Annotated in this window: 107 protein-coding genes, 1 tRNA gene, 1 other RNA gene and 4 riboswitches (1 of these 113 running past the window's edge); of the genes, 24 read left to right on the plus strand and 85 right to left on the minus strand. The window is 42.3% G+C overall.

Annotation, left to right across the window (positions count from 1 at the left end):
• A partial coding sequence (locus AC1DVB_RS00005) for an IS3 family transposase (protein ID WP_477587702.1) occupies window positions 1–211 on the plus strand: 211 nt, incomplete at its 5' end.
• Between the two features lie 97 nt (window positions 212–308).
• Here AC1DVB_RS00005 and AC1DVB_RS00010 read toward each other — a convergent pair.
• The 11 genes from AC1DVB_RS00010 to AC1DVB_RS00060 all read right to left on the minus strand — a co-directional run bounded on the left by AC1DVB_RS00010 (window position 309) and on the right by AC1DVB_RS00060 (window position 12,135).
• Window positions 309–1,145, minus strand: coding sequence for a MetQ/NlpA family ABC transporter substrate-binding protein (locus tag AC1DVB_RS00010; protein WP_063574748.1), 837 nt, complete (start codon window positions 1,143–1,145; stop codon window positions 309–311).
• Window positions 1,146–1,160: 15 nt separating this feature from the next.
• Window positions 1,161–1,829 carry a methionine ABC transporter permease gene (locus AC1DVB_RS00015; protein WP_034310130.1) on the minus strand — a complete coding sequence of 223 codons (669 nt, stop codon included), beginning with the start codon at window positions 1,827–1,829 and terminating at the stop codon, window positions 1,161–1,163.
• Entirely contained in the window at window positions 1,822–2,856 is a 1,035-nt protein-coding gene (locus AC1DVB_RS00020; protein ID WP_057278064.1) for a methionine ABC transporter ATP-binding protein, read from the minus strand. The genes AC1DVB_RS00015 and AC1DVB_RS00020 overlap by 8 nt, the downstream gene beginning before the upstream one ends.
• 153 nt (window positions 2,857–3,009) lie before the next feature.
• Window positions 3,010–3,122, minus strand: a riboswitch (SAM riboswitch).
• A gap of 117 nt (window positions 3,123–3,239) precedes the next feature.
• Window positions 3,240–4,550: an O-acetylhomoserine aminocarboxypropyltransferase/cysteine synthase family protein gene (locus AC1DVB_RS00025; RefSeq protein WP_170946934.1), complete on the minus strand. Its 1,311-nt coding sequence runs from the start codon at window positions 4,548–4,550 to the stop codon at window positions 3,240–3,242.
• Between the two features lie 99 nt (window positions 4,551–4,649).
• Window positions 4,650–4,757: riboswitch (SAM riboswitch) on the minus strand.
• 145 nt (window positions 4,758–4,902) lie between these two features.
• A complete protein-coding gene (locus AC1DVB_RS00030) occupies window positions 4,903–5,211 on the minus strand; it encodes a thioredoxin family protein (RefSeq protein WP_053537408.1) in 309 nt (102 codons plus the stop codon).
• A 3-nt stretch (window positions 5,212–5,214) separates the two neighbouring features.
• Window positions 5,215–5,580: a toprim domain-containing protein gene (locus AC1DVB_RS00035; protein WP_057278065.1), complete on the minus strand. Its 366-nt coding sequence runs from the start codon at window positions 5,578–5,580 to the stop codon at window positions 5,215–5,217.
• A gap of 95 nt (window positions 5,581–5,675) precedes the next feature.
• The gene (gene gcvH / locus AC1DVB_RS00040) at window positions 5,676–6,059 is read right to left on the minus strand and encodes a glycine cleavage system protein GcvH (protein ID WP_057278066.1); all 384 of its coding nucleotides are present in this window, start codon (window positions 6,057–6,059) and stop codon (window positions 5,676–5,678) included.
• A gap of 95 nt (window positions 6,060–6,154) precedes the next feature.
• Window positions 6,155–6,511, minus strand: a complete 357-nt coding sequence (locus tag AC1DVB_RS00045) for an arsenate reductase family protein (protein ID WP_034310119.1) — start codon at window positions 6,509–6,511, stop codon at window positions 6,155–6,157.
• A gap of 132 nt (window positions 6,512–6,643) precedes the next feature.
• Window positions 6,644–8,431, minus strand: coding sequence for an acyl-CoA dehydrogenase family protein (locus AC1DVB_RS00050; RefSeq protein ID WP_057278067.1), 1,788 nt, complete (start codon window positions 8,429–8,431; stop codon window positions 6,644–6,646).
• Window positions 8,432–8,500: 69 nt separating this feature from the next.
• The gene (locus AC1DVB_RS00055; RefSeq protein ID WP_477587707.1) at window positions 8,501–9,679 is read right to left on the minus strand and encodes an acetyl-CoA C-acetyltransferase; all 1,179 of its coding nucleotides are present in this window, start codon (window positions 9,677–9,679) and stop codon (window positions 8,501–8,503) included.
• A 71-nt stretch (window positions 9,680–9,750) separates the two neighbouring features.
• Window positions 9,751–12,135 (minus strand): 3-hydroxyacyl-CoA dehydrogenase/enoyl-CoA hydratase family protein, encoded by a 2,385-nt coding sequence (locus tag AC1DVB_RS00060; RefSeq protein ID WP_477587709.1) that lies wholly within the window; start codon window positions 12,133–12,135, stop codon window positions 9,751–9,753.
• Between the two features lie 206 nt (window positions 12,136–12,341).
• Here AC1DVB_RS00060 and AC1DVB_RS00065 point away from each other — a divergent pair, with 206 nt between their 5' ends.
• Window positions 12,342–12,476: a YuzL family protein gene (locus AC1DVB_RS00065; protein WP_072273724.1), complete on the plus strand. Its 135-nt coding sequence runs from the start codon at window positions 12,342–12,344 to the stop codon at window positions 12,474–12,476.
• Window positions 12,477–12,525: 49 nt separating this feature from the next.
• Here the strand turns inward: AC1DVB_RS00065 and AC1DVB_RS00070 are convergent, their stop codons facing one another.
• Entirely contained in the window at window positions 12,526–13,443 is a 918-nt protein-coding gene (locus AC1DVB_RS00070; RefSeq protein WP_454861916.1) for a proline dehydrogenase family protein, read from the minus strand.
• 148 nt (window positions 13,444–13,591) lie between these two features.
• Between AC1DVB_RS00070 and AC1DVB_RS00075 the strand changes: the two genes are divergently transcribed.
• Window positions 13,592–13,870, plus strand: coding sequence for a hypothetical protein (locus tag AC1DVB_RS00075; protein WP_477587712.1), 279 nt, complete (start codon window positions 13,592–13,594; stop codon window positions 13,868–13,870).
• A 13-nt stretch (window positions 13,871–13,883) separates the two neighbouring features.
• A complete protein-coding gene (locus AC1DVB_RS00080; RefSeq protein ID WP_057278070.1) occupies window positions 13,884–14,219 on the plus strand; it encodes a spore coat protein in 336 nt (111 codons plus the stop codon).
• Window positions 14,220–14,303: 84 nt separating this feature from the next.
• Here the strand turns inward: AC1DVB_RS00080 and AC1DVB_RS00085 are convergent, their stop codons facing one another.
• From AC1DVB_RS00085 to AC1DVB_RS00105, 5 genes are all read right to left on the minus strand, one after another.
• Window positions 14,304–15,476, minus strand: coding sequence for an FtsW/RodA/SpoVE family cell cycle protein (locus AC1DVB_RS00085; protein ID WP_063574744.1), 1,173 nt, complete (start codon window positions 15,474–15,476; stop codon window positions 14,304–14,306).
• A gap of 146 nt (window positions 15,477–15,622) precedes the next feature.
• Window positions 15,623–16,504, minus strand: a complete 882-nt coding sequence (locus tag AC1DVB_RS00090; RefSeq protein ID WP_477587715.1) for a metal ABC transporter permease — start codon at window positions 16,502–16,504, stop codon at window positions 15,623–15,625.
• Complete coding sequence (locus tag AC1DVB_RS00095) at window positions 16,501–17,424, minus strand: metal ABC transporter permease (RefSeq protein ID WP_454861917.1); 924 nt, start codon at window positions 17,422–17,424, stop codon at window positions 16,501–16,503. The genes AC1DVB_RS00090 and AC1DVB_RS00095 overlap by 4 nt, the downstream gene beginning before the upstream one ends.
• A gap of 10 nt (window positions 17,425–17,434) precedes the next feature.
• Complete coding sequence (locus tag AC1DVB_RS00100; protein WP_034310095.1) at window positions 17,435–18,190, minus strand: metal ABC transporter ATP-binding protein; 756 nt, start codon at window positions 18,188–18,190, stop codon at window positions 17,435–17,437.
• Window positions 18,191–18,202: 12 nt separating this feature from the next.
• Entirely contained in the window at window positions 18,203–19,126 is a 924-nt protein-coding gene (locus AC1DVB_RS00105; RefSeq protein WP_477587718.1) for a metal ABC transporter solute-binding protein, Zn/Mn family, read from the minus strand.
• Window positions 19,127–19,756: 630 nt separating this feature from the next.
• Between AC1DVB_RS00105 and AC1DVB_RS00110 the strand changes: the two genes are divergently transcribed.
• Together AC1DVB_RS00110 and AC1DVB_RS00115 are read left to right on the plus strand one after the other, a co-directional pair.
• Window positions 19,757–20,719, plus strand: a complete 963-nt coding sequence (locus AC1DVB_RS00110) for a LacI family DNA-binding transcriptional regulator (RefSeq protein WP_477587720.1) — start codon at window positions 19,757–19,759, stop codon at window positions 20,717–20,719.
• Between the two features lie 256 nt (window positions 20,720–20,975).
• Window positions 20,976–21,161: riboswitch (Lysine riboswitch) on the plus strand.
• 96 nt (window positions 21,162–21,257) lie between these two features.
• Window positions 21,258–22,709: an amino acid permease gene (locus AC1DVB_RS00115; protein WP_230134482.1), complete on the plus strand. Its 1,452-nt coding sequence runs from the start codon at window positions 21,258–21,260 to the stop codon at window positions 22,707–22,709.
• 49 nt (window positions 22,710–22,758) lie between these two features.
• On the opposite strand, the gene AC1DVB_RS00120 is transcribed toward AC1DVB_RS00115, so the two are convergent.
• From AC1DVB_RS00120 to AC1DVB_RS00150, 7 genes are all read right to left on the minus strand, one after another.
• Window positions 22,759–24,438, minus strand: a complete 1,680-nt coding sequence (locus AC1DVB_RS00120; protein WP_477587723.1) for a glycoside hydrolase family 13 protein — start codon at window positions 24,436–24,438, stop codon at window positions 22,759–22,761.
• Window positions 24,439–24,522: 84 nt separating this feature from the next.
• Window positions 24,523–25,605: a Ger(x)C family spore germination protein gene (locus AC1DVB_RS00125; protein ID WP_098185537.1), complete on the minus strand. Its 1,083-nt coding sequence runs from the start codon at window positions 25,603–25,605 to the stop codon at window positions 24,523–24,525.
• Complete coding sequence (locus AC1DVB_RS00130) at window positions 25,602–26,702, minus strand: GerAB/ArcD/ProY family transporter (protein WP_430756393.1); 1,101 nt, start codon at window positions 26,700–26,702, stop codon at window positions 25,602–25,604. The genes AC1DVB_RS00125 and AC1DVB_RS00130 overlap by 4 nt, the downstream gene beginning before the upstream one ends.
• Before the next feature lie 24 nt (window positions 26,703–26,726).
• Window positions 26,727–28,238, minus strand: coding sequence for a spore germination protein (locus AC1DVB_RS00135; protein WP_477587726.1), 1,512 nt, complete (start codon window positions 28,236–28,238; stop codon window positions 26,727–26,729).
• A gap of 143 nt (window positions 28,239–28,381) precedes the next feature.
• Window positions 28,382–28,906 (minus strand): YhcN/YlaJ family sporulation lipoprotein, encoded by a 525-nt coding sequence (locus AC1DVB_RS00140; RefSeq protein WP_477587728.1) that lies wholly within the window; start codon window positions 28,904–28,906, stop codon window positions 28,382–28,384.
• Window positions 28,907–28,960: 54 nt separating this feature from the next.
• Window positions 28,961–29,281: a quaternary ammonium compound efflux SMR transporter SugE gene (gene sugE / locus AC1DVB_RS00145; RefSeq protein WP_034310082.1), complete on the minus strand. Its 321-nt coding sequence runs from the start codon at window positions 29,279–29,281 to the stop codon at window positions 28,961–28,963.
• A 48-nt stretch (window positions 29,282–29,329) separates the two neighbouring features.
• A riboswitch (guanidine-I (ykkC/yxkD leader) is annotated at window positions 29,330–29,428 on the minus strand.
• Between the two features lie 40 nt (window positions 29,429–29,468).
• Window positions 29,469–29,798, minus strand: a complete 330-nt coding sequence (locus AC1DVB_RS00150; RefSeq protein WP_063574734.1) for a DUF948 domain-containing protein — start codon at window positions 29,796–29,798, stop codon at window positions 29,469–29,471.
• 118 nt (window positions 29,799–29,916) lie between these two features.
• On the opposite strand from AC1DVB_RS00150, the gene AC1DVB_RS00155 reads away from it, so the two are divergent.
• Together AC1DVB_RS00155 and AC1DVB_RS00160 are read left to right on the plus strand one after the other, a co-directional pair.
• Window positions 29,917–30,096 carry a hypothetical protein gene (locus tag AC1DVB_RS00155; protein WP_034310080.1) on the plus strand — a complete coding sequence of 60 codons (180 nt, stop codon included), beginning with the start codon at window positions 29,917–29,919 and terminating at the stop codon, window positions 30,094–30,096.
• A 392-nt stretch (window positions 30,097–30,488) separates the two neighbouring features.
• Window positions 30,489–31,109, plus strand: coding sequence for an RraA family protein (locus AC1DVB_RS00160; protein WP_098864820.1), 621 nt, complete (start codon window positions 30,489–30,491; stop codon window positions 31,107–31,109).
• A 55-nt stretch (window positions 31,110–31,164) separates the two neighbouring features.
• On the opposite strand, the gene ltaS is transcribed toward AC1DVB_RS00160, so the two are convergent.
• From ltaS to AC1DVB_RS00185, 5 genes are all read right to left on the minus strand, one after another.
• Entirely contained in the window at window positions 31,165–33,132 is a 1,968-nt protein-coding gene (gene ltaS / locus AC1DVB_RS00165) for a lipoteichoic acid synthase (protein ID WP_477587731.1), read from the minus strand.
• 1,073 nt (window positions 33,133–34,205) lie between these two features.
• Complete coding sequence (locus AC1DVB_RS00170) at window positions 34,206–35,150, minus strand: siderophore ABC transporter substrate-binding protein (protein ID WP_477587900.1); 945 nt, start codon at window positions 35,148–35,150, stop codon at window positions 34,206–34,208.
• A gap of 210 nt (window positions 35,151–35,360) precedes the next feature.
• On the minus strand, window positions 35,361–36,119 hold the full coding sequence (locus AC1DVB_RS00175) for an iron ABC transporter ATP-binding protein (RefSeq protein ID WP_034310071.1): 759 nt from the start codon (window positions 36,117–36,119) through the stop codon (window positions 35,361–35,363).
• The gene (locus AC1DVB_RS00180) at window positions 36,113–37,060 is read right to left on the minus strand and encodes an iron chelate uptake ABC transporter family permease subunit (RefSeq protein ID WP_034310068.1); all 948 of its coding nucleotides are present in this window, start codon (window positions 37,058–37,060) and stop codon (window positions 36,113–36,115) included. Before AC1DVB_RS00180 ends, AC1DVB_RS00175 begins: the two co-directional genes overlap by 7 nt.
• The gene (locus AC1DVB_RS00185; protein ID WP_053536781.1) at window positions 37,053–38,003 is read right to left on the minus strand and encodes an ABC transporter permease; all 951 of its coding nucleotides are present in this window, start codon (window positions 38,001–38,003) and stop codon (window positions 37,053–37,055) included. Before AC1DVB_RS00185 ends, AC1DVB_RS00180 begins: the two co-directional genes overlap by 8 nt.
• 337 nt (window positions 38,004–38,340) lie before the next feature.
• On the opposite strand from AC1DVB_RS00185, the gene AC1DVB_RS00190 reads away from it, so the two are divergent.
• The 8 genes from AC1DVB_RS00190 (at window position 38,341) to shc (ending at window position 50,666) form a co-directional block, all read left to right on the plus strand.
• On the plus strand, window positions 38,341–38,610 hold the full coding sequence (locus AC1DVB_RS00190) for a DUF1450 domain-containing protein (protein ID WP_048688275.1): 270 nt from the start codon (window positions 38,341–38,343) through the stop codon (window positions 38,608–38,610).
• A 2,197-nt stretch (window positions 38,611–40,807) separates the two neighbouring features.
• Window positions 40,808–41,497 (plus strand): WxL domain-containing protein, encoded by a 690-nt coding sequence (locus AC1DVB_RS00195; RefSeq protein ID WP_454861928.1) that lies wholly within the window; start codon window positions 40,808–40,810, stop codon window positions 41,495–41,497.
• Between the two features lie 28 nt (window positions 41,498–41,525).
• A complete protein-coding gene (locus AC1DVB_RS00200) occupies window positions 41,526–42,221 on the plus strand; it encodes a WxL domain-containing protein (RefSeq protein ID WP_454861929.1) in 696 nt (231 codons plus the stop codon).
• A gap of 95 nt (window positions 42,222–42,316) precedes the next feature.
• The gene (locus AC1DVB_RS00205) at window positions 42,317–43,342 is read left to right on the plus strand and encodes a WxLIP family cell surface protein (RefSeq protein ID WP_454861930.1); all 1,026 of its coding nucleotides are present in this window, start codon (window positions 42,317–42,319) and stop codon (window positions 43,340–43,342) included.
• Window positions 43,329–45,653 (plus strand): L-type lectin-domain containing protein, encoded by a 2,325-nt coding sequence (locus AC1DVB_RS00210; protein ID WP_454861931.1) that lies wholly within the window; start codon window positions 43,329–43,331, stop codon window positions 45,651–45,653. Before AC1DVB_RS00205 ends, AC1DVB_RS00210 begins: the two co-directional genes overlap by 14 nt.
• A 188-nt stretch (window positions 45,654–45,841) precedes the next feature.
• Window positions 45,842–46,525, plus strand: coding sequence for a response regulator (locus AC1DVB_RS00215; protein WP_268936054.1), 684 nt, complete (start codon window positions 45,842–45,844; stop codon window positions 46,523–46,525).
• A 414-nt stretch (window positions 46,526–46,939) separates the two neighbouring features.
• The gene (locus AC1DVB_RS00220; protein ID WP_454861932.1) at window positions 46,940–48,478 is read left to right on the plus strand and encodes an AcpB/EbpR/MafR family transcriptional regulator; all 1,539 of its coding nucleotides are present in this window, start codon (window positions 46,940–46,942) and stop codon (window positions 48,476–48,478) included.
• Window positions 48,479–48,770: 292 nt separating this feature from the next.
• Complete coding sequence (shc, locus tag AC1DVB_RS00225) at window positions 48,771–50,666, plus strand: squalene--hopene cyclase (protein ID WP_477587737.1); 1,896 nt, start codon at window positions 48,771–48,773, stop codon at window positions 50,664–50,666.
• Between the two features lie 227 nt (window positions 50,667–50,893).
• Here shc and AC1DVB_RS00230 read toward each other — a convergent pair whose 3' ends face one another.
• The 17 genes from AC1DVB_RS00230 to AC1DVB_RS00310 all read right to left on the minus strand — a co-directional run bounded on the left by AC1DVB_RS00230 (window position 50,894) and on the right by AC1DVB_RS00310 (window position 67,151).
• Window positions 50,894–51,376, minus strand: coding sequence for a tetratricopeptide repeat protein (locus tag AC1DVB_RS00230; RefSeq protein ID WP_176548591.1), 483 nt, complete (start codon window positions 51,374–51,376; stop codon window positions 50,894–50,896).
• A 232-nt stretch (window positions 51,377–51,608) separates the two neighbouring features.
• Window positions 51,609–52,157: a PepSY domain-containing protein gene (locus AC1DVB_RS00235; protein WP_053536792.1), complete on the minus strand. Its 549-nt coding sequence runs from the start codon at window positions 52,155–52,157 to the stop codon at window positions 51,609–51,611.
• A gap of 64 nt (window positions 52,158–52,221) precedes the next feature.
• Entirely contained in the window at window positions 52,222–53,577 is a 1,356-nt protein-coding gene (locus tag AC1DVB_RS00240; RefSeq protein ID WP_230134705.1) for a sensor histidine kinase, read from the minus strand.
• A complete protein-coding gene (locus AC1DVB_RS00245) occupies window positions 53,574–54,269 on the minus strand; it encodes a response regulator transcription factor (RefSeq protein WP_034311632.1) in 696 nt (231 codons plus the stop codon). The genes AC1DVB_RS00240 and AC1DVB_RS00245 overlap by 4 nt, the downstream gene beginning before the upstream one ends.
• A 158-nt stretch (window positions 54,270–54,427) precedes the next feature.
• Window positions 54,428–54,949, minus strand: a complete 522-nt coding sequence (gene msrA, locus AC1DVB_RS00250) for a peptide-methionine (S)-S-oxide reductase MsrA (protein ID WP_053536794.1) — start codon at window positions 54,947–54,949, stop codon at window positions 54,428–54,430.
• A gap of 89 nt (window positions 54,950–55,038) precedes the next feature.
• Window positions 55,039–55,647, minus strand: a complete 609-nt coding sequence (locus tag AC1DVB_RS00255) for a response regulator transcription factor (RefSeq protein WP_057278094.1) — start codon at window positions 55,645–55,647, stop codon at window positions 55,039–55,041.
• A gap of 12 nt (window positions 55,648–55,659) precedes the next feature.
• A complete protein-coding gene (locus tag AC1DVB_RS00260) occupies window positions 55,660–56,781 on the minus strand; it encodes a sensor histidine kinase (RefSeq protein ID WP_377330553.1) in 1,122 nt (373 codons plus the stop codon).
• A gap of 94 nt (window positions 56,782–56,875) precedes the next feature.
• Window positions 56,876–57,934 (minus strand): Delta(5) desaturase DesA, encoded by a 1,059-nt coding sequence (gene desA, locus AC1DVB_RS00265; RefSeq protein WP_477587742.1) that lies wholly within the window; start codon window positions 57,932–57,934, stop codon window positions 56,876–56,878.
• 286 nt (window positions 57,935–58,220) lie between these two features.
• Entirely contained in the window at window positions 58,221–58,928 is a 708-nt protein-coding gene (locus AC1DVB_RS00270) for a response regulator (RefSeq protein ID WP_477587744.1), read from the minus strand.
• Window positions 58,925–60,517 (minus strand): ATP-binding protein, encoded by a 1,593-nt coding sequence (locus AC1DVB_RS00275; RefSeq protein ID WP_477587746.1) that lies wholly within the window; start codon window positions 60,515–60,517, stop codon window positions 58,925–58,927. Before AC1DVB_RS00275 ends, AC1DVB_RS00270 begins: the two co-directional genes overlap by 4 nt.
• Window positions 60,518–60,596: 79 nt before the next feature.
• Window positions 60,597–62,123, minus strand: coding sequence for a tripartite tricarboxylate transporter permease (locus AC1DVB_RS00280; RefSeq protein WP_477587748.1), 1,527 nt, complete (start codon window positions 62,121–62,123; stop codon window positions 60,597–60,599).
• An 18-nt stretch (window positions 62,124–62,141) separates the two neighbouring features.
• A complete protein-coding gene (locus AC1DVB_RS00285) occupies window positions 62,142–62,597 on the minus strand; it encodes a tripartite tricarboxylate transporter TctB family protein (protein ID WP_054398749.1) in 456 nt (151 codons plus the stop codon).
• 57 nt (window positions 62,598–62,654) lie between these two features.
• Window positions 62,655–63,677, minus strand: coding sequence for a tripartite tricarboxylate transporter substrate binding protein (locus AC1DVB_RS00290; RefSeq protein WP_034310025.1), 1,023 nt, complete (start codon window positions 63,675–63,677; stop codon window positions 62,655–62,657).
• A 159-nt stretch (window positions 63,678–63,836) separates the two neighbouring features.
• Window positions 63,837–64,763: an AEC family transporter gene (locus tag AC1DVB_RS00295; protein WP_377330557.1), complete on the minus strand. Its 927-nt coding sequence runs from the start codon at window positions 64,761–64,763 to the stop codon at window positions 63,837–63,839.
• Between the two features lie 154 nt (window positions 64,764–64,917).
• A complete protein-coding gene (locus AC1DVB_RS00300) occupies window positions 64,918–65,790 on the minus strand; it encodes a LysR family transcriptional regulator (protein WP_264895931.1) in 873 nt (290 codons plus the stop codon).
• 146 nt (window positions 65,791–65,936) lie between these two features.
• A complete protein-coding gene (gene fdhD / locus AC1DVB_RS00305; protein WP_048688085.1) occupies window positions 65,937–66,734 on the minus strand; it encodes a formate dehydrogenase accessory sulfurtransferase FdhD in 798 nt (265 codons plus the stop codon).
• A gap of 54 nt (window positions 66,735–66,788) precedes the next feature.
• Window positions 66,789–67,151: a Na-translocating system protein MpsC family protein gene (locus AC1DVB_RS00310; RefSeq protein ID WP_048688083.1), complete on the minus strand. Its 363-nt coding sequence runs from the start codon at window positions 67,149–67,151 to the stop codon at window positions 66,789–66,791.
• 333 nt (window positions 67,152–67,484) lie between these two features.
• On the opposite strand from AC1DVB_RS00310, the gene fdhF reads away from it, so the two are divergent.
• Entirely contained in the window at window positions 67,485–70,424 is a 2,940-nt protein-coding gene (gene fdhF, locus AC1DVB_RS00315; protein ID WP_477587752.1) for a formate dehydrogenase subunit alpha, read from the plus strand.
• An 18-nt stretch (window positions 70,425–70,442) separates the two neighbouring features.
• On the plus strand, window positions 70,443–70,919 hold the full coding sequence (locus tag AC1DVB_RS00320; RefSeq protein WP_477587754.1) for a helical membrane plugin domain-containing protein: 477 nt from the start codon (window positions 70,443–70,445) through the stop codon (window positions 70,917–70,919).
• Window positions 70,920–71,135: 216 nt separating this feature from the next.
• Here AC1DVB_RS00320 and AC1DVB_RS00325 read toward each other — a convergent pair whose 3' ends face one another.
• The 6 genes from AC1DVB_RS00325 to secG form a co-directional block, all read right to left on the minus strand.
• Window positions 71,136–72,110, minus strand: a complete 975-nt coding sequence (locus tag AC1DVB_RS00325; RefSeq protein WP_477587756.1) for a nuclease-related domain-containing protein — start codon at window positions 72,108–72,110, stop codon at window positions 71,136–71,138.
• A 213-nt stretch (window positions 72,111–72,323) separates the two neighbouring features.
• Window positions 72,324–72,685, minus strand: a transfer-messenger RNA (tmRNA) gene (ssrA, locus tag AC1DVB_RS00330).
• Between the two features lie 123 nt (window positions 72,686–72,808).
• Complete coding sequence (gene smpB / locus AC1DVB_RS00335; RefSeq protein WP_034310006.1) at window positions 72,809–73,276, minus strand: SsrA-binding protein SmpB; 468 nt, start codon at window positions 73,274–73,276, stop codon at window positions 72,809–72,811.
• 68 nt (window positions 73,277–73,344) lie between these two features.
• Entirely contained in the window at window positions 73,345–75,702 is a 2,358-nt protein-coding gene (rnr, locus tag AC1DVB_RS00340; protein ID WP_477587758.1) for a ribonuclease R, read from the minus strand.
• A gap of 30 nt (window positions 75,703–75,732) precedes the next feature.
• Window positions 75,733–76,479 carry an alpha/beta hydrolase gene (locus tag AC1DVB_RS00345; protein WP_034310002.1) on the minus strand — a complete coding sequence of 249 codons (747 nt, stop codon included), beginning with the start codon at window positions 76,477–76,479 and terminating at the stop codon, window positions 75,733–75,735.
• Window positions 76,480–76,620: 141 nt separating this feature from the next.
• On the minus strand, window positions 76,621–76,854 hold the full coding sequence (gene secG / locus AC1DVB_RS00350; RefSeq protein ID WP_034309999.1) for a preprotein translocase subunit SecG: 234 nt from the start codon (window positions 76,852–76,854) through the stop codon (window positions 76,621–76,623).
• A 177-nt stretch (window positions 76,855–77,031) separates the two neighbouring features.
• Between secG and AC1DVB_RS00355 the strand changes: the two genes are divergently transcribed.
• Complete coding sequence (locus AC1DVB_RS00355) at window positions 77,032–77,574, plus strand: hypothetical protein (RefSeq protein WP_057278104.1); 543 nt, start codon at window positions 77,032–77,034, stop codon at window positions 77,572–77,574.
• Between the two features lie 54 nt (window positions 77,575–77,628).
• Entirely contained in the window at window positions 77,629–78,459 is an 831-nt protein-coding gene (locus AC1DVB_RS00360) for a M15 family metallopeptidase (protein ID WP_477587760.1), read from the plus strand.
• A gap of 169 nt (window positions 78,460–78,628) precedes the next feature.
• Here the strand turns inward: AC1DVB_RS00360 and eno are convergent, their stop codons facing one another.
• The 9 genes from eno to AC1DVB_RS00405 all read right to left on the minus strand — a co-directional run bounded on the left by eno (window position 78,629) and on the right by AC1DVB_RS00405 (window position 87,918).
• Window positions 78,629–79,924, minus strand: a complete 1,296-nt coding sequence (eno, locus tag AC1DVB_RS00365) for a phosphopyruvate hydratase (RefSeq protein WP_034309992.1) — start codon at window positions 79,922–79,924, stop codon at window positions 78,629–78,631.
• A 30-nt stretch (window positions 79,925–79,954) separates the two neighbouring features.
• Complete coding sequence (gpmI, locus tag AC1DVB_RS00370) at window positions 79,955–81,490, minus strand: 2,3-bisphosphoglycerate-independent phosphoglycerate mutase (protein WP_034309990.1); 1,536 nt, start codon at window positions 81,488–81,490, stop codon at window positions 79,955–79,957.
• Entirely contained in the window at window positions 81,483–82,244 is a 762-nt protein-coding gene (gene tpiA / locus AC1DVB_RS00375; RefSeq protein WP_477587763.1) for a triose-phosphate isomerase, read from the minus strand. The genes gpmI and tpiA overlap by 8 nt, the downstream gene beginning before the upstream one ends.
• A 46-nt stretch (window positions 82,245–82,290) precedes the next feature.
• Window positions 82,291–83,475 (minus strand): phosphoglycerate kinase, encoded by a 1,185-nt coding sequence (locus tag AC1DVB_RS00380; protein WP_477587765.1) that lies wholly within the window; start codon window positions 83,473–83,475, stop codon window positions 82,291–82,293.
• Window positions 83,476–83,722: 247 nt separating this feature from the next.
• Entirely contained in the window at window positions 83,723–84,730 is a 1,008-nt protein-coding gene (gene gap, locus AC1DVB_RS00385) for a type I glyceraldehyde-3-phosphate dehydrogenase (RefSeq protein ID WP_034309982.1), read from the minus strand.
• Window positions 84,731–84,762: 32 nt separating this feature from the next.
• Window positions 84,763–85,797, minus strand: coding sequence for a sugar-binding transcriptional regulator (locus tag AC1DVB_RS00390; protein WP_034309980.1), 1,035 nt, complete (start codon window positions 85,795–85,797; stop codon window positions 84,763–84,765).
• Between the two features lie 139 nt (window positions 85,798–85,936).
• Window positions 85,937–86,185 (minus strand): glutaredoxin family protein, encoded by a 249-nt coding sequence (locus AC1DVB_RS00395; protein WP_377330560.1) that lies wholly within the window; start codon window positions 86,183–86,185, stop codon window positions 85,937–85,939.
• A 9-nt stretch (window positions 86,186–86,194) separates the two neighbouring features.
• Window positions 86,195–87,532 carry an RNA polymerase factor sigma-54 gene (gene rpoN / locus AC1DVB_RS00400; protein ID WP_454861941.1) on the minus strand — a complete coding sequence of 446 codons (1,338 nt, stop codon included), beginning with the start codon at window positions 87,530–87,532 and terminating at the stop codon, window positions 86,195–86,197.
• A gap of 314 nt (window positions 87,533–87,846) precedes the next feature.
• Window positions 87,847–87,918, minus strand: a tRNA-Arg gene (locus tag AC1DVB_RS00405).
• 289 nt (window positions 87,919–88,207) lie between these two features.
• Here AC1DVB_RS00405 and clpP point away from each other — a divergent pair.
• Complete coding sequence (gene clpP / locus AC1DVB_RS00410; RefSeq protein WP_034309977.1) at window positions 88,208–88,813, plus strand: ATP-dependent Clp endopeptidase proteolytic subunit ClpP; 606 nt, start codon at window positions 88,208–88,210, stop codon at window positions 88,811–88,813.
• 101 nt (window positions 88,814–88,914) lie between these two features.
• On the opposite strand, the gene AC1DVB_RS00415 is transcribed toward clpP, so the two are convergent.
• The 16 genes from AC1DVB_RS00415 to AC1DVB_RS00490 all read right to left on the minus strand — a co-directional run bounded on the left by AC1DVB_RS00415 (window position 88,915) and on the right by AC1DVB_RS00490 (window position 102,490).
• A complete protein-coding gene (locus AC1DVB_RS00415; RefSeq protein WP_034309974.1) occupies window positions 88,915–89,172 on the minus strand; it encodes an HPr family phosphocarrier protein in 258 nt (85 codons plus the stop codon).
• Window positions 89,173–89,192: 20 nt separating this feature from the next.
• On the minus strand, window positions 89,193–90,146 hold the full coding sequence (whiA, locus tag AC1DVB_RS00420; protein WP_034309971.1) for a DNA-binding protein WhiA: 954 nt from the start codon (window positions 90,144–90,146) through the stop codon (window positions 89,193–89,195).
• Window positions 90,147–90,213: 67 nt separating this feature from the next.
• Window positions 90,214–91,200, minus strand: a complete 987-nt coding sequence (locus tag AC1DVB_RS00425) for a gluconeogenesis factor YvcK family protein (RefSeq protein WP_328097376.1) — start codon at window positions 91,198–91,200, stop codon at window positions 90,214–90,216.
• Complete coding sequence (gene rapZ / locus AC1DVB_RS00430; protein ID WP_034309965.1) at window positions 91,190–92,089, minus strand: RNase adapter RapZ; 900 nt, start codon at window positions 92,087–92,089, stop codon at window positions 91,190–91,192. The genes AC1DVB_RS00425 and rapZ overlap by 11 nt, the downstream gene beginning before the upstream one ends.
• A gap of 45 nt (window positions 92,090–92,134) precedes the next feature.
• Window positions 92,135–92,593, minus strand: coding sequence for an NUDIX hydrolase (locus AC1DVB_RS00435; RefSeq protein WP_053536815.1), 459 nt, complete (start codon window positions 92,591–92,593; stop codon window positions 92,135–92,137).
• 552 nt (window positions 92,594–93,145) lie between these two features.
• Complete coding sequence (gene trxB, locus AC1DVB_RS00440; protein ID WP_034309960.1) at window positions 93,146–94,093, minus strand: thioredoxin-disulfide reductase; 948 nt, start codon at window positions 94,091–94,093, stop codon at window positions 93,146–93,148.
• 103 nt (window positions 94,094–94,196) lie between these two features.
• The gene (locus tag AC1DVB_RS00445) at window positions 94,197–95,699 is read right to left on the minus strand and encodes a tetratricopeptide repeat protein (protein ID WP_230134387.1); all 1,503 of its coding nucleotides are present in this window, start codon (window positions 95,697–95,699) and stop codon (window positions 94,197–94,199) included.
• Window positions 95,692–95,871: a hypothetical protein gene (locus AC1DVB_RS00450; RefSeq protein WP_034309955.1), complete on the minus strand. Its 180-nt coding sequence runs from the start codon at window positions 95,869–95,871 to the stop codon at window positions 95,692–95,694. Before AC1DVB_RS00450 ends, AC1DVB_RS00445 begins: the two co-directional genes overlap by 8 nt.
• Window positions 95,872–95,909: 38 nt before the next feature.
• Entirely contained in the window at window positions 95,910–96,566 is a 657-nt protein-coding gene (gene hisIE, locus AC1DVB_RS00455) for a bifunctional phosphoribosyl-AMP cyclohydrolase/phosphoribosyl-ATP diphosphatase HisIE (protein WP_230134385.1), read from the minus strand.
• Window positions 96,563–97,321, minus strand: coding sequence for an imidazole glycerol phosphate synthase subunit HisF (hisF, locus tag AC1DVB_RS00460; RefSeq protein ID WP_034309948.1), 759 nt, complete (start codon window positions 97,319–97,321; stop codon window positions 96,563–96,565). Before hisF ends, hisIE begins: the two co-directional genes overlap by 4 nt.
• Window positions 97,322–98,056 carry a 1-(5-phosphoribosyl)-5-[(5-phosphoribosylamino)methylideneamino]imidazole-4-carboxamide isomerase gene (gene hisA / locus AC1DVB_RS00465; RefSeq protein ID WP_034309946.1) on the minus strand — a complete coding sequence of 245 codons (735 nt, stop codon included), beginning with the start codon at window positions 98,054–98,056 and terminating at the stop codon, window positions 97,322–97,324. It abuts the gene before it with no gap.
• Window positions 98,053–98,685: an imidazole glycerol phosphate synthase subunit HisH gene (gene hisH / locus AC1DVB_RS00470; protein WP_057278113.1), complete on the minus strand. Its 633-nt coding sequence runs from the start codon at window positions 98,683–98,685 to the stop codon at window positions 98,053–98,055. Before hisH ends, hisA begins: the two co-directional genes overlap by 4 nt.
• Entirely contained in the window at window positions 98,686–99,273 is a 588-nt protein-coding gene (hisB, locus tag AC1DVB_RS00475) for an imidazoleglycerol-phosphate dehydratase HisB (RefSeq protein ID WP_048688005.1), read from the minus strand.
• Window positions 99,274–99,376: 103 nt separating this feature from the next.
• Window positions 99,377–100,657: a histidinol dehydrogenase gene (gene hisD / locus AC1DVB_RS00480; protein ID WP_377330563.1), complete on the minus strand. Its 1,281-nt coding sequence runs from the start codon at window positions 100,655–100,657 to the stop codon at window positions 99,377–99,379.
• 26 nt (window positions 100,658–100,683) lie between these two features.
• Complete coding sequence (hisG, locus tag AC1DVB_RS00485; protein WP_034311625.1) at window positions 100,684–101,313, minus strand: ATP phosphoribosyltransferase; 630 nt, start codon at window positions 101,311–101,313, stop codon at window positions 100,684–100,686.
• Entirely contained in the window at window positions 101,306–102,490 is a 1,185-nt protein-coding gene (locus tag AC1DVB_RS00490; RefSeq protein WP_057278116.1) for an ATP phosphoribosyltransferase regulatory subunit, read from the minus strand. The genes hisG and AC1DVB_RS00490 overlap by 8 nt, the downstream gene beginning before the upstream one ends.
• Window positions 102,491–102,963: 473 nt before the next feature.
• Here AC1DVB_RS00490 and AC1DVB_RS00495 point away from each other — a divergent pair, with 473 nt between their 5' ends.
• From AC1DVB_RS00495 to AC1DVB_RS00505, 3 genes are all read left to right on the plus strand, one after another.
• Complete coding sequence (locus tag AC1DVB_RS00495; protein WP_477587772.1) at window positions 102,964–104,022, plus strand: processed acidic surface protein; 1,059 nt, start codon at window positions 102,964–102,966, stop codon at window positions 104,020–104,022.
• A gap of 1 nt (window position 104,023) precedes the next feature.
• Window positions 104,024–104,656 carry a class D sortase gene (locus tag AC1DVB_RS00500; RefSeq protein WP_477587774.1) on the plus strand — a complete coding sequence of 211 codons (633 nt, stop codon included), beginning with the start codon at window positions 104,024–104,026 and terminating at the stop codon, window positions 104,654–104,656.
• A gap of 78 nt (window positions 104,657–104,734) precedes the next feature.
• Entirely contained in the window at window positions 104,735–104,878 is a 144-nt protein-coding gene (locus tag AC1DVB_RS00505; protein ID WP_454861945.1) for a YwzD family small protein, read from the plus strand.
• Window positions 104,879–104,918: 40 nt separating this feature from the next.
• Here AC1DVB_RS00505 and AC1DVB_RS00510 read toward each other — a convergent pair whose 3' ends face one another.
• The 8 genes from AC1DVB_RS00510 to uvrB all read right to left on the minus strand — a co-directional run.
• Window positions 104,919–105,437, minus strand: coding sequence for an acyltransferase (locus AC1DVB_RS00510; protein ID WP_034309938.1), 519 nt, complete (start codon window positions 105,435–105,437; stop codon window positions 104,919–104,921).
• Window positions 105,434–106,105 carry a pyrophosphatase PpaX gene (ppaX, locus tag AC1DVB_RS00515; RefSeq protein WP_095679206.1) on the minus strand — a complete coding sequence of 224 codons (672 nt, stop codon included), beginning with the start codon at window positions 106,103–106,105 and terminating at the stop codon, window positions 105,434–105,436. Before ppaX ends, AC1DVB_RS00510 begins: the two co-directional genes overlap by 4 nt.
• A complete protein-coding gene (locus AC1DVB_RS00520; protein ID WP_095679205.1) occupies window positions 106,095–107,039 on the minus strand; it encodes a nucleoside recognition domain-containing protein in 945 nt (314 codons plus the stop codon). Before AC1DVB_RS00520 ends, ppaX begins: the two co-directional genes overlap by 11 nt.
• A 27-nt stretch (window positions 107,040–107,066) precedes the next feature.
• Entirely contained in the window at window positions 107,067–107,879 is an 813-nt protein-coding gene (gene lgt / locus AC1DVB_RS00525; RefSeq protein ID WP_057278121.1) for a prolipoprotein diacylglyceryl transferase, read from the minus strand.
• Window positions 107,880–107,905: 26 nt separating this feature from the next.
• A complete protein-coding gene (hprK, locus tag AC1DVB_RS00530) occupies window positions 107,906–108,841 on the minus strand; it encodes an HPr(Ser) kinase/phosphatase (RefSeq protein WP_034309933.1) in 936 nt (311 codons plus the stop codon).
• 521 nt (window positions 108,842–109,362) lie between these two features.
• Entirely contained in the window at window positions 109,363–110,463 is a 1,101-nt protein-coding gene (locus AC1DVB_RS00535) for a DUF4097 family beta strand repeat-containing protein (protein ID WP_034311618.1), read from the minus strand.
• Between the two features lie 230 nt (window positions 110,464–110,693).
• Window positions 110,694–113,573 carry an excinuclease ABC subunit UvrA gene (gene uvrA, locus AC1DVB_RS00540; RefSeq protein WP_034309930.1) on the minus strand — a complete coding sequence of 960 codons (2,880 nt, stop codon included), beginning with the start codon at window positions 113,571–113,573 and terminating at the stop codon, window positions 110,694–110,696.
• 6 nt (window positions 113,574–113,579) lie between these two features.
• On the minus strand, window positions 113,580–115,343 hold the 3' portion of the coding sequence (gene uvrB / locus AC1DVB_RS00545) for an excinuclease ABC subunit UvrB (RefSeq protein ID WP_057278303.1). 222 nt of this gene lie beyond the right edge of the window; 1,764 of the gene's 1,986 nt are visible here — the last part of the coding sequence; its start codon lies off the right edge, out of view — the gene reads right to left on this strand; the stop codon is at window positions 113,580–113,582.

Consider the following 115,343-nt stretch of genomic DNA (forward strand, 5'->3'; position numbering starts at 1 on the left):
TAGAAGAGGGAACTGTTGGGATAACGCTCCCCTAGAGTCCTTCTTTGGTCATTTCAAAGATGAAGCCTATATTAAACCTTGTAATACTATAGAAGAACTTAAAAAGGAAATAAGAAGTTATATGACGTACTATAACAATTTCAGATATCAATGGAACTTAAAGAAGATGACTCCTGTTCAATACAGAAATCACCTTCTCCAAGTGGCATAACCTTTTTTAAAAATGTCCTTTACATAGGGTACAGTTTAGACCATTCCGAAACCTTTTTAAACTGCGACCTGAATTAAATCAGGTCGCCATTCTCGAATTATTTATCCGCCGGTACAACTGCACCTTTGTATTCTTTAAGAATGAAATCTTGAATTTTTTTAGAATGCAATACTTCTACAAGCGCTTTGATTGCTTCTTTATTTTCGTCACCTTTGTTTACGGCAATGACATTCACATAAGGTGATTCGGAATCTTCAATCGCAATTGAATCTTTAAGCGGATTCAAACCGGCGTCAATTGCATAGTTGGAGTTGATCAAGACTGCATCGCCTTCGCCGCTCTCATAAATTTTAGGAAGCAGCGCCGCTTCATAATCTGCATCGAATTTAAGGTTTTTCTTATTTTCAACGATGTCTTTCGTTGTAGCCGTCGTTTTATCGATGCCTTCTTTCAAAGTGATCAGGCCATTCTTTTCCAAAAGGGATAAAGCGCGTCCATGATCAGCAACAGAGCTGCTCATAATAATTGTTGCGCCTTCCGGAAGTTTATCAATGCTTTTATATTTTTGTGAATATAGAGCAATCGGCTCGATATGGATTCCGCCAGCATTGACGAAGTCATATCCATTTTCTTTAATTTGCCCCTCTAAATATGGAATGTGTTGAAAGTAGTTAGCATCCAATTCCTTATCATTCAACGCCTTATTCGGTAAAACATAGTCCTGGAACGTTTCAATTTCCAAATCGATTCCTTTTTCTTTAAGAAGCGGTTTAGCTTCCTCAAGGATTTCTGCATGAGGAACATTGGATGCCCCTACAACTAATTTCTTCGATTCTTTTTCCGTATCGCTGCCGCTTTTATCCTTTTCACTTCCACAAGCAGCCAAAGCGATAGATAACACTAAGATTAATGCAAATCCTAAAAACTTTTTCATCCTATTCATCTCCCTTTATCTTTTGTCCAATTTAGATGTAATCACATCTCCAATAATTTGAATTATGAAGACGATAATTAGAATAACGATTGTCGCTACAAGCGTAACGTCATTTTGATTTCTTTGATAGCCGTCCAAATAAGCTAGATTACCAAGCCCGCCAGCGCCGATGACCCCGGCCATTGCGGTATATCCAACCAATGCAATCGATGTTACAGTAATCCCGGAAATAAGGGCAGGCATCGACTCTGGAAGAAGGACCTTCCAAATGATCGTGCTCGTTTTTGCCCCCATCGATTTAGCGGCTTCAATTACACCTTTATCGATTTCACGAAGGCCGATTTCAACCATCCGCGCATAAAATGGGGCAGCACCGATAATAAGTGCCGGCAGTGCAGCGTTCTCACCAATCATGGAACCGACAAGCGCTTTAGTGAAAGGAATGAGCAGCACGATCAAAATAAGAAACGGAATGGAACGGAATATATTGACGACAGCACTCATGACTCCGTTGACAGCCCGGTTTTGCCACATATTACCCTTCCCTGTCAGGAAAAGGATCAATCCTAGTATTATGCCTATAAAAAAGGTTGCCACTACAGAGACGCTTGTCATGTAAAGCGTTTCTTTCGTAGCTTCAATGATGTCTTCCCAATCAACATTCGGCAATAATTCTTCAAGCATGAGTAATCACCTCCACGCCTACCTGCTGTGCTCTAATGAATTCGATTGCGCGGAGCATTTCATCCTCTTTGCCATCTAGATGGATAAACAATGTTCCATATGAACCGCTTCTTGTTTGGGATATCTTACCTTGAACGATATTGACATCCAACTCGAAGTTACGTACAAGCTTGGTGATCAATGGGCTTTCTGCATGATCACCTACAAAGGTCAATTGAATCACTTTGCCGGCTGGATAGCGTTCGAGCAAATGGTCCATCGTTTCTTTCGTTTCTTCCGGTTCCGTTACCTGTTGCACGAAACGCTTCGTCATTTGTTCTTTAGGATTCTTGAAGACATCCAGGACAGGACCCTGTTCAACAACCTGCCCGCTTTCCATCACGGCGACGCGATGGCAGATTTTACGTATTACATGCATTTCATGCGTAATCAAGACGATCGTCAATCCCAAACGCTGATTGATGTCAACAAGCAATTCGAGTATGGAGTCGGTAGTCTGCGGATCCAATGCAGAAGTCGCTTCATCACACAGCAGCACTTTAGGGTCATTTGCCAGAGCCCTGGCTATTCCCACCCTTTGCTTTTGCCCTCCGCTTAATTGCGAAGGATAGGCCTTTTCCCTGCCTTCAAGTCCGACTAACTTGATCAATTCGTTCACACGCTTGGTGCGTTCAGGTTTAGAAATACCTGCAATTTCCAACGGGAAAGATATATTCTCCTGAACGGTCCTTGACCATAATAGATTGAAATGCTGGAAAATCATGCTGATTTCTTGACGGGCCTTACGGAGCTGAGCCCCTTTAATTTTTGAAATTTCCTTTTCAGCCACCACAACGGATCCCTCTGTCGGTGTTTCCAATCCATTGAGCATTCTGATCAAAGTACTTTTCCCCGCTCCACTGTAACCGATGATTCCGAAAATCTCGCCTTTATTTATTTCAACATTCACATTATTTACAGCCTTGATCGTCTCACTGTTTCCTTTTCCTGTTCGGAACAGCTTACTGACTTTCGTCAATGTAATCATTAACCCTCACCTCTTTTATCCAATAAAACCTATGAACTTAGTTGATTTCTCTACATTATTAGTCTGTTTCTCCTATCATGTAAAAGTTTTCCCAATTAAAATAGAAAAAACCCTTCTGCATGAGCAGAAAGGCAGGTGAAGAAACAGGCCTTCCTCTCATCTTCCAAAGTGATTAAACTTTGTGTGAATTGGCACCTTTCCAAGGAAATCTCCTTGTCGGTTGCCGGGTTTCATCGGGCACATCCCTCCACCTCTCTTGATAAGAGCTAATATATAGAATATTTGTACATCATTAAGTTCTTTAGTATGGAGAAATTTTATCATAGATAAAAAAGGAGCGCAATGTATATTATTTCTAGTACAAGAATGAACAGGAACTTTGCTTAAAGCGTTTTGGAAGTCAAGGAGACGATGTTCGTCGCCTTTTCAATTGCCTGCTCCAAATCTTCTATTAAGTCGTCTACATTTTCAATCCCAATCGATAAACGGACTTGATCGGCACTTACACCCGCTTTCGCAAGACCCGCCTCATTCAATTGTTGATGGGTCGTACTTGCTGGGTGGATGATCAAGCTCTTCGCATCCCCTACATTCGCCACATGGGACCATAATTCCACCGAATTGATAAGTTTTGCCCCAGCTTCGCGATTACCTTGAATCCCAAATGTCACGACAGATCCAGCTCCCTTTGGCAAATATTTATCCGCAAGGGCTTTATCGGGATGATCCTCATCCCCAGGATGCGAAACCCAGGTCACGGCAGGATGGTTTTTTAAATATTGGATGACAGACTTGGTGTTTGATAGATGCTCTTTCATCCTTACATGCAGCGTTTCAAGTCCAAGCGTAAACTGGAATGCACTTTGGGCACTTAGCGCAGGGCCCAAATCACGTAGTAACTGGACCCGGGCTTTCGTTATGAATGCGGCAGGGCCAACTGCCTCGGCGTATACCAGACCGTCGTAACTTGGGTCAGGCTCCGTGAAGCCAGGATAGTTCGGCGAGTTCCAATCGAATTTCCCTCCATCCACGATGACACCGCCTAGAGTCGTTCCATTTCCAAGAAGCCATTTTGTAGCGGAATGGATGACAATATCCGCTCCAAAATCAATTGGTCTGCAAAGATACGGTGTCGCGAAGGTATTATCAATGATTAAAGGTATGCCGGCTTCGTGGGCGATTTCCGCTACCGCTTCAATATCGAGCACCCTCAAACTTGGATTTCCGATCGTTTCAGCAAAAATGGCTTTAGTTCTTGGTGTAATCGCCCTTTTGAAATTTTCAGGGTCATCGGGAGAAACGAACTTCACTTTGATCCCATATTTAGGAAGAGTGTTTTCGAAAAGGTTATACGTACCGCCATATAATGTAGAGGCTGAAACAATCTCATCCCCTGCAGCAGCAATATTCAGGATTGAAAGTGAGATGGCAGCCATTCCGCTTGCCGTTGCCAATCCGCCGATACCGCCTTCCAATAAGGCCATTCTTTCCTCAAAAACGCTGACCGTGGGATTATGAAGCCGTGAATATATATAGCCATTCTCCTTTAGGCCAAATAAATTCGCTGCATGGTCGGTGTCCTTGAACAAGTATGCATTGCTTTGGTAGATAGGAACGGCACGGACACCTGTTTCATCAGCTTGCAGACCGCCATGAACACTCAATGTTTCAAAACGCAACTTTTTCTCTGACATTTAATTTCACCTTTTTCTATGGATTTAGTTGGATTTATATGAAATCTGGCTTTTTATAAACAAAAAAACCACTTCAATAAGAAGAGGTTTCAAGAACACACCTCATCTACCAGAGCCAACACTCTGCTGGAATTAGCACCGTATATAAAAATTTATACCGGTTGCCGGGCTTCGTCGGGCCAGTCCCTCCGCCACTCTTGATAAGAACTATTAAATTCTGCCATTACTTAATTCAAAATATAGCATTTTAGATTAAATCAGTCAATGAATTGTTAGAATATTCTTTGTTTATTTCCTGCTCTCATTCAAATGTCAGCAACAAAGAAAACCAACCGCGGTTCTGATTGGTTTCCTAACTGATTTCCTTAAGCAATCCGTACAAATAAGGAACGGATTGAAAGGCATATATTTTTTTGTGCAGCTGCCCTTCTTTGAAAAGCAATAAGCAAGGAACACTTTCGATTTCATATGATTCGGCAATTGCTTGGATATAGTTCATATTCATTTTGCCTGCCTTCAATTCGGGGAAAAGCTCCAAGGATATCGTCAGCATCTTGGAGGCCACCTGACAGGTTCCGCATAAAGGTGTATATAAATATAAGCAAAAGGTTTCCCCATTTTCAACAGCAAGCTTACACTCTTCTTCTTTCCATTCCTGCATCAATTAGTCGTTCACCCTTTGACTTAAAAATTTCATTTTCACATTCATATTGGCAGATAGGAGCACAGTTGCGATATGATGTTCGGGTGAGCTCTCCACTTCTTTGTACATTTTATTAATATACAGGTGGTTCGCTTCCGGCATTTCCCTTCGGAACTGCTTCCGCAGCTTTTCTCCTGATTCATCTGCGTCAAAAAGGAGATAAACATCACGGTCCATCAATTCATCCACTAATTCATCCAGCTTAGTTAATGATATGGTCCCATTCGTACATCTTATTTCCACATCTTCATTTAAAACGGAGGCAACTTTTCTTTTATCGGAACTGCCTTCTACAATGATCACTTTATCGAATTCGCCCCACTCCATGTCATCACTCCATCTCACGAATTATGTGCGCAACTCACCCACTGTACAAATGAAAAAGAGAGCAGGCCTTTTCAGTCCCCCCTCTCCTTTCTTTTTTAACCGTTGATTAAACTCTCATACTCTTCAGCGCTCATCAAGTTTTCAATATCATTGCTATTAGATGGTTCAAGCACGACCATCCATGCCTTTTCATAAGGGGACTCATTTACATATTCAGGGTTGTCACTTAAATCTTCGTTCACTTCAACAACCTTGCCACTGATAGGTGCATAAAGTTCAGAAACGGTCTTAACGGATTCAACGCTTCCAAATGGTTCGTTCGCTTTCAATTCATCGCCGATTTCCGGAAGCTCAACGAATACGATGTCCCCTAGCTCGGACTGTGCGAATGCCGTAATTCCAATGCGCACTGTTCCATCTTCCGTTTTGACCCATTCATGTTCTTTAGTGTAACGAAGTTCTTTTGGTGTTGTTGTCATAATTAACCCTCCATATGTACATCTTATTTTATCTATTCCATTATAAGGTAGATTGTTTGTTTAAGTAAGGAATTAACCAAATATTTTGTGAAATTTCAGTTCCAAACCTGTTCGAATTGCTCTTCTTTGAATCCTACCGTCACTTTGGTGCCATCCGTAACAATCGGCCTTTTCAGAAGCATTCCATCTGTGGACAATATATCAAGCATCTCTGCTTCAGAAGCTTCTTTCAGCTTATCCTTTAAGCCCAGCTCCCGATATTTTTGACCGCTAGTATTGAAAAACTTCTTCAACTCCAAATTGCTGTTTTTATATAGTTGTTCTATTTCAGTTCGCGAGGGGGGATTATCCGCTATATGGATCGCTTCATATTGCAGTTCATGATTATCCAGCCACTTCTTCGCATTACGGCATGTACCGCATTTTGGGTACCAATATAATGTTAAGCCCATCATTTCACCACCTATCAATAGAATACCCGTTTTTACCACGCAATACAACGAAATATCTCCAATGCGATTTCATCAAAGGAAAAAAAGGGAATGCCTTTACGGGCATTCCCTTTACGGATTCTGACTCATTGCTTAAAGAGCATATTTTTCCGTTTCGATTACTTTGACGGATGCTTCGCGTTTTTTCGCAATGACATTGATCGGAGTGTGTCTTGTCAGCTTACGGAGCGACGAAAGCATGATGCGAAGAGTATCGCCTGTTTCCACTGCAATTAACGTTTCCTTTGCATGCTGTTCTATTTCATTGAAAGCTTCCTGAACGAAGATTTCAGTGTAAAGCACTTTTTGTTTGTTCTTCTCAAGACCTGTAGCTGCAATTGCTTTTTCCGTACGCAATACCACGGATTCAGCTGCATAGGCAAGGGATGCGATATCAGCAATGTTGGAGAGGATTTCTTGTTCTTGATCAAGATTTTTGCCATATTTCTGTGCCGCAAGCCCAGCTGCCAGAATACCGATTTTCTTAGCGTTCCTAACAAGCATTTTTTCTTGTGCCAGTGGCTCATCGCCAGGTTCTTCCGGCATCATCATCATTAATTCCTCTTGCAGGCCCTGAGCTTTTTGAAGTAGCGGCAATTCTCCTTTAAGTGCTTTCTTCAGGAATGTTCCCGGGACAAGCAATCTATTGATTTCATTTGTACCTTCAAAGATTCGGTTAATACGGGAATCGCGATATGCTTTTTCAATTTCATACTCCTGCATGAAACCGTAACCGCCATGAAGCTGTACGCCTTCGTCCGTAACGTAATCCAATACTTCGGAAGCAAAGAATTTATTCAATGAACATTCGATGGCATACTCAGCGATTGCAGCCGCCATTGATTTCCCATCTTTCACTTGCTCATCCGTCAATTTGCTTTGTCTTTGATCATAAAGGCCAACCGTACGATATACAGAACTTTCTGCTGCATAAATTTTAGCTGCCATTGTTGCAAGTTTTTCTTTCGTCAAGTTAAAATCGGAAATTTTCGTTTTGAACTGTTGACGTTGATTCGTATAAGCAGCTGTAATCTCAAGGGCACGTTTAGATCCGCCGACAGCACCGACGCCTAATTTATAGCGGCCGATATTCAGGATATTGAAAGCGATGATATGACCTTTTCCGGCTACACCCAAAAGGTTTTCGACTGGTACATGAACATCTTCGAGGATTAAAGTACGTGTAGATGAGCTTTTGATCCCCATTTTCTTTTCTTCAGCCCCAGTTGATACGCCTTTATAATCACGCTCAACAATGAAAGCGGAGAATTGTTCGCCGTCGATTTTGGCGTATACACAGAAGACATCTGCAAAACCTGCATTTGTAATCCATTGTTTTTCACCATTTAAAATATAGTGTGTTCCTTCTGCATTCAATTTCGCTGTCGTTTTTGCTCCCAAGGCATCTGAACCTGAGCTTGGTTCCGTTAAGGCATACGCAGCAATCTTCTCACCCGTTGCTAGTAAAGGAAGGTATTTTTTCTTTTGGTCCTCATTCCCGAATAATACGATTGGCAAAGAGCCGATACCTACATGTGCACCATGCGTAATTCCGAAACCGCCTGCAAGTGCCATTTTTTCCGTAATCAATGCCGAACTGATTTTATCGAGACCCAATCCGCTGTATTCCTCAGGAACATCAGCACCAAGTAAACCGATTTCACCTGCATGCTTCAGTAATTTAACGGAACGGTCAAACTCATGGTTTTCTAAATGTTCAACCTGCGGCAGAATTTCATTCACTACGAATTCCTCGGAAGTTTTGGCAATCATTTTATGCTCATCAGAATAATCTTCCGGTGTAAACACTTGATCATACGTAATATCTTCTATTAAGAAGGCCCCGCCTTTAATGAGGTTATCTGTAGTTTGATTGGACATGTTATTTCCTCCTATGTGTTTAAGATAGTAAACCCGCCGGAAGCATGACAGCTTCCGGAAGGGGTCGGATTACGCCATTAATTCAAACACTCCGGCAGCACCCATCCCGCCGCCGATACACATTGTCACGACTCCGAACTGTTGGTTTCTGCGCTTCATTTCATGAAGCAGGCTTAATGTCAATTTCGCTCCCGAACATCCTAGCGGATGGCCTAGGGCGATGGCTCCGCCATTTACATTGACAATCTCTTCATTCAATCCGAGCTCACGAATGATTTGAATGGATTGGGAAGCAAAGGCTTCATTCAATTCAAATAAACCAATATCCGATAATTCAAGACCCGCTAGCTTCAAAGCTTTAGGTATGGCTGCAATCGGTCCGATGCCCATAATTTCAGGCGGTACTCCTGCTACAGCAAAGGAACGGAATTTACCCATCGGTTTCATCCCCAAGGAAGAAGCCTTTTCCCCGTCCATGACCATGACCGCGGCTGCACCATCACTCGTCTGTGATGAATTCCCTGCTGTTACGGATCCCGTAACGGAGAATGCAGGTCTTAATTTTTTCAGCACTTCAGCAGTCGTTCCTGGACGAACGCCCTCATCCTGTGTAAAAGTAAATGATTTTTCCTTTAACTTAAGATCTGGCCCCACTGAACGAAGGGTAACGTCAACCGGTACGATTTCATCGGAAAACTTTCCTTCTGCAATGGCCTTAGCCGCCTTCTGATGACTTCTAACAGAAAATGCATCTTGATCGTCACGGGAAATGCCGTATTTCTTGGCAACGGCTTCAGCAGTGTGACCCATCCCCATATAATATTCCGGTGCCGTTTCCGCAAGTCTCGCGTTCGGCCGTGTTACATGGCCCATCATTGGCAAAAGGCTCATGGATTCCGCTCCGCCTGCAATGACTGTATCACTTTGGCCGAGCATGATCCTTTCCGCTCCATATGAGATACTTTGCAGCCCGCTTGAACAGTAACGATTAATCGTTATGGCCGGTACTGTATAAGGCAATCCTGCCAATGCTCCAATGTTACGCGCCATGTTCAAGCCTTGTTCCGCTTCAGGCATTGCACAACCGATAATCAGGTCATCTATCGTTCCTTCATAATTCCCTGCACGCTTTAACGTTTCCTTTACGACAAGAGCCCCTAAATCATCAGGGCGTACACTAGCAAGAGAACCTTTTTTCGCTCTTCCTACCGGAGTCCTTGCTCCAGCTACTATTACCGCTTCTTTCATGAGGATCCCCCTTACTCATTTTTAAGCTATCGATCTATTGATCTCGTTTTGGCCATATCTTCATCTATTCATCAATTACGGAGTGGTTTACCTTTAACGAGCATGTGCTGCATCCTTGCCTGGGATTTCGGAGTCGAAATCAGTTTTAGGAATGCCTGTTTTTCCAGGTTCAAGATATACTGTTCATCTACTTCCGTGCCAAATGGGAGTTTCCCCCCTGCCAGGACGTATGCCAGCTCTTTGGCTATGACAAGGTCATGTTCAGATAAGAATCCTGAAAGGCGCATGGATTCCGCCCCTAATAGCAGTGCGGCATATCCAGTTTCACCTACGACAGGGATCTTTGTGCGGGCTGGAGCGGTATAGCCTTGTTCATGCATGGAAAGTACCGCCTGTTTCGCATCATATAGCTGATGATCTGCATTCACGCTTATTCCATCAGCTGAATCAAGGAAATTACTCCCTCTCGCTTCCTCGGCGGAGGTCGAAACTTTTGCCATGGCGACCGTTTCAAATACTTGGTTGGCCACTTTCTGTAAGTCGAAGTCAACGCCCTTCGGCATATTCCTCAACGTCTTCACATAAAGTTCTTTAGTCCCGCCGCCGCCTGGGATCAAGCCGACACCAGGTTCCACCAGTCCCATATACGTTTCAGTCGTTGCCTGGATGCGCGCTGCCGGAAGGGACACTTCAGCACCCCCGCCAAGTGTCATATTAAACGGGGCAACCACTACAGGAACTGCACTGTACTTAATTTTAAGCATCGCCTGTTGGAATTGGCTGATGACCATATCGAGTTCAAAAATATTGTCATCCTGCGCTTCCATCAGCATCATTGCAATATTAGCTCCGACACAGAAATTCTTTCCTTGGTTTCCGATGACCAGGCCTTTAAAATTCGTTTCCGCTTCGTCAACCGCGGCATTGATCATTTGTATGATATCCAGACCGATTGCATTATTCGGCGAAGTGAATTCAAGCAGAGCCACTCCATCGCCGATATCGATCAAGCTTGCGCCACTGTTTTTCTTGATTACGCCTTTTTGCTTCTTGATCGCTTTAAGATTGATCACTTTAGGATTCTCGACAAGCTCTTTATATTCACCATTATCATAATAGTGAACTATGCCATTTTCTTCTTTATAGAATGACGTGATGCCTTTAGCGAGCATATCCTTCACCCATTGCGGAACAGTGATGCCTTCCGCTTCCATTCGGGCTGCCGATTTTTCTACACCTATCGCATCCCAGGTTTCAAATGGGCCTGTGGACCATCCAAATCCCCATTTCATCGCTTGATCGATCGCCACGATGTCATCCGCGATATCCCCAAGCAGCTGGGCAGAATACACAAGCGCCGGATTCAGGACATTCCATAGCAATTGGCCGGCACGGTCTTCGCTATAAACAAGCGCTTTCATTTTATTATCCAAGCCCTTGGCCTGTTTAGCCATTTCGATGGAAGGCGTTTTTAATCTTTTTCGTGCAGCATATTCAAGGGTTTCGGGATTCAGTTCAAGGATTTCCTTGCCTTTTTTCAAGAAGAATCCTTGTCCTGACTTGCTTCCAAGCCACCCATTCTTAAGCATTTCATTCATGAAATCAGGTATCTTGAAAACTTCTTTTTCTTCTCCGTCCACCTGGTCATAAACGTTTCTGGCAACATGTGCAAAGGTATCCAATCCAACGACGTCAAGTGTCCGGAAAGTCGCGCTAGTTGCCCTTCCAATCAACGGACCTGTAACCGAATCGACCTCACCGACACTGTATCCGCCTTTTTGCATTTCCCGCAAAGTGACCAATAAACCATAAGTTCCAATGCGGTTTGCGATGAAGTTGGGGGTATCCTTGGCTTCGACAACACCTTTTCCAAGAACATCTTCGCCAAATCGTTTCATATATTCGAGCACTTCTGGTGAAGTTGCCTTAGTAGGGATGATTTCCAACAATTTAAGATAACGCGGCGGATTGAAGAAGTGAGTTCCCAGGAAGTGCTTTTGAAAGTCCTCCGAACGCCCTTCTGCCATCGCTTCGATTGAAATTCCGGATGTATTAGATGAAACGATGCTTCCTGGTTTACGATGCTGATCAACCTGGGCGAATACACTTTGCTTAACCTCAAGCTTCTCAACGACCACTTCGATGATCCAATCGACATCCTTTAAACGACTTATATCATCTTCCAGGTTTCCAGCCTCGATCAACGCGATGTTTCCCTTAGCCGAAAGCGGAGCTGGTTTCTGTTTTAAAAGTTTCGTAATCGCCGTTTGGCTGATGCGGTTACGCACTTGTTTATTATCTAATGTCAGTCCCATTTTCTTTTCATCCTCAGTGAGTTCACGAGGTACAATATCCAATAATAAAGTCGGAATGCCGATGTTAGCAAGGTGTGCAGCAATCCCTGATCCCATAACTCCTGACCCTAGAACAGCAGCCTTTCGTATTTGTCGAACCAAGTTTATATCCCCCTTACACAATTTATTGAATGAATGCTCATTCATTTTTAATTCAAAAAAATTTTGAATATTTTTTCTTATTACTAATATAGAATATATTTGGAAATTCCGCAATGATTAAACAGGAAAAAATATTTTTTTCTCCGCGTTCTTTCGGTTATTTCTCCTCCGTTCAGTAAAAAATAACCGGGCAGGAGGTGACTTATATAATGAAGCGTAAAGATAACCCTTCTAAAGCAGCCGTGAGCGCAGCAAGTGTTAAAGGCAATGCCGGCCCTGGCGCTGAACGTCAACATGGAATCAATAAAGTGAACAGCCAGAACAATCAGTTCAAAAGATAATCCTTCTTGATTTGAGCAGCCGTCCCTTTTCCGGGGCGGCTCTCGCTTCCTATTTCTTGAATAGGCCTTTTAAAACGAAAGCAATATTGGCCGGCCTCTCCGCAAGGCGGCGCATGAAATATCCATACCAATCCGTACCATAAGGAACATACACCCTTACCTTATATCCTTCTTTAGCAAGTTCAAGCTGCTTTTCAGTGCGGATGCCATATAACATTTGAAATTCAAATGAATCCCGGGATATTCCCTGATCTTTGACTAGGTCCCTCGTATAATCAATGATACTATCATCATGTGTGGCAACGGCTGTGTAATTTCCATTTTGCATATGCTTCTTGATGATTTTCTTGAAATTCTCATCCACATCTTTTTTTTCAGGAAAAGCCACGTCCCTTGGCTCTTTATAAGCCCCTTTAACAAGCCTTAAATTCGGATGGTATTCATCCAGCTCTTCAATATCCCTCTCAGTACGATACAGATAAGCTTGAATGACAGTCCCCAATTCATTATATTCAGACTTAAGGGTTTTGAATACATCCAAAGTCGGCTGACAGCGCGGAAAATCTTCCATATCAAGCGTCACGAAAACTCGATGGGCTTTAGCTTCATCCAAGATTCTCCGCATGTTATTCATTACGACTTGTTCGGACACATCCAAGCCCATCGAGGTCAGCTTCAGGGATAACTGTGAGTCCAGTTCATTTGTGCCAATCATCCGGATGGCTTCGATGCACTCTTCTGCCATCTTCCCTGCTTCTTGTTCATCTTCAATGAATTCACCCAAATAATCAATGGTGACAGCAAGCCCCTTCCGGTTAAGTTCACCAATCACATCACATGCCATATCCAAGGATTCTCCTGCCACGAAGCGAGATGCACCAAACCGCAGCCCGTATTTTTTCGCTGCCTGTGTCATAGCTTTATTCTTTGATAAAAAAAGGAATAGATTTTTCAAAATCCTTTCCATCTGCATTCCCCTCCAAATCATTTTGGAAAATAGATGCACAAGATTATTTTACCATTTAATTCATTTTTCAGATATTTAGAATCAAGAATAAAAAATTTCATGAAGGGAAAATTAAGCCCGATTAAAGAACACATGAGGAGGTAGAATGATGGAACAGCAAAATTCGTTTAATAGCCAACAGCAGTCGACCGGCTTTATGAAACAGCCGCCGGAGATGGTTTCGGTGAAAGATAGCTTATACTTAACCGATATGCTTGCATGGAATCTGAATGCGGTTAAAAAAGCACATTTTTTTGCCACACAATGTAAGGACCCGCAAATCATTGATGCGTTAAATCGGTGCGGATTCATGCATCAACGCCATTACGATACCATTTTGAAACATTTGAACCCTGACCAAAATCAGAGTCAACAACAATATCAATAAAGGAGGGTTCTTGATGCCCAATGAAAACAAAGTCCAAAACCCTGAATCTCCCGTGGCAAAAACACCGCAAATGAATGACAGGGATTTTATAAATGATATGCTCACAACTGAAAAGTACTTTTGTAACTCCCTTTCCGTTGCCCTGCATGAAATGAGCAATCAAGCATTATTCCAAGACATTTTCTCCATTTCCAAAGAAAATCAGGAGATGCAGCGTGAACTCTATAACCTTATGTTCGAAAAAGGCTGGTATAGTTTAGAAAAGGCGCAAGCTTCCAGCTTAAGCCAATCGCATCAACAATTTTCCGGTTATAAAAATCAATTTCCATTTGGAACGAACATTCAATAAACAAAAATTCAGGGGGGGGTGGATACTGCTCCTTTTGTTTTTTTGCTACAAATAAAGCCGGCCCATCGGGGGCCGGCTTTATTATTAGATATCCGTAGAAAACATATACTTCTTATAGTGATACCGAATGCTGAATATTAAGCCCATCGCCATCATGTTCCCCATGAGCGAGCTACCTCCATAACTGACAAATGGAAGCGGAATCCCGGTAATCGGCAAAAGGCCTACAGTCATGCCGATATTTTGAAAAACGTGGAACGTCAACATGCTTATAACGCCAACACAGATATATGTATAGAAGTTATTTTTCGTGTCCATTCCCGTTTTTGTTATGTGGTAAATCAATAGGAAAAACAAGGAAATGATGATGCTTGATCCGATGAACCCGAATTCTTCACCGATGATGCTAAAAATGAAATCCGAATGACTCTCAGGCAAATACACTTCCCTCGAACCGATTCCCTTGCCCGTTGTCTGACCGGAGCCAATGGCCAGTAAGGATCTTGTTAGGTGATACCCTTCGGAGCTGGCATAATTATATGGATCCAGCCAAGAATAGATACGTCCGAATTGATAGGTTTTTACCCCTAAGTATTTTACCAGGATCTCCGGCTTCCAAATAACAAAGTAAAGGACCGTTGAAGCGACGACAATTCCTCCCGAAACGATTGGCAGCAGGATCTTCCATGATATCCCTGATATGAAAATCATTCCGAGCATGATTGACATGATGACAAGCGAGGTGCCCAAATCCGGCTGTTGCATGATTAACATTAAGGGCGCACCGGTCACAAGACCGATTTTAATAAGCAGCCAAATATCCGTTTGAATCGTTTTCAGCGTGTTTTTTAGATGATGGTTCGATATGACATTGGCTAGAGCCAAAATCAGGAAAACCTTCATGAACTCCGATGGCTGAATCGAACCGATTCCCGGAATGATGAACCAACTTTTCGCACCATTCCGGACAGGAACGATGCTTTCCGGCATAATGATCAGCAAAAATAGCAAAAACAATCCGAATCCATAGGCGTACCAAGAGATTTTTTTCAGTTGGTCCGAATCCAGTGTAATGAACCCTAATACGATTCCAATCCCCACTATATACCAAAAAATTTGTTTAATTAAGAAGTTTTCAGCGTACTGTCCAGTCGTTTGGGCACTATAGATTGCCAGGCAGCTTCCAACGCATAATAACAGCAATATTGTGACCAAAGAAAAATCTATTCGAGATGAAAATTTATTTTGTTCTTCCATACTTAACTCTCCCTTAAAAAGGCTCCTGCGATACATCTATAAATACACTTATTCATTATACTTTAAACAAATAAAATCACAACTATATAGAAGAATAGTTTACAGGCTTCATGGAGTTATTTCCATGAAGCCTGCAGGCATGGGAGCTATGCGTGTGATCCCTTTGATTTTCTCCGTTTCAGCAATAGGCTGACCAATCCATTGCCTGGGGAGAAGAGAAAGGCCAATCCGAATAATATGGCGGCCGACCCCACCATGCAACCTGATATCGAGGCATCCAAAATGGTGGCTGTATAGTAGCCGATGACGGAACTTAGCACCCCGACCCCGATACTGACCAATATCATGCGGCTTAAACGGTCTGACAGCAGATAGGCCGTTGCCGCAGGTATGATGAGCATTCCAACTACTAAAATGGAACCTACACTATCAAAAGAAGCAACAGTTGTCAGTGAAATGAGGCTCATCAATAAGTAATGAAAGAACAGTACAGGAATTCCCATCGCGGCAGCAAGTGCTGGATCAAATGAAACGAGTTTAAACTGTTTGAAGAAAAGGAAAATCAGTATGAGGTTCAGGATAAAACAACTGCCGACTATCCAAACAGCTTTTGGTCCAGCCTCGATTCCCCCGATTGTCATCGTGTTCCACGGAGTATAGGCTATTTCCCCATAAAGGACATGTTCCAGGTCAAAATCTATTTGTTGCGTGTACAAGCTCACAAGTACGATCCCCGTTGCAAAAAGGGAAGTGAATACAATCCCGATAGCAGCGTCGGATTGAACGCCCGACGATTGGAAAAGCTGGATCAAGAACACGGTAAGCAAGCCGAGCGCAGCAGCCCCGATCAGCATTGGAACCGAATCACGGGTTCCGGTTATTAAAAATGCCAATACGATTCCCGGCAAAACGGAATGACTGATGGCATCCCCAATCAACGTCATTTTCCTGACTATCAAAAAACACCCTAATACACTGCAAGAACCCGCCACTAATGCTCCGACTAAGATAATCCAAAAATCATTCATGATGAGTGGCTCCCTTTCCTTCTATCCTGTTCGAGAGAATATTTCTTTTTTGTCGAAACCCTTCTCCATATAGATGAAAGCACTCCGCGTTTAGGTGCAAAAAGCATGGAAAAGAAAAACCATACCGTCGCGGATAAGACAATTAACGGTCCTGTCGGCAAATCATTGACAGCTGTACTGATCAACGTTCCAGACACACCGCTCAACATTCCGAATATACCAGACAGGATGACCATGATATGCAGGCGCTCCGTCCAATATCTTGCGGATACCGCAGGTGTTATCAGTAAAGATGCCATCAATACGACGCCTACAGCCTGGATACCGATCACTACAGCCGCCACGATCAGCATCATGATGAAATAATCCAGAAAAACCACCGGCAATCCCAGCCCCTTAGCAAACCCGGAATCAAAGGACAGTAATTTGAATTCTTTAAAAAATACGGTACAAGTGAAAATGAGAATGAAGGAAACCGTCATCATCATATATACATCGGACATGACCATTGACGCCGTCTGTCCGAATAAAAAGGTGTCCAATCCACTCTGGTTTCCATACTCGCTCTGCTGGATTTGCGTAAGCATCACAATTCCGAAACCAAAGAAAGAAGATAAGACGATTCCCAAGGCCGCATCCTGCTTGATCTTACTGTATCTCGTAAGCACACTGATCAAGAAGACAGCGACTAAGCCAGCCAGGGCGGCACCTATCAAAAAGTAAGAAGTGGATTTCACTCCAGTTAACATGAAGGCGACACAGATACCGGGTAATGCTGCATGTGCGAGCGTGTCACCAAGCAAAGACTGCTTTCTGAGGTAGGCAAAGCTGCCGATGACCCCGCTGCTTAATCCGAGGAGCATCGTGCCAAGCAATATCCACCTTGTATTTGGATCATTGATAATGTCCATTATATTCATCGTGTACACCTCATTTTAATAAAAGGCCGGACTTTGTGTCTGATAGTATCGCTAGGCGGCCTCCATATGTTGCCTGTAGGTATTCGGGAATGAACACTTCTTCTGTCGGACCTATTTTCATCACCTTCTTATTCAATAACATCGTCCAGTCGAAATATTCCTTCACGGTGGATAGGTCATGGTGCACAACCAGAACGGTTTTGCCTTTTTCCTTCAATTCCATCAGCAATTGTATGATCGCTTTCTCTGTTGCGGCATCCACCCCTACGAACGGTTCATCCATAAAATAAATATCCGCTTCCTGTGCCAGTGCCCGGGCCAGGAATATCCGTTGCTGCTGTCCGCCTGATAGCTGGCTGATCTGGCGGTTTGCGTATTCTGCCATCCCCACCTTCTCCAGGCACTCCATCCCCTTCTGCCTTTCGGACTTCCCTGGTCGCCTCAGCCATCCGAGATGACCATATCTGCCCATCATCACGACATCAAGTGCGTTGGTCGGAAAATCCCAATCCACTGACTCCCGCTGTGGTACATAGCCGATGCTCTTCCTCATCGATTTGTAAGTAGAGCCCTTGATCGTGATGTGCCCCGATATTTTCGGGATCAATTCGAGTATCCCCTTTATCAAAGTGGACTTCCCTGCTCCATTGGGGCCTATGATTCCGATTAAATTCCCCTCCGGCACCTCAAATGAGACATCTTCGACAACCGGCTTCTTATGATAAGCAATCGTTAAATTCTCGACCTTCAAAGCTGCTTGATTCATAGTTTCTCCCCCCTATTTCAAAGCACGGACGATGGTGTCCGTGTTATGACGGACCATTCCGATATACGTTCCTTCTTCCGTCCCTCTTTCACCCATGGCATCCGAGAACAATTCACCGCCGATTTCCACTTTGTGGCCCTGCTTACCTGCTCCTTGAATGACAGCCTCGATAGCCTTCCTCGGTACGCTTGACTCTATGAAAATCGCTTTTATTTTGTTCTCCACAAGATAGTTCCGCATATCCGTCACATCTTTCGATCCATATTCCGATAATGTATTGATCCCTTGGAGCCCTCTTACGTCCAGGCCATATGACTGCCCGTAGTACCCAAAAGCATCATGTGCCGTAACGAGCACCCGTTGGTCTTCTGGCACTTTATTGATTTCCTCATGGACATATTTATCAAGTTCCTCCAATTGCAGAACGTACTCCTCATAATTTTCACGATACTCCGCTTCATGGTCCGGGTCCTTGGCAATCAATTCTTTCTTAACTGCCTCCGCAGCAACGATCCAAAGCTTTACATCAAACCATACATGGGGATCATGCTCCTTTGCACCCACTTTGCGAAGTTGGTTCTCCTTGAAGTCTTCCGTTACGGCAATCGTCGGTTTATCCTTGCTCATCATTTCAAATATATCCGTCATTTTCCCTTCAAGATGCAATCCGTTATAAAAAATCATATCAGCCGAATCCAATGTCTTCACATCACCCTGCGTCGCTTTATATAGATGGGGGTCGACTCCCGGTCCCATTAAACTTGTGACCTCGACATGTTTACCGCCGATACTCTCAACCAAATCCCCAATCATTCCCGTTGTTGTAACGACATCCAGCTTGCCATTGCCATTATCGCTTTCGGCCGTATCATTCCCGCACCCCGTTAAAACCAGCAATGCAGCAATCACGCCTCCAATAGATTTAAGAAAACCCATCCATATTCCCTCCCTTTTTCATCTTTCCAAAATAGTTTGCCGTGCGCAAAATTAAGTGTAAATTTTTTTCATTGTCGCAAACGCTAAAAAGTTTCCTCTACACAACTTATTTTATACTATACACAAATATACAAAAAAAGTGCAACTATTTTTAAACATTTCAAAAAGGCGAATGACTTTTACACACAGCAAAAACTGTCAGGAGGCCCCACTAGGCAGCTTCCTGACAGTCAGTCATTCCGAATGATGAAATTATATTTATATTGTGGAGTTTTACTGGTGAACATAACTAGGGGGAGCTATTTCTGAACGACGTGAAATTTACGAATAAACGCGGTTTCCACGCGTAAAACCGCGAACTTCTTGACGGGCATTGCCACTCATTTCTCCTGTTTCAAGGAAATGGCCAAGTACGCAAATCCCAATTCGATTCCGCAAAGCAAAAACAGGGTGATTAAAGTTTGAAACATCATGTTTTCCTCCTCCTCTAAGACTTAGACCAATCTTAAAGGATGAAACCAATACCATAACAAGACCCTATTTGCAGAAATCAACAGCAGTCCCCACTGTTCCCTTGCCCTGAAATGGGTTTCATACTGTACAATATAAAAAAAGAAAAACGGTGATACCATGACAAATATTAAAGAAATAGCTCAATGTGCTGGTGTATCTGTCTCAACAGTGTCTCGTGTATTGAATGATCATCCATATGTAAGCCCCGATAAAAGAAAGAGCGTCCTAGAAGCGATCAATCGTTTGAATTATACGAGAAACATCAACGCCATCCATCTTTCAAAAGGGAAAACCAATCTTATCGGCGTCATCATCCCCTTCAACAATCACCCATATTACGGGGCAATCGTTAACGGAATCATAAAACAGGCAAATGCAATTGGCTGTCATATCGTCATCTTTCAAACAAATTATGACAGGGAGAAAGAGATCCAGGCTTTTAATATGCTGCAAATGAAGCAGCTCGATGGCATTATCGTTTGTTCAAGGATTTCGGAAATGAAAATCCTCTTGGATTATCAAAAATACGGACCGATTATTTTATGTGAAGATACCGCCCAGGCTGAATTCTCATCCATCAGCATTGATCATTATGCAGCTTTCTCCTGTGCCCTTGAGTACGTGATTGCTAAAGGATATAAGAAAATCGGATACAGCCTCGGCCGTAAAAAGAGCAGAAACAGTTCCCATCGTACAAAGGCCTTTAACGATATCATGAGTAAACATCAACTGATAAACAATAAAGAATGGCTGTTTGAAGGCAGTTATCACATTAAGGACGGTGAACAATTGTTTCAGGAATGGAATTCGATGATGGATAAACCTGAAGCCATCATCATCACGAATGATGACACGGCGGCGGGCTTCATTCTTACCGCTAAGAAATTGGGTATAAGGGTACCGGAAGATGTGGCCATTCTCGGCTTCAATAATGATAGCCTTGGCGAAATGCTCGACATCACGACCATTTCCTTACCGCTGGAATGGATCGGGAAAATGGCAGTGGATCTCTTTGAGAATCCTGAAGAGGTCAAACATGTAAAACTGGACTATGCCCTAATAAAAAGGAAAACCGTTTAGTTATCAGGATGTGCTATATTTTAGTGCATCGTCACTTGATTCTTCTTACTGCCATCATTCATTAACTAGGAAAAAATAACCACATGAAATAATCATTGCGATATCCCAGAAGTTATTTTATAATTTTGATATAGTAAAGTTTACTCAATTACTAGCAATCTATTAGCGATTGCATGAATTTCATGAGTAAAATCGTCAGACGTCACCTACAAACTGACGCCAACGATTTTAGAAAATTGAATACTTCCTCATTTACCGATGAGTTAGAGGCTGCAGCTTATAAAAGTAAAACGGACGAGATTCTGGAAAATTAAAGACTCCGTTTGAAAGGATAAGTTGCCGAAGTTAGGGTATATTCCATGTATATTCTTGCTGGCGGTGTTACCGAATAGGAACACCACTGTCACGTTTTTTCAAAAAAGCGTGGGGAGCTATCTTCGGAAGGATAAACGGGTTTATTATAAACAGCCGTCGATCTTTTTCGACTGCTGTTTTTTTATTTTTCGTTCCCTTCCAATAAAAAGGAGTGTAACATCAATTGTCAAATTCACAATCACCTTCAAGCCCTACTGAATTGAAAAGGAGCCTGAAAGCGCGTCATTTAATGATGATTTCATTAGGTGGAACAATTGGAACAGGTTTATTTTTAGCAAGTGGCGGTGCCATTCATTCAGCCGGTCCCGGCGGTGCCTTGGTGGCATACGCGGTCATCGGCATCATGGTTTATTACTTAATGACAAGTCTTGCAGAAATGGCGGCGTTCATGCCAGTGGCCGGTTCGTTCCGTGTCTATGCATCCAAATTCGTCGATCCGTCCTTCGGTTTTGCGATTGGTTGGAACTACTGGTATAACTGGGCAATCACCATTGCCGCTGAATTGGCAGCCGTTGTCTTAATTATGAAGTTCTGGTTCCCGGATAGCCCTTCAATCATCTGGAGTGCCATTGCGTTAATCATTATGTTTCTTATCAATTACATGTCCGTTAAAGGTTTCGGTGAAACAGAATTCTGGTTTGCCATGATCAAGGTCGTGACAGTCGTCATTTTCTTGATTACGGGTGTTCTGATCATTCTTGGAATCATGGGTGGGAAAGACCCAATTGGTTTTTCCAATTTCACAATGGGCGAAGGTCCCTTTAACGGAGGGTTCTTCACGATTCTAGGTGTATTCATGGCTGCCGGCTTTTCATTCCAAGGTACGGAATTGCTTGGAGTGACTGCTGGTGAAAGTGAGGATCCAGAAAAAAATATCCCAAAAGCGATCAGATCCGTTTTCTGGCGTATCATCTTATTCTATATCTTAGCCATTTTTGTAATTGGCATGATCATCCCGTTCACCGATTCACGTTTACTGAGTGAAGATGTTGCCGTAAGTCCATTCACGCTTGTATTTGAACGGGCCGGCCTTGCATTTGCTGCATCCATCATGAACGCGATCATTTTATCATCCGTACTCTCTGCCGGTAACTCTGGCATGTATGCTTCAACCCGTATGTTATGGGACTTGGCACGTGATGGGAAAGCACCGAAATTCCTAGGCAAGTTAGATAAAAGAGGAGTGCCCGTGAATGCACTTATCGTGACTTCCTTAGTTGGCTGCGTTGCATTCTTAGCTTCATTTTTCGGGGATGGCGTCGTTTATATCTGGTTATTGAACGCTTCAGGCATGGCAGGATTCGTCACTTGGGTAGGGATTGCGATTGCCCATTATCGGTTCCGCAAAGCTTACGCAGCTCAAGGACTTGATATGAATGCCTTACCATTCCGGGCAAAAGGCTTCCCATTCGGGCCTATATTCGCGCTTGTCCTTTGTATTATCATTATCATCGGACAAGGCTATCAGGCTTTCAGCAGCGATGGGATCGACTGGAATTCAATGTTCGTTTCCTACATTGGCTTGATTCTATTTTTCGTCCTATGGTTCGGCTATAAAATTAAGCATAAAACGAAAATCATTCCGCTAGAGGAATGTGACCTTAAATCAAAATAATACGCAAAGGACCTGTTCTTCCCTAACCGGAGAAGGACAGGTCCTTTTTTCATTTCAAATGATAAACACGGCATTCATATGGTTGCAGGGGTTTGCTGGAGATTCCTTCTTCCTCCTGACCATAATTGCCGATCAGCTTTGTGGCAGAATATGCATGCAGCTCTTCAGGCAAAGTATAAGAGGCCTGCTCTTCTTTAAAGTTGCATAGCACCAATAACTTCTCTTCCTCAAACGATCTCGTGTAGGCAAATATTCGTTCATCATCCGGCAACAGCAGTTCAAAACGGCCATAAACGACGATATCATGTTCCTTGCGCAGTTGGATAAGCTTTTTATAAAAATGAAAAATGGAATTCGGATCATTATAAGCCTTTTCTGCATTAATCTCGGGAAAATTGGGATTAACCTTAATCCAAGGGGTCCCGTTCGTGAATCCTGCGTTCCGGGAGTCATTCCACTGAATCGGTGTCCTCGCATTATCCCGGCTGCGGGCGTGGATGGCGGACATCATCCGCTCTTTTGACCAGCCATGTGAATGGACGAGTTCGTCATATGAATTCAATGTTTCGATATCCCTGTATTCATCGATGCTTTCAAATGCAACATTGGTCATGCCCAGCTCTTCCCCTTGATATATATAAGGTGTACCTTGCAGCATATGAAGACAAGCGGCAAGCATCTTTGCGCTTTCAATACGATACTTTCCATCATTACCAAACCTCGAGACAACCCGGGGCTGATCATGGTTGTTCCAGTATAAACTGTTCCAGCCATCCCTCTCCAAACCAGTCTGCCACTTGGAGAGGATTCGCTTTAAATCGGTTAGCTTCCATTTATCGTTACTCCATTTCCCTTCTGGTCCCCTCCCCAAATCCATATGTTCGAATTGAAAGACCATATGTAGCTCACCACGATCTTTACCTGTGAACAATTGCGCTTCCTCCGGTGTGACGCCTGGCATCTCCCCAACCGTAATCACGTCATGTCCAGAAAGGGCCCGTTGATTGATTTCCTGCAAAAACTCATGTATGCGCGGGCCATTCAGGAAAAAGGGGCTTCCATCACCATACTGCTTTTCATGCTGAATGGCTCCATCTGAATAGCTTTGATCTTTTGAAAGGAAGTTGATGACATCCATCCGGAAGCCATCGACACCCTTATCCAGCCACCAAGTCATGATGCTATAGATTTCTTCACGGAGCTTAGGATTCTCCCAGTTTAAATCCGGTTGTTTCCTGCTGAATAAATGTAAATAATATTCATCGGTTGCTTCATCATATTCCCATGCTGAACCTTTAAAAATGGACTCCCAATTATTTGGCTCTTTTCCATTCCTGCCAGGTTTCCAAATATAATAATCGCGTTTCGGATTATCTCTTGAGGATCGGGATTCCTCGAACCACGGATGTTCATCTGAAGAATGATTGACCACGAGGTCCATCATGATCTTCATTCCACGTTCATGAACGGCCTTCAACAACCTATCGAAATCAGTCATGGTCCCGAATTCAGTCATGATTGCTTTATAATCACTGATATCGTACCCATTGTCATCATTGGGAGATTGATAAACTGGGGATAGCCATATCACGTTCACACCCAGCTCTTGTAAATAATCGAGCTTCATCAAAATCCCGTTTATATCTCCAATACCATCGCCATCACTATCCATAAAACTCCTTGGATACACTTGATACACAACTGCCTCTTTCCACCATGCTTTGTCCATGCTTTTCCCCCTTTTTAGCCGCATTGACACAATCCTTACACCAATACCCTATTATAAAGGGGGGAACTCCAGAATATTCTACTTTTATTCAGCTATTCCCGTTTGAATCATTTCAATATCCAGATCGACCTCGATTGGAATATCGGGATATGTCTCCTCCCAATGCTTTTGATCAAAATTTCTTGTTTTACTTTTAGCATGATCACCAAGTGCAAGCGGATCTATATGGTTCTCCTGAAACATGGTTACCATCTCATTTAATTTTTTACCAATGACCCGCTCGGCCCTGGCCTCTATTTTATTCAGGTCGACCGCTTTGCCCAAATCATAGCCTTGGACCTCTAGCAGACTCGCTTTCATTTTCACTTCAATCCTGGCCTTAGGGTCTTGATTGGCATTCGAAATATGATAATGGACACGTGACTCCACGTTATTGATATCGGTAAAGTCATTTTCCTTCCATTTAATTTCATAACTCCCCAGCTTGAAATTTTCACTAAGGACCTTATATAAGAAGCCTTCCTCATAAGGGATATATTTACCAATATAACGATCCTTTTTAAACAAGGCGATTCCCCTTACCCGTATTTGATCTCCTGTAGTTTCCAATAAGGGCAAGACCGGATCGATCCCGTTACCATGACACGCATATAAATACCTGTGAAGGTCTACATTAGGCAAATTGGTCCTTATATTCTGTTCGATCAGCTCCTTCACTTGAACCCCTGGAGTTTTAATCAACTTCGGCTCCATTTTAACTACATCCTCCGCTTTGCCATGAACGACCGCTAAATACAAATCCCTTCCCACCATTGGGTCACGCCTATATGTATCGACATAATCATTCAATCCCTTACTTGCCAATTCCTCACCATATAGAGTGACTGTCAGTCTCCCGCCGACAATCGGGTATGGTGTTTTTGCATTTTCCTGCTGGCGGGCCGCCTTTATATCATGGGAGTCCGCTTCATATACTTCTTTACCTAGAGCTGCTTCCTCCCCAGGCTGGGGAACGCTGACCACGACCGTACCCTTGATTTTCTTGTCTCCGGCATCATCATAACCTACGACTTCAGCAATTAATATATCTTCTAATATTTGCTTTTCCATGCCGCAGGCCGCCATCAAAAGGCTCGCTAATGTTAATAAGAGGAGTTTGATTTTCATGATTTATGCCCCCTGACTTTATAGACGACCGACTGGCATATGAATAAGAGAGGAAGATACAAATAAACGATATAAAAACCAATTTGCGAACTGATCGTGTTAAACTTATCGATCCTATAGCGGTTATCCAAAAAAATGCAGGAAACCAAGATGATGATCAGAATGAGAACCATCATCTTTTTTTGCCTAAATCCGAATACTCTTTTCGCTGTCCTGCTTGCTGCCCAAACCCCTAGGCAAACATTCGGCAGCACCATGAACAGCCAAACGGAAATCCCTATGTATTCGAACCTTTCAATGAATGGAAGGTCTACAATCTTCCATAACGTCAAAGTTGCCCAAATTACATCTTTCAGCTGATCTTGATGATAGTAGGCTAATGAAACAAGGATGGATACCACATATATCACCATAGTGAACAACGCCCCTAAGTGGGCCCACTTTTGAGATTTTTCACGATTTTTAATGAAAGGATAATAAATGAGGATTAATTCAAAGCCAAGGTAATTCAGGGTCATTTTCTTACAGGCCTTCATGATTTCCAAAAAGGAATGATCAAGAAAAGGACCCAAATTTTCAAAGTGGGCGTACTTCAAAGGGAAATAATTCAAAAGGAATAATGGCGATGCGATTATAAAGCCGATTATGCAAAAACCGGTAATGACCCTGAAACCTCCCTCCACAAAGTTATACACGAGGATTAGAATGATGGTTATCAGCATCAGAACATTGACACCAGGGAACATCCAAACCTGAATGACTTCTAAATAAGTCCTGATAAGAATGATGGAAATCATGATAAAGTAGAGGATGAATAAAATATTGAAAGCATTTCCGACCCATTTACCAAACAAATCCTTGTGGATGGCAATCAAATCAAGTGTTTGGGGGCCCCTGCCCAAAAGCTTGAAACACATCCAAAGCAGAACATTTATGATCAACCCTGATATCAGGACCGATATCCATGCGTCTTGGCCAGCCTCTTTCGCTATGATCCGTTCAAACCCCAATATCCCTACTCCAATCTGCATGCCGGGCATGAGGAAAAAAACAAAAAATGGAGATATTTGTTTTGTTTCATTTGGTTTGACTTCCATTCCTTCTCACCGCTTTCTACTTCCTTATTCATCGATATCATTACGGGGGTTTCGTTTTTCCGCCTCTTTCCTTATCCTTAGTGGATTTTCCGTCCGCAGAAACTGCGGGCGTTTTTTCTGCTTTGAAAAAGGGAGGCGAATCAGACTATCTTTAAAGTCATGAATTCTTAACGGGTACAGCGGGTCTAAATAAGGACTGCCAAGCGAAGTCAATTTCAATAAATGACTTAAAATGAATGCACTGCATAAAGCTATTCCAAACAGTCCGTATAACTGGGCAGCAATTAGAAAGGGAAAGCGGATAAGGCGAATCGTATTGCTGATTTGGTAAATCGGCACCGTAAATGAAGCCAAGGCAGCTAAAGCGACAAGCATCAACAAGACATTACTGACAAATCCCGCTTCCACAGCGGCTGTACCGATGACTATACCGCCAACAATGCCGATGGTGGAGCCAACCTTGGCAGGCAGCCTGACCGCCGCTTCCCTCAGCAATTCGATCGTCCCTTCCAGCACGATCGCTTCCAAGATCGGCGGAAAAGGGATCACTCCCCTGGATGATATTAAGATTGGCAGCAAATCCATTGGGATCACTTGATAATGATAGGTTAAAACGGCCACATACAAAGGTGATGACAAAACGGAAAACAGAACGGCGAAAAGCCGAATCAAACGGAATGAAGTGCCGAGATTCCAAATTTGAAAATAATCTTCAAATGACGAGAAGAATGAAATGATGGTATTGGGACCAACCAATGCATGAGGAGATCCATCCAGCATGATCCCTATTTTCCCTTCCGATAATACACTGGCCAGATGATCAGGCCGCTCCGTATCAATCAATTGCGGGAACATCGAATTCCGATTATCCGTGATCATCTGGCTTACGAACGAAATATCGACGATTGTATCATATTCTATATCTTCTATTCTCTGTATGACCGACTTGATGTTCTGTTGATTTACCACCCCATCTATGTAGAGTACCGCTACCCTTGTTTGCGAAATGCTCCCGACCCTAAATTCCTTGGACTGCAATTCAGGAGTGGGCAACCGGTTACGGATCAAATTCAAATTCGAATCAAGCGATTCAACAAACGCCTCCTTGGATCCAACGACCGTATACTCTGACTCAGGTGTGGAAACTTGCCTTTTCACACTGTGAACACACGGAATGAGCAAACACATTTCATCATCTTGCTTGTATTGAATCATGATCGATCCTGCCAAAACCAATCTTTGAATGTCTTTTAAATCAGCCGTCAATTTCATATCTTCCATTGGAATATCGCCTTTTAGTTGCTTAAGGACCTTCTTTGGCTGATTCGACATGACCGCCAATACTTGTTCATGGAGCTGTTGTACACTGACCAGTGAATTGAAGTAGGAGATGATATAGCCATCATCATTCGGGAATTGGAAGGTAAGGAAATCATCAGATGCTTTAAACTTTTTAAGGAGTTCCTGAAAATCCTTGGAAGTAACCTGAAAGGATCCTGAATCCATTTCCCCCTTGCCCTTAAATAGCCTCACCATCCCACCCCCCATACAAAGTTTTTCGTTCATTCGATTATTGTAACCACCCTATTTAAAGTTAGTCATGTTCCACAGATATCTTAAAAATAGGAAAAGACCTATCCGGAATCCACCGGATAAGTCTCCACTCCTTAATTTCCCAATTATCTTGAACTTGGAAAGATCCGTGTTACAAGTTCACGGAACTCTTCAGCAAATCCTTCAACAGGTTTTCCATTCTCGATATCATTCGCATACCTATCCATTCTTTGAACAAAGTCCGGATTTGCCGACACATAAACTTGGTCTACAGATGGATCCGCTCCCCTTACTGCATCAGCAACCCTTTCTTTAAGGTCATTCGAGATATCCTTATCTCCGCCGTCTTTTAATACTGCGCCTACATAGGCATTATTTTCAGTCACGATGACCTTTGCGTTACTTACTTCCTTCAAAGCTTCGACTCGATTTGAGATATCCTCGGAGACCCTCATACCGTTTACGCCATTATCATTATTATCATTATTGACATTTTGCCTTGTGTCGCTTACATTCATCGGATTATCCAAATTATCCTGATGAGTACGATTCAGGCCAAGGTTTTCACTGGCGTCTTCTTTATCATTCGTTGCACAACCTGTAATCACTAAAGCCAGCATTGTACTTGATACTATCGCTTTATAGTTCATATTCTTCACTCCTCAAATATCATTTAACATTACTATTTGCGAGGAGTGGGCAGATTATTCAGAAGAGGTGACCTTCAAGCCGATAATTCCAACCAAAATAAAACCCGCGAATACCAATCGCATCGCATCCTTAGGCTCGTTAAAAACGATGATGCCTACCAGAACAGCCCCAAGAGCCCCTATTCCCGTCCAGATTGCATACGCTGTTCCCATAGGCAGAGTTTTTATCGCCGATGACAAAAAATAAAAACTAATAACCATGCCAGCAATCGTTATGATAGAAGGTAATAATTTCGTAAAACCCTCGGTATACTTTAGACTTGTCGCCCATACCACTTCAAATAATCCTGCAATCACCAATTGAATCCAAGCCATCTTTTTCCCCTCCAATTACAGAAAAAGCCCGGGAGGTCATCTTTCATAACCTCCCGGGCTTTTTTCCCTCCGTGTACGCAGATTCCTGCGCGTTTCTCTTGGACCATTCCGGTAACATTCAACCGAGGAACCCTAGAAACATAGTATTTCCATACTATATCATGTACATTTCAGATCGGTCAAACACTTATGCATCGCTTCTGTTTCTAAGCTTCCACTTGTCACCTTTTATTGAAAACCAAATATTCTTAAAGGGTTCAGGTATTTCTTTAGCCGCCTCAACCGTATATTGGACAGCCTCTTTTTTATATTCAACATCTTCAGTGATTTCCTGCTGTGTCATGGCGAGTTGGTCCGTTTCCGATTTAATCTGGTCCGTTTTGGCCTGGATGCGTGTAACGGTTTGAGTCACATTTTCAATTGTCGGTTTGGAATCCTTAAATGTTTTAAAAGCAAAAAACGCTAAATAAATAATCGATCCGATAAAGAGGGCAAGACTAATATATACAATGATCACCTAGATTCCTCCTTTTATTTTACCTTTACTATACCCGTAATAATTGAGCAGAAAACGAATCCCCATGTATTTTCTTTTATGCCTGGTCATATTATTGAAAGTAAAAGGAGGAATGAAAATGAATCAAATGCCTCTTCTTAAAGCCTGTTTTAAAGCTGGAATCCACTTCATTAGACATATGACCATACAGCAGGCTGCCACGATTGCAGGAATCATTTTTTTAATCATTCATCCAGAAGTTTTCAGCCCCCTTTGGCTTACATTGGCAACATCTGTCTTGATTCTGCTCCTGCTTTGAAGATTGCAAGTATCCCCTGCACACTGGCTGTGTTATGGATTTCTTCGCTGACACCCCCATCCAGATCAGAAAAAAACCGAGGATATGCACCAGCATTCTACCCTTGCTTCAGAAGAATGTCCTCCTGTACGGATCAAACTGCCATGGAGGCCCGACCATTAATATTGCTAGGACTGTTCCTATCCTGGATTTCAATCACTTCAAAGTTTAATCAATCGATTGATTAAAACGGAATTTGCCTTTAACCCCCTTGTGACAGCTGAGCTTCCCTCCCCCTTCAGATGTTAATTACACTACACTTACCATTTCATCAAGCTGAAAACTATTAGAAAATTACGAAATTTGTGTATAATTAAGCTATATTCATTTACTTTTAAGGAGGAATCATAGTCATGGATAATCTTATTCAACAGTTCAGGAATTTGCCCACCACGGCGATTTCAGATGCAATGGAAGGGTTAAGCAATCTTGATTCGGCAATAAAACCCTTAAAGGAAGAATTTCGTTTGGCCGGACGAGCTTTGACCGTACAGATTCCCGTCGGTGATAATTCTGCTGTGTTAAAAGCGATCGGTGAAGCCAAGCCTGGGGATATAATTGTCGTTGACAGCAAGGGTGATACATACCGGGCAATAGCAGGAGACTTTGTTGTCGGCATGATGCAGACCATGGAAATAGGCGGCCTCGTAGTCGATGGGGTCATTCGCGACCTTGAAGCCATTAAAGAATTGAATTTCCCTGTATTCAGCAAAGGGGCGACGGTTGCCTCAAGCGGCAAGGCAGGGGTAGGCGAAACCAATGTGCCCATATCATGTGGAGGTGTCACCGTATATCCAGGGGACATCATCATAGGGGACATAGATGGAGTCGTGGTCGTGCCCAAAGATAAGGGTGAAGAAATCCTGGTCAAAGCCAAGGATAAAATCATGAAAGACGATCAGCGTGCTGAAAAATATGCAGGGAAGCCTGATGAAATCAGAAAGTATATTGCCATGATGACCAATAAAGGATGACGCATAAAAAAAACAGGCAGGAAGCGATGGCTTCCTGCCTGTTCTTTCATTAGCCTTATTTATCGGACTTTTCTTCCTTAGAACCTTCTTCATCATATGTGTAATCATAATCAGCTGGATCAATCGGTTTAAAGCCGTTTGGAGTATAGAAACGAAGTAAGTCGCCGTTCACTACTTGGTCGGATAAATTGAGCATCGTTTCAGCTCTCGTTTTATAATTGAGGATGGCATCATTTTCCTCGACCAATTCTCCCGTTTTAGTATCGTAGTATTTCCCTTTAATGGAAGTGACATCCGGTGTTACAAAATCACCATTCCTGAAAGGTACCACTTCATTATGATCTTTTGACAATAAATCGGAACCGAATTGTACATAATCTTTAGATTCAATTCCTAACAGATGCAATAAAGTCGGGAGAAGGTCAATCTGTCCACCGTATTGGTGCATTTCCCCGCCTTCAACACCTGGAACATGAATCAATAATGGTACACGTTGCAATTGGGCATTCTCAAATGCGCCAACATCCTTGCCAAGCACTTTTGACATGGCTTCTTTATGGTTTTCGGAAATACCATAATGATCACCATACATAACGATTACCGAGTTATCATATAGACCGGATTCCTTCAGATAATCGAAAAACTCTTTAAGCGCCTCATCGGCATAGCGTGCAGTTTGGAAGTAATTATCTACGGAAGCATCGCCTGTCGTTTGTTTACCGATTGTTGCTTTCTCCTGGTCCATGGCATATGGGAAATGATGGGATACCGTTATGAATTTTGTATAGAAAGGCTGTTTAAGCGTTTCTAACATTGGAATCGATTCCTTGAAGAAAGGCTTATCCATTAATCCATAACTTAGTACTTCCTCTTTATTTTCCATATTATAATGGCTTGCATCGAAGAACTGATTAAAACCAAGAGACTTATACATCTTATCCCGGTTCCAGAAAGATTTGTAATTACCATGGAACACAGCAGATGTGTATCCTTGTTGTCCTAAAATCGCTGGTGCTGCTTGATACGTATTTTGGGATCTGTTTGTGAATGCTGCCCCCTGTGGTAAACCGAACAGGGAATTTTCAAGCATGAATTCTGCATCCGCTGTTTTACCTTGGCCTACTTGATGGAAGAAATTATCAAAGTGCATGAAATCTGATTTATCATGTGCAAGTGAGTTTAAAAATGGAGTTACTTCTTCCCCATTTAATTTATAATCGATCAAGAAATTCTGCATGGATTCCAAATGCAGGTAGATAACATTCTTACCTTTGGCTGCACCAAAATATTCAGGGTTCGGTTCAGCGCTTGTTGCCTTTGTATAGTTGACGACTTCAGCGATATCGGTGCTGTTTGCAGTCGCACGCTGGGCGTATGTTTTAGTATTCTGAACGGCATCATAAACCGTATAGTTGAACATGCCCAAATATTTGACGATATAGTTTCGGTCGAATGTTCTTGATAATAATTGCGGGCGATCCTTTTCAGCAAGTCCCAAATTGATTGCGAAAATTGCAAGTCCCGCTAGGTAAACCAATCCAACTGTACGGCGTTTGACTTTGAAGTCTTCCACTTTAAAGCCTTTGAATCTGTACAACACGATCAAAAGAACCGTATCAAGGAAATAAAATACATCGTGGCCTTTAAATAATTCTAAAATACTCGGCCCCAAATCCCCGGCATTTTGCACTTGCGTCAAGGTTGGCAATGTAATGAAATCGGTAAATGACCGATAGTATACAATATTGAAGAATAACCATAGTGACATCAATAAGTTCAACCTGATGATCCATTTAAACGATTTTTTGCCTCTAGCCAATAATGCCAGGCCAAAGAATAAAATGGCTGAACTAATCGGGTTTATGAACAGTAAGAACTGTTGCAAGCCATTTTCAATACCTAAGTTAAATTCAACTCGATATCCAATATAAGTTTTTATCGTAAACAAGACTACCGCAATAAAGAAAAAGCCTAGTATGTTATCTGCAAATAAATGCCGGCTTTTTTTTACAAAATTATTCATGCTTTCACCTCTATTAATCTAGTGGTTTATTTATATAAATTTTTACAAACTTACAAAAGACGGAAAATCAGAAACCTTATAATAGCATTCTTTCACTTGGATAGTCAAGATTATGAAAACCACCTTTTGTCACATCCATGACTCCTCAAATCCAGAACACTTCTTTAGCTTATGAACAAGCCTTTGAAAAAATAACAGAGTTTCCCCCGTCCCAAATGTTTTAGCGCACCTATAACAAATATATAGGAACTACATGTCATAATCCAATAAATATCACCGTAACTTTTTGGGGTGACTGCGGGTGACAGGCACTAATTAATTTCACGTCCTTCAGGCTTTTACCATTATAAACGACTCTTTATAAAAAAACCAGTACATTACAAAATATGTAAGATATAAATCTTCAATAATTTAAAGCTATAGATATATCCAGGATTTCTTTCCCGATAATTCGACAGTTAAAAATGGATGGCCGGTTACATGGATGCTTTTCTCATCCGCACTTTTAATACCCCGTGCCTGTAAAGTTTAACCTTTTAATTATAAGCGTCCGTCACCCTTAAATCCCATAAAATAACAAATGGATTGCACGAAGTATCGACATCATTCCCCTCCGGCATATTTAATTAGCTTTTTTCAAATAATTTTTTCAGTAAGTGATGATCATATTGTGTTTATATTTTTACTTTCCAGGATAATTTATCATCCATAAAAGATTCAATTTACCAAAGTTCACTTAATTTACAATTGTAAAACCCCTCCTGGTACCGGAAAGGATGCAAAAAGACAGTATAATAGGAAGAAACTGAATTTTTCATTTTGGCTGAAGGGTCAAATTTCTTACGATTGCAGCCCATATAAGCCATAGCAGCGGCAACAGGCGGAATATAGACCTTGTCCTTTCCCATTCCCCCTTAATTGGGTTGTGGGCGCCTTATTATAAGCTTACCTGTGTTTTGCAGGAATTCTTTTCTTCCCCTTTGTTAGTATATTTGTTTCATCCAGCTTTATTATAAAAAATAAAAAATCCTGCCCCTCGATCGAGGACAGGATTATCTTAAATCATATTTACATTACTTAATGCCTTCTGAAACTTCTTTAACCATAGCGTCAACAGATTCTAAACCGCCGCCTGATAAGTACCAGTAGTTAGGATCTAGATAAATGATGTTACCTTCTTTAAATGCCTTTGTATTTTTTACAATGTCATTTTCAATCGTTTTTTTTGCTGCAGCTCCATCACCGGCAACCGCATCCCTGTCTACAACGAATAGGTAGTCAGGATTCTTTTCAGCAATATATTCGAAAGAAATACTTTGACCATGTGTCGATACTTCCAATTTATCATCCACTGCAGGTACTCCGAATACATCATGGATGATTCCAAATCTTGAATCCGGTCCGTAAGCACTTACTTTTCCACCGCTGGCAAGAACGATTAAACCATTTTTGTCAGTCGGGGCTTTTTCTTTCAAAGCATTAATGTTTTCTTCAACACTTGCCAATTCTTTAGCTGCTTCGTCTTCTTTATCGAAAATTTTACCTAAAAGTGTTACGTTCTCTTCAAATGATTCCATATACTTTGTTGTATCTACACCCACAAAAACAGTAGGGGCAATTTTGCTTAATTCTTTATATGCTTCAGATTGACGGCCAGAAATAAGGATTAAATCAGGAGCGATTTCGTTGATTTTTTCGAAGTCAGGCTCTTTTAATCCGCCGGCATTTTCAGTTGTACCTTTATATTTAGAAAGGTATTTTGGAAGGCCATCATGAGGAACAGCTGCCACTTCCACATTCAATTTATCAAGAGTATCAAGAGCACCCATATCGAATACAACTACTTTTTCAGGGTTTGTTTTTACTTTCGTTTCGCCTAGTTGATGCTTAACTGTAATTTCTTCGCTTTTAGCACTTTCTTTTTTCGCGCTTGATTCTTCTTTTTCCTTATCTGATCCACAAGCAGCAGCCACTACAGCCAGCATTGCAACCAAAAGCAGCAAGGATAATTTCTTAATCATTATGGTCACCTCGAAAAATTTTTTATTTAAAATTACATATTGAATCCTCACCATCACATAGTTCACCTTCAACACTTTCCCTGCCAGATGAACAGGAGGCGGCTAAGGTCTTGGGCGCCCGCCAACTCTTAGCTGCCTAAGAAGCGTACGAGGTGATTTCTGGACGGCTACGAATACTGAAGTAATTTAAAACCGAATGGAATTGTCTTACGTGAAGTACACACAGATCTTATTGTCATTGATACTTTGGATTTCAATATCCATATCATAAATTTCCTTTAATACATTGGAATTGATGACTTGTTCGGTAGGTCCATTATGAACAACCTTGCCATCCTTCAATGCGACGATATAGTCGGAATAACAGGATGCAAAATTAATGTCATGAATGACGATGATGACCGTTTTCCCCAATTCATCGGCCAATCTCCTCAATACCTTCATGATTTGGACGGAATGCTTCATATCAAGATTGTTCAGGGGTTCATCAAGAAGCACATATTCCGTGTTTTGAGCAATGACCATGGCAATGAAGGCCCGCTGTTGCTGTCCGCCGCTCAGCTGGTCAAGAAACTTATCCTGCATGTCAGCAAGTTCCATATATTCAATCGCTTCATCGACGTATTTCCAATCCTCTTTCGTCAGCTTTCCTTGTGAATAAGGAAAACGGCCAAAGGCGACCAGTTCACGAATCGTTAAACGGATATTGATGTGGTTAGCCTGCTTTAAGATGGCAATCTTTTTCGCAAGTTCATTGCTATTGAATTTCCCCATATCCTTACCCTCGATAAGGACTTCTCCTGAATCCCGGGTAATGAGACGGCTGATCATCGAAAGGACGGTACTTTTACCCGCTCCATTGGGACCGATGAAGGATGTGATTTTCCCTTTCATTATTTCGATGGAAACATCCTCGACAACCGTTTTATTATTATATTTTTTGAATAAATTTTTCACTTCTACCATGATTTATTCTCCTTTAATAGAAGATAGATGAAATAGACACCGCCGACAAAGTTGATGATGACACTTAAGGTCGTGGAAAACGTAAAGATCCTCTCTACAATGAATTGGCCGCCGACCAAGGCAATCACACTGATCAGCATTGCACCCGGGAGGATATGTTTATGCTGATAGGACTTAATGAATTGATAAGCCACATTTGCAACAAGCAATCCGAGGAACGTGATCGGACCGATCAAGGCAGTCGAAATGGAAATTAAAACGGTAACGACGATTAAAACCCGCTTCGTGACAAAATCATAATCCACACCCAAGTTTATGGCTTGGTCCCTCCCTAGGGACATGACATCTAAATACTTCAAAAATCTCATGAAATATATCATTGCCGCAATCATGAGGACAATAGCTAAGGTTAACAGGTCCGTGTTGACATTATTGAAGCTGGCGAACATTTTATTTTGAATGATTTGGAATTCATTCGGGTCAATCAATACCTGCATGAATGAAGACATGCTGCCGAATAAGGTTCCGAAGATGATACCGATCAGCAATAGGAAGTAAATATTGCGGTTTTTCTTGAACATGAACTTGAACAGCAGGCTTGCAAAAATGAGCATGGCCGCAAGTGTAATCAGGAAATTGAGATTTTTATTCATGATCATGATATGCGTTGAACCGAAGATGAAAATCACTCCCGTTTGAATCAGCATATACATGGAGTCCAACCCTAAAATGCTTGGCGTCAGGATTTTATTATTTGTGACTGTCTGGAAAATCACTGTTGAAAAAGCAATTGCACAACCTACCACGATGATGGCGACGATTTTTATAACCCTTCTCGGCAGTGCATAATCCCAATTCGGGCCAAGGTCCCAAAAGATATAACCTGCCGTTAAAGCAGCTGCAAGAACAGCCAATACAATGATCCTACTTTTATTATTCATATGCCTTTCTCCTCAGTATCAGATAGATAAATACGGCGCTTCCTATCACACCAACCACGAGTCCGATCGGGATTTCAAATGGATATATAAGGATCCTGCCCAGAATATCGCAGATCAATAGGAAGACTGCCCCTAGCAATGCTGTATGAGAAAGACTCTTTTTCAAATTGTCACCAAGGTAAAGGGATACAATATTTGGTACGATCAATCCTATGAAAGGAATCGTTCCCACCGTTAACAAAACGACAGTGGAGGATAATGCCACGATGATCAATCCAAAATTGACTATGAACTTATAATTGAGTCCTAGATTGATAGCAAACTCCTCTCCCATCCCTGCCACAGTGAATTTATTGGCAAAGAAGTATGCGAGAATGACTAGCGGGATACTCAGATATATAAGTTCGTACCTTCCCGACATGATCATCGAGAAATCACCATTCATCCATGTGTTGAGGCTTTGAATCAAATCATATTTATAGGCAAAGAAAGTCGAGATCGATCCTACGATATTACCAAACATCAAACCAACCAATGGAATGAAGATCGTATCCTTATATTTCACTTGATCAAGAATTTTCATGAACAAGAATGTACCTGCCAAAGCGAATATGAAAGCGAATGCCATTTTCTCAATAAGTGCTGCCGATGGAAAAATGATAATGGCAAGAAGAAGTCCCAGCCTTGCAGAGTCCATGGTACCGGCAGTCGTCGGGGACACAAATTTATTGCGGCTCAATTGCTGCATGATCAGACCGCTTATACTCATCACAATACCGGCAATGACTATGGTCACCATTCTAGGGAAACGGCTTTGCAGCATGATTTGCACTTTATCATCACTTAGATTCAATAAATCCAGGGGGGTAATATCTTTTACACCAATGAATAATGACGTAAATGATAGAACAATTAACGCCATGACTAAATATCTTATCTTCATCTACATTTCCTACTCTTCCTATCTCACTTTAATACAGCGATAATATTTTTAATTAAATATATTTGAATAAAGACTATCATTAAGTCACCTATCGAAGTGGGACTCATTAAGTTGCAATAGTTACAAGGATCTTCCATTCGTGATAATGAGATTCATTATCATCCATTCTTATTCTATCATTTCTTGGACATGTGTCAATATATACAAGGGAATTACTTGATATTCTCCCAATAGTCCAATTGTAATGAATTCGGATGAACCAACCATGCATTTCGTTTCAGGAAGTGATAAAATCAAAATAACAAATATTTACTCTTATAATGAAAGAAGCGATATGATGAAAAACTTGTTATCCAAAGTGTTCTCAAAAAAGGCGAAAATCCAGATTGAATTTTGCCAAAATAATCTTGACCGCTTCCTTAATGAACAAACAATTGCCGATTATGGTAAGTTCTTAGAGAATCCAAGGATTCAATATAAGGAATATGAATGTTTGAGTGAGTGTAAACTTTGTAAGAAAACCCCCTATGCGAAAGTGAACGGCCAGATAATGAGTGGCGAGGATTCACAGGATCTTTTAAATAAGTTATATGATGAATTGAAATGATACGGGTTAAGCAAATAGCTTAATCTGTATCATTATGACTTTCCACCTGTAATTATACAGAATACAGGTGATGAACATCTATTAAAAGGATTGCGAATTTTACCATGGAATCATTAATCTAGTCGTTACTTCCTGTTCACCTGTTTCAATTACTGCAAAAGCGAAGTTAATTCTAATCATACTTCTGCTTTTGTTTAATAATTAACCTATCTCACCAATCCTATGAAATACTCCCCCGAAAGTCTTATAAAATCCACAATCCCATTCCTTCAATTTCACCGTATATGTATGCTCCATCGCTATCAGCCTTCCCATTTTTAAACTAGTTCTATATACAAAGGGAGTGAAATTCCCTAGTGTAATCAATAAACACACGAGAAGCTGATTCATCAGGAAATCCTTTCTTTAATAGCACACCCGGACCAAACGGAGCCTTGTGAGGAGATTCCGGAATTTTGTTTGGTCCCCTATGTTTAACCTTAACTTCTTTCCCCCCCTCTAAATTGAAGCCATTCCATCTGAAGGGCTCCATTGTCTTTAAGTAATTTTTTCTTATATATTCTGATTTATTGATTCTTTAATATTTTTTGAATTTCACGCATGCTGACACTTCTTTCAATTGAGATTACTTTTAATTAATAGATTTCCTTCCCTTACCATTGATATGCTGATTGGAATATCATAGTAGGAGTTGGTAAGCCTTCGTTTCAAGGAAATTTGTATAGGATAGTGCCAAGTCTTTATCGTAATGAATGTCACTAAGAGATTTAATCCCTGATTTTCAATTCCCAAATAACGTCCGAAACCACATAAGTCATTCCCCACCCTAAATGAATGGCAAGTTGTCACTTTACAGTGCTTATATAAATTACATATTAATTCTTGTGCAGTTTCTATCATTCCGTACTCTCCTTATTAATAATCTAAATATGAAGTAGATAGAATAATTGAGTATTATTTATTAAATGTTAGTAAATAATACATCAATTAAATTTATCACTTCTTAAAGAGTACCCCTTCAAAATTCAGACAATATATCTTTGTTGAAACCAAACAAATTAAAATTGGGACGTATTTTTTTGCAAAGGAAGTATAATTGAATTACCTAATCCAAAAATCCATCTGTTTTTATGGCAAGACCTCAAAAAAGAATTTACATACTTAACTGTAGAGAAGTTTTGGTTAAGTTTCTATTTGCCCATCATCCCACATAGTTAAAAACCTCTAAAAAAAATAGGTAAGTTCCGCCGAAAATAATCGGTGAAACTTACCTAAAAAAATAAGGGGTCGAGGGTATGTGGAAATAAGTATAAGACATGAAAATACCTATAGTATTTCTTTATTGGAGCATACTACTTCATATTAGATATATTTTTAAAGATAGTTTGTCCCAAAGCAATTGTCCTCTTATGTACTTTTTTCCGATTAGTCTTATGCTAATTGGAAAAGTGTCTCCCCCTCCCCCCTTCAGCTGTATCTTCTGCAAATCTTTCGTGCTGCTCCTGACCAGACAAGTATGATCTCAAAACCTTCGTTTTATAGTCCTGTTCAACATTCTCATAAGGCATCCATTTAACTCTTTCAAAAACAAGGCGAAAACTCATCAAAAACAACTTCAACCAATTTCCGTTTACAAAAACAGCCCAATAAATTTATTTAGACTAGAGTATATGCCGTTTATCGAAACCATGAGCCCTTTTGTTTATTTAATGTCAAATCCCCTTTTCGTAACTTCTAATAGTGTTTCCTCCTCTTGAAATAACTTTTTGAAACAATAATTTCATTCTTATCATGATCATTCTAAATTTCATTTAAATAAGTGAAATATGCTTCTTATCCCCTCTTTATCCTTCTAGCGTTAAATTTACATAACCCGAAAAATCACAACAGTCCTAAGTCATTCAAAGTAAATATCAGTAGGTCTAATTTCTTATATGAAGTCTCACAACCCATTTTTGAAATTAGATCTAACGATTTATTTTATAAAATGTAATTAACACATGACATTCCTTTTATCCTACAGACTACTCATTTCTTCATTGAACATAAATAACTGCAAGGAGGGAAAAACAACGGGAAAACGAGGAGTTATTAGTAGAATTGGTAACAGTGCTTTATCGAAGCACTGGGTTTTTCATCCAACTCAAAGGCGTGGTCATGTTCAATATATATTAAAATTTAAAAGGGGAAATACAAAATGAGTATCAAAAAAGCCTTAATTAAAGGACTAATGTCCTCAGCAGCATTACTGTTATTCGCGACACCTACATTCGCAGCAATCGATCCCACTGCAGTGACAGGAAGTACAGATGGCCTTGGAGCAACTTCTCATGGTCATATTATGATAACACCAGGAGACGAAACTACAGGACCAACCGATCCAATTTTCCCAAGTGAACCAGGTGGCGAAACAGGTAACGAAGGTTCATTAACGATTGATAATGTTTCACCTTTAGAATTTGATACCCACCAATTAGCGAGTGGTGCCGTAGAATATACAACTACATCCAAAGATCCTAACGCACAAGTAACCGATAAGCGTGGTACAGGTGTTGGTTGGGCTTTGCAAGTTGCAACTTCACCATTTATGGATCAAACAGATGGCACTAAAATTTTAAAAGGTGCAATTGTTACATTACCAATCGGCACTGCTGAGACGAATCCAGGAAATGTTTCTCCACCACCTGAACTAAGGGTAGTACAATTAGGTACGGATAGTGGAACAACTAATCCCCAAATCCTTATGAGAGCTGATATGAACACAGGATTAGGGACTTGGGTAGATAAATTTGATCCAAGCAGAATTAAAATTTCCGTTCCATCAGGAAACTTAGCAGGGGATTATGTATCGACTTTAACTTGGAGTCTAGTGGACGCTCCACAATAATAAATAAACGAAATAGGAGATTAGAAAAATGAAAGCATTTAGTCTATCAGCAGTAGGCAGCATTATTTTGGCCGGAACACTTCTTTCAACAAGTTCAGCAGAGGCGGCTGTCATAAATGACGCAACTTCTAATAATTATATTGGCTTTATTGCAGATGAGGGACCGACTAATCCAGTAGATCCCACAAATCCGGACAATCCTAATCCACCAAGTCCAATTGATCCCGAAGATCCAGGCAATAGTGGTACTGGAAATGCTGGGGCTTTAACTCTGGACCATGTCTCAAATATCCAATTTGGAACACAAAAAATCATGAGCGGAAACACGACTTATCATGCTAAAAATAAGGATCCCTTTGTCCAAGTTTCAGATAAACGCGGAACGGGGGAAGGATGGTCTTTGACAGCAAAGGCTTCAGAATTTAAAAGCGATTCTGGAGAAGTCTTAAGAGGAGCTATTTTATCATTCAAAAATGGACAAGTGAAATCACAAACCAGTAATGTTTCCACACCACCAACTGCTAATGATGTTGTATTTGATAATTCAGATTCCAAAGTACTTATGTTAGCTGAAGTAGATGCAGGTCGCGGAACATGGCTAGATGTTTTTTCAGGTACCGAAGGCGATAATAGTAACGTACAATTAAATGTTTTGGCGGGATCCGCTGATGCTCAAAACTATACGGCTACTATGACATGGGAATTATCTGACGCACCGAAATAAATTCAAATTAAAAAAACTTGGCTTAATTAATTATTTTAGCCAAGTTTTTTTTGAAAAATAACATCATGAAATTAGAGATGTGAGGGATAGAAAAAATGAAAAATATGTTATCCATTATGGTTTTAATATTATTGACTGGATTGGGATTTATCTCCACTAATGAAGTGGCCTTTGCTGGTACTATGGAGTATTCAGTAAAAGCCAATATCCCCAAAAACCAAATTAATAAAAAGCTTACCTATTTTGACTTGAAGATGTCTCCAGGTTCAAAACAAACGATATCTTTAACCGTTAAAAACACTTCTAGTGAAGAAAAAAAGATAATGATCGAACCCAATTCAGCTATTACCAATCAAAATGGAGTGATTGACTATAGCAAACATGGACACAAAAAAGACAGCTCATTAAAATATGCTTTTTCTGATTTGATATCTCCAAAGCAAGAAATTGTAATAAAAGGAAAAGAAACAAAGAAAGTGCCCTTTACTATTCAAATGCCCAAAGAGTCATTTGATGGAATTATTCTGGGTGGATTCTATGTTCACGAAGTAAATAAAGAGGAAAAAAGGAAAGAAAATAATAAAGTTCAAATCAAAAATGAATTTTCGTATGTGATTGGCGTGAAATTAACCGGAACGGATGAAGTTGTGAAGCCGAAACTAAAGTTAAATGAAGTTCAAGCAGGGTTGATGAACTATCGTACGGTTGTTACTGCGAATTTACAAAATACCGAAGCTGTCATAATAAATAACTTGGATGCAAATGCACGTATTACGAGGGAAGGAAAAAAAGAGAAGCTCCACTCAACGAAGAAAAGTAAGTTATCCATGGCACCGAATTCTAATTTTGACTTTCCTATTACCTGGGATAATCAAAAGCTGGAACCAGGTAAATACCATCTATATTTAACAATTACAGACGGTAATCAAACATGGAAATTTGATAAAATGTTTGAAATTAAAGGTGCAGATGCAAAAGCGATAAATAAAACAGCAATTGAAGTAGAAAAAGATTATACGTTCCTTTTCATAGGACTTGCTGTGTTTATTTTATCATTGATCATCATTATCATTATCTTGCTGAAAAAGAAAAAAAGAGGGGAAGACAATGAAGAAGAGTAACAGGAAATTTCCTCGTGCTGCCCTTTCCGTGATGTTAGTAATGGGGTTAATTCTACCAAGTCCCGGTTGGTTGGCCCCTGCACATGTTAAAGCAGCAAATAACGGCAATCCTCCATTTAAAATTGATTTGACTGGTATATTCGTTACTCCCGCTACCGGTTCAAATAGTTCCGTTATAGGAGGTAATATCGTTCAAGTAACCCCTGATACCGCTAATCAAAAGGGTGGTATCTGGTCGACTGAAGCTAATAAAATGGACTTAACAAAAGATTTTAAAGCGTCAATGTATATCTATTTCGGGGATCGCGGAGCTAACGCAGCAGATGGTATGGCCTTTGTTATGCATAATGACTCAAGAGGCACAAATGCCATATCACCTCACAGTGGTTCGGGTCTTGGAGTTTATGCCGGACAGACACATGGGTCATCCAAAACGGATGGCATTCAAAAAAGCTTTGCTGTTGAGTTCGATACCTTTATAAACAATAATGTGAACGATGGTTATTTTGATACAAATACAACCAAAGGGAACCATGTTGCTTGGAGCTACCCAGGTCAAGCTGAAACTTATATCGATTACTACACAAGTTTTCAGTATAGAAGAACGATGAAACATAATAACATTGATGGTCCAAATAATGGTGCTCAATATCCTGGCAATTTATCGAATGATACCTGGCGTAAATTCACCATTAATTGGAATGCAACTACTTCAACACTTACGTATCAATTAGAAGGTCTATCGTCTGTTAGTATCCCAATAAATGTACAAGATATTTTTGGTGCAGATCAAGTCTATTGGGGGTTTACTGGTTCAACAGGATCTAGATATCAGAACAATCGTGTTGCATTTGAAGAAGTGCCAGGGCTAGTAAATGCAGAAGTGAAAGAAAAGATTACGAGAAAAGATGGTGCTGTTGTTGACAATGGTGCCCTGGCCAATAATGGTGAGGAACTAACCTATACGATAAACGCGAAGTATCTTTCCGGCAAACAGGATTGGACCGATATTATAGTGAAGACTTTTTTAAATGATCATGTTTCCTATGTTCCTGGCTCAATGACAATATCATCAGGGGACGGCTCAGAAGAATTGGATGATGGTTTTTGGACGGGACAATCTTTAGCCGCTAGTATTCCTGATATGAATACCAATCGGAACGATGTGACCATTTCCTTTAAAGTGAAAGTCAATCAAGTAAAGGTAAATACGCCAGTTACTGAGACAGTTAAGTTTGAGGGGAGTAACTATATAACGAATACGAATCCAGTAGATTATGTCATACAAGCTAACAATGTACCTGAAGTGACCATAAATGAAAAAGGCCCCATTCATTTAGCTGTTGGTGAAGATTATCAAGCAAAAGGAACTTGGAAAGATTCTGATGATTCCACAAATACCTTGTATTATGACTTAAATGGCGAGTTGCTAAAATCCGAAGTGCTAGACAATGGAGGTTCTACTGAACCGGTAGATTGGAGCTATCTTATAACATCGGATCAGTTAAAATTAGGCGAAAATAATCTTCAAGTCACAGCAAAAGATGGTAAAGGCGCTTATTCAGTTTCCGCTAAGTTGAAAATCATTGTTGAAAGTCCTCCAGCCATTACGTTAACGGATGCTAATCGGGAAACTCCTGTTGATTTTGGCACTGAGTATACGATGAGTGGCAGTTGGAACGACCTTGATAGTAATCTAGTTGATTTATATTATGCAGTGGACAGTAATACCCCTGTAAAATTTGCTTCTAATGTATCAAATTCCACTAACAAAGGTGAAGACATTAACTATCAATACAGCATTCCGGCAGATCAATTGTCTTTAGGCATGCCTCAAGTTTCAGTTTATGCTGTAGATGATACGGGTCGAAAATCAAATATTGAAGTAGTGAACGTCAATGTAACGGGAAAATTAAGTTTCATGAGTGTAACTGAAAATGTTAGTTTTGAAAATATGAAAGTACCAAGTCAACCAACCTATTCAAAAAGAAATGATGATTGGGAGATCCTTGTGAAAGATACCCGTGGATTGGGAAGTTCATGGCGTCTCACAGCAACATTAATGGAGGAATTCTCTGATAGTCAAGGGCATTTTTTGAGGGATGCATTAAAGTTTGTTAATGAGGATGGAATTGAAACAACAATGGCGCTTGGAGCTGAGACGAATGTTTATGAAATGATTACACAGGATGAACAAAATATATCGATTAACTGGGAATCGGATAAAGGTATACTGCTAAAAATTGATCCTTTTGTTTATATAGGTAATTATACTGGGAAAATTAATTGGAATCTAATTGATGCCCCATAATATAGAGGATAAATTGATATACTCATTCGGTTAAATCGTAACTTGAAGAAATGATATGAACTGAATAGGTTCCATCATCAATTAATACTTAGGACAATTCGTATACTTGCTTCCTTTCATTTTTACGAATAGGTTTAATAAACGTTTTAATAATATAGAAAATTAGAAGGGTAGGAGGAGCTGCCTAAATGACTACCACAATTGCGATTATAGATGATCATCAACTTTTCCGAGAAGGGTTTAAACGAATCCTTGAAATTGAAAAATCTTTCCAAGTTATTGCCGAAGGTGTAGATGGTATCGAAGTAGCTTCTATTGAAAAAGAATATAAGCCAGACATTTTCATAATCGATATCAGTATGCCACTAATGAATGGACTCGAAGCAACACGCAGGCTAATCGAAAATAACCCCAATACAAAAGTAATGATCTTATCCATAAGTGAAGATGAACATTATGTAACCGAAGCACTTCAAAGCGGTGCAATAGGTTATCTGCTTAAAGAGATGAGCGCAAGTGAACTTATTGATGCTGTTCATCTTGTTGCGGAGGGCGGTTCTTATTTGCATCCAAAGGTAATCAGCAATATCCTGAATGAATATCGAAAATTAGCTGAAAAACACTTAAGAGAAGATGAAGATTTTGAGCAATCTCTTAAGCTTTGTCGCCCTCTCCACCTGCTAACGAATCGCGAATGTGAAGTCCTTCAATTGCTTACAGATGGAAAAAGCAATTCCCAGATCGGTGAAGCACTTTTCATTAGTGAAAAGACTGTAACAAATCATGTCAGCAGAATACTCCAAAAAGTAAAAGTAAATGACCGTACTGAAGCAGTTATCCATGCGATTAAAAATAACTGGGTCAAAATTTAATAATAGATCAGGACTTTTAACTACGAAAGTTAATGGTTGATATAATGTAACAATCACCTGCCTACTCTTTAACAGGCCACAAAAAAAGAAAAGACTATTTGAGCACTTACTTTATGTAAGTGCTTTTTGCTACACATTCGGTCATGATCACCATCTTCTTAAAAGTTGGGGATTATTCTAAGTTTTTTAGTCAGAAAGAATAATACCTTAAATAACGGGGTGTGTGCCAAAAGTGGGATATTTTTTTATAATTTTCTGAATATTAACCAAGAAGAAAAGGTATTATTAAAAAAACGGGACTTAGTTACTATCAATAAGAGATCGATGTAAATATTCTAAGTTAATAATGTAAATTCCTTAAACAGGGAAAATAAAATGAGAATCCTTTTGTAGTCTTAGGTTTAGGAATAGGCTATGATCGATTACGAAATAGGTGATAATATGAATCGATTTTATAAACGTTATTCAGACTTGATCTTTCATTTACTTAATAGTAACAAATGGATTAGTATAGCTGAATTATCCGAGAAAACAGAGTATTCAAGAAGTACTATTTGGCGTGATCTAGAAATCCTGGAGTCTATTTTCCCTGACGGATGGATTTTGAAAAAAAATGAAAACCTTGGAGTTCGTCTAATTAAACCTGAAAATGGTACATTAGAAAGTTTATTAACACAAATAAGAGAAAAGAATTCCTATTTACACACATTAAAGTTAATTCTTTTGAACGATGGTGTTGATATTCCCCAGATATCCCAAGCGGTTTATATTAGTCGTTCCACTGCATACCGTCACCTTGAAAAATTACAAGAGGTTGTAAGTGAGGCAGGTGTTACATTAACTGCAAGCCCCTTTAAAGTCATAGGGGATGAAAAAAAGATTAGAAGATTCATCACGCAATATTTGGACTTTATGTCAGTTGAAGCCAGTACCATTAAAGATGATTCAATCGATACGATAAAATTTCAAACAGATTTATTACAGCTGTTTTCAAAATATTCAATGTCTTGCAGAACAGGTGCCTTACAGCGATTAACAATGATTTTATTTATATCAAATTTTCGTGTCTCCATGGGGCATTATATCTCATTTCCTAAAAATCTAATAAATACTTACGAGGGTAGTAAATATTTTGAGCTCTCGAAAGAATTGGTAAAATATATGGCCAAATGCCCGACAAGAGATATTCAACTACAGGAAATTCTCTTCTTTTCCATTTATATCATGAGTGAGGAACGACCATTAAATAGATCACAGTACATTAATTATATTAAAAAAAGAATGAGGAGTAAAAAAGGTTTTCCCTTGGTTAAATTTTTAAAATGTCTTTCTAAATATGTTGGTTTTAATCTATCACAAGATGATATTTTTTTATTTCATTTATCCCAAACATTAAAAAGGATACAAGTTGAAACTGAATTTGAAACGGAAAGTGCAGGAAATTCAATGTTGCAGTTCCTTCCATATTTTGAAACAAATCCGATTTTCCAGGTAATTGAGGAACTGGCAATTGAAAGTTTTTCTTCAGTGCCTTTAACGATTAAGAAACTTGATGTTTTAGAGATATTTTCACTTCTACAGTCTGTTGTCTTGAGAAAACGGAATCAACATACAATACAGGTTGCATTAATGTGCAGAACTTATAACGAAAAAGATTATATTAGGGAAGTATTAAAATATCACTATGGTAATAAAGTGGCTATCTCAACATTGGATCCATCCAGTATTGATTTGCTCTTCAAATATGAGGAGTTTGATCTGCTCATTTCTACCGATATTGGTGATCATAAAAATATGCCAATTGAGCACATCCCTACCATTCAAGTATCGTCCTTTCCCACCCCTTCAGAATTAATAAATATTAAACATTTTATAGAACAGCACTTTTATGGGAATTTAGGTATAGAACCGGAATTGATCTATCCATATGGTATTGATGAATGTCCTTGTTAATGAACATAAGAACTCGAGTAGAAGAAAATCAGTATATCTGGTAGCAATATACCTAACCCAAATTCCTCGCATAATTCGGGTTAGGTGATTTAAAGACATACCTTCTTTGAATCAAACCGAACTACTGATAGGATCTAAATGACGCTTTGGCAGCTTTCATTGCCAAAGCGCGTTTTTAGTTCCCCCCTCCTTTATTCTTGTGGGACGATGCGCCTGACATGATTTCTTGAATGCAACGACAAGTTTTGAATATACATATAAACGGAAATGTGTTTTTAGAGGAGGAAAGTCATTGAACCAAGATGTACAATCGGAAATCAATCGCCTTGTTCATCGCTTGAAACAAGACCAATCCGCTGATGGTTCGTGGAATTATCCCTTTGACACCGGGATAACAGCAGATGCCTATATGATCATATTATTGAAAATTCTAGATATGGAAGATACTCCTCTTATAGAGGCTTTAGTAAAAAGAATCGAAAGCAAGCAAACGGAAAACGGGTCATGGAAACTATTCCAAGATGAGAAGGACGGCAATGTTACGGTTACGATCGAGGCTTACTATGGCCTTCTTTTTAGCGGACTCCGCAATAAGAATCATCCACATATGAGGAAAGCCAAACAATTCATTCTTTCCAAGGGCGGCATCAAACAGGCCAAAATGTTAACGAAAATGATGCTTACTGTCACCGGACAATATCAATGGCCGCGCCTATTCCCCATTCCACTCGAAGTGGTCTTACTGCCTCCGACCTTTTTCGTCAGCATTTATGACCTTTCCGTATATGGGCGGGTCAATATGATTCCATTGCTATTGCTTGGCCATAAAAAGTTTCAGATCACGACCCCGGACACGCCAAGTTTAAAAGATTTGTTTCAAACAAGGGAGGACAGTTCCGAAGAGCAAGTGTGGGAAGAATACCGTACCGAAGAATATCGTTCCTTCTTCTCCAAACTTCAAACAGGCGTCAAAACCTTGATTGGTTATCCGGATTATTTGCATTCCTTGGCCTTGGATTCAACGAAAAGGTTCATGCTCGACAGGCTGGAACCAGACGGGACACTGTACAATTATTTCGGCTCTACCTTTTTCATGATCTTTGCCCTCCTTTCAATTGGATATTCGAAAAGAGATCCAGTGATTCTAAAGGCCATTGCCGGTCTGAAGGGGATGGCCTGCTCCATTGAGGGACACACACATATCCAGTTTACGACGCCCCATGTTTGGAATACCTCCTTAATAAGCTACGCCCTTCAAGAAGCGGGAATGCCTTTCAAAGACAAAACGGTCAAGGCAGCCAATCAGTACTTACTGTCACGCCAGCATTATATGTATGGAGATTGGCTGATCCATAATCCTGATGCAATTCCTGGCGGCTGGGGGTTCTCGGATTTGAATACCATGAATCCGGATGTCGATGATACGACCGCCTCACTGCGGGCGCTGGCTAATCAATTGCAAGCGAAACCGGATAATCGGGACAGCTGGCAGCGCGGTGTCGCCTTCACGATTTCCATGCAAAATGATGATGGTGGATTTCCAGCCTTCGAACGGAATAACGACCATAAATGGCTGCAGCTTCTTCCTATAGAGGGTTCGAAATATCTCCTGACTGACCCTTCCACCGCTGATCTGACAGGAAGGACGCTTGAATTCCTGGGGAACTATACAAATATGAAAAAGCCGGAAGAAGTCAGTAAAAGAGCGGTGGATTGGCTATTGGAAGACCAGAAGCGTGATGGCTCCTGGTATGGGCGCTGGGGCATCTGCTATCTATATGGCACATGGTCTGCACTGACCGGCATGAAGGCAGCAGGGCAAGCCACTGGACATCCATCCATCCAAAAAGCCTTAACTTGGTTGAAGAAAATTCAAAATGAAGATGGCGGCTGGGGTGAATCTTGTTACAGTGATATCAAGCAACGATATATCCCCCTCGGAACAAGCACACTGACACATACAGCCTGGGCTGTGGATGCGTTGATATCGGCATCAGAAAAGACGACAGCCGAGATTGAAAAAGGCATTGCCTACCTCATCCGTGCAGGTCAACAAGAAAGCTGGACCAATGATTATCCTGCAGGCCAGGGAATGGCGGATTTTTTGTATATCCATTATCATAGCTATCGCTATATTTATCCCCTTTTAGCCTTAAGTCATTACAATAAAAAATTCCTGGAGACTTAATCGCCAGTGTTTTTTTCATATTAAAGGTGAATATGTGGATTACCTGTGGAAAAGTAGTGAATAACACCGGTAAGTTATCCACAATCCGAGGTTATCCACATTCATTTATCCGTAAAAGTGGCAAAAGCAAGAATTTCCCCATCAAATTTGTTGATTCATTCATTTCGGCTATGTAAAAATGACTGGTTTTATACAGGTTTGTGGATAGTTTGGGGATGAGCACGATTTTATGTGAAAACTTTATCCAGTTTATCACTATAAAATTCTATCGCCTTAGCATAAGATTGTATTTCTTGATCCCTCGAGGTTTCGGCAATGATCTTCAAAAGAGATTCCATCGCAAGATCATGTTGGCCCAAATTATAAAATGCCATGGCCCTGAATACCAATAAAGCCTTATCCCCAGGAAACTTCGCCAGTCCGGATTCCAATGTCCGTCTTGATTTTTCATATTCCCCTATGGTGCGATATGTGCTCCCCAACCCGAGGTAGGCCCCTTTTGCATCCTCCTCCGGCAAACCTAATTCGAGTGCCGCTTCATAATAGGGCACCGCCTTTACCTCAAGCCCGAGAATATCCAAACTCCAGGCACACTGATACTGTATGACTGCATCACCGGGATTTTGCTTTGCCAGATCCATCAATATACGATTGGATTTTTCGAATTCTTTCTTTTCCCTTAAGAACAGGGCCCTTTCCAAATTTCCCATTGTCATTCCTCCATTGTATATGATTCCTTAATGCCCCTATTCGCGATTCTTCTTTTCAATTCCTTCTTATATGTATAAACAGCCCATCTCCCAACAATGCTGCAGCCAGGAACTAATATGTTGTTAAGGATTTGGAAGCTTCACTTCCCCGACTGTCTTGGCAAATAAAAAAAGGATCTGCCTCCCGGCAAATCCTTTCATACATTTCAATCTCTGTCGACATGACATATGATTAATCATCCAATTGGTTTTTCAATACTTTTCCCGTGGTGGCATCCACCACTACATCATATTCCTTTAGTCCTTGTTTTATTTCCAGCTCGTACACAAGGGTGCCATTCTCTGAATCCAGCTCCATATCCGTTACTTGACCATCCACCGCTTTCAAGGCAATCTTTTCAGCTTGATCACTGCTGACTTTTGCAGTTTCCACGGCTTGTTGAGTGCTCATATCCTCATCGTCACCGTCTTCCATCTCCTGAGAAAGAATCTCTCCTTTTTCAGCATCAACGTCAACGTCTTGATAGCCTTCTTTCGTTTTTACGGTCATTTCATAGGTCATCGGCTGGTCCCAATCCTTTTCAAATTGAGTAACTTCCCCGCCTAGTTTTTCTGAAATCATTTTGATAGCCTCATCCTCGGAAAGGTTCCCCTTATTGACTGCATATACCGCCGTTCCAGCAGCACCGCCGAAAAGCAATACGGACGCTATGGACACTGTCATGATTACCTTTTTCCTTTGAATGATACCTTCTTTAATCGTACTCCACTGTTTTTTCATGAATGATTCCTCCTTTAAGTTGTTACCCTTATAATAAGCACCCTTCATGAAATGAACATGAGCGTTAGATTAGAATTTGATGAGAAAGAGTAAGAGTCACCAACGTTCCCTCCCCCACCTCGCTTTGAATCTCCAATTTACCGTCGAATGACTCGACAAGCGTCCGGGCGATGGATAGCCCGAGCCCATTGCCTCCCGTTTTCCTTGCCCTTGATGAATCAACGCGATAAAAACGGTCAAATACATGTGGGAGATGTTCTGGTGATATCCCTCCGCCGTGATCTTTCACACCGATGACAATTTCATTATCCTGCCGTTTTATCATGATCTGTATGCCTGATTCACTATATTTCATTGCATTGTCCAATAGGATGACTATCACCTGTTCAAGCTTACTGGAAATGGTCATTGCATAGATTTCCTTAAACTCTGACTCTATCGTTATTTCACGATTTCCCGTCCTTCTGAATGTTTGGGCAATCCCTTCACAAAACGAAATGAGTTCTATTTTCCCTTCCACATCTTCTGAAGGTTCCGTCTGGGAAGCTGACTGCAGAAGATGTTCCGTCAGTTTTTTCATCCGGACGGCTTCATGATGGATTGCCTCCACTGCCTCTTCCTGAATCGCCTGATCCTTCATTCCCCAGCGTTTCAATAGAGAGGAGTAGCTTTCGATGACCGTAATCGGGGTTTTCAATTCATGCGAAGCATCTGAAAGGAATTGCTGCTGTTGGTTATAATTCCGCTCCAGTCTTTCCATCATCCTGTTGAATGCCGCTCCCATCACCTGCAGCTCGTCCTTCGATTGATCCGATAGCGGTATTCGTTTGAATTCCCCGCTTTTCTCAATATCCTTCATCGTTCCGCTCATGACCGATATCGGTTTGAGGATCAGGTTGGCCAGCCACTTACCGGCAAGAATCGATAACAGAATGACAAAAAGGGATGCACCGCCCAAAACGAGGGCAAGCGTCGATAAATTATCAAGGAGGGTATCCTGCGGCTGTGTGACCTCGATCATCCCCAGTCTCTTCCCCTCATCAGGATAAGGATAACGGTAGGTCAATACATATTCACCGTCAGCTTTGGCAAAATCATATCCTTTCTCGTTAATGGATTTAACCGCAAGACCCTTGAGGTCCTCTTCATCCGTAAATGATTTAACCAGCCTTCCATCCGTGTCGAATATCCGCACCATTCCATCGTCCGGGATATACGGCTCCATTAAATCGGAATCACCGGAAATCAAATCTTTCGTCAGGATATTTTCTTCGATTAATGAAGCTTGATCTTCAAGCAGATCCCGTTCCCTCTCTAACGATATCCAAAGGAAGGCGATTAAAACGATGATACTCAACAATATGAGCATGACGCTTAAAAAAAGACTGGAATACGATTGGATTTTCGTCCGAATCTTCATACTGGCTCCTTCAGGCTGTAACCTACCCCGCGGTAAGTATGGATGAGCTGCAGCTCAAAGGGATAATCTATCTTTTTGCGCAAATAACGGATATACACATCAACCACATTCGTATCCCCTGCGAAGTCATATCCCCATACATGTGTCAGGATTTGCTCCCTTGAAAGTACTTGATTTTTATTTTGCAAAAGATAAACCAGCAAATCGAACTCGCGTGATGTCAGCTCAATCCTATTGCCTTGCCTGTGAATGTCCCTAGTCCCAAGGTTCAGCTTCAGATCGTGGATCTTCAGTTCATCCACTTCCCCTTCTGATAGGCTCTCCCTTACATTGGTACGAAAACAAGCACGGATCCGTGCCAGCAGCTCTTCAATTTCAAACGGCTTCGTTACATAATCATTCGCGCCATGATCCAGGCCATTCACCTTGTCTGGCACAGCATCCCTTGCGGTCAAAAGGATGACCGGTGTCGACCCATTCTTTTTCCGGTAACGCCTAAGTACCTCTATGCCATTCAACTCGGGCAGCATCACATCCAATAAGATTAAATCCCACTCTTCGGCTTCCGCCCTTTCCAGACCTGCCTTTCCCGTAAATGCCGATTCTGTTTGATAACCCTCATGATTAAGTTCCAGCTGAAGGACCCTCGCTATTTTTTCTTCATCTTCTATTATTAAAATTCTCTTATTCATGATCATCACCACCTACCCCTTAGTGTACTGAAGAAATATGAAAATATCATGAGAAATTGACCCCTCCGCATAAAAATCCGCTGAATTGATGAATTTAATTTTTGTACCTTTAAAAAGACAATAAAAAGAACCGGATGTGAAAACACACCCGATCCATTTCATTCACCGTTCCAATGCTGGCCAATGAATTCATCGCGTCCCGATTTCGCACGGTCCGCTTTATAATCATCTTTGTTTTTTTTATGATAGCCCTGATGGTACTCTTCGGCAGGGTAAAAGGTTTGGGCCGGAAGGATTTCCGTTACGATTGGTTTCTGGAACTTCCCGCTGGCCGCTACCTTTTCTTTCGCTTCAAGGGCCAGTTTTTCTTGAGCTTCATCATGATAGAAGATGGCCGTCCGATATTGGCTTCCTCTGTCATGGAATTGACCGCCATCGTCGGTTGGATCGATTTGCTGCCAATATAGTTCCAGCAATCTTTCATAAGGAAATAACTGAGGATCGAACGTGATTTCCACGACTTCATAATGCCCCGTAGTTCCCGTCTTCACTTCCTCGTAAGTCGGGTTTTCAACATGTCCTCCCGTATAACCGGATACGATTCCCCCAATTCCCGGTTGTTCTTCAAATGGTGTCACCATGCACCAGAAACAGCCTCCAGCAAATGTAGCCTTTTGCATAATGGTCATCCTCTTTCCTTATGTAATATATTTCAATCCTGACACTGTGCTTTTTTGATTTGTGAAGCCTCCAGGGATGTACGCTTTGTTCAATCCTTTGACCAGCCCTTTTCCTTGAATCTTACAATCGCTTCGACGCGGTTGCTTACATCCAATTTATCAAGGATGACCGATATATAATTACGAACCGTTCCATTAGTCAGATAAAGCTGGCTTGCGATTTCTTTTGTGGTCTTTCCATCCGCGATCAATTTGAGCACTTGGCACTCTCGTTCAGTCAAAGGGTTTTCTTCTTCGAAAGCCATATCCACCAGCTCAGGAGCATAAATGCGCCGCCCATCCATGATGACACGGATCGAGTTCGCCAGTTCCTCACTAGGGCTATCCTTGAGAAGATATCCGCCCACCTCTGCCTTTCTGGCTCTTTCAAAATACCCAGGACGTGCAAAGGTGGTCAAAATGATGACTTTGCATTGGTGGCCCTGATCCTTGATCTCCTCCGCTACATCGAGCCCGGTTTTAACTGGCATTTCAATATCGGTTATGCAGATATCCGGCTTTAATTGATTGACGAGATTCATTGCTTCTTCCCCATTGCTCGCTTTTCCGACAACTTCCATGTCACTTTCCAAATCAAGGATGGAACCTAAAGCGCCAAGCAGCATCCGCTGATCTTCGGCAATTACGATTCGAATCAAAGTTAATCCCACCTATCCATTATTTTTTATAGCATTCGGAACCCTTATATACAGTGTCGTTCCATCTGTTGATTTAATATCCAGGCTGCCATTAACGAATTCAAGCCTTTCTTTCATTCCTTGAAGTCCATTTCCTTTAATATACTCTGATCGATGTGAAAGTCCCACTCCATTATCCTGTACTTTAATCGTCACTCCTGTTTGTAATTCTTCGATGACGATATGACAGCAGTCGGCCCTGCTATGTTTGACGATATTGGTCACAGCTTCCTTCAAGCACATGCTCAAAACCGTTTCAACAAGCAATGGGGTATCTCGCAATTCCGCGTTGCCTTCCAACTTGAATTCTATCTCTGCCGCTTTCAATATTTGCTTGACCCGGATGATTTCATCGCTTAGCTTCGCCCCACGCATTTCCGACACCATTTCACGAACTTCCTTGAGTGCCGTCCTCGCCGTTTGCCGGATATCCTTGATTTCCTTCTTGGCCGTCTCCGGATTCAAATCGATCAATTTCCCTGCAAGGTCACTTTTCAAACCAATCAAAGACAGCTTTTGTCCAAGTGTATCATGTAAGTCACGGGCAATCCGCTGACGTTCTTCCATTTTCCCAAGCTCTGATATTCGTTTATGGGCATCCTCCAATTGTTCTTCCAGCATACCCCGTTTGTTCCGATTATACGTGTTGAAAGGGAGAAGGATCACGCCTACCACACAAATGAGCATAAAGGGAAATTGCGAAAAGAAGGTAGGGTCTTTCATGATGAAGCCAATATTGACAGACACGATGGTAGCCAATAGCTGGATTGAATATAATACGAAAAAGCCAACCTTATTTTGAACATTCCCAATAAAGAATGCCAAAAAGAGTGAAAAGTAAATGTAGCTGAAAAATATGGTCATCGATATGGAAATGATTATTTGAATCGCCGTCCATACGTATACGGGCCATCCCTTCGAAACGAATGAGAGACCATATGATATGAAAAATAAAATGATCATGACGATTCCAAAGACTATCTCCAACATCGAAGAGGATTTGAAGATGAAATAAAAAGGAAGGATACAAAAAATGATCCAGACATAAGGGCTCAGCCCTGTGTTTTTCGGAAAGATATGATACCAACTTTGCATGGCGCCGCCTCTATTTCTTTTTACCCTAGTATATACTAAGGAGTTTCATCAAAAAACCATCCAATGGAAATCGAATGGTTTTTTGATGAACTATTTATTTTTCTTGAAGACTTGGACGTTTAGTATTGATTTCCACCTTGGACTTTGTTTCATTTAGACGTTCCTTAATCTCTTTAAAACTTACAAACGTCTTGTTTTCTCCATCATAAAGGCGGAAGCGAAGCGATTTTAAACTTGAACTAAGGGTGATTGTCGTTGCCTGCTGCAATGGCAGGGTGGAATCATGGACTTTTTCCAAGTTATAGTTTGGCACTCTTGGACTAAGGTGATGCACGTGGTGGAAACCGATATTACCGGTTACCCATTGCAAGACCTTTGGAAGTTTATAATAAGAACTTCCATCAATGGCAGCCTTCACGTAATCCCATTCAGATTCCTCTTCGAAATAAGAATCTTCGAACTGATGCTGTACATAAAACAGCCAGATGCCCAGTGATCCCGTTACAAAAAGCATCGGTACCTGAATCATCAGGAATGCCTGCCATCCGATAGCCAAGCATAAAAGACCATAAATTGCCACGATTGCAGCATTTGTCAAATACGTATTCATCCGTTCTTTCTTTTTAGCGCCCTTTTTATTCAGACGGTTCGATACAAGAAATAGATAAAATGGACCCAATCCAAACATGACGATCGGATTTCTATATAAACGGTAAGCAAGACGCCCCCAGAATGAAGCGGCGATATATTCATCAACGGTCATGATCCAAATATCCCCTGTGCCGCGTTTGTTTAAATTACTGCTCGTTGCATGATGTATGGAGTGGCTATGCTTCCATTGTTCATACGGAAATAACGTAACGATTCCACTGATTGTACCCAGGATGCTATTCGCTTTCCTGCTTTTGAAAAACGATTGATGACAGCAATCATGGAAAATGATGAAAATCCTGACTACGAATCCTGAAGCAAGGACGGCAAATGTAAGTGTCAGCCAGTATGAAATGGTTAAGCTTTGATAAGCTAAAAACCATAACAGGAAAAATGGCGGAAATGTATTTATAAGCTGTTTCACGCTTGATTTAGTATTGGATTTTTCAAAAGGGGCAATATCTTTTCTCAATTGTTTTTGATTATGATTATGGTTACTCATGTTTTCCTCCTCTTAAAATATATGGAGTGTTTGAATGTATTAATTCGTCGGTATCTCTGCTTTAAGTATAGTAATAATAACCGATTTTCTATAGTCATAAACGTCAATTCCCTGCCATGACACTTGTCATATACTTGTCTGCTTCAACACTTTTCACACTATTTTTTCCTCTTTCATCATTTTTACACTTCAAAAAAAACGATGAACTCCAATCAATCTGATTATAAGAAAATGCCTGACGTTTTTTCGATCCAATAAAAAAAGATCCGCCGCTTGGCGAACCCATTTATAACTTGATGGCATACACCCGTTCAGGACGTCCTACCGTGCCATATGTTAAATCGGCATCAATTTTTTCCTCTGACATCAAGTGCTCCAGATAACGCCTTGCCGTTGTCCTGCTCACCCCGATCTCCTTTGCCACTATTTCGGCAGTTAACCCAGGGGAGGATTTCCCCAACACAACCATCACCTTCTCCAATGTCATCCGATCGATCCCTTTTGGCAGTGAAGCCTGTTCCCTCTCTTTTTCTTTCATTTCCTTTCGCAAAAGCTTGTCCACCTGTTGCTGCGTTACGGGAAAATTGCCCTTTTCCAATTCAGACAGTTTAATGTGATACTCTTGATACCGGCGTAAGGACTGTTTGAAACGTTCAAATGCAACAGGCTTGATTATATAATCGAATATGCCGATCTTGATGGCTTCCTGGACTTTTTCGATTTCTTTAGCCGCCGTTATCATGATGACATCCATTTGTTTGCTTTGCTGCTTGATTTCTTTCAGGATATCGAGCCCATTCATATCCGGAAAATACATATCGAGCAGCAATAGATCCGGCTGCATGATTTCAATGAAGCTTTTAGCCTCGTCATAGCTTGATGCGATTCCGATCGTTTGAAACCCCTCAAGCTTTTCAATGAATAGCTTTTGTATCTCGACAATCCGCAGGTCATCCTCGACGATCAGAACTTCTATAGCGCGATGGGCCATCATTTCATCCCCCCTCTGTTTTTTGGTATGGCTACGGTAAAGATCGTATATTCCCCTTCTTTCGTCGAAAAAGTGATATATCCCCCTAAACCATCAATTGCTTCCTGAACAAGGCTCAAACCTATACCCGAATTGGTTTGATGGCTTTTCGTCGTAAAACCGTTCCGGAAAATCATTTCGGTAACATCTGAGCTCATCCCTTTTCCATTATCTTCAACCTCTATGATCAACTCTTTACCCAAGTCCGTGACGAACAACGATACCCTTTTTTCCTCCCTTTCGTTTTCCCGTACAGCTTCGAAGGCATTATTGATGAGATTGCCGATGATCGTCACTAATAAATCCCGATCTATTTCGGACCGAATATCTTTAAAACTGCTTTCTCTATCGATGGTAAAATCAATTTTCATCTCGCTGGCTAAACTTACCTTCCCTAAGATGAACCCCGCAATGATCGGATCGGGCACTTCCTTCATCAGAAAGTGAATGAAGCCCTGGGTGACATCGACTTCCTTCGATATGAAATCCATTGCTTCTTTATAGGAACCGAGTTGAATCAAGCCCAGCAGTGTATAAAGCCGATTGGAATATTCATGTGTCTGGGCCCTCAGCCCTTCTGCATACGCCTTTACATGTGACAGTTCTTGCAGGAGATTGGATAGCTCCGATTTATTTCTCAAACTTGCAACGGCACCGATGATTTCCCCCTGTCCATTCAAAATGGGAATCCGGCTTGCCAAAAAAACTTCACCGTCAATCATGAATTCCTGGTCATATTCGGCCCGTGCCGTGCTGACTACATCAAGCAAATGTGTATGCGTGATGACTTCTTCGATTTTTCTTCCGCGAAGCATGACGTCTTTAGGAATATGAAGGATTTTATGCGCCGTTTCATTGACGATGGTGATTTTCCCATGAACATCAATGGCAATGATGCCTTCATGAATGGATTCCAAAATGGCATGCTTCTCTTGAAACATCCAGGCGATCTCTTTCGGCTCCAGACCCAATATCGCCTTTTTTATATTGAATGAAATGAAAAAGGCCACCAACAAACCGCCGATTAATATAAAAGAGATGATCAAGACGATCTTTCTTTGTATTCTGGACACTTCTTTTTCAATATCATCCTGTAGGTAGCCAACGGAGACGACACCAATGACCTTTTCATTGGCGATTATCGGGGATTTCCCCCTTATGGAAGGTCCCAATGTGCCAGTGGACTCCGTGATGATGGATTTCCCATCCCAAACCTCGGCGTTATCTCCCCCAACCATTTTCTTTCCGATCAGGTCGGGATTTGGATGGGACAGCCGTGTTTCATTTTCATCTCCTATCACTATGAATTCCGCATCGATCTGCCTGCGAATTCTTTCCCCGATGGGCTGGATGATTACAGAAGGATGATCCGTTCGAAAAGCTTGTTTAATTTCAGGCAGCAAAGAAACGGTCTGGGCAACCGACAATGCTTTTTCCCCTGTCTCCTGCTTCAGGTTATTTTCCAGGATATTTATGAAAATAACTTCAAAGATTCCACCCATTAAGATGATTAACGTACAGATGCCCAGCATCAACTTGGTGTGTAAACGCATTCAATCACCTCTACTTACATCATATAAAAAATAACCCCTTTAAAAAAGGGGTTATTTCGCAACATTCAGAAAATATCGATTAACCTTCAATATTGATGACAACATCCTTCCCTCTCTTCTTAAGTAAAACCGGAATGAGCAGCCATAATGCCGTTACGATCAGGAAGGTCAGCGAAAGCGGCCGAGTGAAAAACAAACTGTAATCCCCATCGGATATCGTCAGTGCCCTGCGCATATTGTTTTCTATCATCGGCCCTAAAACCAGGCCTAATACCAACGGGGCGATTGGATAATCATTTTTACTTAAGAAGTATCCCAAGACCCCGCACCCTAGTAATAGCAATAAATCATAAGTCGATACTTGTACCGCATAAACACCAAAAATGGAAATTGCGATAATGATCGGAATCAAATATTTCTTTGGCGTTTCAATGATTTTCGCAAAAACCTTAACGAGCGGGAGATTAAGGATGAGGAGCATCAGATTTCCTATGAACATACTGGCGATAAGTCCCCAAGCCACCTGGGGATGGTCCTCGAATAATAATGGACCCGGCTGAACATTGTACATCATGAGCGCACCCATTAAAATCGCCGTTGTACCGGAACCCGGAATTCCCAGCGTCAATAATGGTATCATCGCTCCGCCGGAAGCCGCATTATTGGCCGTTTCAGGGCCAGCCACACCAGCGATTGCCCCTGTACCGAATCTCCCAGGTTTTTTTGAAATCCGTTTTTCCATAAGGTATGAGAAGAAGGAAGCAAGAGTGGCCCCTGCCCCCGGCAGGATTCCTACAAAGAAACCTAAGAGCGATCCCCTCGCAATCGGCCCCGCAGATTCCTTGAATTCTTCTTTGGAAGGAAGCAAATTATTGATCTTTGCAATTTCCCCATCATCCTCGTCCTTTTCCAAGATTGTCTTGAATACTTCCCCAAGGGCGAATAGACCAACAGCGATCGTCAGGAATTCGATCCCTTGATACAGCCAAGGAAAGTCGAATGTAAAACGGGCGATCCCGGATACATTATCAATGCCTATCGTCCCGATCAACAAACCGCAAACCGTCATGATCAGTGCCTTGGTTACGGATTTTCCCGCAAGGCCGCTGACTGCCGCCAACCCTAGAAGCATGAGTGAAAAATACTCCGCAGGACCGAATTTAATGGCAATCGTCGATAATGGCTGAGCCAAGGCAATCATGGCGATAAGGGTGACGATCCCTCCTATGAAGGAACCGATCGCCGAAATGGATAAAGCACTCCCGGCTCTTCCCTTCTTGGCCATTTGATAGCCATCCAATGTGGTGACGACAGAAGAAGATTCGCCAGGTGTATTCAATAGGATTGAAGTTGTCGATCCTCCATACATCGCTCCATAATAAACACCTGCAAGTAAAATGATGGCGCTTGTTGCCGCTTGCTCTGGAGGAAGTCCACCTGTAATCGAAGCGGTTACCGGAATTAAAAGAGCCACACCGCTCATCGGCCCGATCCCCGGCAAAACGCCGACCGCCGTACCGATCAATACTCCGACAAATGCAAATAGTATGTTATACCAAGTTAGTGCCGTTTCAAATCCGTGCATTAAATAATCAAAAGTGCCCACTTCACATCCCCCTTCCTTTTATGAAAACCAGATTGGCCAACCCGGAAGTGTTCCCTTTAACACATTCACGAATAAATAATAGATGATTCCGGAAAAACCTGCGGAAATGATGAGCGATGTCACCCACTTATTCCGTTCCATCGTTTGAAAGCAAACAAACAAAAACAGAAAGGTTGTAATGACATATCCTATCGTTTCCAATGTCAAAATATAAATCAAGGTGGAGAGCAGAATGATGATAAACGGTTTATATTGCAGCTTGTCTTTACGTGATTCCTGCCCCTTGCCCCGAAATGCCTCATAGAACAGGCGAATACTTAAAAGAGAAAGGACGAGCCCCAATACAAAAGGGAAAATGTCCGGTCCTACCGAACTTCCATATGAAGAACTGGCCAGTTTCCTGCTTCCTATCATAAACAGCACTCCGACAGCCAGAAAGGCTGCAGAAGCAAAGCGATCAAATTTAACATCCATCACAATCCCCCCATTTCAGAAAATAAGAAGAAGGTGAAAGCACCCCCTTCTTCCCAATTATTTTTCCATGCCTAAAGCTTTCAATAATTGCTGCACCTGTTTCTCCTGTTCTACTAAAAACTTGCTGAATTCTTCACTATTTTTATATTCTTGTTCCCATCCTTGCACTTCCACTTCCTTTTTCCATTCAGAAGTTTCAACTAGCTTCTCAATGGTTCCGTCCCAAAAGGTTTTCGCTTCACCAGACATATTCTGAGGTCCAAAAACGCCTCTCCAAATCGTGAATTCAGCATCGACCCCTTGTTCCTTTGCCGTCGGTATGTCTTTAAGGTCCCCACCTAAACGTTCATTCGAGGTTACAGCCAACACTCTAATCTTTCCTGCTTTTAAAAATTCCCTGACACTGGATGCATCCGTTCCGATCACATCCGCATTTCCGCCAAGCAATGCCGTAATCGCTTCCCCGCCACCGTCGTAAGAAACGTATTTAAGTTCGGTTGGATTCAAGCCATATTCATAGGCTGGAAGAATGGAAATCAAATGATCCATGGATCCCGGTGCAGATCCCCCTGCAAAGGTCAGCTTACGCGGATCTTTCTTCACCGCTTCCAGCACCGATTTCAAATCCTTGAATTCAGAATCCGCCTTTACCACTATCGCCCCATAATCCTTTGTCAGCTGCGCCAAAGGTGTCGTATTTTTATATCCATAAGGACTGTTGCCTTCTTTTTTAAGGTTATTGATGATGACAGGCGGTGAATTAACGAACAGCATGTCATTATTATCCGCTTGCTGTGTTGCATAGTCCGCCATGAAGACAGCGCCCCCGCCGCCGGGTTTGTTTTCGACGGTCAATGGCTGGTTCACCAATTTCGTCTCACCCAAGACCTTTGTAAATGAACGGGCCGTTAAATCCCATCCCCCGCCTGCACCCGAAGGAGCAACGACCGTTATCGCTTTTTTCGGATAACCTGTATCTTCTTTCTTTTCTCCTGATGTCCCCGAACTGCTGCATGCACCTAAACTTAAAGCTAACGAACCTGCCAATAGTACCGCTGAAATCTTTTTACGAGAAAACATAGTAATCCCCCTTTTGAAAGCGTTTTCTTAATTCTACAAAAATATCTTCGCTTTCAATGATTGCCCAACTAAAATGCATAAATTCCAAAACCTTCATATTGTTCATAAAGTTTTATCGGGAGACATGGGAAAAAGGCCCGCCCACAAAGAGCAGCCCTGCTAGAATAGTATTTTTGATAGATACACGACCATCGTTACCGTTATGCTGCTGAATAAAGTCGACATCAAAACCGCCTGTGCCGCATACTCCGGATGGTTGTCATATTCCAAAGCGAATAATGCGCTGTTTCTTGATGTGGGAAATGAGCTTGCGATAAACAACCCTTGGGCGACAGTCCCTTCCAAGCCCAGCATGAGAATGATCAGGAGGGCGATGGATGGTGAGAGTATTAAGCGCCCCGCCAAGCTAAGGATAAGCGGAAGCGGGAAATGCGTTATTTTCAAATAGGCACTCTGTGCACCTAATGTTATCAATGCAATGGCTATGAAGGCACTCGCGATATTATCAATCGGGGTCCATAAGAACAGAGGGATTTCGAAAGAAACGGAATGTAATATTAAACCAAGCAATAAAGCATAAATGACGGGGTTCTTCAAGAACTCGCGAATGGCACCCTTTGCACTTTTTGTATGGACGGAAACAGAATTCATCAATCCATAGGTATAGGTCAACAGGTTTTGAAAAATGATCACGATGACTTGGATCGACAGGCCAAGGGGGTTTCCATTAAACACCATCTGACTGACAGGTAACCCGAAATTGGCCGAGTTATTCAGGACTACACTATTTTTAAACGTGGCCGAAAGACTTTGATCAAACCTGGCTAGTTTCGCTACCACTGTACTCACGATGATGAGGCTTACTGCTTGAAGAGCGAGGAAGCTGAATATCTGGACGATCATCCCCCCGCCCAATTTGCTTTGATAGATATTGACAAAGCTAATGGCGGGCATGAGCAGGAAGTGATTCAATTTAGACAGCGTATTCATATCCAACTTGAATTTACGATGCAGAATGGCCCCCGCCCCTATAAGGAAAAAAACCGGTACAATCACATTCAATACGATCAGAAACAGGACACTCACTTGACTTCCTCTCCATTCCTTAGGCAAATTCCTGATGATATACATCTCCCATCTATCATAATGCCGGGATGACCATAATTAAAATACCAATAAATTATCGGTATCCATTCAAAAAAGGAATGATAAAAAAGCACAGAGGTTTCTGCGCTTCCAGTTAAATATCCCTCATGAAATCGACGCCTTTGACAAATTCGACAAACTCTTTGACCAGTTTTAATTCCAGCGACTTTTCATGATATAACATCCACGTATTCCTGATAAGGGGATTACCTTGCTTGTCCTTAAGGTCCATTTGTCGGAGGTTTTGGTCTTTCTCCAATAAAACACTGGGGAGGATGCCATATCCCAGGCCATTCCTGACCATTTCCTTGCATGTATCCCCTTTGTCCACTTCCATCCCCACCAAAGGAGGTCCGGAAAAATTGTCTCTCCACCAATTATCGATCATTGTTTTCAAAAGGGCATCTGTCCCATAATCGATCCTCGGCAGGAAAGGCAGGTTCCGGACTTCGATTTCCTCCTTGGAAGCAATGCAAATCGTTTCCTCAAAAAGATGATGCCTCGATCCCGACCATTGATAATCCCCCCGAACAATCCCGACATGCACTTCTTCCTTATAAATGAGGTTCAGCACTTCTTTACTCCAGCCGGTTGTCACATGGAAATCCACTTTAGGAAATCGCTCACGAAATATTCTCAGCAGGCCTGGCAGCTTATGCAGCGTAATATAGTTGGAAACACCCAGCCGTAATGTTCCACTGATCTCCTGGCCCATATTGAATGCTGTCTCTTTTATCTGCCGGAGCCTGATCAGCATCTCATCTGCACAGATGGCCAAATATTCACCTTGAGGGGTGAACTGCACTCCCCTAGTTCCCCGCTCCACAATCTTCAGATTGAATTCCTTCTCTATTTGTTGAATCCGTTTCGTTAAAGAAGGTTGCGAGATATATAAACTTTGCGCCGTTTTAGTAATATTCCTGTGTTCATGCAACACCTTTAAAATATGCCAATCCCTTTCGTTCATAACCCTTCCCCCGATACGAATTCCCTTGAATGCTTTATAAAAACTGTACCATAAAAGGCCTGTTGGATATATCCTTTTACAAATACAAAAAAGCCCAGGCCAAACCGGCAGGACTTTCCGATAAGCATCCTTCCAGCGAAGGATGCTCAGTCATTCAATAGAATCCTTTCAGGACATGTGTAGATATTCAGTGAATCATTGCGAATGAACCCGACCGTCGTGATTCCCAATCCTTCAGCCAACTCCAAAGCCAATTCAGTTGGAGCGGACTTCGAGAGTATCAGTTCACAGCCGATTTTCGCCACTTTCAAAAGAATTTCCGATGAAATCCGGCCGCTGAACACGATAGCCTTCCCTTCCATCGAAATGCCATTTTTCAAGCAATGGCCGTATATTTTATCCAAGGCGTTATGCCGTCCGATGTCCATCCTGCTTAATACGAGCCCATTGGCATCACATAAAGCAGCATTGTGGACTCCGCCCGTATTCTGGAAAGTGACAGCAGAATTTTGTAAGTCCTTCATCAAGCGGAAGCAGTCATCAGGAGTCAGTTTCACCGAAACATCATCCATTTTCTTGGCAGTCAATGCATCATTTACAAAGACGAAACCTTGTCTGCTCATTCCGCAGCATGATGTAATATACCGCTTATTTTGAAAGTCCTGGAAGTAGGGATTCACTTTATCCGTCTTCACATGAACAAAGCCTTCTTTTTCCTGAACCCAGATTTCTTTTATCTCATCATATTTTTTGATGATTCCTTCCGAAGCCAAATAACCAATCACCATATCCTCGATGTATTCAGGTGTACAAACCATCGTGACGAATTCCTGGCCATTTATTTTGACAGTAACGGGATGCTCCGTTACGATCGCATCTTCCGTCCGCTCGATGTTACCTTTGGTTATCCGAATGATGTCCCTCTTGATTTCAATCGCTTTCATGTTCCCACTCCTTTTACTATCCAGGAGCCAATTGACCAAATGTAAGGAACATGGTCAATGCCCGTTGAGTTTGTCCGCTATATTCTTATCAAATACGAATACGGAAATCGCTATGTTCTCTTTGATTTTGATGTCTGAAAACAAATGGAGCAGTTTAGCTCCAACCAGATCTTCCATTCCATCAGGAGGACTCTCCGAATACACATCCTGAACCATTTTGGTTCGTGCAGAATGGACCATATCCCTTCCTTCTTCCGATCTTGATATGAACATTTCCGTAGGAGTCAAATTTCCATATAACGTAGAAACGGCCATATTTTCCACGAAAACCGTGTGTATGCGTTCTGGTCCTTTACCGAATAGTTCCTTGCGCAGCTTACGAATCATATCATTGAATTCATGGATAACTTTTGACACCGTGCGTCACTCCATTTCAAGAAAAATTAAGTTCTCAATTTTCTTATCATAAATCAACGCGAAGAAAAACGAAAGGGATTTGGGAATGATACCCTCTTTCCAGGATTGTTTCTTTTCATGATAAAAGGTATAATATCAATTATGAAAGTTGGGAGCATAATAGTGTACTGTTGTGTCCTATCTTTTTTAAAATTACCTATTATGGTATGGATTGGTATATTGGCAAGCTTTGCTATTAAACTATTCCACCATGACCTACATTTCCGTTCAGAGACGGAGGTGTAATCATGGTGGTTTTTTTGCGTCTTTTTGGCTATAAAAGGGGGAAATATAATGAGCGATTCAAACATCACCATCACAATCAACGGGAAGGCTTATACCGCTAATGAAGGTGCGACAATACTGGAGGTCATCAACCAAAATGAGATGGCCCATCCACAGATTTGTTATGTTCCTGAGGTGGACCCGATCCAAACATGCGACACATGCATCGTCGAAGTTAATGGGAAACTCGTCCGGTCATGTTCGACAAAAGCAGTGAGCGGCATGGATATAGCCTTGGACTCAAGCAAGGCAAAAGAAGCCCAAACCGAGGCCATGGACCGGATACTGGAAAACCATTCTTTATACTGTACTGTATGTGATAATAATAACGGAAATTGCAAACTACATAACACAGCAGAATTAATGGAAATTGAACACCAAAAATATCCTTATACACCGAAAGTGGAATTGGGTGCCGTCGATATGTCCCATCCATTTTACCGTTATGATGCCAATCAATGCATCGCATGCGGGCAATGTGTTGAAGTGTGCCAAAACCTTCAGGTCAACGAGACGCTGTCCATCGACTGGGAAGCAGAACGCCCTCGGGTAATATGGGATGAAGGAACGGAAATCAATAACTCATCTTGTGTAGGCTGCGGACAGTGTGTAACGATTTGTCCATGTAATGCATTAATGGAAAAATCGATGCTTGGCGAAGCTGGTTTCATGTCAGGCTTGAAAAACGATATGCTGGAACCGATGATAGACCTTGTCAAAGAAGTGGAACCTGGATACAGCGGGATTTTTGCCATTTCGGAGATTGAAGCGGCAATGCGAGAGACACGGACGAAGAAAACAAAAACGGTCTGTACGTTCTGTGGGGTAGGATGCACATTCGAAGTCTGGACAAAAGGCCGTAAAATCCTTAAAGTCCAACCTACTCATGAAGCACCCGTCAATGCGATATCCACATGTGTCAAAGGGAAATTCGGTTGGGACTTCGTAAATTCGGAAGAACGTTTGACAAAGCCCCTGATTCGGAAAAACGGAAGATTCGTTGAATCAAGCTGGGATGAAGCACTTGATTTGGTTGCGTCCAGACTGGGTTCGATCAAACAGCAATACGGCGGAAATTCAGTAGGCTTCATTTCCTCATCCAAGATCACGAACGAAGAAAACTATGTCATTCAAAAACTGGCACGGCAAATGTTCGAAACAAATAACGTCGATAACTGCTCGCGTTACTGTCAATCCCCGGCAACAGACGGACTGTTCCGTACAGTCGGCATGGGCGGAGATGCTGGTACTATCAAGGATATCGCCGCAGCAGGACTTGTCATCATCGTTGGGGCCAACCCGGCAGAAGGACATCCCGTACTGGCGACACGCGTTAAACGGGCACATAAGCTTCACGGACAAAAGCTGATTGTAGCTGACATCCGTAAAAACGAAATGGCAGAACGTTCCGACATCCATATCAGCCCAAAACAAGGAACGGATCAAGTCTGGTTGATGGCGGTTACAAAATATATGATCGATCAAGGCTGGCATGATCAAGAATTCATCAATGAAAATGTTAACTTCTTCGACGATTATAAAGAAGTACTAGAGAAATATACCCTGGAATATGCAGAAACACATACAGGTATTTCTAAAGAAACATTGATCCAAATAGCTGAGGCCATTCGCGATGCAGACGGTACATGCATTCTTTGGGGTATGGGCGTAACACAAAACACCGGTGCCTCCGATACTTCGGCGGCTATTTCCAACCTGCTATTGGCTACGGGTAACTACCGTCGTCCAGGAGCGGGAGCCTATCCGCTTCGCGGCCACAACAATGTACAGGGCGCTTGCGATATGGGTACCCTTCCAACATGGCTTCCGGGATATCAGCATGTTACCGATGACGTGGCACGTGCTAAATTCGAAAAAGCTTATGGAGTGAAAATCGCTGGCCAACCAGGCTTGAACAATATTGAAATGCTTAAAGCGATAGAAAAAGGCGACATGAAGGCGATGTATCTTGTAGGTGAAGATATGGCACTAGTTGACGCGGATGCCAACCATGTCGATAAAGTGTTATCCGGATTGGACTTCTTTGTTGTCCAGGATATTTTCCTTTCAAGGACAGCCCAATATGCCGACGTGGTATTGCCCGGAGCTCCATCTCTTGAAAAAGACGGAACGTTCACCAATACGGAGCGCCGTGTACAGCGATTATATAAAGCCCTTCCCACTATGGGAGATTCTAAGGCGGACTGGGAAATCACCCAAGAAATCGCCAACCGCTTAGGTGCGAATTGGAATTACTCTCACCCTGGTGAAATCTATGACGAAATGGCAAGCCTGTCACCGATATTCAGCCAAGCGAATTACGAAGTGCTGGAAGGATGGAACAGCTTCCTCTGGGGGAGCCATGATGGATCAAGCACGCCCCTTCTTTATGTAGATGGCTTCAACTTCCCTGATAAAAAAGCGCGCTTTGCACTGGCTGACTGGGTGGAACCTCATAAATTCCCGGAAGAATATGACCTTCATATCAATAATGGACGCATGCTGGAGCATTTCCATGAAGGCAATATGACGAACAAGTCCAATGGAATCCAATCGAAAGTACCTGATATTTTCGTCGAGGTTTCACCAGAACTTGCCAAAGAACGTAAAGTCAGTGATGGCGGACTCGTTCGCTTGGTGTCTCCATTCGGGGCCGTTAAGTTAAAAGCATTGATCACAGACCGTGTTAAAAATAATGAGCTATTTTTACCGATGAACTCCGTCGATAAAGACTCTGCCATTAACTTCCTGACCGGTCCCATCTATGATCGACGCACAAGCACGCCTGCTTACAAACAGACGATGGTCCGCATGGAAGTATTAAGCGCAAGCGGAGACGTTCCATTACCGGGTACCAATCCACGGAACAAAAAACGTCATCCTCAAAATGGTGTCGAGGTTGAACGTAAGTGGGCCCGTCCAGGGTATGTTCACTTAACGGATAATTAAACAAGGAGGGTGAAGATCATGGCAGCTCCTATAACGGAAATCCATAATCCCATTACTGAGGAAGAGATAAAGCTACAAAAACTGGAGGAACTGAAAACGCTGATCACCGATAATGAAGATGCCTTGAACAATATGTTTAAAATCGTCAATGAACTGAATGACTCGGGAGTATTCGAAGCCGCGACCTCCATGCTTCAAGGAAAAGAACAAATTGCGAAAATCGCACTTCAACAAATCACAAGGCAACCTGTAACAAACCTGATCAATACCCTTATGGGTGCAACAGGAGCCTTGATGAACGCCGATGCCTCACAATCCACGAAACTGCTGAACAGTGCACTTGCAGGAATCGATGAAGGAAACAAATTCCTTCAGGCCGATAAGAAGATCGGCGTTCTGGAATTAATGAAAACATTGAATGATCCAGACATAAACAGGGCAATCGGCTTTGGCGTCCACTTCCTCAAGGGAATGGGCAAGGAATTAAAAGAATAGAAACGGAACAAAGACTCAAGAGAAGCTTCTTTTGAGTCTTTTTCTATCATAGGGCTTAGTTGCTGCAAAACTGCTGAAAGTGCAGCGTTGGATAAGATTAGCATTGGAGTGGATGTGTAATGAATCGGAAAGAAAAAATTAAGGGCAAAAGAATTACATCTAGTCTCAGTAAAAATTTTCAAAATGTTGATGTGAATATAAAGAAACGAGTTAAAGTCATTCATCAAAATTCAGTCTGTACACCCTTCCCTTATTCGCACCACTGCTTGTCAGATTCAATGATTGCAAGATCCTCGTTGCACTGGATGAAGAGGAAATGTTTAAAAAGTTCCTCAACTGCCGATTCGTTATGGTCGAGCCTAATAGATAAAAATAATCTTGTAAAGCCGGGATATGTGCTTTTTTACTGGAGAGTTGGCATTGATTGCAAAGCCATGTGCCATGTCTTCTAAATAATTTATTACCCTTACAATTCTCACAAATCACTCCTTTAATTAGGTCCTTTTCGGTAAGATTGTATCGTTCCAGAATGGAAAAGTCCGCATCGATGTGGTGTTTATTCATTACGCGAATTGCTTTCTTCAAATCTTTCTCACTAAAACTGGATTCTGTTATGGAATGCTCCATTTGATTAATTTTATCGGGAAGTGCATCACGATGGATAACTTTATAGTGGAGTTCATGGTTTTCAAGGGCTGTACGGATGATGGTTTGGGGATTACTGATGACAATCAATGAAAGGATGGGCAGTGAGGGAAAACCGTTTTTCAAGAACCAATTGGTCAATTGTGATTCCTGGCGGCTGACTTGAATAATGGGATCTGGAAAGGCCGTTTCTTTTCCTTCTTTCATTCGAATGAGCTGATTGAAATGCGGATCAAAATAGATCGACCCTGCAATGTTCTTCACTTCAATGATAAGCCCATATTTCTTGGAGATTAATAAGGTATCCAGTTGAAAAAATCGGGATTGATCCTGAAGCCTTAAATCGTGGAAGATGAAATGGCTTTTCGGTTCAAGAAAGCTTAATGGAAAATCAATGGAACATTCCCCTTTATAGCCCGCTTCCCTTTTTTTGAGATCATTCATGATTAAGGGAACTTTAGGGTGATTCGGAGGAAGCCTGCACGCTAATGCACGTAATTTGCGGACGGCAAGAGGAACTTTTCGCTTTTTTACAATCAATTTCATCGCTCCAATCCTATTTTCTTCAAAAGGATTCTACAGAAAATGATGGAAACTGTACAGTTTATCTGCGAAATCGGGAATATATCTTCGAAACTGGAGATATATCAACGAAAAATCCTGATATATCTGCGAATTATTCGATTTATCGATTTTTCGACAAAAACCACGAAAAAAAACCAAATAAAAAACCAAATAAAAAACCACCAATATATGTATTGGTGGAGACGGTGGGAGTCGAACCCACGTCCAGACATAACGGCACTTAAGCTTCTACGAGTGTAGTCGATATATTCGCATTTCGCGAACTCATTAGCCTATCGACAGGCGGCAGAGCAGCTAGTCTGATTGGTCTCTTCCTTCATCCTCAGACGGTGGATTCCGGCGTATCCCACTTAGAGTGAGTCCCTTACCCTACCACGTGGGCCATGGAGGGAGGAACAGCTATCGACTGTTATTAAGCAGCGAAAGCTAGGTTGTTGTTTTGTTTGCCAGTTATAGGCGTTGACGTTTTAACGAGGCCGATCCCCTCGACTCGCAACTTAAGCTCGAACTATCCCTGTCGAATCCGTAACGTCCCCATGATATAAATGGAGCGTACGAGAGAAGAATAGTCAGCAAGTTGGCTGATATTCAATTGTCATCGGTACAGGATTAATTATAACAGATTGGTTCAAAAAATCAATTGTAAGGTCTTGGCAGTTCTACATCTTCTGACGATCACGGAAAGCACGTTCAATATCACGCTTCGCTTCCTTCTTCTTCAGGTCATCACGCTTGTCATATTGTTTCTTCCCTTTTCCAAGTCCGATTAAAACTTTGGCAAAGCCATTCTTTAAATACATTTTCAACGGGACGATGGTGTAACCTGTTACCTTTGTTTCCCCGATCAGTTTACTGATTTCTTTCTTATGCAAAAGAAGCTTCCGTGTCCGTAACGGATCATGGTTAAACTGGTTTCCCTGCTCATAAGGGCTGACATGCATATTATGAAGATAAACTTCACCATTTTCTATTTTAGCGAAGGCATCCTTCAAATTCACTCGGGCCGCACGGATTGCTTTGATTTCGGTCCCTTTTAAAACGATTCCTGCTTCAAACGTTTGTTCAATAAAGAAATCATGATACGCTTTTTTATTTTGTGCTAGTTGTTTACCTGAGCCTTTTGGCATCTAACTCTCCCCTTTTTTACATCCAATCGCGGCGAGAGGATGTAATGATCATCCCCCCGCCTGAATCTTTATCTCTTTTTTGGTTTTCTCTTGCGCTTGGCAGCTGGCGCATTTTCAAAGAATTTTTTCTTCTTTTTCGATTTTCTTCCAGAAGAAGTCGAATCTCCATTACGGTCGCCGCCTTTTCCTTCCTTACGTCCCCCATTACCGCCTCGGCCGCGTTTGCGTTCACCTGAATTGGCTTTGAATATTTTCTTCTCGCCGGATGGACGCGGACGGCTTACCTTCATGCCGATAATTTCAAAATCGATGGCGCGTTCCTCTTTATTGACGTTGGAAACCCGTACGTTGATTTCATCGCCAATCCGGAACACATTACCGGTACGTTCCCCGATCATTGCAAGCTGACGCTCATCGAAGCGATAATAATCATCCGTCATGAAAGAGACATGGACAAGTCCTTCAATCGTGTTCGGCAACTCGACGAACATCCCGAAATTGGTGACTGAACCAATGATCCCGGTATATTCCTCGCCGATTTTATCCAGCATGTATTCCGCTTTTTTCAGATCATCCGTTTCCCGCTCGGCATCGACTGAGCGACGTTCACGTTTCGATGTATGATCGGCAATCTCAGGTAAATTGGCATTCCATTTTTCCTTCGTAGCTTCATCCATTTTACCTTCCACCAAGTAGGTCCTGATCAGCCTGTGCACGATCAAATCCGGGTAACGGCGAATCGGCGATGTGAAATGTGTATAAAACTCAGCAGATAAACCAAAGTGGCCTAAGCTCTCCGGATCATATTTCGCCTGTTGCATGGAACGAAGCATGACGGTGGATATGACCGTTTCTTCCGGCTTACCGGCAACCGCCTCAATGATTTCCTGTAACGCCTTAGGATGGACGTCATTGGCCGATCCCCTTACAATGTATCCGAAGTTCGTAATGAATTCGAAGAATCGCTGCAGTTTTTCCGGCTTTGGATCTTCATGAATACGGTAAATGAACGGTAGGTCAAGACGGTGGAAATGCTCAGCAACGGTTTCATTAGCTGCAAGCATGAACTCTTCAATCAGCTTTTCCGCAACCGACCTTTCACGTAAAACCACATCAGTCGGATGGCCCTCTTCATCAACGATGACTCTTGCTTCATTGAAATCAAAGTCGATCGCACCGCGGTTCATCCGGTTCTTGCGAAGGATGGCCGCTAACTTCTCCATGTCCTGGAACATTGGCACCAACGCTTCATAGCGTTCAAGCTGTTCTTCATCTTTATCGACAAGGATTTTGTTCACATTGCCATATGTCATACGTTCCGTCGTCTTAATGACACTTTCAAAAATATCATGGTTGACGACTTTGCCATCCGGCGTGATTTCCATTTCACATGAGAGTGTAAAACGATCGACTTGTGGGTTCAGGGAACAAATGCCATTCGATAAACGATGCGGGATCATCGGGATGACCCTGTCCACCAAATACACGCTCGTCCCTCTTTCCAGGGCTTCCTTATCGATTGGAGAACCTTCCTTCACGTAATGACTGACATCAGCAATATGAACGCCCAGCTTGTAATTGCCATTCTCAAGCTTGGAAACAGTGACGGCATCATCCAGATCCTTTGCATCCGCTCCATCAATCGTAACCAAAACATCATTACGCAAGTCCCTGCGGTTGCCAATTTCACTTTCTTGAATGGTATCGGAAACGGCATTGGCCTGCTCCATGACGTCATCCGGGAACTCCATCGGCAAACCATACTTATGGATCACGGAAAGAATATCCACACCAGGATCATTTTTATGGCCAAGAATCTCAATGACTTCACCTTCGGCACTTATGCGTCCCTCGGGATAAGAAGTAAGCTTGACGACAACCTTATGTCCCTCTACCGCTCCATGTGAAGCATGCTGTGGAATGAAGATATCGTTTGCGATCTTTTTATCATCAGGGATGACGAAACCAAAACTTTTACTTTCGGAGTATGTACCGACCACTTGTGTAATTCCGCGTTCAAGTATTCTGATGACCGTGCCTTCTTGCCTTGAGCCCGATGTTTCCGAAGATACCCGTACCATGACGACATCTCCATGCATCGCTGTGCCCGTTTCATTTGGCGGAATGAAAATATCATCCATTCCCGGGTTGTCTTCAGGTGTGACAAAGGCAAACCCCTTTGCGTGCCCCGTTAATTTACCGCGGAACAAATTCATTTTTTGCGGCAGGCCGTAACGATTGCTCCTCGTTCTGACCACCAATCCCTTTTCTTCCATTTTTACTAAAGCCTTAACGAAATTCTTGAAATCTGCCGAGTCTTCGATTTTCAAAGCCTCTTCCAGTTCTTGTACCGTTAGCGGCTTATACGCTTCATCCGTCATGTATGTCAGAAGCTTATTAATATGTTCTTGAATGTTATCTTCCATGAAAACCCTCCTATTCAGGGTATATTTTTGTTATTCGGACCAATCCAGGCTTTCTAAAAATTCCAATACATCTTCATGCAGCTCGTCTTTTTCTTTATCAAGGGTTATGACATGACCGGATTCTTCATACCACTTGATTTTTTTTACCGGTGATTCTATGGAATCAATAATAATATCGGCACTTTTTGGATTGATAACATCATCATGCCGGCCCTGCACGACAAATGTCGGAGCGTAAATAAGATCGACGTGCTCCCGTACATCCGTTATCAATTCCTGAAGGGCTTTCAATGTATTCATCGGTTTATCGGCAAGGAGGTCCATTTCAAGCTCTATTTGCTCTTGAGTTTTTCCTTCATACTTCTTAAATTCTCTGGCGTACTCCAATACTCCTTTAAACATCATTTCTTCACTTTTGATATACATAGGCGCACACATTGTTACGATACCCTTTATAGGTACAGTGTAACCTAATTTAAGAGAAAATACGCCTCCTAATGAGAGTCCGGCAACAGCAATTTCTTCATGGCCTTTGCTTTTCAGGAAATCATAGCCCATCATGACATCTTTCCACCAATCTTCCGGACCTGTTTTCACCAACTCCTCTGGGGGAACGCCATGCCCTTCATAGTGCGGGGCATGGCAGGTGTATCCCTGTTTCTCCAAGTAACGGCCCAGCATCCGTACATCCGCTGAATTCCCCGTGAACCCATGTAAAAGTAAGACAGCCCTTTTTCCGCCTTCAAAAGTAAAGGGCTGCTGCAGCTTGATTTTCATGACCTTAAACTCCTTTATCAGTAAATAGAATTTTAAAAAATCCCTATCCTATAATTAAGTACTAAAATCACTATATCTATTCATGCAACTATTGTGCAAAGAAAAAAGCCTAGCTATTTAGCTAGACTCATTTTTGATCCATTACACATCAAAGTATGCAACAAGTAAAGTTAAAGCAAAGAATAGAATCGCCAATACTATTGTCGCACGATGTAAAACCAGGTCCAAACCGCGTGCCTTTTGCTTTCCGAATAACTGCTCAGCACCGCCGGCAATCGCACCTGATAAACCTGCACTCTTACCTGATTGAAGCAATACCGTCACAATGAGGGCGATACTGACAATCACTAAAAGCGTTATGAGAAATGCATGCATGCAATTACACCTCCTGAAGAACCAATAAACAATTACTTTAACTTTACCACACCCAATAAATATCCACAATCTTTGTTATACTATGATGGTAAGAATTCCTAAAAACCCATAGTCATTTATTTTCTTTTTGAATCAAAGTTTGAGATAATTTGCATAAATAGAGAAAGAGGTGTCAACATGTTTAAGTCCATACTACGGATTCTTGATCTCCTGACCATCCTATTCTCGGCGGTTGCCGGCTATTCTTTATGGGCAGGCGGAAGCAATTTCATCAGCGTCCTATTAATCATCCTATCACCGCTTCTATTGCTGCTGGCAAAGTATCACGGAAATCGATACTTATTATTTGCTGCATATATCACGACAACCGTTTATTTTACTGCTATTATTTATAATGGACTTTCCAATAGCGGTATCGACTTTTTCCAATCAAGCTTCCATGTCCTCCTGATCGGGGCAGCAGCCGCCTTGCTGAGCGTCATAGCGGCGGTCATTGGGTTCGGGACCAATACCCTTACGATTCTTTGGTTATCGCTTCACGCCCTTGTCACATTCGAGACAATCAGGATGTCATCCGGTTTCCTTTCGAGCTTTTGGTCTGATCCCGTCGTGGAAACAGCAATCCGTAACGATTATCCATTTTTACTGATGGTCGTCTGGATTGGCTTATTTCTTGATAAATATCAAAGTGAATTAACAAGGGATTACTTATCACGATAATTTTCAAAACTACTTTTATTGGAAATCTTATATTAAAAGCAAGGGGCCTTTCATATGTTAAAACCTATATTTGCAGCAACCGCTCTATCATCTTTCATTCTGATGGCTGGCTGTTCATCCAACCTGACCAGTGAGCATGAAAAAGAGCAAAAAGAAGAACAACCGAGCTCCCAGGAGACTGAGAAGGAGACTGAGACCGACAAGAATAATGATTCAAAAGAATCGGCCCAGCGCCAGGTGGAAGTTGATGAAACGGCTAAACCCGGACAGGCTGGCCTTCAGACATTAGCCCATCCGGAAGGCATTCCTGTACTTGTCAATAAACAATACAGCCTGCCTGAAGATTACAAACCTGCTGACCTTATCTACCCAAAAGTGGATTTCATCTTTCAAGATAAAATTGAAAAAAGAATGATGCGCGAAGAAGCGGGAAAGGCACTTGAAGTAATGTTCCAATCTGCCGAAAAAGAAAACATGCACTTTGCCGGCGTTTCCGCTTATCGCTCTCACCAAAGACAGATCGAGGTCTTTAATAACTATGTGGCTAAGGACGGGGAAGAAAAGGCGAAAACCTACAGTGCAATGCCTGGGACAAGCGAACATGAAACGGGCCTGGCTATTGATGTCACGACCCACGATGGGGCTTGCGCTGCCCAAGACTGCTTCGGTGATACGAATGAAGCTGCCTGGCTTGCTGAACATGCACATGAATACGGATTTATCATTCGCTACCCTGAAGGCAAGGAAAACATCACAGGTTATAAATACGAACCATGGCATATCCGCTATGTTGGTGTCGATGCCGCAACTGAAATCTTTGAAGCGAAGATTACATTAGAAGAATACTATAATGCCGTACCAGTGGAAGCTGTATCGAGTAAATAAAAAAAGGTGCCCGGATGCGGCACCTTTTTTTATATTAATCAAACGTTTGATTAAATCCTTTCAAGCTGGAAACAGTCACTGATTTATGGACATAAAAAACCTCCTATTCAATGTGGATGGCCACATTGAATAGGAGGGAAAATTTCTGTAATCCATCTTCTAGCAAAGATTACTTTTTCAAGTTATAGAAAGATTTCAAGCCGCCATATACAGCCAAGTCACCAAGTTGGTCTTCGATGCGAAGAAGTTGGTTGTATTTAGCGATACGGTCCGTACGGGACATGGAACCGGTTTTGATTTGTCCTGCGTTTGTTGCAACGGCGATATCAGCGATCGTTGCATCTTCCGTTTCACCTGAACGGTGGGAAACGACTGCAGTGTAGCCTGCGCGTTTAGCCATTTCGATTGCATCAAACGTTTCGGTCAGTGTACCAATTTGGTTCACTTTGATCAGGATGGAGTTACCGATGCCTTTTTCGATGCCTTCAGCCAATTTTTTCGTGTTCGTTACGAAAAGATCGTCACCAACAAGCTGAACTTTAGAACCGATGCGTTCAGTTAGAAGCTTGTGGCCATCCCAGTCATTTTCATCCAGGCCGTCTTCGATGGAGATAATAGGGAATTCATTCACTAGCTCTTCATAGAAAGCAACCATTTCTTCGGATGTAACACCATTGCGGCCTTCGCCTGCAAGATCATATTTGCCTGTTTCTTTGTTATAGAATTCAGATGAAGCCACGTCCATGCCAAGGTAGATATCTTCGCCTGCTTTGTAGCCAGCTTTTTCAATTGCCTCGATGATGACTTGAAGCGCTTCACGGTTTGAACCAAGGTTTGGCGCAAAGCCGCCTTCATCGCCGACTGCCGTATTCAAGCCTTTGGCTGAAAGGACAGATTTCAAGGCATGGAATACTTCTGCACCCATACGAACTGCTTCTTTGAAGCTAGGAGCTCCTACAGGAAGGATCATGAATTCCTGGAAGTCAACATTGTTATCGGCATGTGATCCGCCGTTAATGATGTTCATCATTGGAGTCGGAAGTTGTTTCGCATTGAACCCACCAAGGTAACGATACAATGGTAAACCAGAAAATTCCGCAGCGGCATGGGCAGCAGCCATTGATACGCCAAGGATTGCATTTGCTCCCAAGTTTCCTTTGTTTTCTGTGCCATCCAATTCAATCATAGTAAGGTCAAGGCCTGCTTGGTTCGTTACATCCAAACCGATGACAGCTTCAGCAATGATATCATTTACATTATCGACTGCTTTTTGTACCCCTTTACCCAGGTAGCGAGATTTATCCCCGTCACGAAGCTCAACCGCTTCGTGTTCTCCTGTTGAAGCACCTGATGGTACGATTGCACGTCCGAAGTATCCGGACTCTGTTTGGATTTCTACTTCTATTGTTGGGTTACCACGTGAATCTAGCACTTCGCGTGCATATACATGTTCGATGTACGGCATTATAAATCTCTCCTTTTCCTATTCACAATTTTATTTAGATAATAGGGATTCCCCTGTCATTTCAACAGGTTTTTCGACTCCAAGCAAATCAAGCATCGTTGGAGCTAAATCGCCTAAGATACCACCTGTTCTTAATGTTACCTGATTTTTAGTGATAATGACAGGAACGGGATTCGTAGTATGGGCTGTCATCGGGTTGCCTTCTAGCGTTACCACTTCATCAGCATTCCCATGGTCAGCGGTGATGATCGCTGTACCGCCTTTTGAGACGATTAAATCGACAATCCTGCCTAGGCATTCATCCACTGTTTCAATCGCTTTAATGGTAGGCTCAAGCATCCCTGAATGACCGACCATATCCGGGTTGGCAAAATTCAAGAGAATGGCATCAAAACGGTCAGCCTCAATTTGTTCCACCAATGCATCCGTCACTTCATAAGCACTCATTTCCGGTTGTAAATCATATGTAGCGACTTTCGGAGAATTAATTAAAATCCTCTCTTCACCAGGAAACTTCTCTTCACGTCCGCCGCTCATGAAAAACGTCACATGCGGATATTTTTCAGTTTCGGCGATACGAAGCTGGGTAAGCTGGTTTTGGGAAAGTACTTCCCCTAATGTATTATCAAGATTTGTCGGATTAAATGCAACATATCCGTCAACTGTTTCTGAAAAATGTGTCAAGCAGACAAAATGGAGATGCTTCGGATGTCCAGGACCGCGGTCAAATGAGCGGAAATCCTCATTCGTGAACGTATTGGAAATCTGGATCGCCCGGTCTGGACGGAAGTTATAAAAGATTACGGCATCATCATCTTTAATCGTTGCCACCGGTTTACCGTCTTCCGCCGTTATGACTGAAGGTATCACGAACTCGTCGAAAATTCCATGTTCATACGAATCCTCGACACATTCCATCGCAGAAGAGTAAGCAGGGCCATCACCATACACCATCGAACGGTAGGATTTCTCCACACGTTCCCAGCGCTTATCACGGTCCATTGAATAATATCTTCCGGAAATGGTCGCAAACTGACCAACACCGATTTCCTTCATTTTCGCTTCCGCTTCCTTAATATAACCCTGTGCCGTTTTCGGTCCGACATCACGGCCATCTAAAAATGCATGTACATATACATTTTTAACGCCTTCTTTAGCGGCCAATTTCAAAAGGGCATACATATGATCGATATGACTATGCACGCCGCCATCTGAAAGAAGACCGAAAAGATGAAGGTCCGTGCCTTTTTTCTTGGTATGGCTCATGGCATCGACCAAAGTTGGGTTTTGTGCAAACTCACCTTCACGTATTGCCAGGTTCACACGGGTCAGGCTTTGATAAACGATCCGTCCTGCCCCGATATTCAAATGGCCCACTTCCGAGTTCCCCATTTGACCGGCAGGCAAGCCGACCGCTTCCCCGCTTGCAGTTAAATGGGAGTGCGGATACTGTTCCCAATATCGGTCAAAGTTCGGTTTTTTCGCATGAAAAACAGCATTACCCTTTTCTTCGTTACGGCAGCCAAAACCGTCTAAGATGATAAGTGCCACAGGCGACTTACTCATAGTGACCAGCCTCCAGCAATTGTAAAAATGAACCGGATTTCAAGCTAGCACCGCCAACCAATGCACCGTCTATATCAGGTTGTGCCATGTACTCTTTAATATTTTCAGGTTTTACACTGCCACCGTACTGAATGCGGATGGCTGCAGCTGCTTCATTTGAAAATTTGTCGGCAACGACTGAGCGGATATGCGCACAAACTTCGTTAGCATCTTGAGTAGATGACGATTTTCCTGTTCCAATCGCCCAAATCGGCTCATAAGCAATAACGGCTTGTTTCAATTGATCGTCAGATAATCCTGCTAGGCCTTTCTCAATCTGGCTGCCTACGAAATCATTCGTTTCGCCAGCTTCCCTTTGCTCAAGTGTTTCACCGCAGCAAACGATCGGGGTCAACTGGTGGGCAAAAGCGGCATGAGCTTTTTTATTAACGGCTTCATCCGTTTCGTTGAACATTTCCCTGCGCTCAGAATGACCAAGTATGACGTAGGATACCCCAAAATCAGCCAAGGCGATTGGGCTGATTTCTCCTGTGAAAGCACCGCTTTCTTCAAAGTGCATGTTCTGTGCCCCGATTTTCACATCGGTTCCTTTTGCTGCTTGAACGAGCTGATCCAAAAATAAAGCTGGAGCACATACAACCGTATCGATTACATCTTGCTTCGGAATCAAATTGCTCACTTCTTCTAAAAAGGCAGTCGCTTCAGATAGTGTTTTATTCATTTTCCAGTTTCCTGCAATAATCGGTTTACGCATTTGGTTTCTCATCCCTTCTAATGTTGAAATATGTAACGGTTCAATCTTATTTATCGTTCAAGGCTACAACGCCAGGCAACTCTTTGCCTTCCATGAACTCAAGAGATGCACCGCCGCCAGTTGAAATATGGGACATCTTTTCTGCCAGTCCAAACTTTTCTGCAGCTGCGGCCGAATCCCCTCCGCCAACAATGCTATACGTATCCTTTGCTTCCGCCAAGGCTTGAGCAACGGTTCTCGTTCCATTCGCAAATTTATCGAACTCGAATACACCCATTGGTCCATTCCAAATGACAAGCTTGGAACCTTTGATTACATCCGCAAATAATTCACTTGTTTTTGGTCCGATATCAAGAGCCATTTTATCATTTGGAATAGCATCGATATCGACATTATCCGTCTCTGCATCAGGTGAAAATTCAGAAGTTACGACTGCATCGATAGGCAAGTGAAGTTTTACGCCTTTTTCTTTTGCACTTTCGATGAAAGATTTGGCCAATTCTATTTTGTCTTCTTCCAATAAAGAATTACCGATTTCATGACCTTGCGCTTTAATGAATGTGTAACCCAATCCACCACCAATGATCAAGTGATCGACTTTTTCCAAAAGGTTTTCGATAACGCCTATCTTATCCTTTACTTTTGCTCCGCCAATTATAGCTGTAAAAGGACGTTCTGGGTTGGATAGGGCTTTTCCAAGTACAGAAAGCTCTTTTTCCATCAGCAATCCAGCAACGGCCGGGAGATGGTGAGCTATTCCTTCAGTTGAAGCATGTGCACGGTGCGCAGCTCCGAATGCATCGTTAACATAAACATCAGCCAGTGCCGCAAATGACTTCGCCAATTCTTGATCGTTCTTCTCTTCTCCTGGATAGAAACGAACGTTTTCCAACAACAGGATCTCGCCATTTTGCATGTTTTCAATGATTGATTGAACGGTCTCGCCGTATGCTTCTTCTGCCTTTTGCACATCTTTGCCGCTAAGTTCGCTTAGTCTTTCCGCAACAGGTGCTAAACGCAATTCTTCTACGACTTGTCCTTTAGGACGGCCAAGATGGCTGGCTAAGATGACTTTTGCGCCTTGTTCTGTCAAATAGGAAATCGTCGGCAGTGCAGCCTTGATTCTCGTATCATCCGAGATCTTTCCGTCCTGCATCGGCACGTTGAAATCAACACGGCAAAATACGCGTTTCCCCTTTAATTCAATATCTTTAATTGACTTTTTATTCATAATCCAAGAACCTCCTTAGATATTGTTATCATATTTTTGATTCTTTTAGCCAAAAAGGGAGAGGGTAAATTTCCCAACTCCCCTTTTCTCTTTTTCATTATAGTCGGTTTCCAGGAAATTATCCAAAAACAAGAAATGTAAACGCTTGACTGATTAATGACTTACTAATAATATCATCTTCTGCCAAGTTTTTTTAGAGCTGTGATAAAAAAAACCTCACCTTGGTGAGGTTTTTTTATTATTCTAATTACAATCCTTTTTTAGCCAAATAGTCAATCAAATCAACAACACGGCTTGAATATCCTGTTTCATTATCATACCAAGATAATACTTTAACCATGTTTCCTTCCATTACCATTGTGGAAAGGGCATCGATTGTAGATGATGAGGGGTTACCGTTATAGTCAGTTGATACTAGCGGAAGTTCGCTGTACTCAAGGATTCCTTTTAATTCACCTTCAGAAGCCTTTTTGAATGCTGCATTAACTTCTTCAACTGTTGTGTCTTTTTCAAGTTCAGCAACAAGGTCGACAACAGACACGTTTGGAGTAGGTACACGCATTGCCATACCATTCAATTTCCCTTTAAGTTCAGGAAGGACAAGTGCAACAGCTTTTGCTGCCCCAGTTGTTGTAGGAATGATATTCTCGGCAGCTGCACGTGCACGACGGTAATCTTTATGAGGCAAATCAAGGATTTGCTGATCATTTGTATAAGAGTGAACAGTAGTCATCATACCGCGTTTGATTCCGAATTGTTCATGAAGCACTTTAGCAAATGGAGCTAAGCAGTTCGTTGTACAAGAAGCATTAGAGATTACATGGTGGTTTGCTGCATCATATTTGTCTTCGTTTACACCCATGACGATCGTGATATCTTCATCAGATGCAGGAGCAGAGATGATTACTTTTTTCGCGCCAGCTTCTAAATGCTTAGCTGCATCCGCACGTTTTGTGAAACGTCCAGTAGATTCCACAACTACTTCTACTCCCAGTTCACCCCATGCTAATTGTGCAGGATCACGTTCAGCCAATACTTTTACTTTGTGACCATCAACAACAAGGTAATCCCCATCAACTGCTACTTTTTCATTAAGAGATCCATGAATTGTATCGTATTGAAGAAGGTGCGCTAACATATTAGCATCCGTTAAGTCGTTAATAGCAACAATCTCTACCCCAGGATTACTCAATGCTGCACGAAATACATTACGTCCAATACGTCCAAAACCATTAATACCAACTTTTACTGCCATGAAAAATTCCTCCTTTTAAGTTCGCAAATATATTAAGGGGTGTAATTCCCCTGAATTAACTCTTGTGCCGCAGCTTCATCCGTGATCAAAACGGTCGATGAAGGTGCGCCTTTCATGTAGGAACGGATAGCCTTTGCTTTAGTTTTGCCACCTGCCACAGTTATCACTCGCTTTTCAGGGCTAAGATCATCTAACTGGATGCCGACTGTCAAAACTTTATGAACAACTTTGCCGTTTTCATCGTAATAATAACCGAATGCCTCTCCTACAGCATTTCCATCTAACAGCTTCTTTAACATTTCTGGAGAAGAATTTCTTCTCTCTGCCATCGCCATGGCATCACCGATTCCATGAATGATCATATCGGCAGACTTGATTTGGGAAATCACTTCTTTAATTGCAGGTTCCTTCTGAAATGATGCATAAACCTCACCGCTTAATTGATCGGGTACATATAACACTCTGTAGGAGGCTTGTGCCTTCTGTGCCATTTTTTCGACAATCGTATTGGCCTGATTCTGCACCGCTTCACCAATTCCCCCGCGGGCTGGGACAAATGTCAATTTCCTGGATGCTTCATCAGGTGACAACGAATTAGCCACTTCGGCCATTGTCGATCCGCCAGTAACCGCAATGATATTCTTTGAGTTCCATTCTCGTTTCATACGGTTTGCACAAGCTTTACCCAATTCTTTTTTCACCCATGGGGTTTCATCACAATTTCCTGAGACAATAATGACTTCATCCACTTGTAACAAATCCTGCAATTGCTTTTCCATTATGTCTATACCCATTACTTCACGCATTATTCCTTCTAACTTATCCAGGATTTCAATCCCTTCATCAGTCAGTGTCATGCCAGAGCTGAAGATGTTAACCAGGTTCTGACTTTTCAGAAAATCAACCTCGCCTCTAAGCGTCCGCTCTGTCAAATTAAGGCTCACGGACAGACTGCGCCTTCCAACCGGCTGCATCATTTTGATATAACGCAGGATATCATATCTTTTTTGCATAACCAAAAGGAAATCGGGCAATAATTTTCTTTGTACCTCGAGTAATGTACGCATATTTAAAACTCCTAAAAAGTTAAGTTGGACATTTAACGTCCCGCGTAGTCATTTTCTGTCCCACTTAAAACAAAAAAATATTCCTGCTACATATTTTATTCTAGCAGGAACGGAATGTTTCTTCAAATGATTTGAAAAATTATTTTTCCAAAAGCCTATTTAGAGCTGATTTATCAACGTTTCCGAACTGAACGATTTCATCTTTCCATTCAACGACAGGAATCATCAGCCCGAATCTCTCAAGCAAATCATCATCGGTATGGATATCGATTTCCTTATAGCCTATGCCTGACTCCACTTTCACTTCTTCGAGTACCTGCTTGGCTTTATCACATAACGGGCATTTATCCCTACTATATAAAACAAACGCGTTCGTTTCCAAAACCACTCATCCTTTTCAATCATATCTTTTTCGTTTAGATGAAGAAGGGATCCCTAATTGTTCCCGGTACTTGGCAACGGTTCGGCGTGCCAGGATAATTCCATGCTCTTCCTTCAGCCGTTCTGCCAAGTCTTGATCCGAAAGCGGCTTTTGTTTATTTTCCCCATTGATGGCTGCCTGGAGGCTCTTTTTCGCTTGCATGCCCGACATATCCTCATCAAGGCCGACCGACTGTAAAGAAGTAGTGAAAAATATCCGCATCTCTATCGTGCCAAATGGTGTCTGTACGTACTTCCCCTTAACCGCCCGGCTTACTGTGGACTCATGTATGCCAAGTTCGTCCGCGATTTCTTTCATCGTCATCGGCTTCAAATAGTTCAGGCCATGATGAAAGCACGCCGGCTGTTTTTCGACGATGCACTGAATAACCTTCAATATCGTTTCTTTTCTCTGTTGGATACCCCTGGAGATCCATTGGTATTCCTGCCACTTATCCTGGATAAACCGCTGAACTCCCTGATCCTTATGGCTCTTCATTCGGTTTAAATACCCTTTATCCACATTAAGGTTGGGTGTGTTACCATCATAATTCCCGACAAGCAGCATGCCATCCCGAACTTCCACGACCACATCCGGCACTATATAAGAAGGTTTTTCCTGAAAAAAGAGTGATGCCGGACGCGGGTTCAACGTCTGGACATAATCAAAGACCTCTTGAATCTCCTTCAGTGTAACACCGATTTTCTTACTTAGGTCTTTCCAGCGCTTTTCAGCAAAATCGAGGAAATGGTTTTCTATGATCGATTCTGCCAGCAGACTCTCCCCTTCTGCTTTCACTTGAAGCAAAAGGCACTCTTGAAGATTCCTCGCTCCGATGCCATGCGGTTCGAGTTCCTGTAAAATCGAGAGACACTCTTCCAAAACGGCCGGAGATATGCCTGGGATGCATATATCATCCAGCTGAGTCCTTAAGTAACCGTTTTCATCAAGGTTATGAATTAATAGAAGCATTGCCTTTTGCTGCTCACCGGAAAACTGCTGGTGATTCACTTGGGACATGATATGTTGTTCCAGCGATACGGTATCTTCACTGATCTGTTCAATCCAATAGTTGGCATCATACGTATTTTTAAGAGTCCGTTTACCTTTTTTGCGGTCAAAAGTTGGCTGAAATAAAGAAGATGTTGGCTGATCTATTGACAGTAATGGGTTCTCCACCATTTTATTTTCTAAAAAAGCCGATAGCTCCTGCGAGGAGTATTGCAGCAATGTAATAGCTTGCATGAGCTCCTGGGTCATTGCCATCTTTAATGTTTGCTGTTGAAAAAGTCCTGCTTTCATATTCATACTCATCGATTCATCCCTCCCCCACTCCATTTTACATTATCAGGAGAAAATTCTACACAAAAACCCATGAAAACGCTTACGATTTTTTTCTGAATAGTTTATTTGTTTTAAATACTATATGTTAGAAACGCAAATTTAACAACTACTTTTATTGAAAAATCACCATTTTTCAATAGTGTGGGCGAATATTTTCAAGACAGGACCGACATTACAGGATTCGATGGAATATTACGGAAAACGAGAAAATTCGGCAAAAATTTTAACTCTCCTAAAAATGACCAATAAAAAATCCCCCACTTTATTAAGCAGAAGATTGGTAATGCCCTCGGCAGGAATCGAACCTGCATTTCAAGCTTCGGAGGCTTGCGTTCTATCCGTTGCACTACGAGGGCGTAATAGAAAATATTTTTTCAACAGACTTCATTATATGATAGAATTCCCTCCTTTGCAAGGGTTATCAGGTTTAAAACTTTATCATTTGGGTATTATGGGTAATGTGGAAATTCATCCCTGTGCGGCATAATATATAAAACATTCTATCAGGAAGGAGCCTTAGCCAGAAAATTGTCGAACAAATTATCCATAATAGGGTTTGTTTTGTTTGACCTAAATTGACCAAAAAGTGTATCATACATACATAAAGAATTTAAATGATTCTCTTAATCGAAGGAGGAAATGAACATGAATTTAATTCCTACAGTTATCGAACAAACAAGTCGTGGGGAGCGTGCCTACGATATTTACTCCCGTTTATTAAAAGACCGGATCATTATGCTAGGAAGTGCAATTGACGATAATGTTTCCAACTCCATTGTTGCTCAATTACTATTTTTAGAAGCGGAAAATCCTGAAAAGGATATCACTCTATACATCAACAGCCCTGGCGGAAGCATCACTTCCGGTATGGCCATTTACGATACTATGCAATATATCAAACCTAATGTTTCGACAGTATGCATCGGTATGGCCGCTTCCATGGGTGCTTTCCTATTGGCCGCTGGCGAAAAAGGCAAACGTTATGCATTGCCAAACAGTGAAGTCATGATTCACCAACCACTTGGAGGAGCTCAAGGTCAAGCAACGGAAATTGAAATTGCTGCCCGCCGTATCCTTCACTTGAAAGATAAACTGAACCAAATCTTGGCAGAACGTACGGGACAACCTATCGAAGTCCTTCAAAGAGATACGGAACGTGATAACTTCATGACTTCCGAAAGAGCTCTTGAATATGGCTTGATTGACAAAGTCATCACGCGCAGCGTTCTTGATGATAAAAACTCTAAGTAATCCTGCAACAAAAGAAAGGCTCCGGACATCGCCATAAGCGACTTCCGGAGCCTTTTTTTCCATGATAAAAGAAAAGGATGCACATTTAGGCATCCCCTTTTTTAACCCTCTTGCTGAACGAACTCTTCCAATGCTTCTAATGCTTCTTTTTCATCGCGTCCTTCGATGATTAACTTCACGGACACACCAGAACTGATGGCAAGGCTCATTAATCCCATTATACTTTTTGCATTCACTTTCTTTCCTTCTTTTTCAAGAAAAACATCTGAATGAAAGCGGTTAGCTTCTTGTACAAAAAGAGCCGCCGGCCGAGCTTGCAAACCCGTTTTCAATTTTACCTCAACTTGTTTCTCCACCATCTTGATCTCCCCTGTTAGCTTTATTTTTTCGCAGCAATAGCCTCTCCCCCACGGAGCCTGTCAGCTATTTCATCAATCTTTCGCAATCGGTGATTAATCCCGGACTTACTGATGGTTCCCCCGGATACCATTTCCCCAAGTTCCTTTAAGGTTATATCCTGAAACGCTATCCTAAGCTCCGCAATTTCCCGAAGCTTATCCGGTAAAATGCTAAGTCCTACCGTATCCTCGATATAATGGATATTTTCAACCTGTCGCAATGATGCCCCGATCGTTTTGTTCAAATTGGCTGTTTCACAATTCACAAGCCGATTCACTGAATTACGCATATCACGGACAATCCGTACATCCTCGAACCTTAATAAAGCTGAATGGGCGCCAACTATACTTAAAAACTCGGCAATCTTTTCGGCTTCTTTCAAATAAATGATGTACCCCTTCTTGCGTTCAAGTGTCTTGGCCTTCAAGCCAAACTTATTCATTAGCTCACAAAGTGCATCATTGTGCTCTTTATAAAGTGAGAAAATCTCAAGGTGATAGGAAGACGTTTCCGGATTGTTTACCGAACCCCCTGCAAGAAATGCACCTCTTAGATAAGAACGCTTACAGCATTTCTTCCCAACAATAGTATCGGATATATCATGGAGAATTTCAAAGCCATCGCCTAAAATTTCCAAATCGGTTAAAACCCGCTGCCCTCCGGATGACATCCTGACAATATATACATTGTTCTTTTTAAGCTTCATCTTCTTACGGACCAACAGCTCGACCTGGACCTCATAACTTTTTTTAAGCAGCGTATAAATCCTTCTGGCAATCGCAGCATTCTCAGTTTGAATATCCACAACAAGCTTCCGATTAGAAAATGAAAGGGATCCGTTCATCCGGATAAGCGCACACAATTCCGCTTTACCGCAGCAATCCTTTCCCTCTAATGTTGTAAGCTCTTTTTTTGTTTCTGAAGCAAAAGACATCCATTTCACCCCCAATCGAACGCAGGTAATCTATTTTTATCAATCAAAAAGCCGTCCCCGCTTATATCTACGGTTCTATGTGGCTTTTTGTTTCATTTACAAGCATATTATAAAGCAAATCCGCCACTTTTTTCGTATCATGGCGAATTACATTCCCTTCATAGCTGAAAATGCGTTCTTGTATGATTTCAAGACCCATCATTTTTAAGCCTTCCACATCATACATGACCGGTTTTGCATATTCAGCTTGATAGCGCTGCTGAATCTCGGTTGGTATTTCCTCATTATTAACAAGTATCCTGTCAATATATGCATTTCCCATATGGTCATATATCGCTTTTATATGATCACTCGCGCTATAATCCAGAGTCTCGCCGGCTTGTGTCATCAAATTGCAAATGTACACCTTCTTCGCCTTGGAACGGGCAACCTCTTCTCCTAAACCAGGGACAAGTAAGTTAGGCAGAATGCTAGTATATAGGCTTCCTGGACCTATGACTATAAGATCTGCCTGCTTGATTTCCTGGAGAGTTTCACTAAGCGGCTTTATATGATGAGGAGACAGGAACACTTTTTTTATTTTCTTTCCTGAGAAGGGAATCTTGGACTCTCCTGTAACAATCGTGCCGTCATCCATCTCTGCATGGAGAACCACACTTTGATTCGCAGCTGGAAGCACTTTACCGCGGACATTAAGGAATTTACTCATTTCCTGGATCGCATGGACGAAATCCCCGGTCAGCGAAGTCATTGCCGCAAGTATCAAATTCCCCAGCGAATGCCCGGACAACTCATTTTTACTTTGAAAGCGATGCTGAAACATTTGTTCAACAAGGGGCTCTACATCCGATAACGCAGCCAGCACGTTACGAATATCACCCGGAGCGGGAATATCCATATCTTCGCGAAGGCGGCCTGAACTTCCACCATCATCAGCTACCGTTACGATTGCCGTTATATCCACCGGATGCTTCTTTAACCCTCTCAACAAAACAGGAAGGCCGGTTCCTCCACCGATGATCACAACCTTAGGCTGTTTCTTTTTATCTAACATCTGCTTTCCCCTTACTTTTTTCGATATCGCGATGTGATACTTGAACCCTGTAATCCTTTTTGAAGTGGTTTGAAATATACTCCGTCAATGCTACAGAACGATGCTGGCCGCCTGTACACCCAATCGCAACAACAAGCTGTGCTTTCCCTTCACGTTTATAATACGGAAGCATGAAAGCGAGCAGATCGGTCACTTTTTCCAAGAATTTTTGCGTTTCACTCCATTTTAAAACGTAACTAGACACTTCCTGTTCCAAGCCAGTCCTTGGCCTCATATGGTCAATATAATATGGATTTGGCAGGAACCGTACATCAAACACAAGGTCGGCATCTATCGGCAGACCATGCTTGAACCCGAACGACATGACATTGACTGTAAAACCGACACTTTTATCAGCAGAAAACTCCGAAGCGATTTTCTCCCTCAATTCGCGCGGTTTCAGTTGGGAAGTATTAAAGATCAACTGGGCCCTTCCCTTCAATTCGTCCAAAAGTTCCCGTTCCATTTTAATGCCTTCCAATGGCCGGCCTAATGGAGCAAGGGGATGGGTCCTTCTCGTTTCCTTATATCTGCGTACCAAGGAATCATCATCAGCTTCAAGAAAAAGGATTCTTGGTGATACTGCAGCTGCATCCGATAAATTATCCAGTGCAAGAAACAAGGAATCAAAAAATTCCCTTCCCCTTAAATCCATGACAAGAGCCACTTTATTCATCTTATTCCCGGAGTCCTTCATTAACTCCAAAAACTTTGGCAACAGCGTGGGCGGCAAATTATCGACGCAAAAAAAGCCGAGGTCTTCAAAACTTTGAACCGCCACTGTCTTACCTGCTCCGGACATTCCGGTAATGATGACCAATTGCGTTTCACTCATCTGCCCTGTACTCATAGTTTCTCCGCCCCCATGTATAGCAATCTTTTTTATCTCTAAAAATTAACCTGGATCCAACCGGTAAGAAAGCAGCTTGAACTCAGGCGTGTAGGTAAAGGTTCCATAGATGATCCCACTGCCATGAACCATATAATCCAGGATGTGAAAATCACCTTCAGCCATCATAAGCTTTTTAACATCTTCAACCGGATGCCAGCTAAGTTCCCCTTCTTCACAAACATCCACATTTATACCATCGGAATCCGTTGCAAAGAAAGTGAACATCATCCATTCTGATAAAACTTTATCTCCGTCCTTCATGATGAAGGTGAAAATACCTTTGATGGAAGGGTTTTTTAAATAAACGCCCGTTTCTTCGCGATATTCCCTAATGCAAGCATCGCGAACAGATTCCCCAGGTTCCATCTTGCCGCCTGGAGCTACCCACCATCCGCGTCTAGGCTTTTTCAATAAGAGGATTTGATTATCTCTGATCAATACACAGTTTGTGACACGTTGCACGTTCTTCACCTCGATTGGCTCTGCTCGACTAATAGAAACCTTCCCCCCCCGTGTTGAAGAGATTCAGTTTATATCCTTAAACCGCCGCTAGATATCCATTTGGCGATCTACAAATGCTAATAGTTCAAACAAGTTGTATTTTTCATCTTCTTATGAAAGATATATATATGTTTAGTATATCTTATCATTATACTATTTTTAAAATAAGCTAACAATAAAGTAAACTTCCTGCATTGGGGGAATCTTCAATCGCAAGGAATCACATAGGTAAGCCTTTATCCTGCTTACCTCCTATTCTTCTCCACTTTCGCTTCCTAAATGCAAAGGAACGACTTGTTTCACATTAAAAAACGCCGGAGACATCCTAAAAATTGGAACTAAAGATATAGTCTCAAAGCAGGAAAACAAAAAAAAGACACAGAAACTTATTCTGTGTCCTTAAACGTTTATAATTAAAGGGGGTCAACTTCTACCCCCTACTATACCGAATCATTATTTCACGCATGTTACAACATCGTTAAAACGGAATTACGATTGCATATTCTTGTGAAATCAAGCCTTTGGCTGCAATTTTTCTTGAAGTTCCTCAACAAAATGCTGAGCGGATTGGGCGGCAATGCTTCCATCGCCTGTAGCTGTAACGATTTGGCGCAATGTTTTTTCACGAACATCACCTGCAGCGAAAATACCAGGTACGCGTGTTTCCATCCGATCATTCGTTTCAATATAGCCTGTTGAGTTCAAGATGCCCAAGTTTTCAAATGGTTTCGTTAGCGGAAGCATTCCGATATAAATGAATACACCGTCTGCGTCCATCACTGTCTCTTCTCCGTTTTCAGTGGAAACTAGTGTGACACCGCCGACCTTGCCGCCTTTTTCATTGATTTCCTTCAAAGTGTGATTCCAGATGAAGTTAATTTTCTCATTGGCAAATGCACGATCTTGAAGAATCTTTTGAGCACGAAGTTCGTCACGTCTGTGGACGATCGTCACTTTCGAAGCAAAGCGGGTTAAGTACACACCCTCTTCAACAGCAGAGTCTCCGCCGCCGATAACGAACAGTTCCTTTTGCTTGAAGAATGCTCCATCACAAACTGCACAATACGATACACCGCGGCCGCCCAATTCTTTTTCGCCAGGAACGCCGATTTTCTTGTATTCGGCACCAGATGAAATGATGATTGAACGTGCTTTGAATTCCTTTGAACCGGCTTTGATCGTTTTATACTCTTCACCGTCGATGATTTCCTTAACATCCCCATAGGCATACTCCGCACCGAATTTCTTTGCATGGTCAAACATTTTCGTTGAAAGTTCAGGTCCGAGTATAGTGTCGAATCCAGGATAATTTTCAACTTCCTCCGTATTGGCCATTTGCCCGCCCGGTACCCCGCGTTCTAACATCAATGTTGAAAGGTTCGCACGTGATGTATAGACAGCCGCCGTCATCCCTGCAGGACCAGCTCCAATAATAACAACGTCATAAATTTTTTCAGACATGTTTTCACTCCTCCATATTCCATTACAAATGGAACCTTCACTACGGTTAGTGTTCCCTACCTATTATCCTATATAACAAATAATTTTTCGTCCAAATATCTGCTCATCCGAGTAAGTTTTGAACCAGCTTCACGTACTTAGATAAGGTGGACACCGAAATGAAATGTTTGTCTGCGATTGCCTGTTTGCTCGCCTTCTCACTTTTAAGCTGAATCCACACGTACTCCACCGCAGATGCCCATCCTGCAGGATTATTTAGCTTCTGCTCGGATTTCACCGCTTCGATGAAAACGGAAAACCACATTAAATAGAGCCCGGCTTCATTTAATTGTATCGGTTGGAAATGCTGATATAATAACTCAGCTGTGCGATCGGCAAAATCAATCGGTGCTAATTGGCGATCTTTAGCAGGACCTTGAACAAGTTCGGCATAATCACGTTCCAATTCAGTGAAGTTCTGGTTTAGGTTGAGGACCTGGTTTTTCAATAGCTTCTGTTTATGAACCGAATGTTTCAGAAGGAAAATGGCAAAAAGCCTTTCTTCGATGAATTCACTTTCCAGCCTTTTTATAATAGAAGGAAAATGATGTTCAAAACCATCTGAAGTTGCATTCATATCTCCCCAAGGCTCCATGCCTTCCTTTTCCGGATTCATTTCCACGACCTTTTTCCATGCCTTTTTGGCAGCCTGTTCGTGGCCTAAGTGGTAAGCGGAAATGGTAAGCCAATAGTAGAAGGTTCCATCTCCTTCGAACCCTTGCTTTTGAAGTCCTTTAAGCCAATTATATGCAGAAGCATAATTTCCGATCAGAGCGAAGGTCGCTCCAAGCTTGAAACGGTGTTCGGATAGCATCGGCCTAATTTTCTCCAGCATCTGTATGAGCTCTTCAACCTTTGCCTCATCCTGTTGATAATGATGAAATACAACAAGGTTACAAAGCGCATGCAGGTTTCCCGGACTTTTTTCCAGTACCTCATCAAGTGTTGCAAAAGCTTCATTCACTTGACCAAGATAGAAATAGGCAAGTGCCAGGTTATTATAAGCGGACCAGTAATCCTCGTACTCGGCAATCGTTTCTTTCAGCACTTCGATCGCCTTCGGGAAATTGCCTGATTCCAGGTACTCGCGGGCTTGTTCCTGTTTGGTAATGAGCCCATCATGCTTAAAGGGATTTTCTTCTGACTCATCCGACTCAAAAGTTATCAATTCAAGCAAATCCTCTGCGTCATCGCTGAACTCCCCGTCTTCTTCTTTATCAAGATAAGCACTGGCGTGACGATAAGCCTCCTTGAACATGCCTAAGTGGGCATAATTATTCGCCAGGAAGTAATGACATTCCGACATATAAGGATCCATCACATCCAAGATGTTTTCCAAAAGGTTGTTTGAATAATTATATTCACCGATTTCCGAACAAGTGATAGCCAATTGACAAGCTATCATCGGTTCAGCAGGTTCAAGTTCCAGCGCACGTTCCAGGTATTTCTTTGATTTAGGTAATTCCCGTCTATGATAAGCTTTTAAACCCTTGGTGAAATAATACTCACCTGTTGGGTGAAAGGTTAGAATTTTTGCCTGTTGGCCAAATTTAGAGTCTTTACTCATGTAATCCTCCATCTACAAGTTGATTAACCATAGTATTATAACATATTGGAGAAAATTTGCCGAACAATTCAAGAAAATGGAAAACGGGAATCATCATGCTTTCTTCAAGAAAAATTGAAGCATTTTCCCTGTCATATGTTGATTCCGGATCACTGCCCGCCATCGTAAACACACACAAAAGCCCTCCTATTGACGGAGGGCAATCACCATTCATTCGGTTTCTTTCGGTTCGTCCTTATCGGCATGTCTAGTCTTCAATACATCAAGCACCGCTTGGAAAGGCAGCTCCTGCTCTTGAAGAAGAACGAATAAGTGATAGAGGAGATCGGCACTTTCCATCGAAAGTTCCTCTGCATCACGGTTCTTAGCAGCAATGATCACTTCTGCCGCTTCTTCACCGACTTTCTTCAGGATCTTATCAACGCCCTTATCGAATAGGTAGGTCGTATATGAACCTTCAGGCATTTCCGATTTTCTTTTTTCAATCAATCTTTCTAATTCCGTCAAGAAAGTCACATTCGCCTTCACGCCTTGTCCGGCTTCACCGTTTTGGTAAATCGTTTCGCTAAAACAGCTTGTTGCCCCAGTATGGCACGCAGGTCCTGCAGGCACGACCCGCACGACCAATGCATCTTGATCGCAGTCATACTTCATTTCGGTGATTTTCTGGATATTGCCGCTGGTTGCTCCTTTATGCCATAATTCATTGCGCGAACGGCTGAAGAAAACCGTTTCTCCTTTTTCAATCGACAATTGCAGAGATTCTTGATTCATGTAAGCAAGTGTCAGCACTTCGCCTGTTCCTGCATCTTGAATAATTGCCGGTACCAGACCTTTTTCGTCATATTTAATAGTTTCAAGATTCATCGTACAACCACTCCTTGTTGTTTGAGAAACGCTTTGACTTCTTTAACGGATGTTTCTTTATAATGAAAAATCGATGCCGCTAATGCTGCGTCGGCTTTACCTTCTTGGAAGGCTTCCTGGAAATGTTCAGCGTTCCCTGCCCCGCCAGATGCGATGACCGGAACTGAAACGGCTTCAGATACCGTTTTTGTCAAAGCGATATTAAACCCTTGTTTCTCGCCGTCACAATCCATGCTTGTCAATAAAATTTCCCCAGCACCGCGGGATACGGCTTCCTGCGCCCACTCGGTCACTTCCCATTCAGTCGGTTTCCGGCCGCCGTGGGTATATACGCGCCATGACCCAAGCCCTTCATCATATCGGGCGTCTATGGCAACCACGATACATTGGGAACCAAAATAATCAGCACCTTCATTAATTAACTCCGGACGCAGGATGGCTGCTGTATTTAGGGATACTTTATCGGCACCCGCCCGCAGGATCTTCTTCATATCCGCCAATGAATTAATGCCGCCGCCCACGGTGAACGGGATTGCCAAGCTGCCCGCTACCGCTTGAACGACGTCGACGATCGTTTCCCTGCCTTCATGTGATGCGGAAATATCCAGGAAGACAAGCTCATCGGCACCTTCTTGATCGTAAAAGGCTGCAAGTTCGACCGGATCTCCAGCATCCCTAAGGGAAACAAATTGTATGCCCTTGACTACGCGCCCATCTTTTACATCGAGACATGGAATAATTCGTTTAGTGAGCATTTAACCACGCACCTTTTCTAGTGCTTCTTCTACGGTAAAGCGGTTGGTATAAAGTGCCTTGCCGATGATAGCCCCTGCAATGCCTTGGGCTTCAAACTCCTTGAGGGTGATAAGGTCTTCGAGTGAACTAATGCCTCCTGAAGCAATCACGTTTTTACCAGTTGCCTCCGCCATGGCCAATATACCTTTCACATTCGGCCCTGAAAGCATGCCATCCGTCGCGATATCAGTCACGATAAAGGTCTCGGCACCAGCATCGGCCAGTAGTTTGCCAAGATCTACCGCAAGGGTTCCAGACGTTTGAAGCCAGCCATGAGTGGCAACCTTGCCATCCTTCGCATCGATCCCGATAGCGATATGGCTTCCATATTTCCTAATCATATCTTTAGTGAAATCAGGGTCTGAAACGGCCGAGCTGCCTAGAATGACACGTTCCACTCCATTATCCAGATAATGGGCTATATCCCGTTCCGTTCGGATGCCGCCGCCGATTTGAATGCGGGCGCCTAACTCACTTGCCGCTTTAATTACGTATGAATCATTGATTCTTACTCCCTCTTTAGCTCCGTCAAGGTCGACCATATGTATCCAACCGGCTCCTTGGTCTGCAAAGCTTTTAGCCATATCGAAGGGGGAATCACCATAAACGGTTTCCTGATTGTAATCTCCCTGGATTAAGCGGACGCATTTGCCTCCGCGCATATCAATCGCCGGGTAAATAGTAAAGTTGCTCATGCTTCTTCCTTCCCTTCTACTAATGACAGATAATTTCTCAAGAGTGACATGCCCATATTCCCGCTTTTTTCCGGATGGAACTGCATGCCGAACACATTCCCTTTACCGACGATCGCCGGAACTTCCACATCATACGTCGCCGAAGCGGTAACGAATGATTCATCTGTATCGACGTAGTATGAATGGACGAAATAAACATGTTCCTCTTCCAGCCCCTCATTCACTGGTGATGCGTGTTTGAATTCAAGTCGATTCCAGCCCATGTGCGGCACTTTATAAACCTTGTCATTCGCATCCACTCCCTTAAAACGAACGACTTTTCCCGGGATGAGGGATAATCCTTTTGCCGGTCCATTTTCTTCACTTTCATCAAAGAGAAGCTGCATACCAAGGCAGATGCCTAATAGGTATCCCCCATCCGCTACATATTCCCGCAGGAATTCATCCAGCTTTTGTTTTTCCAAAAGACTCATGGCATCCCTGAAAGAGCCAACGCCGGGAAGTATGATCCCTTTCGACTTTGAAAGTTCTTTTGGGTCATCGGAAATGAATGAATCGGCACCAAGGCGCTCAAGACCTTTACTTACAGAAAATAAATTCCCCATGCCATAATCGACGATCCCGATCATTTACAACATTCCTTTCGTCGAAGGGATGCCTTTGACACGTGGATCGATTGTCGTAGCTTCATCCAATGCACGGCCAAGCGCTTTGAATATTGCTTCGATCATATGATGTGTGTTGTGACCGTAATGAACGACTACATGAAGGTTCATCCTGGCTTCAAGAGCGAATTTCCAAAGAAACTCGTGAACCAGTTCAGTATCGAAAGTACCGACCTTTTGCGAAGGAAACTCAGCCCGGAACTCCAGATGCGGACGGTTGCTTAAATCGATGACAACCTGGGCGAGTGCTTCATCCATAGGTACGAAAGCATTTCCGTAACGCTTTATCCCGCGCTTGTCTCCAAGGGCCTCCAATAACGTCTGCCCCAAGCAAATGCCAATATCTTCAGTTGTATGGTGATCATCCACGTCTGTATCCCCATTTGCATCTACTGTCAAATCAAACTTCCCGTGTTTCGTGAACAAATCCAGCATATGCGTCATAAACGGAACGCCGGTCTTAATGGAGGAATTACCTTCCCCATCCACATCAAACTTCAAACTTATTTCCGTTTCATTCGTCTTTCGCTCCACACTAGCAAAACGTTCCATTACAAGTCCTCCTATCGGGGTAAGACCCCTTTTCCCAAGATGTCAAAAGCATATCAAAAGTCGTTATTTCAGTTTTTTTATTTATTTCGTAAGGATTCAGGCACTATTTCCCAGATTTTTTCACACCCCGTGATTCGATGGCACGGGCGTGGGCCTCAAGTCCTTCCATGCGGGCAAATGCAGCAATTTTTTCTGCATTTTTGCGGAAGGCCGTTTCACTATACATGATGATACTCGATTTCTTTTGGAAATCATCCACATTCAGCGGGCTGGAAAAACGGGCGGTTCCATTAGTAGGCAACACATGATTGGGACCTGCAAAGTAATCCCCTACAGGCTCCGAACTAAAGCGGCCAATGAAGATTGCCCCGGCATGCCGGATTTTAGCCATAACTTCAAGTGCATCATCGGTCACAATTTCCAAATGTTCAGGTGCAAGTTCATTTATGGCATCAATAGCTTCTGCCATATTCCCGCATACAACAATTCTTCCATAGTCCCTTATGGCTGCTGCAGCAATATCATGGCGCGGTAGTAACGCTACCTGCTTGGTCACTTCTGCGGCCACTTCTTCTGCAAGAGACGTGGACGTCGTCACCAAAACACTGCAAGCACGGGGATCGTGCTCTGCCTGTGATAGCAAGTCAGCCGCAACTTCTGCGGCGATGGCGGATTCGTCCGCCAAGACCGCTATTTCACTTGGACCTGCGATCATATCAATGGCGACATCCCCGAATACTTCGCGCTTCGCTAACGCCACATATATATTTCCCGGACCCACTATTTTATCCACTTTCTTAATTGTTTCCGTCCCATAAGCGAGGGCAGCTATGGCCTGAGCCCCGCCAACTTTATAGATTTCCTTAACTCCGGCAATTTTGGCGGCTGCCAAAACCGCTGGCGATAATTTCCCATCTTTCCCTGGAGGAGATACCATAACGATCCGTTCCACCCCCGCAGCCTTCGCAGGCAGTGCATTCATCAATACTGACGAAGGATAGGCCGCTGTGCCTCCAGGTACATAAACACCTACAGCATCAAGAGGTGTCAATTTTTGTCCTAGCATCGTTCCTGTATCATCAGTCGTAAACCATGAATTTCGAATTTGTTTCTCGTGAAACATTCGGATATTATTCGCAGCTTCTTGAATAATATCAAGCTGCTCAGCAGTCAATGCCGCTGTCGCTTCTTCCATTTCCTGCTCCGATACAAGCAATTCTCCTGGACTGACACCATCGAAACGTTCGGTATAGGTATGTAAAGCCGCGTTTCCGCGTTTCCTGACATCATAAATAATATCCTGAACCGCTTTTCTTTGATCGGCAGTACCTGCTTCAACCGAGCGTTTCAGGGAAATCCCTTCAGCAAACCGTTCTATTTTCATACCTTCACCTCATTAGCGATTCTTTACTATTCAATAATTTCTGCTAGCCGTTCCACGATTTCGGTAATCCTTGCTTCTTTAATTCGATAGCTGACAGGGTTTGCTACCAGCCTCGAAGTCACATTGGCGATTTTCGCATATTCCACAAGACCGTTTTCCTTCAATGTCCGCCCGGTTGAAACGATATCGACGATTCGTTCAGCTAAACCAATTAAAGGTGCTAACTCAATAGACCCATTCAACTTTATAATCTCGACTTGCTCCCCCTGCTCGCGAAAATAACTGGAAGCAACATTCGGGTATTTACTGGCTATTTTGGGGGCGATGTCACTTATTTTCGTACCAGGCAGTCCAGCTACAGCCAAGTAGCAGGCACTGATTTTCAAATCAAGTAACTCATAGACATCACGTTCTTCCTCAAGCATGACATCCTTCCCTGCAATTCCAATGTCAGCGACGCCGTGTTCCACATAGGTTACGACATCCATCGGTTTAGCTAAAATGAACCGCAGATTCTCTTCTTCCACCTCAAGGATCAATTTCCGGGAATCATCAAACTCGGGAGGGAGACGAAAACCGGCCCTTCTTAATAGCTCTGCCGCTTCTTCAAATATTCTCCCTTTCGGCATGGCAATCGTTAAAAAGCTATTATTCATCTTTTCCATTCCCCCCGTTCCCCACGAATAAATGAACTTCAGAAAATGTCCGTGTAAAAGCATCAACATTTTGGACGACTGTAATATCTTGAATCGTTACCGATTTCCCTTCGGAGCGTTTTTCCCTTGCAAAACCGATCGCTTCCAATCTTCGTTCAGGACTGAATAAAATACATTCTGGTGCGACAGGCTGAATCGGCTCCCCAAGAGCTTCTGCAAGACGATCCACCCGGATTGCAAAACCTGTGGCTGAAGCATTCCAGCCGAACTTCTCAAGCAGATTATCATACCGGCCGCCATTGCCGATTGGAGAGCCGACTTGTCCGGCATACACTTCAAATAAAGTTCCCGTGTAATAACTCATATGACTGACCAATGTTAGGTCGAAGCTCACATATTGTTCAACGTCAAATTCTTTTAGCTGTGCAGACAATTCCTTCAGTTCAGCCAAAGAATCTTGCCCTTTATTATTTTCAACCAACCCTAGCGCCTTTTCCATGGTTCCTTCACCGCCACGTAAGGAGGTAAATTCGATAAGCCGTTGTTTATCAATGGATGAAAGCGGAAGTGATTTAACATGCTCGCGATAACCAACATAATTTTTTTCATACAAAAACTTCCTTAATATAGAGGCCCTTTCCTCCGTACCTAGAATGCTCAAGAAAAACTCTTGCAGAAATCCGATATGTCCAATGGAAATTTTAAATTCCTGAAGCCCTGCAGCCTTTAGAGCATCCGCAAGCAAGGCAATCATTTCAGCATCGGCACTTATTGACTTATTTCCGATACATTCAATGCCAATTTGTTCGAATTCTGCCGGCTTGCCTCCTTCACGCTGCTGTGCCCGGTATACATTCGCGGAATAGGCCAGGCGAAGTGGAATTTGCTGTTTTAGCAGTTTGGATGCTGCGACCCGTGCAATGGGCGCTGTCATCTCGGGACGGAGTACGAGCGTATGCCCCTGGGAATCAAGAAGTTTAAACAACTGTTGATCCAATATTGCTGAAGCCTCGCCAATTGTTTCATAATATTCCAAAGCTGGCGTTTCAATAAATTGATAGCCCCACTTCTTGATTTCATCACTCATTTTATTTCTGGCCGACACTTTCGTTTCATACAGCACCGGCAATGTATCTCTCATGCCTAATGGTTTTTCAAACATAAATGGCTTTGTCACGACTGCACATCCTTTTGCAATATTGATTACTATCTATATATCCAATCGGTCCGCCTATAGGCAAAAACCGATGCACCCATTCCCTATTTTGTTTATCCTTTATCTTTCCAAGGTTTTCACGCTTAAATCCAAATTTCGGATAACATATAAAAATAGTATCAAATAAAATGACATAATCCTATAAATAATCGCAATAATCTATTAAATCACTTTAGTTCGCTAATATGGTAGCAGGTTGAAGTTATTAATAGTTTACCCCTGCCCCCACCTCACGTCAAGGAAAATATGCCTAATCCCATTCCTTCCATACCACGTCGGTCTTGGATATTCTTCATGATCGGTTTAAGTCCTTTTCCCTGGATACTTCTTCCTATCTTTAGCCATTCATTGTTATTAATGTGTACCTTTTGGTTTAGCTGTTTTATAATACATAGGTGTTTGGCAATATTAGATAAATTTAGGGGGATATGGGAATGGAGAAATATTTTTCGTTTTTTGTGGCACTTATCGTTCTTTTTTCACTGGGTTCAAGCGGAACGAAGGGTTTTGCGGCAACTAAGATCAACCAGGATGAGCTTAATGCATACCTTTCTGAAGTTAGAATGACGCAAGAAGAATTGGAAGAGTATTTATCCTATTATGACTTAACATTGAATGAACTGAAATCGGCAGAAGAGTTGCGTGAAACATTAGGACCTGCCGTCACTCCTGAGACCTTACAGAATCTACTTAAACAATATGAAATGACAGAAGCTGAACTTACTGAATTATTAATGGAATACGGCGAACTGGAAGAGGGTGATTCCATCATCGATACCTTCCATTTCATTTACGACATTGAGGATATCATCGATTTGGAAATGGATTATGATGAGGAAGAGATGGAATATGACGAGGAAGAGATCAGTGATTTAATGGATGGTCTCTTTACTGAGATCGGCCTTACTGACGAAGAGCTCGACAGATTCATGAACCACCTTTTGCCTATCGTCGAAGACCCTTCTTTTGAATCTCGTTTAATGGCGATCTCCGATAGGATGAATCAACTCGAGTATTTTGAAACAATTGATGAATTATCTGCAGAACAAGTGGCAGAATTGCTTTCGATATATAATGATCTTCAAAGCTTGCTGCAAATTCAATTCAAATTCTCTTTAATTCAGGATGGTGTCACGACAAACCTATCCCTTGAGGCATTATTCCAGCTTAAGGAATTGACGAATGCTAGTTTACTAGTTTCCATTTATGATTTAAACGGCCATTTCCTGCTCGATTTTACATTGACTGGTGAAATGATCGGTTCCGATTTAGTGAAAGAAACCGGCAATGACATAAAACAGTCCACCGAGGTCATTTCTAAAGTGGCTGAGGTAAAAAAAGAAAAGAAGAAACCGGCAAAACCTGAGCATAAAACGGAAAAAGGCGGAGTGCTTCCTAAAACGGCAGGTAATTATTTATTCGGTGCTTTATGCGGTTTAGTGTTGATGGGTATCGCTTTCGGATTAATTAGAAAAGCGGGACTCACTAATTAAGATGAGCAAAAAAAGGCAATCCAGGCATAAGAAAAAATCGCTGCTTATTACTGCTGTATGCTTTTTAACCTTAGGTTTTTATTTTACAACGACAAACGCTTATACGCTGTTAAAGGGCTATGCCCTATATAAATGGAATGAATCTGACACGACGGAAGCGACGGCTAAGCTCCACGAACCGAAGACGAAAGCAAATAGTCCCGATGGGCTTGAACTATATGAAGAACGACCGGAGACCGGTGATTTGATGGGTGAACTTTATATCCCAAAAATCGAGGCAACACTCCCAATTTATCACGGAACGGACGAAGATGAACTCGAAAAGGGCGTCGGTCACTATGCGGGGTCCGTCCTTCCCGGTGAAAAGGATAATTCCGTTTTATCCGGTCATCGAGATACAATTTTCAGAGATCTAGGTGAAGTCGGCGAGGGTGACTTGCTGATTGCCAAGACAGAAGCAGGTTCGTTTACATATAAAGTGAGGAAGGTCCGTATCGTCGATGCGGATGACCGTACCGTGATCGTTCCCAAGCCTAAAGCCACACTTACAGTTACAACCTGCTACCCTTTTTCATATATTGGTAGTGCACCGGAACGGTACGTATTGGTTGCCGATTTATTGAAATCGGAATAGATAAATGAGATGCGGGGCTGAAGTCGTTCAGCTCCCTCTTCATAAACCTTTACTAGATGATAGGAGGACAAGCTCAATATGGAAAAACAGGCACAGGAAAGGTTTTTTCAAATTATAAAAGAAACGTATGAAGCGACGGTGAACCAGGAAAATATATCAATCAACGAAGTGATAGAGCATCTAAAGAATGAACTGACTCCGTTATACCCAAAATGCCATTAAAAAAGGACCTGCCGCATATTGGGGCAAGTCCTTTCTTTTATCATAAGGAAGTTTGCTGCTCTCTCTCAAGCATTTCCTCTTTGGTATATATGATTTTCATTGGATTCCCCCCAACGAAAGCTCCCTCCGGAACATCCTTATGGACAAGCGTCCCCGCAGAGACAATCGCCCCATTACCAATTGAAAGTCCTGGAAGAATGGTCGAATTCGCGCCAATCAATACTTCATCGCCAATGACTACTTCTCCTAAACGATATTCATGAATCAAATATTCATGAGCAAGGATCGTCGTATTATAGCCAATGACAGTATTTATTCCGACCGATATTTTTTCCGGAAACATCACATCCGGCATGACCATCAAGGCAAACGAAGTATGCTTCCCGACCTTCATATGTAAAAAAGTCCTGTATAGCCAATTCTTCATGCCCAGAAAAGGCGTGTAACGCGCTATCTGTATCACCACAAAATTCTTGACGACTTTCCAGAATGGAACGGTCTTAAATACATGCCATAGTGAATTGGCCCCTTCAACTGGATAGCGGGACGTGCGCCTCATTTTTTTCTAGCCTCCGTGAGTTTTTCAATCTCAACGATATTCAATAAATCCGCCATCTGCTCAAGCATATAATCAGGGTGATAGCTTTCCAGGAATTCACGGCCTTTAATGGACCAGGAGACCCCTGCCGTTTTTGTACCTGTATTTTTCCCGCCCATGATATCATGATAACTGTCGCCAATCATGATCGCTTCTTCAGGGACCGAACCGAGTTGATGTAAAGCTTTTACCAAAGGCTCTGGGTCCGGCTTTGCCTTTTCCACCTCATCCAGTGTGACCACCACTTCAAAGAACTGATCCAGTTTGCTTAAACGCAGGCCCTTTTCGACGACATCACGCTTCTTTGTCGTAACGACTGCCAATTTATAACCGCTCTGCTTCAGCGTTTGAACGGTTTCGAACACCCCGTCAAATTGTGTGACAAGCAAATCATGGTTCCTCCAATTATGCTCCCGATAGTATGCGATCATTTCATCCACACGTTTTGGATCAATGGAAGAAAACGTATCGACCAAAGTCGGTCCGATAAATGGAATGATATCTTCCCGCTTGTACTTTCCAGGACAAAAGTGGTTTAAAGTTTCTGTAAAAGAGGCGATGATCAATTCATTTGTATTAATCAACGTACCATCAAGATCAAATAATAATGTAGTTATGTTACTGTTCATATACAGCTTCCTTTCTCTGTACCCTATCAGTCCGATTCCATATATACGCAACGACCATCGTTAAAACAATGGCAGTGAGCAGCCGAATAAGTAACAGCGGCAAGACCGGAATCCCCAGCGGAATAAAAATCAGTGTGTCTTCTACAACAGCATGGCAGGCAACTAAAAAGATGAATGCAATCGTCATATCCTTCTTCGAAACATTATCCTCTTTAGCCGCTTGAATCATTACGCCTGCGCCATATGCCAAACCGAGAGTCAGGCCTGTAACGAAAGGCATGGAAGCATTCGGCTTCATCCCCAGGACCTTCATGAAAGGAGCAAGGGTCTTCGAGAAGGCTTCCAGCCACTTTAAATCCTTCATGATTTGAACCGCCACCATGAGCGGAATAACGATGACCGCCAGCTGGCCAATTCCTGAAAGGGCCTGGATGACCCCATGCAAAAGGATTGCTCCCGTTCCGTTAATCTCTGCAGCCTCCCCGATAGCCGTTCCTTGGGCCATTTCAGATCCGCCCTGCCAAACAAGATTGATGACGACCGCGGACAAAAGCGCAAGCCCGATCCGTACTGTTAGAATGACCCACAGCTTGACACCGGTTTTCATCGCCACACCTGACTCAATCAATAAATTATGTGAAAAAGATAGCATCATAGCGATGATAAAAACTTCTTTCACAGTCAAATCAAGCGTTAATATGCCAGCAATCGCTGCGTATAAATTCAGGAAATTCCCTAATACAAGAGGAATTGCAGCATCCCCTGGAAGACCGATGAGATTCATCAAAGGCGCTATCAAGTTGATGATGAACGGCAATACAGGCGTATATTGAAGCACAGTGACGATCAGAGTAACCGGAAATATCACTTTCCCCAAAGACCAGGTTGTATTCAAGCCTGAAAGAAGTCCCTTTTTAACCGAATCTACTATCACTATGCCCTCTCCCTTTTCACATCTTACCTATGCATCTAAATATCTCTTGTCTGCATGCCCGCGGACCCTTCTATAGACCACTAAAGCAATCGCTACAACTACCAACACTATCGAAATCACTTGTGCGATACGCAGTGACTCCGTCAGCATCAAACTGTCCGTCCGCAATCCTTCGATGAAATAACGTCCGATGGAATACCATATTACATAGGTTAAAAACAGTTCCCCCCTGCGCAAGTTCACTTTCCGTAAACTTAAGAGAATTATGACTCCGAGGATATTCCAAATCGATTCATACAAAAAGGTCGGGTGATAATACGTACCGTTTATGTACATTTGATTTATGATGAATTCAGGCAAATGCATATTTTCAAGGAATGACCTTGTTACTTCTCCCCCATGCGCTTCCTGATTCATGAAATTACCCCAACGGCCAATCGCCTGCCCCAACAATAAGCTCGGTGCAGCAATATCCACCAGCTTCCAAAATGAGACCTTCTTGACCTTTGCAAAAACGATTGCAGTCAGCACCGATCCGATCAACGCACCATGTATGGCAATTCCGCCATTCCATATTTTTATGATATCCCCCGGGTTTTGTGAATAGTACTCCCATTGGAAGATCACATAATAAATACGGGCACTAATGATCGCGATCGGGACAGCAAACAAAATCAAATCAGTAAATATTTCCTTATCAAGACCTCTTCGCTCAGACTCCCTTAATGCGATAATAAGTCCCAATAACACACCGAAACCGATGATTAGCCCATACCAATGTACCTGGATGGGCCCTAGATCAATCGCTATCGGATTCAGCGGCTGTATTCCTTGTTCCATTTTGTCCCCTCTTTTCCTATAACCTTTTAAAATTCATCATGTTCCGGATCTGCAATGGCATGGTTCAAGCGATCTGAAAACTGTTCTGCAGCATTTACTCCCATTCGTTTCAGGCGGTAATTCATGGCTGCCACTTCAATGATAACAGCTAAATTTCGCCCTGGACGGACAGGTACGGTAATTTTCGTCACTTCCGTATCGATGATTTTCATTTTCTCTTCATCAAGGCCAACCCGGTCATACTGCTTATTTTTTTCCCATAGTTCCAGATTGATGACGATTGAGATCTTTTTATTGCTGCGGACTGCACCAGCTCCAAAAAGTGTCATTACATTTATGATTCCCAATCCCCTAATTTCAAGAAGATGTTCGATTAAATCCGGGGCATTCCCGACTAGTGTATCTTGATCTTCCTGCCTGATTTCGACGCAGTCATCGGCTACAAGACGATGACCCCGTTTCACTAATTCCAGGGCTGTCTCACTTTTACCGACTCCGCTTTTACCGGTGATCAACACACCTAAACCATAGATATCCACCAATACACCATGAACGGCAGTGGTTGGCGCCAACCTGCTTTCAAGGAAATTGGTCAGACGGCTGTATAACCTTGTCGTCTTCATATTGGATCTCATCACAGGAACGGATTCCCGCTCAGAAGCTTCGATCAATTCTATCGGCACTTCCTGACCACGCGTAATGATGATGCCTGGAGTGAAGTCCCGGCACAACTCTTCCATCCTCTGTATTCGATCCGGTTCATTCAACCGATTAAAAAAGGACATCTCCGTCATACCTAAAAGCTGTACTCGATCTGCTGGATAATAATCAAAAAAACCGGCTATTTCAAGTCCGGGACGAGATAAATCACTCGTGACGATCGGTCGGTTAATTCCTTCTTCCCCACTGATAAGTTCTAGACCGAACGCTTCTACTATATCCTTTGTACGGACTTTTGCCATATATCTTTCCTCCTTCTGGAGCGATGCTATTTTTTGAGATACTTTTTCTATTTTAGCATTTTTCTGTTAATAACCAAACAATGCATTATCGATTTATCGTTTTTTTATTCACTCCGCACGGATTGGCCACGTGAACAGGAAAGAGATGAGGATGAACATAAATAAAAGAAAGCCCGCCATTTTATATTGGCCGGCTCACTTTGGAGACGAAAGGGATAGGAAAACGTACCTTTCATCAAATGATATTCCCGAACCAACTCCAAGCACCCCCTTAGGTGTGGTTTCGCTAAAATTGCATGTTGATTTCCACTCCAGTCACTCGCTTATCCAGAGGCGGTCGTGGAGCCTCCTCGGCTTGCGCCCGCGGGGTCTCCCCTAGACGCGCTTTTCCCGCAGGAGTTTCGTACCTCCCTCTCCAATCAACCTTATTATTAAATTTTGAACAATCCATAAAAAAATGCAGGCAAACTCGTTTTCCATCGAGTTTGCCTGCATTTTGCGCCGCCAGTGAACTTCCCTTTTCAGGAAACCGTTATTGCTGCAGTCTTCGTTTCTGCAAAAACATGAAGCACAGGAACCTCTTCTTTAACCGTCTTGAACTTAAGGACCTTCTGAACCACATCACTTTTCTCTTCGATGATGGTCATCCCTTCCAAAGTTACATTAAAGCTTCCTAAATTGGATTTCAACTCTCCTTCGATCGCCTTGCCTGGAGGCAGGGTCAGCTGGACTTTTCCAGTGACTGACTTAGCATGGATCGAATCGCAATCCATTCCTGAATTCGTACAGATGACTTCACCATTGAACGTTTGGACATCCAATTTCTTGAAGTACCCATCGGCATTAATTGCTCCATTCAAGGTCTCGGCTTCCAAGTCATTAAAATTGGTATCTGAAATGGTGATCATCCCGTTACCAGTTTCAAGCTCACAGAAATCACCCGTACCCTGCATGATATGAATGGCACCATTCGCCGTTTTCGCTTTAAAGTTCTCTGATTTCAATGATTCAGCCGTGATTGCGCCATTGAACATCCTTACATGAATGTCCTCATATTCCTTTCTTGGAATGTACATGGTCGTATCAACCTTTATGGATTTTTCACGAACCTTGAACTTCAACTTTCCATTTTCAATCGTGAAATCGACTTCTTCCAAAAAGTTTTTCCTGGCTTCTTCTATATCTTCCACACGGTATACCTTAGCTTGGCATTCCACCCGGACATCATCATGGTCCCATGCGGCGATTTTCATTTTCCCATTTGCTATATCTACATCAACTACATTCAGGAAATCTTGATCATGCTGGAAAATATGACTGACCTCCACAGATTTCCCGAAATTGAAATCAAGATCCGTTTCTTTGATTTTCTTAAAAGCACTTTCAACGAAATCCATAATCTTTTCTTTCGATGACTGGATATTCTTCTTAAACGTATCCTGATTGCTTCCTTCGCTTTTCTTATCCACGACTACCGTCGATAATTCATTTTGCAATTTCTGCTCTTTAGCTTCACTTTCCTGACTGGCTTTATCTAATTCTTCCAATAGGCCCATGGCTTCTTCCGCTGATAACTTTCCATCCTGAATCATTTCTAAAATTTTCTTTCTTTCCTCCTGCATGAACATTCCTCGCTTTCTTCTATCATTTTATTCATACATACGCCTAGATATCTAAAAAGTTTCATAAATACCGTTTTTCCCATCATTCGACAAACGAAAATGACAATTTCCGAAAAAGTAGATGTTTGATTTCCCCGGAAATATCTTGTTTTCCCATTCTTTAATCAAATGATTGATTAAATGCACACCGTCATTTTTCTACAAAAAAACAAGCCTGATGGCTTGTTCTTTTAAGCATGTTCATGCTCTGTTTCTTTTTCTTCAATCCAATTTTCCATACGAATTTGATCACGGGTAAGTACAGGTTTTAAGTATTTTCCCGTATACGATTCGGAAACTTCACATATTTTTTCAGGTGTTCCATAAGTGACGATCGTACCGCCCTTATCTCCGCCTTCCGGTCCCAGGTCAATAATATGGTCCGCCGTCTTGATGACATCCAGATTATGTTCGATCACCAAAACTGTATCCCCATTGTCAACCAGCCGCTGAAGCACCTGGAGCAGCCTTGCTATATCGTGTACATGAAGTCCGGTAGTCGGTTCATCCAAGATATAAAATGAGCGCCCAGTGGAACGGCGATGCAATTCAGAAGCGAGTTTCACCCTTTGCGCTTCACCGCCTGATAAAGTGGTGGCAGGCTGTCCAAGCTTGATGTAACCCAAACCAACGTCATAAATCGTTTGTAGCTTCCGTTTGATTTTTGGGATATTTTCAAAGAAACTAACACCTTCCTCGACTGTCATATCGAGGATGTCGGATATATTTTTCCCTTTATATTTCACTTCAAGTGTTTCCCGGTTATAACGCTTACCATGACAGATTTCACATGGGACATATACATCTGGGAGAAAATGCATTTCAATCTTGATAATGCCATCACCTCGGCATGCTTCACAGCGGCCGCCCTTCACATTGAAACTGAACCTGCCTTTTTTATAACCGCGTATCTTCGCTTCATTAGTCGAGGCAAATACGTCACGAACATCATCGAATACACCCGTATAGGTAGCTGGATTCGATCGTGGGGTCCTGCCAATTGGTGATTGGTCAATATCAATGACTTTATCTAAATGCTCAACTCCCTTAATCTCGCGGAAATCACCTGGTCTGGCTTTTGCCCGATTCAGCTTTTGAGCCAAAGATTTATGGAGGATTTCATTCACTAATGTACTTTTCCCTGATCCAGATACTCCTGTAACGGCTGTAAAGACCCCAAGTGGGAATTTCACATTAACGTTTTTCAGATTATTTTCCTTGGCACCTTTTATCTCAATGACACGGCCATCATTTTTCCGGCGTTCCAATGGCAATGGAATGAATTTCTTCCCTGCCAAATATTGACCCGTTAAGGATTTAGGATCATTCATGACCTCTTCCGGAGTACCGGCGGCCACTATTTCCCCTCCATGCGCTCCGGCTCCTGGACCAACATCAATCAAATAATCCGCAGCAATCATCGTATCTTCATCATGCTCGACAACAATCAGGGTGTTCCCGATTTCGCGCATATTCTTCAATGTTTCGATCAAACGGTCGTTATCCCTCTGATGCAGCCCTATTGAAGGTTCATCCAAAATATAGAGGACTCCCGTTAAACGGGAACCGATCTGCGTCGCCAATCTTATACGCTGCGCTTCACCGCCGGATAATGTTCCCGCTGCCCTGCTCAACGTCAAATATTCCAAACCTACATTAGCCAGGAAACCGAGCCGCTCACGAATTTCACGTAAAATCAATCTCGCAATTGCCGCTTCCTTTTCAGTCAAATCAAGCTCATCGAAAAATACTAATGCATCTTCCACTGATAAAGCTGTCGTTTCACTTATATGGACCCCTTGAATGAGCACGGAAAGACTCTCTTTCTTCAAACGGTGACCCTTACAGGTTGGACAGTGATGTTCTGACATGTATTTCTGCATTTGCTCACGAATATAGTCTGAACTCGTCTCCTTGAAGCGCCTTTCGATGTTTCTTAAAACTCCTTCAAAAGGAATATAGCCTTCTTGCACTCTTCCAAAATCATTTTTATAACGGAAATATATCTTATCTTTACCTGAACCAAGCAAGACCTTATCCATCTTCTCTTCCGGTAAGTCTTTAACGGGCACATCCATATCTATTCCATAATGGTTGGCTACCGCTTCAAGGAGCTGAGGATAATATTGAGAACTCGTCGGCTCCCATGGCGCAATCGCATGTTGACGGAGGCTTAATTCGTTATTCGGGATGACGAGATCACGGTCCACCTCAAGCCTCGCCCCCAAGCCATCACAATCCGGACAGGCCCCGAACGGGCTATTGAAGGAAAACATCCTCGGCTCTAACTCTTCAATCGAAAATCCGCAGTATGGACAAGCATGATGTTCACTGAAAAGCAGCTCTTCCTCACCCATTACGTCAATGATGACTTTGCCTTCGCCAAGCTGTAAAGCACTTTCCAATGAATCTGCAAGCCTGGCCATGATCCCCTCTTTAATGACGATCCGGTCAATGATGACTTCAATCGAATGTTTCTTATTTTTTTCGAGAGTGATTTCCTCACTGAGATCATGCATTTCCCCGTTCACACGAATGCGGACATAACCTTGTTTCTTAACATCCTCCAAAACCTTCGCATGTGTCCCTTTTCTGCCTGAGACGAGTGGTGCCAATACTTGAAGCTTGGTTCTCTCAGGGTAATCAAGAATGCGGTCCACCATCTGTTCGATCGTTTGTGAGGTGATTTCAATATTATGGATCGGACAGGTCGGCCTGCCGACCCGTGCAAATAACAGCCTTAAATAATCATAGATCTCCGTAACAGTCCCTACAGTTGAACGAGGATTCCGACTGGTCGTTTTCTGGTCTATGGAAATGGCTGGTGACAAACCTTCGATCGCATCGACATCCGGTTTATCCACTTGGCCTAAGAATTGACGAGCATAAGCGGACAGTGATTCTACATAACGTCTTTGCCCTTCTGCATAAATCGTATCAAAAGCCAAGGAAGACTTTCCAGATCCGGATAATCCGGTAAGCACAACAAGTTTGTCTCTCGGTATCGTGATATCAATATTCTTTAAATTGTTGGCCCTGGCGCCTTTTATCACAATTTTATCCATTGCCATGTTTCGTCACCCTTCCGCTTTTAACTCTAGTAATAAATCACGCAGCTCGGCAGCTCGCTCGAAGTCCAGTGCCTTTGCCGCTTCCTTCATTTCTTTTTCCATGCTTGCCATCACTTTTAAACGCTCTTTTTTAGGGAGCTTCGCAAGGCTTGGTGCAAGATCTTCCTTATACTCTTCGCCTTCTTCGGCTACATGCGTCGCCCTTATGGAGTCACGGATATCCTTTTGAATGGTTTGAGGCATTATTCCATGCTCTTCATTATACTTCTCCTGGATTTCACGGCGCCGCCTCGTTTCATTGATGGCAATTTCCATCGAATTCGTGATGCGGTCTGCATACATGATGACATGGCCGTTGGCATTACGGGCTGCACGGCCCATCGTTTGAATAAGCGAACGTTCCGAGCGAAGGAACCCTTCCTTATCGGCATCCAGAATGGTCACTAACGACACTTCCGGAATATCCAGGCCTTCCCTTAAAAGGTTGATTCCAACGAGTACATCATATTTGCCCATTCGGAGTTCCCGGATGATTTCTATCCTTTCCAAGGTCTTCACTTCCGAATGAAGATATTGGACCTTGATGCCGATTTCCTTTAAATAATCAGTTAAATCTTCAGACATCTTTTTCGTCAAGGTCGTTATGAGCACACGCTCGTTCTTTTTGACGCGCTCCTGTATTTCACCGATCAGGTCATCTATCTGCCCTTCAATCGGCCGCACTTCTACCGTCGGATCCAGCAATCCGGTAGGACGGATGATTTGCTGAACCATTTCTGGTGTATGTTCAAGTTCATATGGTCCCGGAGTTGCCGAAACGAATATGGATTGATGGACCTTTTTTTCAAATTCTTCAAATCTTAGCGGGCGGTTATCTTTTGCAGACGGCAGACGGAAGCCATGGTCGACGAGCACTTGCTTCCGCGCCTGATCTCCATTGAACATTCCGCGAATTTGCGAAAGGGTTACATGTGATTCATCCACGACCAATAGGAAATCCTCTGGAAAGTAATCTATTAAAGTGTATGGTGTCGCACCTGAGGGACGAAGCGTCAAATGGCGGGAATAGTTCTCGATCCCAGAACAAAAGCCCATTTCCCGCATCATTTCCAAATCATAGCGGGTCCGCTGCTCCAAGCGCTGTGCTTCAAGGAGCTTTTCATCTTCCCTTAATTCCTTCAGTCTCTCTTCCAGTTCCGTTTCGATATTTTGAATGGCTATCCGCATTTTCTCTTCGCGGGTTACGAAGTGGGAAGCCGGGAAAATGGCGATATGTTCCCGTTCACCGGTAATTTCACCGGTCAGGGCATCGACTTCACGGATACGGTCAATCTCATCCCCGAAAAACTCGACCCGTACACAATGTTCATCACGAGAGGCCGGGAAAATTTCGACGACGTCGCCGCGAACGCGGAAGGTCCCCCGTTGGAAAGCAATATCATTCCTCTCATATTGAATATCCACGAGTCTGTGCAGCAAGGCATTCCGGTCTATTTCCATGCCTGTTCGGAGGGAAACGACCATCTCCCGGTACTCTTCAGGAGAACCGAGTCCATATATGCACGAAACACTGGCAATGATGATGACATCTTTCCTTTCGAACAAAGATGATGTTGCCGAGTGACGCAATTTATCGATTTCGTCATTGATGCTTGCGTCTTTTTCGATGAATGTATCCGTGGATGGAACATAAGCCTCTGGCTGGTAGTAATCATAATAGCTAACGAAGTATTCGACGGCATTATTAGGGAAGAACTCTTTGAACTCACT

The sequence above is a fragment of the Peribacillus sp. P4_D6 genome (assembly GCF_056401795.1).

What these genes read in the sequence shown, in the direction of transcription:
- rapZ (WP_034309965.1), bottom strand. Translation starts at nt 92,089, where the DNA reads ATGAGTACAGGGCAGATGAGTGAAACGCAATTGGTCATCATTACCGGA.
- AC1DVB_RS00290 (WP_034310025.1), bottom strand. Translation starts at nt 63,677, where the DNA reads ATGTTTTCTCGTAAAAAGATTTCAGCGGTACTATTGGCAGGTTCGTTA.
- rnr (WP_477587758.1), bottom strand. Translation starts at nt 75,702, where the DNA reads ATGGAAGATAACATTCAAGAACATATTAATAAGCTTCTGACATACATG.
- AC1DVB_RS00510 (WP_034309938.1), bottom strand. Translation starts at nt 105,437, where the DNA reads ATGAGGCGCACGTCCCGCTATCCAGTTGAAGGGGCCAATTCACTATGG.
- AC1DVB_RS00500 (WP_477587774.1), top strand. Translation starts at nt 104,024, where the DNA reads ATGAGCAAAAAAAGGCAATCCAGGCATAAGAAAAAATCGCTGCTTATT.
- AC1DVB_RS00180 (WP_034310068.1), bottom strand. Translation starts at nt 37,060, where the DNA reads ATGAATAATAAAAGTAGGATCATTGTATTGGCTGTTCTTGCAGCTGCT.
- AC1DVB_RS00050 (WP_057278067.1), bottom strand. Translation starts at nt 8,431, where the DNA reads ATGTCCAATCAAACTACAGATAACCTCATTAAAGGCGGGGCCTTCTTA.
- AC1DVB_RS00535 (WP_034311618.1), bottom strand. Translation starts at nt 110,463, where the DNA reads ATGCAGGAGGAAAGAAAGAAAATTTTAGAAATGATTCAGGATGGAAAG.
- AC1DVB_RS00345 (WP_034310002.1), bottom strand. Translation starts at nt 76,479, where the DNA reads ATGAAAATCAAGCTGCAGCAGCCCTTTACTTTTGAAGGCGGAAAAAGG.
- AC1DVB_RS00415 (WP_034309974.1), bottom strand. Translation starts at nt 89,172, where the DNA reads ATGGTGGAGAAACAAGTTGAGGTAAAATTGAAAACGGGTTTGCAAGCT.
- AC1DVB_RS00240 (WP_230134705.1), bottom strand. Translation starts at nt 53,577, where the DNA reads ATGAAGATTCGGACGAAAATCCAATCGTATTCCAGTCTTTTTTTAAGC.
- smpB (WP_034310006.1), bottom strand. Translation starts at nt 73,276, where the DNA reads ATGCCAAAAGGCTCAGGTAAACAACTAGCACAAAATAAAAAAGCGTAT.
- gpmI (WP_034309990.1), bottom strand. Translation starts at nt 81,490, where the DNA reads ATGAGTAAGTCGCCTGTGGCACTTATCATCTTAGACGGTTTTGGCTGC.
- AC1DVB_RS00220 (WP_454861932.1), top strand. Translation starts at nt 46,940, where the DNA reads ATGATCGATTACGAAATAGGTGATAATATGAATCGATTTTATAAACGT.
- AC1DVB_RS00495 (WP_477587772.1), top strand. Translation starts at nt 102,964, where the DNA reads ATGGAGAAATATTTTTCGTTTTTTGTGGCACTTATCGTTCTTTTTTCA.
- AC1DVB_RS00090 (WP_477587715.1), bottom strand. Translation starts at nt 16,504, where the DNA reads ATGAATGATTTTTGGATTATCTTAGTCGGAGCATTAGTGGCGGGTTCT.
- AC1DVB_RS00095 (WP_454861917.1), bottom strand. Translation starts at nt 17,424, where the DNA reads ATGAATATAATGGACATTATCAATGATCCAAATACAAGGTGGATATTG.
- AC1DVB_RS00205 (WP_454861930.1), top strand. Translation starts at nt 42,317, where the DNA reads ATGAAAAATATGTTATCCATTATGGTTTTAATATTATTGACTGGATTG.
- AC1DVB_RS00135 (WP_477587726.1), bottom strand. Translation starts at nt 28,238, where the DNA reads ATGGTGAGGCTATTTAAGGGCAAGGGGGAAATGGATTCAGGATCCTTT.
- uvrA (WP_034309930.1), bottom strand. Translation starts at nt 113,573, where the DNA reads ATGGCAATGGATAAAATTGTGATAAAAGGCGCCAGGGCCAACAATTTA.
- AC1DVB_RS00390 (WP_034309980.1), bottom strand. Translation starts at nt 85,797, where the DNA reads ATGCGTACATTACTCGAGGTACAAAGAAAATTATTGCCCGATTTCCTT.
- AC1DVB_RS00030 (WP_053537408.1), bottom strand. Translation starts at nt 5,211, where the DNA reads ATGCAGGAATGGAAAGAAGAAGAGTGTAAGCTTGCTGTTGAAAATGGG.
- AC1DVB_RS00380 (WP_477587765.1), bottom strand. Translation starts at nt 83,475, where the DNA reads ATGAATAAAAAGTCAATTAAAGATATTGAATTAAAGGGGAAACGCGTA.
- AC1DVB_RS00505 (WP_454861945.1), top strand. Translation starts at nt 104,735, where the DNA reads ATGGAAAAACAGGCACAGGAAAGGTTTTTTCAAATTATAAAAGAAACG.
- AC1DVB_RS00110 (WP_477587720.1), top strand. Translation starts at nt 19,757, where the DNA reads ATGACAAATATTAAAGAAATAGCTCAATGTGCTGGTGTATCTGTCTCA.
- AC1DVB_RS00015 (WP_034310130.1), bottom strand. Translation starts at nt 1,829, where the DNA reads ATGCTTGAAGAATTATTGCCGAATGTTGATTGGGAAGACATCATTGAA.
- hisH (WP_057278113.1), bottom strand. Translation starts at nt 98,685, where the DNA reads ATGATCGGGATCGTCGATTATGGCATGGGGAATTTATTTTCTGTAAGT.
- hisF (WP_034309948.1), bottom strand. Translation starts at nt 97,321, where the DNA reads ATGCTCACTAAACGAATTATTCCATGTCTCGATGTAAAAGATGGGCGC.
- AC1DVB_RS00175 (WP_034310071.1), bottom strand. Translation starts at nt 36,119, where the DNA reads ATGGTAGAAGTGAAAAATTTATTCAAAAAATATAATAATAAAACGGTT.
- AC1DVB_RS00355 (WP_057278104.1), top strand. Translation starts at nt 77,032, where the DNA reads ATGTTTAAGTCCATACTACGGATTCTTGATCTCCTGACCATCCTATTC.
- fdhD (WP_048688085.1), bottom strand. Translation starts at nt 66,734, where the DNA reads ATGAAAGCGATTGAAATCAAGAGGGACATCATTCGGATAACCAAAGGT.
- AC1DVB_RS00300 (WP_264895931.1), bottom strand. Translation starts at nt 65,790, where the DNA reads ATGAACGAAAGGGATTGGCATATTTTAAAGGTGTTGCATGAACACAGG.
- AC1DVB_RS00025 (WP_170946934.1), bottom strand. Translation starts at nt 4,550, where the DNA reads ATGTCAGAGAAAAAGTTGCGTTTTGAAACATTGAGTGTTCATGGCGGT.
- AC1DVB_RS00100 (WP_034310095.1), bottom strand. Translation starts at nt 18,190, where the DNA reads ATGAATCAAGCAGCTTTGAAGGTCGAGAATTTAACGATTGCTTATCAT.
- AC1DVB_RS00245 (WP_034311632.1), bottom strand. Translation starts at nt 54,269, where the DNA reads ATGAATAAGAGAATTTTAATAATAGAAGATGAAGAAAAAATAGCGAGG.
- AC1DVB_RS00275 (WP_477587746.1), bottom strand. Translation starts at nt 60,517, where the DNA reads ATGCGTTTACACACCAAGTTGATGCTGGGCATCTGTACGTTAATCATC.
- AC1DVB_RS00235 (WP_053536792.1), bottom strand. Translation starts at nt 52,157, where the DNA reads ATGAAAAAACAGTGGAGTACGATTAAAGAAGGTATCATTCAAAGGAAA.
- clpP (WP_034309977.1), top strand. Translation starts at nt 88,208, where the DNA reads ATGAATTTAATTCCTACAGTTATCGAACAAACAAGTCGTGGGGAGCGT.
- hisIE (WP_230134385.1), bottom strand. Translation starts at nt 96,566, where the DNA reads ATGAATCTTGAAACTATTAAATATGACGAAAAAGGTCTGGTACCGGCA.
- AC1DVB_RS00155 (WP_034310080.1), top strand. Translation starts at nt 29,917, where the DNA reads ATGAATCAAATGCCTCTTCTTAAAGCCTGTTTTAAAGCTGGAATCCAC.
- AC1DVB_RS00055 (WP_477587707.1), bottom strand. Translation starts at nt 9,679, where the DNA reads ATGAAAGAAGCGGTAATAGTAGCTGGAGCAAGGACTCCGGTAGGAAGA.
- AC1DVB_RS00185 (WP_053536781.1), bottom strand. Translation starts at nt 38,003, where the DNA reads ATGAAGATAAGATATTTAGTCATGGCGTTAATTGTTCTATCATTTACG.
- AC1DVB_RS00010 (WP_063574748.1), bottom strand. Translation starts at nt 1,145, where the DNA reads ATGAAAAAGTTTTTAGGATTTGCATTAATCTTAGTGTTATCTATCGCT.
- AC1DVB_RS00140 (WP_477587728.1), bottom strand. Translation starts at nt 28,906, where the DNA reads ATGAACTATAAAGCGATAGTATCAAGTACAATGCTGGCTTTAGTGATT.
- ppaX (WP_095679206.1), bottom strand. Translation starts at nt 106,105, where the DNA reads ATGAACAGTAACATAACTACATTATTATTTGATCTTGATGGTACGTTG.
- ltaS (WP_477587731.1), bottom strand. Translation starts at nt 33,132, where the DNA reads ATGAATAATTTTGTAAAAAAAAGCCGGCATTTATTTGCAGATAACATA.
- hprK (WP_034309933.1), bottom strand. Translation starts at nt 108,841, where the DNA reads ATGGCAAAAGTCCGTACAAAGGATATAGTAGAAGCGTTCGGTCTAGAA.
- hisG (WP_034311625.1), bottom strand. Translation starts at nt 101,313, where the DNA reads ATGAATAATAGCTTTTTAACGATTGCCATGCCGAAAGGGAGAATATTT.
- AC1DVB_RS00260 (WP_377330553.1), bottom strand. Translation starts at nt 56,781, where the DNA reads ATGCAAAGTTGGTATCATATCTTTCCGAAAAACACAGGGCTGAGCCCT.
- AC1DVB_RS00190 (WP_048688275.1), top strand. Translation starts at nt 38,341, where the DNA reads ATGAAAAACTTGTTATCCAAAGTGTTCTCAAAAAAGGCGAAAATCCAG.
- AC1DVB_RS00120 (WP_477587723.1), bottom strand. Translation starts at nt 24,438, where the DNA reads ATGGACAAAGCATGGTGGAAAGAGGCAGTTGTGTATCAAGTGTATCCA.
- AC1DVB_RS00085 (WP_063574744.1), bottom strand. Translation starts at nt 15,476, where the DNA reads ATGGAAGAACAAAATAAATTTTCATCTCGAATAGATTTTTCTTTGGTC.
- hisD (WP_377330563.1), bottom strand. Translation starts at nt 100,657, where the DNA reads ATGAAAATAGAACGGTTTGCTGAAGGGATTTCCCTGAAACGCTCGGTT.
- rpoN (WP_454861941.1), bottom strand. Translation starts at nt 87,532, where the DNA reads ATGAGTATGAATATGAAAGCAGGACTTTTTCAACAGCAAACATTAAAG.
- AC1DVB_RS00320 (WP_477587754.1), top strand. Translation starts at nt 70,443, where the DNA reads ATGGCAGCTCCTATAACGGAAATCCATAATCCCATTACTGAGGAAGAG.
- AC1DVB_RS00360 (WP_477587760.1), top strand. Translation starts at nt 77,629, where the DNA reads ATGTTAAAACCTATATTTGCAGCAACCGCTCTATCATCTTTCATTCTG.
- AC1DVB_RS00195 (WP_454861928.1), top strand. Translation starts at nt 40,808, where the DNA reads ATGAGTATCAAAAAAGCCTTAATTAAAGGACTAATGTCCTCAGCAGCA.
- hisA (WP_034309946.1), bottom strand. Translation starts at nt 98,056, where the DNA reads ATGAGCAACTTTACTATTTACCCGGCGATTGATATGCGCGGAGGCAAA.
- AC1DVB_RS00285 (WP_054398749.1), bottom strand. Translation starts at nt 62,597, where the DNA reads ATGGATGTTAAATTTGATCGCTTTGCTTCTGCAGCCTTTCTGGCTGTC.
- AC1DVB_RS00200 (WP_454861929.1), top strand. Translation starts at nt 41,526, where the DNA reads ATGAAAGCATTTAGTCTATCAGCAGTAGGCAGCATTATTTTGGCCGGA.
- trxB (WP_034309960.1), bottom strand. Translation starts at nt 94,093, where the DNA reads ATGTCTGAAAAAATTTATGACGTTGTTATTATTGGAGCTGGTCCTGCA.
- tpiA (WP_477587763.1), bottom strand. Translation starts at nt 82,244, where the DNA reads ATGCGTAAACCGATTATTGCAGGAAACTGGAAAATGAATAAAACACTA.
- fdhF (WP_477587752.1), top strand. Translation starts at nt 67,485, where the DNA reads ATGAGCGATTCAAACATCACCATCACAATCAACGGGAAGGCTTATACC.
- secG (WP_034309999.1), bottom strand. Translation starts at nt 76,854, where the DNA reads ATGCATGCATTTCTCATAACGCTTTTAGTGATTGTCAGTATCGCCCTC.
- lgt (WP_057278121.1), bottom strand. Translation starts at nt 107,879, where the DNA reads ATGGAACAAGGAATACAGCCGCTGAATCCGATAGCGATTGATCTAGGG.
- AC1DVB_RS00075 (WP_477587712.1), top strand. Translation starts at nt 13,592, where the DNA reads ATGGAACAGCAAAATTCGTTTAATAGCCAACAGCAGTCGACCGGCTTT.
- gap (WP_034309982.1), bottom strand. Translation starts at nt 84,730, where the DNA reads ATGGCAGTAAAAGTTGGTATTAATGGTTTTGGACGTATTGGACGTAAT.
- desA (WP_477587742.1), bottom strand. Translation starts at nt 57,934, where the DNA reads ATGAGTAACCATAATCATAATCAAAAACAATTGAGAAAAGATATTGCC.
- AC1DVB_RS00210 (WP_454861931.1), top strand. Translation starts at nt 43,329, where the DNA reads ATGAAGAAGAGTAACAGGAAATTTCCTCGTGCTGCCCTTTCCGTGATG.
- AC1DVB_RS00125 (WP_098185537.1), bottom strand. Translation starts at nt 25,605, where the DNA reads ATGAAAATCAAACTCCTCTTATTAACATTAGCGAGCCTTTTGATGGCG.
- gcvH (WP_057278066.1), bottom strand. Translation starts at nt 6,059, where the DNA reads ATGACAACAACACCAAAAGAACTTCGTTACACTAAAGAACATGAATGG.
- AC1DVB_RS00160 (WP_098864820.1), top strand. Translation starts at nt 30,489, where the DNA reads ATGGATAATCTTATTCAACAGTTCAGGAATTTGCCCACCACGGCGATT.
- AC1DVB_RS00105 (WP_477587718.1), bottom strand. Translation starts at nt 19,126, where the DNA reads ATGGGTTTTCTTAAATCTATTGGAGGCGTGATTGCTGCATTGCTGGTT.
- AC1DVB_RS00035 (WP_057278065.1), bottom strand. Translation starts at nt 5,580, where the DNA reads ATGGAGTGGGGCGAATTCGATAAAGTGATCATTGTAGAAGGCAGTTCC.
- AC1DVB_RS00020 (WP_057278064.1), bottom strand. Translation starts at nt 2,856, where the DNA reads ATGATTACATTGACGAAAGTCAGTAAGCTGTTCCGAACAGGAAAAGGA.
- AC1DVB_RS00425 (WP_328097376.1), bottom strand. Translation starts at nt 91,200, where the DNA reads ATGTTAGATAAAAAGAAACAGCCTAAGGTTGTGATCATCGGTGGAGGA.
- AC1DVB_RS00230 (WP_176548591.1), bottom strand. Translation starts at nt 51,376, where the DNA reads ATGGGAAATTTGGAAAGGGCCCTGTTCTTAAGGGAAAAGAAAGAATTC.
- AC1DVB_RS00270 (WP_477587744.1), bottom strand. Translation starts at nt 58,928, where the DNA reads ATGATGGCCCATCGCGCTATAGAAGTTCTGATCGTCGAGGATGACCTG.
- AC1DVB_RS00045 (WP_034310119.1), bottom strand. Translation starts at nt 6,511, where the DNA reads ATGGGCTTAACATTATATTGGTACCCAAAATGCGGTACATGCCGTAAT.
- hisB (WP_048688005.1), bottom strand. Translation starts at nt 99,273, where the DNA reads ATGGAACGTTTTGCTAGTGTGGAGCGAAAGACGAATGAAACGGAAATA.
- AC1DVB_RS00325 (WP_477587756.1), bottom strand. Translation starts at nt 72,110, where the DNA reads ATGAAATTGATTGTAAAAAAGCGAAAAGTTCCTCTTGCCGTCCGCAAA.
- eno (WP_034309992.1), bottom strand. Translation starts at nt 79,924, where the DNA reads ATGCCGTACATCGAACATGTATATGCACGCGAAGTGCTAGATTCACGT.
- msrA (WP_053536794.1), bottom strand. Translation starts at nt 54,949, where the DNA reads ATGCAAAAGGCTACATTTGCTGGAGGCTGTTTCTGGTGCATGGTGACA.
- AC1DVB_RS00080 (WP_057278070.1), top strand. Translation starts at nt 13,884, where the DNA reads ATGCCCAATGAAAACAAAGTCCAAAACCCTGAATCTCCCGTGGCAAAA.
- AC1DVB_RS00070 (WP_454861916.1), bottom strand. Translation starts at nt 13,443, where the DNA reads ATGGAAAGGATTTTGAAAAATCTATTCCTTTTTTTATCAAAGAATAAA.
- whiA (WP_034309971.1), bottom strand. Translation starts at nt 90,146, where the DNA reads ATGTCTTTTGCTTCAGAAACAAAAAAAGAGCTTACAACATTAGAGGGA.
- AC1DVB_RS00130 (WP_430756393.1), bottom strand. Translation starts at nt 26,702, where the DNA reads ATGGAAGTCAAACCAAATGAAACAAAACAAATATCTCCATTTTTTGTT.
- AC1DVB_RS00445 (WP_230134387.1), bottom strand. Translation starts at nt 95,699, where the DNA reads ATGAGTAAAGACTCTAAATTTGGCCAACAGGCAAAAATTCTAACCTTT.
- AC1DVB_RS00215 (WP_268936054.1), top strand. Translation starts at nt 45,842, where the DNA reads ATGACTACCACAATTGCGATTATAGATGATCATCAACTTTTCCGAGAA.
- sugE (WP_034310082.1), bottom strand. Translation starts at nt 29,281, where the DNA reads ATGGCTTGGATTCAATTGGTGATTGCAGGATTATTTGAAGTGGTATGG.